Origin of the sequence: Streptomyces afghaniensis, from assembly GCF_044327915.1 — a bacterium.
In the GTDB taxonomy this organism is placed as follows: Bacteria; Actinomycetota; Actinomycetes; order Streptomycetales; family Streptomycetaceae; genus Streptomyces; species Streptomyces afghaniensis.
Window position 1 is genome coordinate 620,826 of sequence record NZ_JBIRGJ010000006.1, and the last position, 93,961, is coordinate 714,786.

At 69.2% G+C, this 93,961-nt stretch carries 89 protein-coding genes and 3 tRNA genes (1 of these 92 running past the window's edge); 63 read left to right on the top strand and 29 right to left on the bottom strand.

Features of this window, described 5'->3' with window-relative positions:
• Positions 1-90 carry the 3' portion of a VOC family protein gene (locus ACH4G3_RS25305; RefSeq protein WP_397626629.1) on the top strand. The gene continues 294 nt to the left of window position 1, outside the view, so 90 of the gene's 384 nt are visible here — the last part of the coding sequence; its start codon lies beyond the left edge, outside the window; it ends in the stop codon at positions 88-90.
• A gap of 111 nt (positions 91-201) precedes the next feature.
• Positions 202-963, top strand: coding sequence for an SDR family oxidoreductase (locus ACH4G3_RS25310; RefSeq protein WP_397626630.1), 762 nt, complete (start codon positions 202-204; stop codon positions 961-963).
• A 17-nt stretch (positions 964-980) separates the two neighbouring features.
• Here the strand turns inward: ACH4G3_RS25310 and ACH4G3_RS25315 are convergent, their stop codons facing one another.
• From ACH4G3_RS25315 to ACH4G3_RS25335, 5 genes are all read right to left on the bottom strand, one after another.
• Positions 981-1,907, bottom strand: coding sequence for a DUF5829 family protein (locus ACH4G3_RS25315; protein WP_397626730.1), 927 nt, complete (start codon positions 1,905-1,907; stop codon positions 981-983).
• 101 nt (positions 1,908-2,008) lie between these two features.
• The gene (locus ACH4G3_RS25320) at positions 2,009-2,689 is read right to left on the bottom strand and encodes a DUF4389 domain-containing protein (protein ID WP_397626631.1); all 681 of its coding nucleotides are present in this window, start codon (positions 2,687-2,689) and stop codon (positions 2,009-2,011) included.
• A 120-nt stretch (positions 2,690-2,809) separates the two neighbouring features.
• Positions 2,810-3,934 carry an AI-2E family transporter gene (locus ACH4G3_RS25325; protein ID WP_397626731.1) on the bottom strand — a complete coding sequence of 375 codons (1,125 nt, stop codon included), beginning with the start codon at positions 3,932-3,934 and terminating at the stop codon, positions 2,810-2,812.
• A gap of 150 nt (positions 3,935-4,084) precedes the next feature.
• A complete protein-coding gene (gene msrA / locus ACH4G3_RS25330) occupies positions 4,085-4,753 on the bottom strand; it encodes a peptide-methionine (S)-S-oxide reductase MsrA (RefSeq protein ID WP_397626632.1) in 669 nt (222 codons plus the stop codon).
• 82 nt (positions 4,754-4,835) lie between these two features.
• Positions 4,836-5,957 (bottom strand): hypothetical protein, encoded by a 1,122-nt coding sequence (locus ACH4G3_RS25335; protein WP_397626633.1) that lies wholly within the window; start codon positions 5,955-5,957, stop codon positions 4,836-4,838.
• A gap of 176 nt (positions 5,958-6,133) precedes the next feature.
• Between ACH4G3_RS25335 and ACH4G3_RS25340 the strand changes: the two genes are divergently transcribed.
• Positions 6,134-7,288 (top strand): cystathionine gamma-synthase, encoded by a 1,155-nt coding sequence (locus ACH4G3_RS25340; RefSeq protein ID WP_397626634.1) that lies wholly within the window; start codon positions 6,134-6,136, stop codon positions 7,286-7,288.
• A gap of 16 nt (positions 7,289-7,304) precedes the next feature.
• On the opposite strand, the gene ACH4G3_RS25345 is transcribed toward ACH4G3_RS25340, so the two are convergent.
• The 3 genes from ACH4G3_RS25345 to ACH4G3_RS25355 all read right to left on the bottom strand — a co-directional run bounded on the left by ACH4G3_RS25345 (position 7,305) and on the right by ACH4G3_RS25355 (position 9,003).
• Positions 7,305-7,556 (bottom strand): hypothetical protein, encoded by a 252-nt coding sequence (locus tag ACH4G3_RS25345; protein ID WP_397626635.1) that lies wholly within the window; start codon positions 7,554-7,556, stop codon positions 7,305-7,307.
• A 121-nt stretch (positions 7,557-7,677) separates the two neighbouring features.
• Positions 7,678-8,181: a sigma factor-like helix-turn-helix DNA-binding protein gene (locus tag ACH4G3_RS25350; protein ID WP_397626636.1), complete on the bottom strand. Its 504-nt coding sequence runs from the start codon at positions 8,179-8,181 to the stop codon at positions 7,678-7,680.
• A 315-nt stretch (positions 8,182-8,496) separates the two neighbouring features.
• The gene (locus ACH4G3_RS25355; RefSeq protein WP_020272431.1) at positions 8,497-9,003 is read right to left on the bottom strand and encodes a MarR family winged helix-turn-helix transcriptional regulator; all 507 of its coding nucleotides are present in this window, start codon (positions 9,001-9,003) and stop codon (positions 8,497-8,499) included.
• A gap of 163 nt (positions 9,004-9,166) precedes the next feature.
• On the opposite strand from ACH4G3_RS25355, the gene ilvA reads away from it, so the two are divergent.
• The 4 genes from ilvA (at position 9,167) to ACH4G3_RS25375 (ending at position 12,529) form a co-directional block, all read left to right on the top strand.
• Positions 9,167-10,396 (top strand): threonine ammonia-lyase, encoded by a 1,230-nt coding sequence (gene ilvA / locus ACH4G3_RS25360; RefSeq protein ID WP_397626637.1) that lies wholly within the window; start codon positions 9,167-9,169, stop codon positions 10,394-10,396.
• 149 nt (positions 10,397-10,545) lie between these two features.
• A complete protein-coding gene (locus ACH4G3_RS25365; protein WP_397626638.1) occupies positions 10,546-11,523 on the top strand; it encodes an ATP-binding cassette domain-containing protein in 978 nt (325 codons plus the stop codon).
• Positions 11,520-11,723 carry an integral membrane transport protein gene (locus ACH4G3_RS25370; RefSeq protein WP_397626639.1) on the top strand — a complete coding sequence of 68 codons (204 nt, stop codon included), beginning with the start codon at positions 11,520-11,522 and terminating at the stop codon, positions 11,721-11,723. Before ACH4G3_RS25365 ends, ACH4G3_RS25370 begins: the two co-directional genes overlap by 4 nt.
• An 8-nt stretch (positions 11,724-11,731) precedes the next feature.
• Positions 11,732-12,529 carry an ABC transporter permease gene (locus ACH4G3_RS25375; RefSeq protein ID WP_397626640.1) on the top strand — a complete coding sequence of 266 codons (798 nt, stop codon included), beginning with the start codon at positions 11,732-11,734 and terminating at the stop codon, positions 12,527-12,529.
• Between the two features lie 246 nt (positions 12,530-12,775).
• On the opposite strand, the gene ACH4G3_RS25380 is transcribed toward ACH4G3_RS25375, so the two are convergent.
• On the bottom strand, positions 12,776-13,123 hold the full coding sequence (locus tag ACH4G3_RS25380) for an STAS domain-containing protein (RefSeq protein WP_397626641.1): 348 nt from the start codon (positions 13,121-13,123) through the stop codon (positions 12,776-12,778).
• Between the two features lie 284 nt (positions 13,124-13,407).
• Between ACH4G3_RS25380 and ACH4G3_RS25385 the strand changes: the two genes are divergently transcribed.
• A complete protein-coding gene (locus ACH4G3_RS25385) occupies positions 13,408-13,713 on the top strand; it encodes a hypothetical protein (RefSeq protein WP_397626642.1) in 306 nt (101 codons plus the stop codon).
• A gap of 210 nt (positions 13,714-13,923) precedes the next feature.
• Here the strand turns inward: ACH4G3_RS25385 and ACH4G3_RS25390 are convergent, their stop codons facing one another.
• Together ACH4G3_RS25390 and ACH4G3_RS25395 are read right to left on the bottom strand one after the other, a co-directional pair.
• The gene (locus ACH4G3_RS25390) at positions 13,924-14,130 is read right to left on the bottom strand and encodes a DUF397 domain-containing protein (protein ID WP_397626643.1); all 207 of its coding nucleotides are present in this window, start codon (positions 14,128-14,130) and stop codon (positions 13,924-13,926) included.
• On the bottom strand, positions 14,114-14,956 hold the full coding sequence (locus tag ACH4G3_RS25395; protein WP_397626644.1) for a helix-turn-helix domain-containing protein: 843 nt from the start codon (positions 14,954-14,956) through the stop codon (positions 14,114-14,116). Before ACH4G3_RS25395 ends, ACH4G3_RS25390 begins: the two co-directional genes overlap by 17 nt.
• A 350-nt stretch (positions 14,957-15,306) precedes the next feature.
• On the opposite strand from ACH4G3_RS25395, the gene ACH4G3_RS25400 reads away from it, so the two are divergent.
• From ACH4G3_RS25400 to ACH4G3_RS25430, 7 genes are all read left to right on the top strand, one after another.
• Positions 15,307-15,540 carry a hypothetical protein gene (locus tag ACH4G3_RS25400; RefSeq protein ID WP_397626645.1) on the top strand — a complete coding sequence of 78 codons (234 nt, stop codon included), beginning with the start codon at positions 15,307-15,309 and terminating at the stop codon, positions 15,538-15,540.
• A gap of 560 nt (positions 15,541-16,100) precedes the next feature.
• Positions 16,101-16,197: transfer RNA gene (locus ACH4G3_RS25405), tRNA-OTHER, on the top strand.
• A gap of 73 nt (positions 16,198-16,270) precedes the next feature.
• Entirely contained in the window at positions 16,271-16,432 is a 162-nt protein-coding gene (locus ACH4G3_RS25410) for a hypothetical protein (protein WP_397626646.1), read from the top strand.
• A gap of 7 nt (positions 16,433-16,439) precedes the next feature.
• Positions 16,440-16,559 (top strand) — tRNA-OTHER (locus ACH4G3_RS25415).
• Between the two features lie 4 nt (positions 16,560-16,563).
• Positions 16,564-16,661: transfer RNA gene (locus ACH4G3_RS25420), tRNA-OTHER, on the top strand.
• 36 nt (positions 16,662-16,697) lie between these two features.
• A complete protein-coding gene (locus ACH4G3_RS25425; protein WP_397626647.1) occupies positions 16,698-17,816 on the top strand; it encodes a radical SAM protein in 1,119 nt (372 codons plus the stop codon).
• Between the two features lie 172 nt (positions 17,817-17,988).
• Complete coding sequence (locus ACH4G3_RS25430; protein ID WP_397626648.1) at positions 17,989-18,804, top strand: aminoglycoside phosphotransferase; 816 nt, start codon at positions 17,989-17,991, stop codon at positions 18,802-18,804.
• Here ACH4G3_RS25430 and ACH4G3_RS25435 read toward each other — a convergent pair.
• The gene (locus tag ACH4G3_RS25435) at positions 18,791-21,139 is read right to left on the bottom strand and encodes a P-loop NTPase family protein (protein ID WP_397626649.1); all 2,349 of its coding nucleotides are present in this window, start codon (positions 21,137-21,139) and stop codon (positions 18,791-18,793) included. The genes ACH4G3_RS25430 and ACH4G3_RS25435 overlap by 14 nt on opposite strands.
• Before the next feature lie 500 nt (positions 21,140-21,639).
• Between ACH4G3_RS25435 and ACH4G3_RS25440 the strand changes: the two genes are divergently transcribed.
• The 3 genes from ACH4G3_RS25440 (at position 21,640) to ACH4G3_RS25450 (ending at position 23,215) form a co-directional block, all read left to right on the top strand.
• Positions 21,640-22,125 (top strand): ATP-binding protein, encoded by a 486-nt coding sequence (locus ACH4G3_RS25440; RefSeq protein WP_397626732.1) that lies wholly within the window; start codon positions 21,640-21,642, stop codon positions 22,123-22,125.
• 170 nt (positions 22,126-22,295) lie between these two features.
• Positions 22,296-22,661, top strand: a complete 366-nt coding sequence (locus tag ACH4G3_RS25445) for an SH3 domain-containing protein (protein WP_397626650.1) — start codon at positions 22,296-22,298, stop codon at positions 22,659-22,661.
• 281 nt (positions 22,662-22,942) lie between these two features.
• On the top strand, positions 22,943-23,215 hold the full coding sequence (locus ACH4G3_RS25450; protein WP_397626651.1) for a hypothetical protein: 273 nt from the start codon (positions 22,943-22,945) through the stop codon (positions 23,213-23,215).
• A 730-nt stretch (positions 23,216-23,945) separates the two neighbouring features.
• Here ACH4G3_RS25450 and ACH4G3_RS25455 read toward each other — a convergent pair.
• Positions 23,946-24,710 (bottom strand): GntR family transcriptional regulator, encoded by a 765-nt coding sequence (locus ACH4G3_RS25455; RefSeq protein ID WP_397626652.1) that lies wholly within the window; start codon positions 24,708-24,710, stop codon positions 23,946-23,948.
• Positions 24,711-24,991: 281 nt separating this feature from the next.
• On the opposite strand from ACH4G3_RS25455, the gene ACH4G3_RS25460 reads away from it, so the two are divergent.
• From ACH4G3_RS25460 to ACH4G3_RS25495, 8 genes are all read left to right on the top strand, one after another.
• Positions 24,992-25,330 (top strand): hypothetical protein, encoded by a 339-nt coding sequence (locus ACH4G3_RS25460; protein ID WP_397626653.1) that lies wholly within the window; start codon positions 24,992-24,994, stop codon positions 25,328-25,330.
• Positions 25,330-25,782, top strand: coding sequence for a hypothetical protein (locus ACH4G3_RS25465; RefSeq protein ID WP_397626654.1), 453 nt, complete (start codon positions 25,330-25,332; stop codon positions 25,780-25,782). Before ACH4G3_RS25460 ends, ACH4G3_RS25465 begins: the two co-directional genes overlap by 1 nt.
• Positions 25,782-27,119 carry an FtsK/SpoIIIE domain-containing protein gene (locus tag ACH4G3_RS25470; protein WP_397626655.1) on the top strand — a complete coding sequence of 446 codons (1,338 nt, stop codon included), beginning with the start codon at positions 25,782-25,784 and terminating at the stop codon, positions 27,117-27,119. The genes ACH4G3_RS25465 and ACH4G3_RS25470 overlap by 1 nt, the downstream gene beginning before the upstream one ends.
• On the top strand, positions 27,116-27,307 hold the full coding sequence (locus ACH4G3_RS25475; protein WP_397626656.1) for a hypothetical protein: 192 nt from the start codon (positions 27,116-27,118) through the stop codon (positions 27,305-27,307). Before ACH4G3_RS25470 ends, ACH4G3_RS25475 begins: the two co-directional genes overlap by 4 nt.
• 61 nt (positions 27,308-27,368) lie before the next feature.
• A complete protein-coding gene (locus ACH4G3_RS25480) occupies positions 27,369-27,731 on the top strand; it encodes a hypothetical protein (RefSeq protein ID WP_397626657.1) in 363 nt (120 codons plus the stop codon).
• 119 nt (positions 27,732-27,850) lie between these two features.
• On the top strand, positions 27,851-29,299 hold the full coding sequence (locus ACH4G3_RS25485) for a replication initiator (RefSeq protein WP_397626658.1): 1,449 nt from the start codon (positions 27,851-27,853) through the stop codon (positions 29,297-29,299).
• A 275-nt stretch (positions 29,300-29,574) separates the two neighbouring features.
• On the top strand, positions 29,575-31,581 hold the full coding sequence (locus ACH4G3_RS25490) for a recombinase family protein (protein WP_397626659.1): 2,007 nt from the start codon (positions 29,575-29,577) through the stop codon (positions 31,579-31,581).
• Positions 31,578-32,315 (top strand): ABC transporter permease, encoded by a 738-nt coding sequence (locus ACH4G3_RS25495; protein ID WP_397626660.1) that lies wholly within the window; start codon positions 31,578-31,580, stop codon positions 32,313-32,315. The genes ACH4G3_RS25490 and ACH4G3_RS25495 overlap by 4 nt, the downstream gene beginning before the upstream one ends.
• A 55-nt stretch (positions 32,316-32,370) precedes the next feature.
• Here ACH4G3_RS25495 and greA read toward each other — a convergent pair whose 3' ends face one another.
• Both greA and ACH4G3_RS25505 read right to left on the bottom strand, forming a co-directional pair.
• Positions 32,371-32,868 carry a transcription elongation factor GreA gene (gene greA / locus ACH4G3_RS25500; protein WP_010045682.1) on the bottom strand — a complete coding sequence of 166 codons (498 nt, stop codon included), beginning with the start codon at positions 32,866-32,868 and terminating at the stop codon, positions 32,371-32,373.
• Between the two features lie 179 nt (positions 32,869-33,047).
• Positions 33,048-33,446: a DUF4307 domain-containing protein gene (locus tag ACH4G3_RS25505; protein WP_397626661.1), complete on the bottom strand. Its 399-nt coding sequence runs from the start codon at positions 33,444-33,446 to the stop codon at positions 33,048-33,050.
• 147 nt (positions 33,447-33,593) lie between these two features.
• Between ACH4G3_RS25505 and mca the strand changes: the two genes are divergently transcribed.
• A complete protein-coding gene (mca, locus tag ACH4G3_RS25510) occupies positions 33,594-34,475 on the top strand; it encodes a mycothiol conjugate amidase Mca (protein ID WP_397626662.1) in 882 nt (293 codons plus the stop codon).
• Positions 34,468-34,758, top strand: coding sequence for a hypothetical protein (locus ACH4G3_RS25515; RefSeq protein WP_397626663.1), 291 nt, complete (start codon positions 34,468-34,470; stop codon positions 34,756-34,758). Before mca ends, ACH4G3_RS25515 begins: the two co-directional genes overlap by 8 nt.
• 91 nt (positions 34,759-34,849) lie before the next feature.
• Here ACH4G3_RS25515 and ACH4G3_RS25520 read toward each other — a convergent pair whose 3' ends face one another.
• Positions 34,850-38,047: a tetratricopeptide repeat protein gene (locus ACH4G3_RS25520; protein ID WP_397626664.1), complete on the bottom strand. Its 3,198-nt coding sequence runs from the start codon at positions 38,045-38,047 to the stop codon at positions 34,850-34,852.
• 227 nt (positions 38,048-38,274) lie between these two features.
• Here ACH4G3_RS25520 and ACH4G3_RS25525 point away from each other — a divergent pair, with 227 nt between their 5' ends.
• The 5 genes from ACH4G3_RS25525 to ACH4G3_RS25545 all read left to right on the top strand — a co-directional run bounded on the left by ACH4G3_RS25525 (position 38,275) and on the right by ACH4G3_RS25545 (position 46,967).
• Positions 38,275-40,308 (top strand): thioredoxin domain-containing protein, encoded by a 2,034-nt coding sequence (locus tag ACH4G3_RS25525; RefSeq protein WP_397626665.1) that lies wholly within the window; start codon positions 38,275-38,277, stop codon positions 40,306-40,308.
• 137 nt (positions 40,309-40,445) lie between these two features.
• Positions 40,446-41,723 carry a glycosyltransferase gene (locus tag ACH4G3_RS25530; RefSeq protein ID WP_397626666.1) on the top strand — a complete coding sequence of 426 codons (1,278 nt, stop codon included), beginning with the start codon at positions 40,446-40,448 and terminating at the stop codon, positions 41,721-41,723.
• Positions 41,720-43,369 carry an ArnT family glycosyltransferase gene (locus ACH4G3_RS25535; RefSeq protein WP_397626667.1) on the top strand — a complete coding sequence of 550 codons (1,650 nt, stop codon included), beginning with the start codon at positions 41,720-41,722 and terminating at the stop codon, positions 43,367-43,369. The genes ACH4G3_RS25530 and ACH4G3_RS25535 overlap by 4 nt, the downstream gene beginning before the upstream one ends.
• Positions 43,366-44,559 (top strand): glycosyltransferase, encoded by a 1,194-nt coding sequence (locus tag ACH4G3_RS25540; RefSeq protein WP_397626668.1) that lies wholly within the window; start codon positions 43,366-43,368, stop codon positions 44,557-44,559. Before ACH4G3_RS25535 ends, ACH4G3_RS25540 begins: the two co-directional genes overlap by 4 nt.
• Complete coding sequence (locus tag ACH4G3_RS25545) at positions 44,556-46,967, top strand: galactose oxidase family protein (protein WP_397626669.1); 2,412 nt, start codon at positions 44,556-44,558, stop codon at positions 46,965-46,967. The genes ACH4G3_RS25540 and ACH4G3_RS25545 overlap by 4 nt, the downstream gene beginning before the upstream one ends.
• On the opposite strand, the gene ACH4G3_RS25550 is transcribed toward ACH4G3_RS25545, so the two are convergent.
• The 3 genes from ACH4G3_RS25550 to trhA all read right to left on the bottom strand — a co-directional run bounded on the left by ACH4G3_RS25550 (position 46,958) and on the right by trhA (position 49,151).
• The gene (locus ACH4G3_RS25550) at positions 46,958-47,689 is read right to left on the bottom strand and encodes a Mut7-C RNAse domain-containing protein (protein WP_397626670.1); all 732 of its coding nucleotides are present in this window, start codon (positions 47,687-47,689) and stop codon (positions 46,958-46,960) included. The two genes, ACH4G3_RS25545 and ACH4G3_RS25550, sit on opposite strands and share 10 nt — an antisense overlap.
• 33 nt (positions 47,690-47,722) lie before the next feature.
• Positions 47,723-48,349: a TetR/AcrR family transcriptional regulator gene (locus ACH4G3_RS25555; protein WP_397626671.1), complete on the bottom strand. Its 627-nt coding sequence runs from the start codon at positions 48,347-48,349 to the stop codon at positions 47,723-47,725.
• An 88-nt stretch (positions 48,350-48,437) separates the two neighbouring features.
• Positions 48,438-49,151, bottom strand: a complete 714-nt coding sequence (gene trhA / locus ACH4G3_RS25560; protein WP_397626672.1) for a PAQR family membrane homeostasis protein TrhA — start codon at positions 49,149-49,151, stop codon at positions 48,438-48,440.
• 325 nt (positions 49,152-49,476) lie between these two features.
• On the opposite strand from trhA, the gene ACH4G3_RS25565 reads away from it, so the two are divergent.
• Both ACH4G3_RS25565 and ACH4G3_RS25570 read left to right on the top strand, forming a co-directional pair.
• Positions 49,477-51,306: a phosphoenolpyruvate carboxykinase (GTP) gene (locus ACH4G3_RS25565; protein WP_397626673.1), complete on the top strand. Its 1,830-nt coding sequence runs from the start codon at positions 49,477-49,479 to the stop codon at positions 51,304-51,306.
• Positions 51,307-51,545: 239 nt separating this feature from the next.
• Positions 51,546-53,279 carry a WD40 repeat domain-containing protein gene (locus ACH4G3_RS25570; RefSeq protein WP_397626674.1) on the top strand — a complete coding sequence of 578 codons (1,734 nt, stop codon included), beginning with the start codon at positions 51,546-51,548 and terminating at the stop codon, positions 53,277-53,279.
• Between the two features lie 200 nt (positions 53,280-53,479).
• Here the strand turns inward: ACH4G3_RS25570 and ACH4G3_RS25575 are convergent, their stop codons facing one another.
• Complete coding sequence (locus ACH4G3_RS25575) at positions 53,480-53,902, bottom strand: SCO4983 family protein (RefSeq protein WP_397626675.1); 423 nt, start codon at positions 53,900-53,902, stop codon at positions 53,480-53,482.
• Positions 53,903-54,015: 113 nt separating this feature from the next.
• Entirely contained in the window at positions 54,016-55,227 is a 1,212-nt protein-coding gene (locus ACH4G3_RS25580; RefSeq protein WP_397626676.1) for a pyridoxal phosphate-dependent aminotransferase, read from the bottom strand.
• Positions 55,228-55,354: 127 nt separating this feature from the next.
• Between ACH4G3_RS25580 and ACH4G3_RS25585 the strand changes: the two genes are divergently transcribed.
• Positions 55,355-56,095, top strand: a complete 741-nt coding sequence (locus tag ACH4G3_RS25585; RefSeq protein ID WP_397626677.1) for a hypothetical protein — start codon at positions 55,355-55,357, stop codon at positions 56,093-56,095.
• A gap of 162 nt (positions 56,096-56,257) precedes the next feature.
• Positions 56,258-57,184, top strand: coding sequence for a S1 family peptidase (locus ACH4G3_RS25590; RefSeq protein WP_397626678.1), 927 nt, complete (start codon positions 56,258-56,260; stop codon positions 57,182-57,184).
• A 24-nt stretch (positions 57,185-57,208) separates the two neighbouring features.
• On the opposite strand, the gene ACH4G3_RS25595 is transcribed toward ACH4G3_RS25590, so the two are convergent.
• Together ACH4G3_RS25595 and ACH4G3_RS25600 are read right to left on the bottom strand one after the other, a co-directional pair.
• Positions 57,209-58,819: an N-acyl-D-amino-acid deacylase family protein gene (locus tag ACH4G3_RS25595; RefSeq protein WP_397626679.1), complete on the bottom strand. Its 1,611-nt coding sequence runs from the start codon at positions 58,817-58,819 to the stop codon at positions 57,209-57,211.
• Between the two features lie 12 nt (positions 58,820-58,831).
• Positions 58,832-60,109 (bottom strand): amino acid deaminase, encoded by a 1,278-nt coding sequence (locus ACH4G3_RS25600; RefSeq protein ID WP_397626680.1) that lies wholly within the window; start codon positions 60,107-60,109, stop codon positions 58,832-58,834.
• Positions 60,110-60,242: 133 nt separating this feature from the next.
• Here ACH4G3_RS25600 and ACH4G3_RS25605 point away from each other — a divergent pair, with 133 nt between their 5' ends.
• From ACH4G3_RS25605 to ACH4G3_RS25625, 5 genes are all read left to right on the top strand, one after another.
• Complete coding sequence (locus ACH4G3_RS25605) at positions 60,243-61,277, top strand: sugar kinase (RefSeq protein WP_397626681.1); 1,035 nt, start codon at positions 60,243-60,245, stop codon at positions 61,275-61,277.
• Positions 61,274-62,035: an IclR family transcriptional regulator gene (locus ACH4G3_RS25610; protein WP_020272057.1), complete on the top strand. Its 762-nt coding sequence runs from the start codon at positions 61,274-61,276 to the stop codon at positions 62,033-62,035. The genes ACH4G3_RS25605 and ACH4G3_RS25610 overlap by 4 nt, the downstream gene beginning before the upstream one ends.
• A complete protein-coding gene (locus ACH4G3_RS25615) occupies positions 62,032-62,442 on the top strand; it encodes a RidA family protein (RefSeq protein WP_397626682.1) in 411 nt (136 codons plus the stop codon). Before ACH4G3_RS25610 ends, ACH4G3_RS25615 begins: the two co-directional genes overlap by 4 nt.
• Positions 62,443-62,546: 104 nt before the next feature.
• The gene (locus ACH4G3_RS25620; protein WP_397626683.1) at positions 62,547-64,025 is read left to right on the top strand and encodes a GntP family permease; all 1,479 of its coding nucleotides are present in this window, start codon (positions 62,547-62,549) and stop codon (positions 64,023-64,025) included.
• Between the two features lie 83 nt (positions 64,026-64,108).
• Complete coding sequence (locus tag ACH4G3_RS25625; protein WP_397626684.1) at positions 64,109-64,603, top strand: hypothetical protein; 495 nt, start codon at positions 64,109-64,111, stop codon at positions 64,601-64,603.
• Between the two features lie 12 nt (positions 64,604-64,615).
• Here ACH4G3_RS25625 and ACH4G3_RS25630 read toward each other — a convergent pair whose 3' ends face one another.
• On the bottom strand, positions 64,616-65,968 hold the full coding sequence (locus ACH4G3_RS25630; protein WP_397626685.1) for a M14 family metallopeptidase: 1,353 nt from the start codon (positions 65,966-65,968) through the stop codon (positions 64,616-64,618).
• A gap of 264 nt (positions 65,969-66,232) precedes the next feature.
• Here ACH4G3_RS25630 and ACH4G3_RS25635 point away from each other — a divergent pair, with 264 nt between their 5' ends.
• From ACH4G3_RS25635 to ACH4G3_RS25655, 5 genes are all read left to right on the top strand, one after another.
• Positions 66,233-68,944: an ATP-binding protein gene (locus ACH4G3_RS25635; protein WP_397626686.1), complete on the top strand. Its 2,712-nt coding sequence runs from the start codon at positions 66,233-66,235 to the stop codon at positions 68,942-68,944.
• A complete protein-coding gene (locus ACH4G3_RS25640; protein WP_397626687.1) occupies positions 68,941-69,852 on the top strand; it encodes an anti-sigma factor RsbA family regulatory protein in 912 nt (303 codons plus the stop codon). Before ACH4G3_RS25635 ends, ACH4G3_RS25640 begins: the two co-directional genes overlap by 4 nt.
• Before the next feature lie 81 nt (positions 69,853-69,933).
• On the top strand, positions 69,934-70,416 hold the full coding sequence (locus ACH4G3_RS25645) for an ATP-binding protein (protein ID WP_020272064.1): 483 nt from the start codon (positions 69,934-69,936) through the stop codon (positions 70,414-70,416).
• 187 nt (positions 70,417-70,603) lie between these two features.
• Entirely contained in the window at positions 70,604-71,920 is a 1,317-nt protein-coding gene (locus ACH4G3_RS25650; protein ID WP_397626688.1) for an Nramp family divalent metal transporter, read from the top strand.
• 66 nt (positions 71,921-71,986) lie between these two features.
• Positions 71,987-72,376, top strand: a complete 390-nt coding sequence (locus ACH4G3_RS25655) for a hypothetical protein (protein ID WP_397626689.1) — start codon at positions 71,987-71,989, stop codon at positions 72,374-72,376.
• 9 nt (positions 72,377-72,385) lie between these two features.
• Here the strand turns inward: ACH4G3_RS25655 and ACH4G3_RS25660 are convergent, their stop codons facing one another.
• The 5 genes from ACH4G3_RS25660 to ACH4G3_RS25680 are packed head-to-tail and all read right to left on the bottom strand — an operon-like array spanning position 72,386 to position 77,062.
• Positions 72,386-74,074: a chitinase gene (locus ACH4G3_RS25660; RefSeq protein WP_397626690.1), complete on the bottom strand. Its 1,689-nt coding sequence runs from the start codon at positions 74,072-74,074 to the stop codon at positions 72,386-72,388.
• 31 nt (positions 74,075-74,105) lie between these two features.
• A complete protein-coding gene (locus tag ACH4G3_RS25665) occupies positions 74,106-74,495 on the bottom strand; it encodes a hypothetical protein (RefSeq protein ID WP_397626691.1) in 390 nt (129 codons plus the stop codon).
• Complete coding sequence (locus tag ACH4G3_RS25670; protein WP_397626692.1) at positions 74,495-74,926, bottom strand: DUF3592 domain-containing protein; 432 nt, start codon at positions 74,924-74,926, stop codon at positions 74,495-74,497. Before ACH4G3_RS25670 ends, ACH4G3_RS25665 begins: the two co-directional genes overlap by 1 nt.
• 2 nt (positions 74,927-74,928) lie before the next feature.
• Positions 74,929-75,483 (bottom strand): hypothetical protein, encoded by a 555-nt coding sequence (locus ACH4G3_RS25675; protein WP_397626693.1) that lies wholly within the window; start codon positions 75,481-75,483, stop codon positions 74,929-74,931.
• Positions 75,484-75,502: 19 nt separating this feature from the next.
• The gene (locus tag ACH4G3_RS25680; protein ID WP_397626694.1) at positions 75,503-77,062 is read right to left on the bottom strand and encodes a hypothetical protein; all 1,560 of its coding nucleotides are present in this window, start codon (positions 77,060-77,062) and stop codon (positions 75,503-75,505) included.
• A gap of 383 nt (positions 77,063-77,445) precedes the next feature.
• Between ACH4G3_RS25680 and ACH4G3_RS25685 the strand changes: the two genes are divergently transcribed.
• The 16 genes from ACH4G3_RS25685 to ACH4G3_RS25760 all read left to right on the top strand — a co-directional run bounded on the left by ACH4G3_RS25685 (position 77,446) and on the right by ACH4G3_RS25760 (position 93,594).
• Positions 77,446-78,279, top strand: coding sequence for a hypothetical protein (locus tag ACH4G3_RS25685; RefSeq protein WP_397626733.1), 834 nt, complete (start codon positions 77,446-77,448; stop codon positions 78,277-78,279).
• A gap of 124 nt (positions 78,280-78,403) precedes the next feature.
• The gene (gene cpaB, locus ACH4G3_RS25690; RefSeq protein WP_397626695.1) at positions 78,404-79,111 is read left to right on the top strand and encodes a Flp pilus assembly protein CpaB; all 708 of its coding nucleotides are present in this window, start codon (positions 78,404-78,406) and stop codon (positions 79,109-79,111) included.
• 9 nt (positions 79,112-79,120) lie between these two features.
• Positions 79,121-80,374, top strand: coding sequence for a CpaE/TadZ family protein (locus ACH4G3_RS25695; protein WP_397626696.1), 1,254 nt, complete (start codon positions 79,121-79,123; stop codon positions 80,372-80,374).
• Complete coding sequence (locus ACH4G3_RS25700) at positions 80,371-80,757, top strand: TadE/TadG family type IV pilus assembly protein (protein WP_397626697.1); 387 nt, start codon at positions 80,371-80,373, stop codon at positions 80,755-80,757. Before ACH4G3_RS25695 ends, ACH4G3_RS25700 begins: the two co-directional genes overlap by 4 nt.
• Position 80,758: 1 nt before the next feature.
• Positions 80,759-81,118: a TadE/TadG family type IV pilus assembly protein gene (locus ACH4G3_RS25705; RefSeq protein WP_397626698.1), complete on the top strand. Its 360-nt coding sequence runs from the start codon at positions 80,759-80,761 to the stop codon at positions 81,116-81,118.
• A 25-nt stretch (positions 81,119-81,143) separates the two neighbouring features.
• On the top strand, positions 81,144-82,481 hold the full coding sequence (locus tag ACH4G3_RS25710) for a TadA family conjugal transfer-associated ATPase (RefSeq protein ID WP_397617305.1): 1,338 nt from the start codon (positions 81,144-81,146) through the stop codon (positions 82,479-82,481).
• Positions 82,482-82,492: 11 nt separating this feature from the next.
• Positions 82,493-83,437 (top strand): type II secretion system F family protein, encoded by a 945-nt coding sequence (locus ACH4G3_RS25715; RefSeq protein WP_397626699.1) that lies wholly within the window; start codon positions 82,493-82,495, stop codon positions 83,435-83,437.
• Positions 83,438-83,455: 18 nt separating this feature from the next.
• A complete protein-coding gene (locus ACH4G3_RS25720; protein ID WP_397617307.1) occupies positions 83,456-84,343 on the top strand; it encodes a DUF5936 domain-containing protein in 888 nt (295 codons plus the stop codon).
• Between the two features lie 11 nt (positions 84,344-84,354).
• A complete protein-coding gene (locus ACH4G3_RS25725; RefSeq protein ID WP_397626700.1) occupies positions 84,355-85,962 on the top strand; it encodes a sensor histidine kinase in 1,608 nt (535 codons plus the stop codon).
• A 53-nt stretch (positions 85,963-86,015) separates the two neighbouring features.
• Positions 86,016-86,981, top strand: coding sequence for a response regulator transcription factor (locus ACH4G3_RS25730; protein WP_397626701.1), 966 nt, complete (start codon positions 86,016-86,018; stop codon positions 86,979-86,981).
• 214 nt (positions 86,982-87,195) lie between these two features.
• On the top strand, positions 87,196-87,393 hold the full coding sequence (locus tag ACH4G3_RS25735) for a Flp family type IVb pilin (RefSeq protein ID WP_397626702.1): 198 nt from the start codon (positions 87,196-87,198) through the stop codon (positions 87,391-87,393).
• Positions 87,393-88,007 (top strand): pilus assembly protein TadG-related protein, encoded by a 615-nt coding sequence (locus ACH4G3_RS25740; RefSeq protein ID WP_397626703.1) that lies wholly within the window; start codon positions 87,393-87,395, stop codon positions 88,005-88,007. The genes ACH4G3_RS25735 and ACH4G3_RS25740 overlap by 1 nt, the downstream gene beginning before the upstream one ends.
• 31 nt (positions 88,008-88,038) lie before the next feature.
• Positions 88,039-88,614: a hypothetical protein gene (locus ACH4G3_RS25745; protein WP_397626704.1), complete on the top strand. Its 576-nt coding sequence runs from the start codon at positions 88,039-88,041 to the stop codon at positions 88,612-88,614.
• A gap of 11 nt (positions 88,615-88,625) precedes the next feature.
• On the top strand, positions 88,626-89,270 hold the full coding sequence (locus ACH4G3_RS25750) for an OmpA family protein (protein WP_397626705.1): 645 nt from the start codon (positions 88,626-88,628) through the stop codon (positions 89,268-89,270).
• 330 nt (positions 89,271-89,600) lie between these two features.
• On the top strand, positions 89,601-92,168 hold the full coding sequence (locus tag ACH4G3_RS25755) for a hypothetical protein (protein WP_397626706.1): 2,568 nt from the start codon (positions 89,601-89,603) through the stop codon (positions 92,166-92,168).
• Between the two features lie 46 nt (positions 92,169-92,214).
• Positions 92,215-93,594 (top strand): hypothetical protein, encoded by a 1,380-nt coding sequence (locus ACH4G3_RS25760; protein WP_397626707.1) that lies wholly within the window; start codon positions 92,215-92,217, stop codon positions 93,592-93,594.
• The last annotated feature ends 367 nt before the right edge of the window (positions 93,595-93,961 follow it).

The following is a 93,961-nucleotide window of genomic DNA, read 5'->3' on the forward strand; positions in this document are numbered from 1 at the left end:
CACAACGACGGCGGCCGCGGCGCGTACTTCGACGACCCCGACGGCCACCGCCTGGAGATCATCACGCGGCCGTACGGCAGCGGCGGGTGATCTCCCGGAGCGCTCCGCCTGTCACATCTCCCCGCCGGCCGCCGTCATAGCGGTGAAGGCACACGAGAGGCGCCCGGGCGACGCCCGGGCGCTCCGGACAGGGGAGCAGCCATGACGACACCCATCCTGGTCACTGGTGGCACGGGCACGCTGGGCGGTCACCTCGTCCCGCTGTTGCGCGCCTCCGGCCACGAGGTGCGGATCCTCACCCGGCGCCCGCGCCCCGCCACGGCCGGAGTCGAGTACGTCACCGGTGACCTGCTCAAGGGCGAGGGCGTCGGGGCCGCCGTCGACGGCGTGGAGACCGTGTTGCACCTGGCGGGCGGACCGAAGGGCGACGACGAGGCGACCCGCACCCTGATGCGCGCCGCTTCGGCGGCGGGCGTACGGCACCTGGTCTACATCTCGGTCGTCGGCGCGGACCGGGTCCCGCTCGCCTGGATGCGGACGAAGCTGGAGTCGGAACGGGCCGTGGCCGACTCGGGCATCCCGTGGACGATCCTGCGCGCGGCCCAGTTCCACGACCTGGCACTGACCATGGTCGAGAAGATGGCGAGGCTGCCGGTCCTCCCGGTGCCCGGCGGCCTCCGGCTCCAGCCGGTGGACTCACGGGAGGTCGCCGCCCGCCTCGCGGAACTGACCCTCGGTTCCCCGTCCGGCCTCGTCCCGGACCTGACCGGCCCGCACGTCTACGATCTCGCCGCCCTGGCCCGTCCCTACCTCCGCCTCAGCGGCCGGCGCCGCCCGATGCTGCCGGTGCGCATCCCCGGGAAGGCGGGGCGGGCGTACCGGGCGGGGGCGAACCTGACGCTGGAGGGGGCGGAGGAAGGGAAGCGGACCTGGGAGGAGTTCCTGGCGGAGAAGCTGAACTGATCCTTGCCGGCCGGGTGCTACCTGGCCGTCGGCTCGTCCTGCCGGTCCTGCTCGCCGAAGGTCCACACGGCGCGGGACCCCGGGCCGACGACGAGGGCGGAGTGTCCGATCCGCTCCTCGTGCCGGTACGACACCGGCCTGTTCAGGGACATCTCGACCTGCCGCAGTCCCACCTGGTCGAGCGGCACGGCGTCGAACCGCAGCGTGGTGCCGCCGCCCTTCGCGACGGCGCCCCCGCCGGGCAGGGACCGGACGGCGAACCCGCCGGCCTTCAGCAGCGGCAGCGTGTTGGCGAGGTCCCGGGCGGTCACCGCGAGCCGGACGCCGGTCACGTCCCGCATCAGGTGGTCGCGGTAGGCGTCGGGCAGATAGCGCTCCCGGCCCACGTCACCGGGGTGTGCGGCGGGCTCGGTCTTGCTCCGCGGGTCGGCGAAGTACTCCGGCCGGTACTCCATGCCCCAGGCGCCGAAGAGGTCGTACTCCTCGGTGGTGAAGACGGCGTCGAACCAGGGCACGGGGACGCCGTCGCCGAAGTCGCGGGTCTGCCGGAACTCGACCGGGTCGCTGATCCCCAGCTCGCGCAGCCGCGCGACCACCGTCGCCAGGTCGCCCTCCCGCTCGGCCGAGACGCCCATGCCGCCGGCGCCGAGGGTGCCGTCCTTGCCGGGGACGTCGCCGATCCCGAACAGCTCGAGGTAGGTCTCGCGGCCCATCAGATAGCGGCCGGTCCAGGTCTGCCCGCCGGCACCGGTCGTGGTGCGGACCTGGAAGTTCGCGAAGTCCCGCAGATAGCCGGAGTGCTCGATGGCGTCGGCGGTCTCCCGGTCGAGGACGCCGTAGGCGTGGTTGTAGAAGAGGAGCTGCCGCCCGCCGTCATCGGCCTGCGCGGAGCTCACCCCGCCCTGGACCGCCCCCGCGAGGGCCAGGGCGACGACCATGATCATCTGTAATGCTCGTCTGACCGTCATGCGCAGGAGCGTAGAGCGGGAGGAATCGCTTCCGCCGGGGATTTCGGCGCTTGTCAGGGCCGTTTGCGGGGCCCTGGTCACGGGCCCTTGCTCAGTGGCCCTCGGTCAGGGGACTCCTGGCCGCCCATGTCGAGGCGGAACGGCGGGTACTGGTCGGTCATCAGGGCGGCGTACGCGGTCACCCGGGCACACCAGCGGGCGAGGCCGAGGAGGAAGTCGAAGAGGTGCCGCGGATAGCGGGCGGTGAACAGCAGGACGACCACCGCGACCAGTGACAGGAAGGGCATCAGCCCCGTGCCGCGCCAGCCGTCCCCGTCGTCCCAGCCCCAGCCGCCGCCGACGAACATCGCGACGACGATGTACTGCGGGATCGCCAGCAGCCACCACTTCACCAGCACGAGTCCGCGCGAGAGTCGCTCGGGGTAGGCGACGTCGAAGTGGGCCGGATAGTCGGGCACGTCGGCGAGGGTGAACGGCGGGTACCGGTCGGTGCCGAGCGCGGTGTGGGCGTAGTAGGTGACCCGCCAGTTCCACCGCAGTACGCCGACGTTGAAGTCGAAGAGGGACCGTGGGTACCGGGCGGTGAACAGGATGGCGAAGAACGCGACGACGCTCACGACGACGAACGCGATCCACAGGAAGAACAGCACGATGTAGTGCGGGACGGCGAGCAGCCACTTCACCAGCCACAGCCATCGGGACAACCGGGAGTCGACGGACGCCTCGAGACGCACGGGCGACGCGGTGACAGGAACCATGGGGCGGCACTCCCTTCGCCTGCAGGCTCGCAAGCGAGGGGGAGTCCCGCGACCTGGGCGGGGCCGTTCGCGCGTCCGGGGTGGCTCGTGCGTCCGGGGTGGGTTCGTGCGTCCGGACCGTTACGACGGGACGGGGGCGGCGCTGTCCGGCTCGTCGGTGCCGTCCGGTTCCTCGGCGCCGTCAGGTTCCCGCGGCGGATCGACGAGCTGCTCGCGCACGTAGTTCCAGACGACCGCGATCAGCGCGGCGACGGGGACGGCGAGCAGACTGCCCACGATCCCGGCCAGACTGCCGCCCAGCGTCACCGCCAGCAGCACCACGGCCGCGTGCAGGCCCAGCCCCCGGCTCTGGATCATGGGCTGGAACACATTGCCCTCCAGCTGCTGCACCACGACGATGATGGCCAGCACGATCAGCGCGTCCGTCAGGCCGTTGGAGACCAGCGCGATGAGGACCGCGACGAAACCCGCGAACAGGGCGCCGATGATCGGCACGAACGCGGACACGAAGGTCAGCACCGCCAGCGGGAGCACCAGCGGTACGCCCAGGATCCACAGGCCCAGTCCGATCAGGACGGCGTCGAGCAGGCCGACGGCCGCCTGGGAACGCACGAAGGCGCCCAGCGTGTTCCAGCCGCGCTCGAACACGGTCGGGACGTCGGTGGCGAGCCGGCCGGGCAGCTGACGGGAGAGCCACGGCAGGAACCGCGGGCCGTCCTTGAGGAAGAAGAACATCAGGAAGAGGGCGAGAACGGCGGTGACCAGGCCGTTCACCACGGTGCTCACCCCCGTGACGACAGCGCCGACCATGCTGCCGACGCCCTCCTGGGCGCGGGAGACCGCGGTGTCGAAAGCCTTGTTGATCTGGGCGTCGCCGATGTTCAGCGGCGGTCCGGCGGCCCACTCGCGCAGCTTCTGGATGCCCTCGACCACGCCGTCGGTCAGCTGACCGGACTGGGACGCCACCGGCACCGCGATCAGTGCCACGACACCCGCCGCCACCAGCAGGAACAGCACGGTCACCACCGACGCGGCGAGTGCGGGCGGCCACCCGCGCCGCCGCAGGAAGCGGGCCGCGGGCCAGGTCAGGGTGGTCAGCAGCAACCCGACGACGAGCGGCCAGACCACCGACCACATCCGCCCCAGCAGCCACAGAGCCACCGCAAGCATCACAAGCACCAGCAGCAACTCTGCGGAGACGCGGGCGGATATCCGGAGCGCGTCACGGGTCTTCGTGGAACTCAAGGGCGCAGTCACGGAGGCACTTTATTGCCACCGACCCCCCTAGCCACATTGCCATCGACTCCCCTTGCCACGGCCGATCACTTCGTACGGTCGCGGCGCTGTGCGATCCGGTCGGACCCGGGGAGTCTCGTCAGGGGATGACGCCGGTCGTCACCCCTCGGCCTTCGCCACGCCGATCGGGCAGGACACGCCCGTACCGCCGATGCCGCAGTAACCCGCCGGGTTCTTGTCCAGGTACTGCTGGTGGTAGCCCTCCGCCGGGTAGAACGGGCGGCCCTCCGCCGGGACGATCTCCGTGGTGATGTCGCCGTAGCCGGACGCGGTGAGGACCTTCTGGTAGGAGTCGCGGGAGGACTTGGCGGTGGCCGCCTGCTCGGGGGTGTGGGTGTAGATCGCCGAGCGGTACTGCGTGCCCACGTCGTTGCCCTGGCGGAAGCCCTGTGTGGGGTCGTGAGACTCCCAGAACGTCTTCAGGAGGCGCTCGTACGAGATCTGCTCCGGGTCGTAGACCACGCGGACGACCTCCGTGTGGCCGGTCAGGCCCGAGCAGACCTCCTCGTACGTGGGGTTCTCCGTGTGACCGCCCTGGTAGCCGGCGAGGGTCGTCCACACGCCTGCCGGGAGCTGCCAGAACTTGCGCTCGGCGCCCCAGAAGCAGCCCAGACCGAAGTCGGCGGTCTCCAGGCCCTCGGGGTAGGGGCCGAGCAGCGGGTTGCCGAGGACGGTGTGGCGGTCGGGGACCGTGAACGCCGGCTCCGGGCGGCCGGGCAGCGCCTGCTCGGGGGTCGGCAGCTGGGGCGTACGGCTGTGCAGGAACATGCGGTCTCCAATCGGCACGACACCCACGCGGGGCGACGCCCTGTTCAACGCACGGGGACCGGGGGGAATTCCGGCCGGTGGCTCAGTGCGGGAGGCTCGCCGGGCTGCCGCCGTTCGCCTCGTAGCCCGCCACCGCCAGGGCCCGGTACACCGCGAACTCCGCCGCCGGGTCGGTGGAGAGGGTCCAGGGGAGGGCGCCGACGTGGCCGTCGATGTGCACCAGCTGGTTCATGGCTTCCGACCAGCGCTCGCCGCGGACCAGGAAGAAGACCAGCATGTGCCGCACGTGCGCCAGCATCGGGTCGTCGGGGCGGGCCGAGTGCACCGCGTGCAGCGCGCCGTGGACCGCCTTCGTGACGACCTCGGTCTGCCAGAAGCTGCTGACCAGGGTCACCTCGGGGAGGTGCTCGAACACGGCGAAGAGGGGCATCGCCGCCAGGAGGGAGCCCTTGGGCGCGCGGGCCGCCGCGGCCTCCGCGAACTCGTACGCCAGCTCACGCGAGCCGTGCCACTTCTCGCACCAGTAGTGCAGCGCGGCCAGGTGCGCTCCCATGTGCGCCGGGGCGCGGTCCAGGATCTTCAGCCAGAGCTGCTCGAAGTCCTTCTGGGAGTAGCCCAGCCCACGGGCCACCGACAGCTCCACGATGTACGGGATCGGGTCGCCGGGGGCCAGCAGCGCCGCCTCGCCGCACGCCGCCTTCGCCTCCTCCATGATGATCCGGAACTCGTCCGTCCCGGGGGACGCCGTCCGCCACGCCTGCTGCACCAGGAACTCGGCGTGCACCGCGGCCCCGCCCGCGTCCTTGGGCGCCTCGGCCCGCCACACCCGCAGCCACTGCCCGCCCGGCGCCTCGCTCACCCCGCCGGGCCGCTGCCGCAGCTCCAGCGACGCCGCACCCGCGAAGGCCTGCACGCGCTGCCAGCGGCGCTCGCCCTCCGTCTCCGTACCGGCGAGGAGCTGCTGCGCGGCGCGGTAGTCCTGCGTGCGCTGCACCACGTCCAGGACGTCCAGCAGGTCCTGGTCGGGACCGGGCATGCGGATGTCCAGCTCCTCCTCGCGGACGAAGCCGTAGTTCGCCGGGTCCGCGGCGTCCGGGTGGTCGGGCGAGACGAGCCCGATCGCGGCCCCGCGCCTGCGCCGCAGGAAGGGAAGCAGCACGAAGCCCAGCATGACCAGTGCGATCAGGACCCAGAGAATCTCCATGCAACAAGCGAACCAGACCGCGCCGACAATTGGCCAACCTGGTCCCCGAACCTGTGGAAAACCCGGCCGGGCCGTACCCGCCGCCCCGAGGAGACCCCGGCCCCGGGGCCCGTGCCGCCTCGTCCCCCGGCGCTTCCCCCGGCACTCATCGCGTCGGCGCATTACCCTCGGTGCCCATGAGCGACAGGCCTATCAGTCAGCACTTCGAGACGCTCGCGATCCATGCGGGCAACACCGCCGACCCTTTGACGGGCGCGGTGGTCCCGCCGATCTACCAGGTGTCCACCTACAAGCAGGACGGCGTCGGGGGGCTGCGCGGCGGCTACGAGTACAGCCGCAGTGCCAACCCGACCAGGACCGCGCTGGAGGAGAACCTCGCCGCCCTGGAGGGCGGCCGCCACGGTCTCGCGTTCGCGTCCGGGCTGGCGGCCGAGGACTGCCTGCTGCGCACGCTGCTCAGCCCCGGCGACCACGTGGTCATCCCCAACGACGCCTACGGCGGCACGTTCCGCCTCTTCGCCAAGGTCGTCGCGCGCTGGGGAGTGGAGTGGTCGGTCGCCGACACCAGCGACCCGGCCGCCGTACGGGCTGCGATCACCCCGAAGACCAAGGCCGTATGGGTGGAGACGCCCTCCAACCCGCTCCTGCACATCACGGACATCGCCGCCGTCGCTCAGGTCGCCCGGGACGCGGGCGCCCGTGTCGTCGTCGACAACACCTTCGCCACGCCCTACCTCCAGCAGCCGCTCTCGCTCGGCGCGGACGTCGTCGTGCACTCGCTGACGAAGTACATGGGCGGCCACTCGGACGTCGTCGGCGGCGCCCTGATCACCGACGACCCGGAGCTGGGCGAGGAGCTGACCTTCCACCAGAACGCGATGGGCGCGGTCGCCGGCCCCTTCGACTCCTGGCTGGTGCTGCGCGGCACCAAGACGCTCTCGGTGCGCATGGACCGGCACAGCGAGAACGCCGCGAAGATCGCCGACATGCTCACCCGGCACGCGCGCGTGACGAGCGTCCTGTACCCGGGCCTGCCGGAGCACCCCGGGCACGAGGTCGCCGCCAAGCAGATGAGGTCGTTCGGCGGCATGGTCTCCTTCCGCGTGGCGGGCGGCGAGGAGGCGGCCGTCGAGGTGTGCAACCGCGCCAAGGTGTTCACGCTGGGCGAGTCCCTGGGCGGCGTCGAGTCGCTGATCGAGCACCCCGGCCGGATGACGCACGCCTCCGCGGCCGGCTCGCTCCTGGAGGTGCCCGGCGACCTGGTGCGGCTGTCCGTCGGCATCGAGAACGCCGACGACCTGCTGGAAGACCTCCAGCAGGCGCTCGGCTAGGACGAGCCCGGCGGGGTCACCAGCCGGTGAGAGGTGGAGTCGTGTCCGAGGGCGGCTCCACCCACGGGCGGGCCGTCAGCGCCCACACGGTGAACGCCACGGCCGCCGCGAACAGCAGCAGCCACAGCAGGCGCCGCGCGATGGTCCTGCGCCGCACCATCCGGCCGCCCCGGCGCACGGCCTCCGCGTGAATCTCGGGCGGCACGGGCCGCGACGACGTCTGCTCCAGCAGTCGGCGTACGGCCGCGTCGCGATCGTTCCCGCTCATGCCCGCCTCCGTTCGCCGGGGGAGCCCTCAGCAGAGCACTCACCGGTAGAGCACTCACCGGTAGAGCAGTCACCGGGAGAGCACTCGCCCAGGCGGCTCGCACCGAGAGGGCCGGATGGATTCATGACGGCACCGCCTTCGCGGCCTTCACCGCCGGGGCCGCGCCCCGCGAGCGGTGCAGCAGGGTCGTCGTCGCCCGGTGACAGATGGCCCGTACGCGCTCCGCGGACAGGCCCAGCAAGGCCGCCGTCTGCTCCTCGGCGACGCCTTCGTAGAGCCTGAGCACCAGGATGAGCCGCTCCTGCGGGGTGAGCGGGGCCAGGGGGCTCGCCGGGTGCGGCCGGGAGCGGCCGAGAGCGCCGTGGTGGTGCCACGCGCCGCGAGCGAAGCGGGTCGCCAGGTACTGGCGGGTGCGGTCGTACGGATCCTCGCCGCGCAGCCGGTCCCAGCACGCGTAGGTGTGCGCCAGCGACAGGGTCAGCAGGCGCCGTGCGCGGGGGTTGTCGTCCGGGGCCTCCGCGGTGAGCAGGGTGGCGGCGTGCAGCAGCCGCCCGGCCGCGCCCGCGACGAACGCCTCGAACTCCCGGGTGCGACGGGTTGCCCGGGACGCATGCCGCTCTCGCATCGCGCCTCCCGCCCGACGGCGACCCTGAGGATGCGGACCCGCCGGGTACGCGCGCGACGGTCGCGTACGACGGGGACCCGGTCTCATATCAGGCCAGGGGTGGCCCCGCGGTCAAGAGCCGCGCACCGGGTCGGGGCGGCGGGTGGCGGCGGCGGGCGCGGGCCGCACCGCGGCCGGAGCCCCGCCCGGGCCCGGCCGGCCTACTGCCACACGGGAGGCGCGATGCGAGAGCGGCAGGCGCGTCGCGTCCCGCCCGCGGATCCGGAGTCGGCGTCCCGCCTGCTCCGTCCCCACGCGCGCGTGGGGGTCAGGGGGTCAGGACGGCGACTGCGCCTCCGGCCCCGGTACCCCCTGTACCGACATCCGGGCGGACAGCGCGCTGTTGAAGCGCGTGAGGAGCGAGCAGAACGCCTCGCGCTCCTCCGGCTCCCAGTCCTCGGTCAGCTCGGCCATCAACTGCCGCCGGGAGGAGCGCACTTCCTCCAGCCGGGACTGCCCGCGCGGGGAGAGCTGGAGCACCACGGCCCGCCCGTCCTCGGGGTGCGACGTGCGCTTGACCAGGCCGGTGTCGACGAGCGGAGCCACCTGCCGGGTGACCGTCGAGGAGTCGATCCCCATGCTCGCGGCGAGGGCCTTGACGCCCATCGGGCCCTCCTTGTCGAGACGGTTGAGCAGCAGGTACGCGGCGCGGTCCATGGAGTTGCGCACCTGCCCGACCCCGCCGAGCCGGGTCTGTTCGGCACGGCGTGCGAACACCGCCACCTCGTGCTGGAGCGTGTCGAGAAGACCGGTGTCACCGACGGTCGTCATGTCCATCGACATTTCAGGTGTTGTGGGCATGGCCGGGGGCTCACTTCGTGGAGGGCTGGCTGATTGGGGGACAGGGTACGCGGCCGGGGGGCGGGCCGTACCGGCGCTGCGCAAAGCGGGTCTCGGAGGTTGGTCACAACGGCCGTTCCCGCTCGTGAACTGCGATGCTGGAGTCATGAGCTACAGCACGGCTGACTCCTTGCGGCCCGTCACCCTCGACGATGTGCGCGGCGCCCAGAAGATGCTCTCGGGCGTGGCGCGGGTGACCGCGATGGAGGGCAGCAGGCACCTGTCCCAGCTGGTCGGCGCGCCGGTGCATCTCAAGTGCGAGAACCTCCAGCGGACGGGTTCGTTCAAACTGCGCGGCGCCTACGTCCGGATCGCCGGTCTGCTGCCCGAGGAACGCGCCGCCGGTGTCGTCGCCGCGAGCGCCGGCAACCACGCGCAGGGCGTGGCCCTGGCGTCCGCGCTGCTCGGCGTGCGCTCCACGGTGTTCATGCCGAAGGGCGCCCCGCTGCCCAAGGTCAGCGCAACCCGGGACTACGGGGCCGAGGTACGGCTGCACGGCCATGTGGTCGACGAGACGCTGGCCGCCGCGCAGGAGTACGCGACCGAGACGGGCGCGGTGTTCATCCACCCCTTCGACCACCCCGACATCATCGCGGGCCAGGGCACGGTCGGCCTGGAGATCCTGGAGCAGTGCCCGGAGGCGCGGACGATCGTGGTCGGCATCGGCGGGGGCGGGCTGGCCGCCGGGATCGCGGTGTCGGTGAAGGCCCTGCGGCCGGATCTGCGGATCGTGGGCGTCCAGGCGGAGGGCGCGGCGGCCTATCCGCCCTCGCTGGCGGCGGGCCGGCCCGTCACGGTCGAGAATCCGGCGACGATGGCCGACGGCATCAAGGTCGGGCGGCCCGGTGACGTGCCGTTCGGGATCGTCGGCGAGCTGGTCGACGAGGTGCGGACGGTCAGCGAGGACGAGCTGTCCGCCGCGCTGCTGCTGTGCCTGGAGCGGGCCAAGCTGGTCGTGGAGCCCGCCGGGGCGAGCCCGGTCGCGGCGCTGCTGAGCCGGCCCGGCTCCTTCGAGGGGCCGGTCGTCGCGGTGCTGTCCGGCGGCAACGTCGACCCGGTGCTGATGCAGCGGGTGCTGCGGCACGGCATGGCCGCGCAGGGCCGCTACCTGGCCGTCCGGCTGCGGCTGACGGACCGGCCCGGAGCTCTGGCCACACTTCTGGGTGTGTTGTCAGTGGTCGACGCTAATGTCCTCGATGTGAGCCACGTACGAACCGACCCACGGCTCGGGCTCACGGAGGCGGAGGTCGAGCTGCACCTGGAGACGAAGGGCCCGGCGCACTGCGCCGAGGTGGGCCAGGCGCTGCGCGAGGCGGGCTACACGGTCATGGGCTGACCGCCTCCGGAGCCGGGTTCAAGATCCTTTCGTCACACCGAGTACAACGCGGGAAACCTCATTGTGAGACGCGATACATCGCGTTATGGTGTGTCAGTGCAATACGTGATCCATCCTGTCCGGCGATCCCCGAAGACGTGGAGACTTTTATGCCAGGCGCCATCTATGCCGAAGGTCTGGTCAAGACCTTCGGTGACGTAAGGGCCTTGGACGGCGTCGACCTCGACGTGCCCGAGGGCACGGTCCTCGGCCTGCTCGGGCCGAACGGCGCGGGCAAGACGACGACCGTCCGCTGTCTGACCACCCTGCTGCGCCCCGACAGCGGGCGGGCGGTCGTCGCGGGCATCGACGTGCTCAAACAGCCCGACGCCGTCCGTCGCTCCATCGGCCTGTCCGGCCAGTTCGCGGCCGTCGACGAATACCTGACCGGCCGCGAGAACCTGCAGATGGTCGGCCGGCTCTACCAGATGAAGGCCAAGGCGGCGAAGGAGCGCGCGGCCGAGCTGCTGGAGCAGTTCCACCTCGCGGACGCGGCCGACCGCCCCACCAAGACCTACTCCGGAGGCATGCGCCGCCGGCTCGACCTCGCGGCGGCCCTGGTCGTCTCGCCGCCCGTGATGTTCATGGACGAGCCGACGACCGGCCTCGACCCCCGCAACCGCCAGCAGCTGTGGGAGGTCATCAAGCAACTGGTCTCCGGCGGCACCACGCTGCTGCTGACCACGCAGTACCTGGAAGAGGCCGACCACCTGGCACACGACATCGCGGTGGTCGACCACGGCAAGGTCATCGCCAAGGGCACCTCCGACCAGCTCAAGGCCCGCACCGGCGGCGAGCGCGTCGAGGTCGTGGTGCACGAGCGCGAGCACATCCCGGCCGCCGCCGAGGTGCTCGCCGGCTTCGGCAAGGGCGACACCACGGTCGAGGAGCACATGCGCAAGCTCACCGCGCCGGTGACCGGCGGCGCCAAACTCCTGGCCGAGGTCATCCGGGAGCTGGACACCCGGGGCATCGAGATCGACGACATCGGCCTGCGCCGGCCGACCCTCGACGACGTCTTCCTGTCGCTGACGGGACACGTCGCCGAGGCGAAGAACGAAGAGAGCGACGAGGAGGCCGTGAAGTGAGTGCCGTCACCGACACCGTGCGCGTCGCGCCGGCCACGAACCCGGTCAGCCAGTCCATCCGGGACTCGATGGTCGTCGCGCAACGCAACCTGATCCGCATGTCCCGGATCCCGAATCTTGCTGGCGCGTATCCATCACGATTCACTTCGCCGCGAGTCCGAGGTCAGCACGTGAGCGCTTGGAAGGGGCAGGCGAAGTGAGTAGCACCATGAGTGACTCCCTGGTGATCGCTCGGCGGAACTTGATTCGCATGAGCAGGATTCCCGAGATGATCCTCTTTGGGCTGATCCAGCCAGTGATGTTCGTGATCCTCTTCACGTACGTCTTCGGCGGCTCGATGAAGATCGGCAACACAACCGACCCAGACGTCTACAAGAACTTCTTGATGGCGGGGATCTTCGCGCAGACCGTTACGTTCGCCACCGCAGGAGCGGGCGCTGGCATCGCGGACGACATGCACAAGGGCCTCATTGATCGCTTCCGCTCGCTGCCGATGGCGCGTGGTGCGGTGCTGACCGGCCGTACCGTCGCAGATCTCGTGCAGACGGCCCTCACCCTGCTCGTCCTCGCGATCGTGGCACTGCTCGTAGGTTGGCGCCCCGGCTACGAGGAGCCGACCAACTTCGCAAAGATCCTGGGCGGCTTCAGCTTGCTACTCCTCTTGGGATACGCCTTCACGTGGATCGGCGCACTGATCGGGCTGTCCGTGCGCACGCCGGAGGCGGCGACCTCGGGAGGTCTGATCTGGCTGTTCCCGGTGACCTTCATTTCGAGCGCCTTCGTCGACTCCAGCCAGATGACCCCCTGGCTGCGGCATGTCGCCGACTGGAACCCGTTCAGCGCCACTGTCCAGGCGTGTCGTCAGCTCTTTGGTGACCCGGGAGTGTCCCAGTCCGATGCATGGCCCATGCAGCACCCGGTCTGGGCCTCGCTGATCTACTCGATCCTGATCATCGCGCTGTTCCGCACCCTGGCGGTCCGCAAGTACCGCCGGGCGGACGGTTGATGGCTCCGCCATCTTCAGACTCGTTCGCCACCCGACCGCACGGCTGCGAACTCTGGCCGCCGCCTGCCAGATCACCGAACGAGCGGTCCAGGCCATCGTCGCCGACCTTGAGCAGGACGGCTATCTGCATCGGCAACAAACCGGACGGCGCAACCAGTACACCCTCAACCTCGAGAAACCACTGCGGCACCCGGCGGAAGCCGGCCTCATCGTCCGCGACCTCGTGGAACTCGCTGCCGGTGAGGCTCAGCCTTCGAAGGCGGCTTCCGCGTCGGTGACGGTGCCATAAACTCGCAGGAGTTGATCTACCCCGGTCATCTGCAGGATCGGCCGCAACGACTCAGGCGCACACGCCAGGACCAGCACAGTCCCGCCCGCATCAGCCTGCCTCCAGGCTCCGATCAGCACGTTCAGCCCGGCTGAATCGCAGAACGAGACACCGGACAGGTCCAGCACGATGAAGCGGGAGTCCCGCGAGAGCAGTTCCTTGAACTGCGAGCGGAGCACCGGCTCGGTCACGTAGTCCATCTCGCCACTGACCCTCGCTACCATGCAGCGGCCGGAGAGGATCGCCTCGACCGAGGGGTCAGCCACGACACTCTCCCAACCGTCTCGCCAGGAGACAACGCGCCAGAATCTCGACAGGAACCTACCGCCCCACTGCCCCGCCCAGGACGTCCTACGCAGCCCTTCACCCGGTCGTCGTCCTTTCGGGATGGCCACCGCAGCCACCCGGACGATCTTCGAGTGTCAGCGGACGTGAAGGTCACAGGCTCGTGCACAATCCCCTCATGGAGCCGCTGCCTGTTCCCTGCCCCGCCCACCTCATCCCCGTCGCCAGTGGCACCGGGGCTTTCCATAAGGCATACCGTCAGGCTATGGCGCACGGAGCCGTGTTCGTCGCCATCGAAGCCGACGGTCCATGGTGGACCGTGAAGGCGGACACACTCACCGCTGGTTCCGGACACGTTGTCGACGACACCGTGAACGACGCAATCCGGGCTGCGATCGTCCGCTTGGTCCACAATCGCGAAGTCGGGACGGACGCATACACAGGACCCGTCTACTTCATGATGCACGACGTCTCAAGCGAGGAGCGAGCCCGTGAACTCGCAGCTGCACTCCACGCCGCCCTGCACGGAGACCTAGAACCTCTGCACCGCGCCGTTCCTCCCACGTCCTGACCTGATACGCCCAGACCAGGACCCGCTGGGGCCACCTATTAGATCCTCACGAGGGACAACTACAGATCCTCGCAGCCCGCAGACCTCATCGACGCCCGAAGGCACGGGGCCACCTATCGATCGAAGTCACAGTTCCCTCGTGTCTGGGACAAGCGAGAGCCCCTGTCAGGAACACGGACAGGGGCTCTCGCGACTCTGAGTCGTATGGGGTCAGGCGGTCAAGTGTTCCACGAAGCTCTTCCACTGCTGGGAAGGTATGAGAAGGGTTCCGGCCTCCGGATCCTTGCTGTCCCGGACCGGGACGACACCAGACGCGGCAGCAACGTCGGGAGCCATGATGAGGCAGTTCCCCCCTCCGTTACCGCTGTAGCTCGATGCGACCCACCGGGCACCGGCGAGGTCAGGGGTGGTGCTCATCAGGAAGTGCCTCCATAGCGGACTGGATGAAGTCCGCACTCTCGGACGGGGACAGCGCTGAAGCGCTGAGCAGAGCGTAGGCCCGTATCAGGCTCAAAACCTCAGGCTTTTCTTCCAGCAGTGTCCCCGTACTGATGCCTTCCTCATAGGCTATGAGCTGGCCTTTGTCGAGGGTCCACAGCGCCAGGGAGCCGCCTTCAAGGGCGTGCCCTCCGTGACTGAACGGCAACACCTGGACGAACGAGGTAGGCGTCAGGGAGAGATCCAGAAGCTTCTTCAGCTGTTCCCGCATCACCGCAGGCCCACCATAGCCCCGGCGTAGTACCGCCTCATCGAGGATCACTGAGTATTCCGGCTGCGGCTCACGCATCAGGAGTGCCTGACGGCTCAGCCGAAGCGTCCAGAGATCATCGATCTTCCTCGCCGATGCCTTCGGGTCGTGGGTCCGGAACTGAGCCTTCGCATAGGCCTCAGTCTGGAGTAGGCCAGGAACGATCTGCGGCGTGTACTCCCGGATGATGACTGCCTGAGCCTCCAGCTCCATCCGACGCTTGAACTGATCAGGGTGAGCTTCCTTCGTGCAGAGGGGGTAGAGCTCGCAGAACGTGTCTCCAGTACCGAACAGCCTGTCTAGCTGAGCAGGTAACTCCGGTGGGGGCATGTACTCGGCAGTCTCGACCCTGGCCAGGTGGCTCCTGCTGATCGACAGCTTGCTCGCCAGAGCCTCAAGGGACATCCCTTGCTCTTCGCGCAAAGAACGGATCTTGGCCCCGAACAAGTGTCGGGCACTCCGCTCCGGCGTCAACTCCTTTGCCGGCCTGGCCATCTGCACCCCCGTTTTCCCAAGATTGAGGTTGGGACACGAACTTGTGGAGAGCGTAGGGGACTCTCGGTGATGCTGGGGACACGCAGGGAGATCCGGCCCTGAGAGAGGTATCCCCCCATGCCCATGATCAGCCAAGCACTCCTCAGACGCGCGTACGACCCCCGAAGCCCTGAGTTCCAACGGGTCTTGAGGTACTACCCCGTTCTTCGCACTGCCATGGAGCACGGAGTGTCCGTGGTGCTGGAGCGCGCGAGCCGGGGGCGTCGACTGTGGGTCCAGGGCATCGGTGTCAGAGATCTTGCAGAGATCTCAGGCGTGGTCCATGCGGTACTTGAGGAGAAGGGAGCGGCATGAGCGCCAAGACGGAAGCCCCCTACGTTCCCGAGATCTTCGAGTTGGTCAGGGATGCGGGTGCCAGCAAGGTTGGCGAGGTACGGGGCAAGGAGGGCCCCTACTACCAGCTTCGGCCCGTTGGCGGGGGCCGGGAGTGGGACGCACGCCCGGAGAACATCCGCGAACTCACACAGGAAGAGCGGCTTCGGGTGCAGTTGCGGACGGTGAACCGTAGGAGCCGTGGCCACTAGCGATCTGCCACAGGGCTGGTACTGGGGCCGCTGCATGCTCTATTGCCGACAAGAGGGTATCCCCGTCAAGTGGATCGGAAACATCCGCATCCCTCTCGGAGAAACCCCGATGCACGGCTGTCGGCCCTGTGTCGCAGAGCTTGAGTACATGGCTCAGCAAGACATCCAAGCAGCGGACATGGCCGCCCTGGTGGCTCGATGAAGGAAGGTATGGCAGTGACCGCAGTGGCACGACAGATACCGTGTTCCAAGGACGGTCTTGAGCCCGGCATGATGGTCTACGACCGTGGTCACGACCTGCCAGCGGTCATCAGGGCTTCGAAGGGCGCAACGCCAACATTGTCCTTCTGGAGCGCCCTACGGGGTATGGATGGCGCGCAAGCCGTATCAAGGTGCGTAAGGCCACTGCGTGGGAGAAGAAGCAACTAAGGGCCCCGGCCAAGCTCCACAGAACCCGTAAACGGGGTGTAGGTCCCACATGATCTCGTCCCTGTCAGATGTTCTGAACCGAAGCCTCCCCCGACTTCGGATTGGATTCCCTGGCAGGGACGGGCAGCCCCGCCCTTGAAGCTCAGAGGTAGAGCGCGGAAGCCCGTTCCCTTTGCGGGGTGGACGGTTGCGACTTTCGAGACCCTGGTTCGAGTCCGGGCAAGGGTACGTGAGAGACCATGATGACGGTGAGCACGAGACGCAGCGGATATATCGCAAACTCAAGTCGGCTGTAGAGGAGGTGCAGTATCTCGACAAGTACACACCATCCGCCTGGAAGGACCATTGCCACGAAATGGCGCAACTCTTCGGCGACTTGGACCTGTTCCTGACGATCGGCGGGGATATCCCGGAGGAGTGGGTTATCGGGGCTCCGCTCAGCACCGATAGCGACGACAACTAAAAACGACCCCCTTGTAGCTCAGTCAGGAAGAGCAACGCCAAGCGTGCGAATCTCAACCCTCCTTTCCATAGGAAGATCTTGCAGAGACCGCATGTGGGAGACCCCGGTTCGAGTCCGGGCAAGGGGAACCCGCCCTCGTAGCTCAGTCAGGAAGAGCAGGCGCCAGTGTCGCTTTTAGTCGAACGGCCACGTCCGCGCCAAGACTCCGGTTCGAGTCCGGACGAGGGCACTCAGCGAAGTCACAGACATCTTGGCGGAGGAAGCCATGCATCAGGTGATCGTGAGCCCTCAGCACAGGAAATTCGTCGCGTTACGCCCTGGCTCCCGAGGGGGTATGCAGCTTCCTCGGGATAAGTATGAGGAAGTACGTGACGCGGTGAAGGCCGAGGTCCCTCCGCCGAGGTGGTTCACCGAGGCCGCAGCAACGTCCTGGGGCCTGAGCCTGGCGGATGCGCCGGCATCAGAAACGGTCCTGGTCCGGCCTGAGACGACACTCAACTACAGCCGTGCCACGTGGGAGATCAACAAGGGATGCAACTTCGCGTGTGACATGTGCGTGGTCTGGCAACGCCCCTTCGCTGGGCTCCCCATGGAGCAGAAGACCGCGCTCCTGGAGATGGTCAGGGACACAGGCGTTCTCTGGTTCCAGTTCACGGGCGGGGAGCCCACCATTGATCCCCACTTCATCGAGTCGTACCGCACGGCGTACGGCATGGGGATGATGCTGGAGATTCTGACGAACGGATCGCGGCTCGACCACGCGCCCACTCTGGAAGTCCTCGCCGAGTTGCCGCCGCACAAGGTCACGGTCTCGCTGTACGGCGCCACGGCCGAGACCTTCGAGGCCCTGACGCGGACCCGTGGGGCGTACCAAAGGGTGATCCGGGGCCTGAGGGCGGCCAGGGCCGCCGAGCTGCCTCTTGAACTTTCGATCATCGTCACCGAGCACAATTCCCACGAAGTCGATGAAATGAAGGCCCTGGCGGACAGTCTTGACATTCCCTTCAAGGTGTTCGCCAACATCTCTCCGTCCTACGACGGAGACAAAGGCCCTCTCGACTTCCAGGTCACCGAGTACATCAACCGAGAAGAGAAGTTCCGCGGATGCCCCGCCGGACACACCTTCTATCACCTGGACCCGTTCGGCAGCGCAACCATGTGCAAGGTCGGACGCGAGAACCCCATCAACCTCATGCGGACCGGGGTTGGTGGCCTGAGGGATCTGCCGCTCATCGCAGATGCTCAGATGCTTCGGACTGGGGGGTGTAGCGGCTGCAAGCTGTCCGGCTCCTGCCGGGTCTGCCGACCGCTCGCCAAGCTCTACCAGCAGGCCGAAGCGCCGCTCAGTCACTACTGTCAGCACGGATTCAAGGAGGCGTCATGAACACTGACACGACCGAGGAGACCACCGTCGTCCTGGTGGACGACGTGGACGCCCTGACGGGCGACATCGAGCCCGGGTGCGGCAACGACAACCCGTACAACTGATCCACCACGGTCCAGGCGCGGGCCTCGCTACGGCGGGGCCCGCTTCGCGTTGATGAGAGAGTGACCCGATGGCGTCTCGTACCACCTTTGAAGAGTTGCCCTCGGCCGTCCGAACGGCCATCGAGTCCCACACAGGACGGATTCACCGCGTTGACCCTGTGTCCTCAGGGCTCAACAGCCAGCTTGCGGCCCGCCTGCACTGCGATGCCGGCGACGTGCACGTGAAGGGTCTTCGCTCCGACCATAAATGGGCCTGGACACAGCAGCGAGAAGCCGAGGTGAATCCCTTCCTCAAGGGCATTTCCCCGGAACTGCTCTGGCGGGTTAAGGGAAGTGGCTGGGATATCCTCGGGTTCGATCTCGTTGCTGGGCGCCATGCCGAATACAGCCCAGAGTCAGGGGACCTGCCTCATGTGGTGGACCTTCTTAGGAAGCTCGGAGAGGTCGAACTTCCCCCAATTGACCTGAGGGAAGCGGGGCAAAGGCTGAGCAGTTACGTGGATGGCCCTTCTCAGCTCCGCCTTTTTGAGGGAAAATCCCTGCTCCACACGGATCTGAACAACGAGAACATTCTAATCCAAGGGAATGGAGCCTACATGGTCGATTGGGCCTGGGCCACACGAGGAGCATCCTGGCTCGACGCCGGATACTGGGTAATTTGGCTCATGGCCGCTGGAAAGCACACCGCAGAACAGGCAGAAAAGTGGGCCCAAAGGGTTCCGGCATGGGAAACAGCGACTCCCAAGGCCTTAGAGGTCTTCGCCTTGGCCAACTCTCGAATGTGGCGAGAGATCGGGGGAGAAGACCCCGACTTCTGGACCTCTCGACTGGTACAGGCTTCGCAGGAGTGGTCTGAGCACAGGCAGAAGATCACCCAGAGGTGAAAATTCGAATCACGTGCTTAACACCCTGAGACCAACCACGTCGGCGCGGTATCAACGTATGACCATCCGCTCGCACCAGGGACATGAATTCCCGAGCATTCACATGCAGATCTAGCTGTCCGGGCGATGGAAGGTTGGAACGCCCGAAATGACTGGCTCGCGACAGAGAACTAGTTTCCACAAGGGCTTGCATTGAGCGCACGCCGTGCTTATATCGAGGAGCCCGCAAGAAGGCATTTAGTACGCCGTCATCAATGTTAATATAGCCATCGCGCATGAGCTTATACTTCTCATCTGCAAGCCACGCACGGAGAAGGATCGCACGGCGAATTATGTAATATGGGTCGTTCGGACCCTGAGGGTCGGTCCCGAGCAAGTTGATGTGACCTCGTATCCTGCTCAAAAAATCCGGCCCCTTGGCGTTTCTAAACCCAGGCTTCCGCTCGAAAGAATGCAAACTGTCTGAGGTGCCCCCCGCAAAGACAAACAGCGCCTGGCCGATCGGGTGTTCAACTTCACCGGCTCTAAACTTCCCATCCTGCATAGGATACAAGAAATATCGGAGCCATCCGAGATTCCCGCCGTATTCCGAATCAAACTCATCCCAAAAGACTATAGGGAACTTTCCGCTGAGTCCGTCATCTCGCACGACATGTAGGGCATCCCAGAGATCATCAACAGACCCGAATTGCGAGAGGTTAAACTCTCGAAATTCATGATCGAATTCAAGCGATTCGACTACTTGTTTGACCGCGTAAGATTTACCACTCCCTGGTGCCCCGAAAACTGCGATTGAAATCGGTTTCGGCTTCGTCACCGCAGCTCCATTTCGGTAGCCTCGAACCAGATTGCGTATGGATTCAAAGCTTTCGATTTCTTTCCGATCGACCGTCAGTAGATCACCATACTCTCCGACTGGAACGTTAGGCAATGCCATATCGACGTCATATCTTACGACACTCTCTGCCACTTTTTGGATATTCTCAGAGAGGCCTCCCAATATTGACCATTTGGATGCGCCGAACTCAAGCGGACGTCGAGAAGGATTCGGAACGCTTGCCTCACCGAAAATGCCGCCCTTCCAGCCATATTTTTCGAAGTGCTCTATACTTTCTTTTACGGTCGAGGTAGGAAAACTGATTGCCGGCAATCCACTCCTTGTTTTACTCTCGACATACCCTTTGCTGTACGCCGCCCTCATGGCTTCAAGGGCTGCTTTAACGGCAGCGTCGATGCGGACGGGGGAGCGGCGCTGCAGGCAGTGATCCATCATCTTCCTGGCTATTGCCGCTGTAAGCGTAGTGGTAAATCCCCACATGCCTCCCTGCTTGAATTTTGATGCGTCTTCCATGCCCTTGCGGTCGAAGTACAACGTGAAGTCACCTCGGTCGCGATCGTAGAGTAGGGCGCCAACCGGTCCGAAGGACACGACCACATATCGACACCCGGGCAAATCTGGGTGACTAAGTATTGCGGTCACGCAGTCCTCAGCGGTCCTTTCCCATGAAAGACTCTTACTGATCTCTATTTTTGGATCGTATCGCAGATCTTCCGCAGTTGTAACAACTATTAGCCGGTCAAGGCGCGCTTTACTGCTCCGGATTCGCTTCCATAGGTCTCCTTTAGCTATGCCAGCGTCGTCACTATCCCCTTCGCCATAGCCAATCTCGACAATCGTCCACGGAATATGCCTTGGGTCTTTTTCGATCGACCGTGGCCAGCAATGCGCTTTATGACTGCCTCTGTATCCCACGCCTGCATCCTCAATTACGACAATGTCGGGATTATCCCTATCGCCCACGATCTCGTAGTCGAGGTGCTCTTCTTCCGGGGACAAAGGATTTAGGCCTCCGCATTTCTTCGGCCGAGGACTGTAACCCTGAATCTGTATCTGTCGCCAGCCCCTTTTCTCGTCCGGGGATTTTGTCCCGTCGGGGACTTCCGTCCCCTCCTGGGCAGTCTCCTCCTGGATAGCTCCCTCCTGGATAGCTCCCTCCTGGATAGCTCCCTCCTGGATAGCTCCCTCCTGAGCGCCCCCCTTCTGAGCTTCGAATTCCTTTATGGTGACAAAGTAGTGATGATATTTATTGAAATTTGTGTCCTCGAAATGCTCTCCCCAGTCTGGTGATGCTACATGAAAATCTGCTGGCGCGAGCTGCCTGATCAAGTTATCCAGAAGCCACGCTCCGCCCTCCAGCGGCCTAACGCCGACTCTTTCTTGGTCATACCACTTTCCCACAGGTTCGCCGAGCTGCTCTTTCCGTGCTTTGCTCGTGAGCGCCCAGCCAATGACCGCGTCTCCGGATATAACTATGCAATGCTTGGAGGAAGCCATAAGCGCACATCTCCCGCAGCGCGGCCACTCTCGGCGACTAGTTCGCTCGGTGTGGTTCTAGCGCCTTTCTGTCCACTCTTATTCCAACACTCCGGCGGCCTTCACGCAAATGGAGCAGTCTGCCGGTTTGGTTGACACTTCGACGAATGAAACCAGAGATACTAGGGCCTCTAATTAATTGATGAACGACTGTCTTTAGGAGCCGGCAGGGAGCGAAGAACGCGCAACCCGTCCACGCGACGACGGGGCGGCAAGCTCGTGCTGTTCCAGCAGTCCGACATCCGATGGCACTCGCGACCTTCACGGGAGCGACGTAACGACGATCCATCACTTCCATACGGACGCCGGCCCTACTCTGACCAGCGAAAACGCAGTCGTCAGACTCGAAACACAACAGCCCATTTTGTCTCACCACCAACCGACAACTCGGCTCATTGTGTTAGCCGTTGTAAGCGCCTGGCGTGCGGCCCTGTTTCGAGGGTAATCGGGCGCCGTTGGCCGTGTTGCTCAGGACGAAGGTGGCGGTGGGTTCGGTGGTGCCGGAAGATGACGAGCTGCTGGATAGCCGCTTGACCTTGTCCGTCGCGTTCGACGGTAGCGAGTCGATCTCTGAAGCTCGGGATGCTGCCCGCCGTTTCATGATCGAGTTGCAGGTTGTTCACGGGGTCCCGGTGTCTGATCGTGCGCTGGGCATGGTCGAGCTGGTGGTAAGTGAGCTGGTGACCAATGCCTACAAGTTCGCGCCGGGACCGTGTCTGCTGGACGTAAAGCTGGTCGACGGTGCTCTGGAGGTTGGTGTTTGGGACACCGATCCAACGTTGCCGACGGCCTCTCCTGCTGATCCGGGACGGGCCGGGCGTCACGGCTTGGAGATCGTGATGGTGGTCTGTCGTAGCGTCGAGATGCGGCGCGAACCGGTGGGCAAGCGTGTAGTAGCCACGATCGCGCTCGGGGATGACCCAGAGAGCACCCTGCCGGCCGCCTGACCTGATCAGGCGAGTCAGGCCACTTCGCGTCTGACGGCTGCACCTCTCTCTCCACTCATTCGGATAAGTGGTTGACCGGTCGGCCCGACCGCATGATGCTGAAGCTCGTTCGGATGAGTGGCTGGGTAAAACCGACCGCTCCGGCTGTTTTCACGAAGGAGTTTCTGATCATGGAGCGCAAGACTCTGCGGACGCTCGTGGTGTCCGGTGCGTTGGTCGCGGGTGTGGGTCTCGTGGGTGTGTCGGCGGCGTCGGCGGTGATCCCGTCGCAGCAGGCTTCGGCGCCTCGAAGTGAGTCGTATGTGTCGGACGTGGTGACGCGCACGGCGACGGTCGACGGGCTTCGGGTCCGTACGGGCGTGGGCACGGACTCGGGTGTCCTCGGCCAGATATATGCAGGTGAGCCCGTGCAAGTGATCGCATCGGCGTACGACTCCGGGGGGCAGCGATGGGATCTGGTGATGTTGCAGCGCGACTCTGTGGGCGGTCTGCCGGGCGGCTACGTCGGGTGGGTCACGGAGGAGTTCCTGTACTGACCTGACGTTCAGTAAGGGGCCGATGCGGGCCCCCTCTCTGCCTCGGCGGAGAGGGGGCCCGACTGCGCTTGGCGCCGTCGGCATGTGATCAAAAAATGGGTAACGCGTGACTGATCGGTGGCGGTTTACCCGGCCTTGGCACTTCGGCTTGGTCAACCGCGTTGCCAGTTCAGGCGCCATAAGTAGACTTCGTGGTCCGTTTTGGATCTGAACGAATGTTCGGGGTGGCAGGGATAGGCGGTCGCAGACCAACACGGCTGTTCGCTGGAGAGAGTTGCGCGATGGTAGAGAGCACGTCGCAGGGCGGAGCTTACGGGGGTCCGGAGGACGCGGTGTTCGTGCCCGGGGTGGACTACGTGTCGGCCTGGCGGGACGCGGACGCGGCGGCGCAGGAACTCAACGCTGCGGTTGAGGCTTTAGGGCTGGACGCCCGGGTGGTGCGAGCGATACCGCATGCGGCAGTGAACGGCGAACCGGTGGTGTGGATACGTCCGGAGGCGGTTCGGCTGCTCGCTGACCGCCTCGTCTCAATGGCGAGTCGTGAGGCTGGCTGAACGCACACCTGGATGGAGGGGAGCACTTGATGCTGCGGGGCAACTCCTGGAAGACGGGGGCGGGATCGCGCGTGTGGGTCCAGCGTGACCGTGGCGGGGAGTTCATACGCTGTGAGGGATGCCCGCGCCCGATCCGGATCACAGGGTTCGGCACGGCGGCATCGGCGGCTCGCAGGCACGCGCGTACCTGCCGGAGGTAGGCCTACGGCTCGCCCCCTGGGATCCGTTCGCCGGCTCACGGTGAGCTGCCCTGTCAGTCACCCCAACGGTGGGAAACGTACTGGTGACGTGCGTGATGACCTCACGCGCGTACGGAGTTCGGCCACGACGAAACCCGCATCGCGCGTGAGGTTGTCACGCGTGGGCGGGGTCCAGGGGTGCGCCATAGCGCCCCTGGTACCACCGGCCTTCACTCACTTCGTCACGGACTCGCGCGTCCGGGAGGGTGGCGTTGGCGCTCCTGAGCAACCCGCTTCGCCGTGATCCGAGTTGGCGCCTGCGGGCAGGAGTATTGGGGCCGCAGGAACGGCCTGCCCGGTCCGGTGAGCGATCGGGCAGCACAAAGCCCCCGCGACGATTCCGCGGGGGCTTCTCTGTTTGCTCGGGGCGGGTTCGGGCTGCGGGGCGGTCTGGCCGTCCGGCCGGGACCGGCCGGAGGCCGCACGCCCGGCCGTGGCGGCCGGAGCCGCCCGGCGCGCCGAAGGCGCGCCCTTGAGCAAGTAAAGAGAAGTTACGCCGATTCGGATCGCTGGCGGGGGCGCTTGGCGGTTGCCCTGGTCGGCGTTGCCGGAAACGTGAGCTGGCACGTGGCGGCGGGCACCTTCAACTCCTCGCACAGCAGCGGGCGGCCATCCTCGGCACTGGCGGTGACGCGGTAGGTGATCAGGAGCGGACCGCCGTCGCCGAGTCCGAGCGCGGTTCGTTCGTCCGGGTAGGGGGCTCGTGCCGTGACGTGATCGGTGAACCGGAGGGTTAAACCGGCATCGGTGAGTCGGTCGTACAGTTCGCTCACGGGCGCGTCGGGCTGCTCGGCCAGACTGGGTGCGTCGGCGGCCGTGGCGAGGGGGATGAGCACGCGGTGTGCCATCCGGGTTCCGGTCTCCTGGTCGTACACCAGGCGATCGACGCTGATTGCGTCCTGGTCTTGCTGGCCGAGGTAGATCGCCGGAGCACCGTCGAGGGAGGTCCGGCTGACGGCGGGTGTCTCCGTCTCGGTCAGTTCCGGCAGGACCCACCTCGATTTCGTGGTCCGCTGGATACCCCGGTCCACGCTGACGGGCGGCACGGTGTCTCCGGTGCTGATGACGATGGAGCCCTTGCCCTGGTGCTTCTCGATCAGCCCCATGGCCTTCAGCTCCGCCATCGCTGCCCGCACGGTGGCCTTGCCGACCCCGTACATGCGCTCCATCTGCACCTCGGAAGGAAGCGTCTCGCCCACCTCGTAGCGGCCCTGCTTGATGTCCTCGGCGACCTTCTCCGCTAGCTGCATAGACATGCTCGGGCGGCGTTGGATGTGCTCGCGTGCTGCCATACGTCGGGGCGTCCTTCTTCGTCGTGGTCTGCTCTGGTGTGCCGCGTTGTCTTGTCAGTGGTGCGTGGTATAGGCGCTCAACCACTCATGAGGATAAGTGGTTGACCGCCTCAGGCCTAGCGGGTCAGGATGTTGGCTCGAACGCACTCATTCGAATGAGTGGTTGAGTGACTGAGTAGTGAGCGAGGTGAACCACTGTGCAGAACAAGCCTGTTGACGTTTCGAGGCTGGGAGTCATCCGTTGTGTGATCGCTCCTGAGGCGCGGATGACGCCGGAGGGGGAAGTGCGCCGGGACCGTGAGGGCAACCCGACATGGGTCACGGGGCTGTCCGTCCGGCAGGCGGAAGGGCGCCGGACCGATGTGATCCATGTCGTGACCTCGGGGGAGCCTCGGGGCATCACTGAGGGCGCCGAGGTGCGCGTGACCAACCTGTGGGCCAATGACTGGAGCGTCGACGGCCGTTCGGGCACGTCCTACCGGGCGGACGCCCTCACGTCCGTGACGGCTCCGGCTGCTGCTCCTGGTGGCTCGGGTACGGCGTCGGCTGCCGGAGCGCGCGGGAAGTCCGGAGGCGACTCCTGATGGACCGCTACTTCTGGCACCTGTCCAAGGCCCAGGAGGAGGGGCAGGCGTGCGTGCTGTGCGGGGCCAACTATCGCCGGATGAAGATCCCGTCCGTTGAGGTCGGCAAGGTCCCCGAGACGGAAGCCCCTGTCTACGCCTGCGCCGAGCCGTGCGCGGAACGCATTGCCGCTGAGGCGGAAAGCATGGCGCGCGAGATGCGTGAGGCGGCGGCGGAGATGGGCGCCGGCTGGGACACCTCGGCGTCTGACCAGGGTGAACTTGGCGAGGACGGCCACTTTGGTTCGATGCTGCGAGACCTGCGGGCCCTGGTCGGCACGGAATCCCTGCTGGCGGTCACGGACGACATCGACAGCCTTCGCTTTCTGCTCAGCATCACGGCCCGTCACGCTGAGGCGGCCATGATCCGCGCCCGGCTGCTGCTGGCCCGGACCATGAGCGGTGACGGCTGATGCCCGGCTCGCTGATCGTCTGGATTCTCTCCGCGCTGCTCATCCTCGGCGTGCTGACGCAACGCTGGTGGGAGCCGAGGTTGGATGCCCGGGGTGTGCGCTGGCGCGCGTGGCCGTGGCGGTGGTGGCTGATCGGCTACCCGCAGACGGCGGTGCGGGTCTGGTGGACGTGGCGGCGCCTGTCCTACCTGAACGGGCTCTCGGTGAGCATGACCCCGGACCGCAGGGTGATGGGCAAGAACCTTGTGGTGCAGGGGACGGCGCTCAAACCCAAGCCTCCGCGCCGAGCCTGGCCGATGCCGACGCGTACCGGCCTGACGCTGCGGGTGATCCTCCACCCCGGCCAGACTCCCGCACCGTTCTTCGCGGCGGCTCGGGCCATGGAACACGCCTGGCGGGTGCACGGAGTGCGTGTGCGCTCCCCTCGCCGGGGAGAAGTCGTCATCACCGTCACGGCGGCCGACCCTCTGACCGGCAGGGCGCCCGCTGCCGTGCCTGCGCGCCCCGAACTGCTGTCGGCGAACGTCGGGCAGATCGAGGACGGCGAACCCTGGCTGATCAACCTGCGGAGGGTCCCGCACTGGCTGGTCACAGGCGCCACGCAGTCCGGGAAATCCTCCCTGCTCGCGGCGCTCGTGCGGGACCTGGCGCCTCAGCCGGTCGCCCTGGTCGGTATCGACCTCAAAGGCGGCATGGAACTCGGCCTGTTCGGCGGGCGGCTGTCCGCCCTGGCGATCGACCGACCCCAGGCAATCGGCCTGCTGTCCGGCGTCGTCGACGAGATCACACACCGCATGGGCGTATGCCGGGCGGCGGGCAAACGGTCCGTTTGGGAACTGCCCGACAACGAACGGCCCGTGCCCATCGTGGTGATCGTCGATGAACTGGCAGAGCTGTACCTGACGGACGGCTCCCGGCAATCGCGGGACGAGGCGGAAGCATGCGGAACCCTGCTGCTGCGGGTGGCACAGCTCGGCGCAGCCCTCGGCGTCCACCTGGTGGTGGCTGGACAACGAGTCGGCTCCGACATCGGCGCCCGCGTCACGGCACTGCGCGCCCAGCTCGGCGGACGGGTCGCCCACCGGGCGCACGACGAAGCCTCCGCCGAGATGACCTTGGGCGACATCAACGCCGACGCCGTTGTGACCGCGCAGTGCATCACCGAGGACGAACAGGGAGTCGCCGTGGTCGCCATGAGCGGCCAATGGACCCGGGCACGCTCGCGCCTCGTCACCACTGCGGACGCGGCCGAGATCGCCCGCACAGAGCCTCCGGTGAATCCATTCCTGATTCAACCGGACCCCATCGAATTCACGAAAAGAGGTGAAGAGAAGTGAGTCAAGGAACGCTGTACGTCATCGACGGCATGCTGTTTCTGTACGCCTTCATGATCGCCCGATCGAGAGAAGTCCCCATCCATCAGGTGATCCTTATCTGTCTGGCGGGCTTCCTGCTCGCCATGACCCCCCTCGGCTATCCGTTCTGGACGCTCTTCCTCGTCATCGGAAACGCCCTGTTCGGCTAAGCCGCCACTCGTCGAGACAGGAAACAATCCCGTCTCGCCACCCAAAAAGGAGAACAAGCAAATGCACGTCCTGACCCTCAAGCGTTCCGTTACGGCTGCCGCTCTCAGCCTGGCCACGGTAGCGGGAATTACCGCCGCCGCCACCGATGCACAGGCTTACGACAAGAGCACCACCACGATTTCCTGCAACGCGGCAAAGGTCCGCGCGCAGCCTTCCAAGAACGCAACCGTCAAGGGAATCGCCTACAAGAAGGACAAGATTCTCTTCGATCAGTTCGCCTATAAGCAGAGCGAAAAGACCTGGTACACGCGCGGCAAGGTCACCAGGAAGTCTGACGGCGCGAAGATCTACGGGTACGTCGCCTACATGTGCGCGAATCCGTACGAGACCAACCCGGCGCCGACCCCGAAGATCCCGAAGTAAACCGAAGCATCTCGTATCGCACCCTTCTAAGAATCCAGACGCTTCCCAAGAGCTGACCCAAGCCGAGACAGGAGCCAACCCATGACCGCCGCGCCTATCCCTCGCGAAAGGGGGCCCCCATGCATCCGGCCACGGATAAGGCGCGGCGCTCAGTCCTCCACCAGGCTGAGCGTCTGCGCCTTCTTTCATCTACGGAACGCGACCTGATCCGCCTCGTCCATGAGCCAGGATTCCCGCGCTGGCTCGAACAGATCAAATCCATTGGCGGCTGCGCCCACCCCATCTATCTCGCCGGGCACACCACAACCCGAGACGCAATCACCGGCGAAATCCTGCGGCACTACGACACATACGGGGAACCGGGCGGCCGTATGCCGGTCCGCTGCCGCAACCGCCGAGAGACACGCTGCGAACCCTGCGCTCGCCTCCACGCTGGCGACACCTTCCACCTCGTCCGCTCCGGCCTGCTGGGCGGCAAAGGCGTACCCGACCGCGTCCAGCTCCACCCCCGGCTCTTCGTGACGCTCACCGCGCCGTCCTTCGGAGCCGTGCACCGCGTCAGCGGCCCTGAGAAGGCCGTATGTCGCCCTCGGCGGGACGGTGGAGTCTGCGAGCACGGACGGCCCTTGGGCTGCGGCCAACGGCACTCCGAGACCGATCCCGCCGTAGGCCAACCCCTTTGCCGAGAGTGCTACGACTACCCCGGACACGTCCTGTGGCACGCATCCGCCGGCTCACTGTGGAACCGGTACTGCCACACCCTCAGGCGGCATCTAGCAACTGCGGCAGGAATCACCCAGACCCGCCTACGGGAACACCTCACCGTCTCATTCGCCAAAGTCGCCGAATACCAAAAGCGCGGCGCCGTCCACTTCCACGCAGTAATCCGGCTCGACGGACCAGAGGGCCCCGACTCTCCCCCGCCGCTCTGGGCGACAACCGAACTGCTGGAAGGGGCTGTTCGTTCTGCGGCCGCTACCGTGGAAGTTCGTAGCCCGTATTCACCGGCGACCGGAGAACGGGAGATTCGGTGGGGAGAGCAACTCGACGTTCACCCGATCAGTTCAGACGCCTTCACCGAAACAACGGCCGTCACTGACAGTGCCGTTGCTGCCTACGTTGCCAAGTACGTATCTAAGAGCGTGGGCGATTCGGGAGGCGTCGACTATCGCATAACCGACTACGAAAGCATTCGACTGGCTCCCGTGAACTCCCACATGCGGTCTCTCATGGCTGTTTGCTGGCGACTGGGCGGCCTGGCCGAACTGGGGAAGCTGAACCTGCGGGCTTGGACTCACACGCTCGGCTACCGGGGGCATGTGCTCACCAAATCCCGCCGGTATTCCACCACTTATGGGGCGCTTCGAGCGGTGCGGGCAGAGCATCGTGAAGGGGCTGCCCTGGCGGAGCTGTACGACGGTCCGACCGTTACCGATGCTGACTGGCGTTACGTGGGCTCGGGGCACTCGCCGGCTGAGATGGAGATTGCGGCGGGCATCGCCGAGGACCTCGCCTGTAGTCGCGAACTGGCACATGAAGAGTTGCTTGACCCGATGGGGTGCCCGTGAGCGACGAGAGGGCGAGGGAGACTCCGCAGTCGGGTCGAGTGATCTCCAGGTGGCGGGCGGTTGAGTGGGGCGAGGGTGAATTGCATCGCCTAGCAGGCATCCTGCTTGACCACGTGCCCAAGGAGCCGAAAAAGAACGGAAATTGGCGTAGATCATCTAGCGACTAGCTGATAAGGCGGCTAGCCTGATGGGACATCACATGGAAGACCCCAGGGGGCGGGCACCCCCTGGGGTCGGCCGGTCAAGGACCGGCTGCCAGTCACGGAGGGACTGACATGGGAAAGAATACCGTTGCGCGCGGACGCCGGAAGGCACAGAGCCTTATCCGAGTTGCCATCTATCTGCGCGTCTCCACCGCGCAGCAGCTCGAAGGGTACGGCCTGAAGGTCCAGGAGGAGCAGTGCCGGGCGTGGCTTGCCTACGCTCTGCGTGGACAGAAGTACGTGGTTGTCGATGTGTACGTGGATGGCGGGGTCTCTGGGAAGCTCGCCAAGCGTGACGACCTGGACCGCCTGACCGCCGACGTCATGGGCGGCAAAGTTGACTTGGTGGTCTTCGGCAAACTCGACCGCATCGGCCGCACCATGAAGAACATCCACCGTTGGGTGTACGACGTCACCGACCATGGCTCCCGAGTGGCCACTGCTGACGGTCGGATCGACTCCGAAGACGACATGTTCGGCATCCAACTTTCGCTCCTCGCCTACATGGCCGAGGTTGAGCATGCTCTGATCCTTGAGCGCACTTTGGGCGGCCGGATGCAGAAGGCTGCTACCGGCGGTTGGCCATTGGGTGAACCGCCCTTCGGCATCATGCTCGACGCGGACGGAGAGCCTGTGCTCAACGCGAAGGAGGTCGAGCAGATCGAGGCGTATGCCGCCTTCATGATCGATTCTCCTGAGCCCGTGACGCAGGAGGACGCGGCCCGCCACCTCAACGCCCTCGGGTACACCCAGCGCAACGGCAAGCCATGGGTGGGAGGCAACCTCGGCCGGCGCATCGAGGCCAGCCTTCGCGGTTACGTCGAGTTTGTATTCGCGGGCGAGAACGAAGACGGTGACCCCATCACCACGACCTTCCGTATCGACGTTCCGAAGCCACTGTCAGAGGAACGCATCGAGCAACTACGCACCGCCATCAACCGGGGCAAGCGCGTCAAGGGCAAGCACTCCCGGTACCTGCTGTCCAACCGCCTCATGAGCGTGTGCGGAGCGCACCGAACGGGCAGCACCATCGCCACAGGGCGCTACTACCGGTGCATGGGTCGGCGCATCGAAGGGGTATCGCCCGAGAGCCACGAGGATTGCTGGGAGCTGCCGGTTGAGGACGTCGACGCGGCCGTCTGGTCCGAGATCGAAGACTTGTTGGAAGACAAGACGAAGCTTCACGAGCTGATCGCCAAGTGGCTGGGCAGCGTTCCGGAACGGGCGGCTTCCTACCGGCGCCGACTGGCCGAGCTGGACGAGCAGCTTGAGAAGAAGCGGTCAAGCCGCAAGCGCAAGATCGCCTTGCTGCTGGCCTCGGCCGAGGACGATGACGACGACGCTGCCCTGATTGAGGAGCTGAAGGCGGAGCTCAAGCAGCAAGAGGAGGAACTGCTTCAGGAGCGGAGCCGCGTAGCGGATTGGCTGGGCGACGCGGAGGCACAGGAGGAGCGGGCCCGGGAGCTACTTCACGCGGTGGACAGGATCGACACTGCGGCGGAGAACTTCACCCTTGATCAGAAGTTGGATCTTCTGGAGCTGCTCGACGTTCAGGTCCAGATCATGGACAAGGGAGTGCCTCGGCATAAGGGTCTGGTTGACCCCATCACGGAGTGGCACCGCGAGAAGGACGTCCCCGTCCCCGCCGGGCTGACAGACGAGATGTGGGACAAGGTCAAGGAGATCCTGTCGGGTACGCGACAGTGGAAGGACGTGCGCGGAGCGTTCGATGTGATGTTGGAGAAGCTGCGCACCGCGAAGCCGTGGAGCGAGTACAGCGGATGCGAACGTATCGGCGGGAGGGCCTATGCGTCGTTGTACCGGCGTGTCCACCACTGGTTCGACTCTGGGCAGTACCAGGCCGCGCTAGAGGTTCTGAGGCCCTATCCAGCGGTCCCAGTGCCGCCTTCGTACGTGCTGCCTCGGATGCTGGTCACTGGTGCGGTTGACCCCAAGTTCACCGCTGCCCAGGTAGCAGGGGAGTGTGATCACGGCCGTGGGTGCAGTGGGGGCGACGGGATGGGCGGCTGCCCGAGCTGCAACCTGGCAGGTACGGGCGAACAAGTTTCCCGGAGATGATCATCTACGGGCTGATCCAGCCGATCATGTTCGTGGTGCTGTTCACCTACGTCTTCGGCGGTTCCATGCAGATCGGCAGCAGCACCAGCGCCGTCGACTACAAGAACTTCCTGATGGCGGGCATCTTCGCGCAGACCGTCACGTTCGCGACCGCCAGCTCCGGCGCCGGTATCGCCGACGACATGCACAAGGGCCTCATCGACCGCTTCCGGTCCCTGCCCATGGCACGCGGCGCGGTCCTCACCGGGCGCACCCTCGCCGACTCGGTGCAGACGGCCCTCACCCTGGTCGTCCTCGCGGTGGTCGCCCTCCTGGTCGGCTGGCGCGTCGGGTCGGACGGCGACACCAACCTCGGCAAGGTGCTCGGGGCCTTCGGCCTGCTGCTCCTGCTCGGGTACGCGTTCACCTGGATCGGCGCCCTGATCGGCATGTCCGTCCGGACCCCGGAGGCGGCCACGTCCAGCGGTCTGATCTGGCTCTTCCCGGTCACCTTCATCTCGAACGCGTTCGTGGACACCAGCCACATGACCCCGTGGCTGCGCCATATCGCCGAGTGGAACCCCTTCAGCGCCACGGTCCAGGCCTGCCGTGTGCTGTTCGCCAACCCGGGCCAGTCACCGTCGGAGGCCTGGCCGATGCAGCACCCCGTCTGGGCCTCGCTGATCTACTCGATCCTGATCCTGGTCGTCTTCCGGACGCTGGCGGTGCGCAAGTACCGGTCCGCGACGGCATGACGATGCCCCCGGCGCCGCGCGGCGCCGGGGGCGGGCAAGACGTGGTCGAGGCGGTTCAGCCCTCGTACGGCTCGGCCTTGAGGATCTTCACCGAGGCCTTCTTGCCGTTCGGCAGCTCGTACTCCGCGTCCTCGCCGACCTTGTGGCCGATCACGCCGGTGCCCAGCGGGGACTGCGGTGAGTACGTCTCGATGTCGGTGCTCGCGTACTCGCGCGAGGCGAGCAGGAACGTCAGAGTGTCGTCCTCGTCACCGTCGAAGGCGATCGTGACGACCATGCCGGGCGCCACGGCGCCGTCCGCCGCGGGCGCCTCGCCGACCTTGGCGCTCTCGAGGAGCTGGGTGAGCTGGCGCACACGGAGTTCCTGCTTGCCCTGCTCCTCCTTGGCTGCGTGGTACCCGCCGTTCTCACGCAGGTCGCCCTCCTCGCGCGCGGCGGCGATCTTCGCGGAGATCTCAGCCCGCGCGGGACCAGTAAGGTACTCAAGCTCAGCCTTGAGCTTGTTGTACGCCTCCTGGGTCAGCCAGGTGACGTTCTCGCTGGTCTGGGTCACAGGTGCTCCTCGTAGGTACTGGGAATACAAAGCATCGCCCTACCCAGAAGCATGTTCCTTCACGGATGGGCGAAACCACGAGCCTAACAATTCAGGAGCGGAAGGGGGAGGACATAAGCCACCAGTTTCACGTCAACGCAGGTCAGGCGCTACGTATTGCAGGTGACTCGGGCGGGGTCTCAGCCGGTGTGGCAGCCCAGCAGCTCGGCCGTCGTCCCCGGGGAGGTCGTACGGAGCGTGACGACCTTGTCGATGCGGGTGGCGTCCCCGTCGAAGCGGAAGTCGGCCCGGCCGACCTCGGCACCGTTCTCGGCCTGCGAGCGCACGGTGCAGTAGCCGTCGGCACCGGCGTCCTTGCGGACCTCCAGGTGCACCTGCACGGACTCCTTGCCGGGCTCGAAGCTGATCACCTCGGCGCTGATCTCGCTCTTGGCCACGTAGTGGTAGCCGAACCAGCCGACGAGCCCCAGCAGCGCCACCGCGAGGACGGCGCCGACGATCCTGAGCGTGCGGTCGGCGCGCTCGTCCGAGGAACGGCCGTAACGTCCCTCGGGCAGTCGCGTGCTCGCCGTACTCATGATCGTCCTCCAGACAGGGCCGGGACGAACGTCCCGTAAGCGGGCCCGGGACCGGGGCCCGGAATTATTCGCCCCCCGGTTCGGTCACTATAGAAGCCGCTGATTGCGCCGACGCACACAGGGCGCCGACTTACTGAGGAATGAGTCTTGACTGACCAGTTGCGACTGATGGCCGTTCACGCCCACCCCGACGACGAGTCGAGCAAGGGCGCGGCGACCATGGCCAAGTACGTGTCCGAGGGGGTGGACGTGCTGGTCGTGACCTGCACGGGCGGGGAACGCGGCTCCATCCTCAATCCGAAGCTCCAGGGGGACAAGTACGTCGAGGAGCACATCCACGAGGTACGCAAGAAGGAGATGGACGAGGCCCGGGAGATCCTGGGCGTCAAGCAGGAGTGGCTCGGCTTCGTCGACTCGGGCCTGCCCGAGGGCGACCCGCTGCCGCCGCTGCCGGAGGGCTGCTTCGCCCTGGAGGACGTCGACCACGCGGCCGGTGAGCTGGTGCGGAAGATCCGCTCCTTCCGTCCCCAGGTGATCACCACCTACGACGAGAACGGCGGCTACCCGCACCCCGACCACATCATGACCCACAAGATCTCGATGGTGGCGTTCGAAGGGGCGGCGGACACCGAGAAGTACCCGGAGGCCGAGTACGGCCCGGCGTACCAGCCGCAGAAGCTCTACTACAACCAGGGCTTCAACCGCCCGCGCACCGAGGCCCTGCACCAGGCGATGCTCGACCGGGGTATGGAGTCGCCCTACGGGGACTGGCTCAAGCGCTGGGACGAGTTCGGGATGAAGCAGCGCACGCTCACCACGCACATCCCCTGCGCCGACTTCTTCGAGATCCGCGACAAGGCGCTGATCGCGCACGCCACGCAGATCGATCCGGACGGCGGCTGGTTCAAGGTGCCGATGGAGATCCAGAAGGAGGTCTGGCCGACGGAGGAGTACGAGCTGGCGAAGTCCCTCGTCGATACCTCCCTCCCCGAGGACGACCTCTTCGCGGGCGTCCGCGACAATGCCTGACATGAGCGCAAGCGCAAGCCTGGCAATGACGCACCTCGTCACCTTCGCCAAGGAGGTCGACGAGGACAAGGTCACCCCCGGCGTCCTCGGCTTCATCGTCTTCGCGGCGATGGCCCTGGCGGTGTGGGCCCTGATGAAGTCCATGAGCCGGCACATGAACAGGGTCGACTTCACACAGGTCCCGGACCCCAAGGCCGAGCAGGCCGAGCAGCCGGAGCCGGGGCCGGAGCCTGCGGACGCGGAGGCCGAGGCCTCCGGCCAGGGCAAGCAGAAGCAGGGCTGACGCCCCCCTCCCGGGGCGACCGTCTCTCCCCGGGGCACCCGTCGGTGGCCGTCCGCCGCCGGCGGGTGCGTCGCGCGCCCACCGGGCGTCCCTACGCCTTCGACTCCACGGCCACGCCCATCACCTCCCGCGCATGCCGGTTCGGCACCATGCCCAGGCGCCAGGCCTGCCAGCCCGCCTCCAGGGTCACGCCGCGTTCCAGCAGCAGGGCGTATGCGTCGAGGTAATCGTCGAGCTTCTGGTCGCGCAGTGGATGGCTCGCGCGGGACAGCTGGGCCAGTTCCTCCTGGGCCACGGCCGTGCCGACCTCCATGCCGCCGGGGGCCGCGTACGGCAGCAGCGTGCAGCGCAGGAAGCGGGCCCAGTCCTCGCCCCGGCGGTCCCCGTACGACGTGAAGAGGTCCGCCGCCTCGTCGCACAGCGCCAGGGCCTGCTGGGTGCGGGCGTTGCCCGCGTCCACCACCGCCAGTTCCAGGCAGGTCCACGCCTCGCCGTGGGCGACGCCGATGCGCTGGAAGTCGGCGCGGGCGTCCACCAGGAGCTGACGGGCGAAGCCGGAGTTGCGCAGGGAGCCCGTCTGGGCCGCGCGCTGGTCGCGGGTGACGCGGGCCGAGTGGTGGCGGGCGCAGGCCAGGCCGTAGACGTCCCGCATGCGGGAGAACATCGTGCGGGAGCGTTCCAGTTCGCGGACCGCCTGGTCCAGGTTGCCCGTCTCCTCCAGGGCCTGGCCGAGGTAGTACAGCGTCCACGCCTCGCCGCGCGCGTCCTCGTTCTCGCGGTGCCGGGCGGCGGCCCCGCGCAGTTCCTCCACGGCCGGGGACGCGTCACCGGCGACCAGCAGCGCCCGGGCCAGCTGGGTCAGGGCCCAGGCTTCGCCGCGGGCGTCACGGGTGCGGCCGTACAGCTCCAGGGCCGCGCGCAGCTCGGCCTCGGCGCGCGGGACGTCGCCCATGCGCAGGCCGAGCTGGCCGAGCTGGAAGTGGGCCCAGGCCTGGCCGTGCACGGACTCGCCCCGCCGGTGCAGCACCAGCGACTCGGTCAGCAGGTCCAGCGCCTCCGCCACCCGGGCCCGGTCCCGCTCCACCGCCGCCAGGGCGTGCATCGTCCACGCCCGGTCCGTCGCCAGCTCGGGGGAGGACTGCAGGGCGAGGGCCTCGCGGAGCTTCGCCGACGCCTCCGTCAGATTGCCCTGGTGGTGCAGGGTGATGCCGAGGGAGCACAGGGCCCGGGCGGCACCCGCGTCGTGATGGGCCTCCCGGTACAGGTCGACGACCGAGGTGAGGGTCGTACGCGCCTTGTCCAGTTCACCGAGCTGCCGTGCCGCGATGCCGGTGCGCCACTGCACCGAGCGGACCAGCAGGCCCTCGTCCACCGCCTGGGCCAGCTCGCTGATCTCGCCCAGTCGGTAGAGGTCGCCGCGCAGCAGGCAGTAGTCGCACAGGGCGCCCAGGAGGTTCAGGACCGACGCCTGGTTCACGCCCTCGGCGTGCCGCAGCGCCGCCGTGATGAAGCTCGACTCGTCGTCCAGCCAGCGCAGCGCCTCGTCGAGGGAGGGGAAGCCGTACGGGCTGAAGCGGTTCGTGCGGGTCGACATGTTGCCGTCGACCATGCGCAGCACCGAGTCGGCCAGCTCGGCGTAGTTCACGATCAGCCGTTCCTGCGCCGCCGTGCGCTCGGCCGGTTCCTCCTCGTCGAGGAGCCGGGCCTGGGCGAAGGCGCGGACCAGGTCGTGCAGCCGGTAGCGGTCGCCCCGGACGTGGTCGATCAGGCCCGCGCGGGTCAGGGCCTGGAGGTGACGTGTGGCCTCCGCCTCGTCGGTGGCCAGCAGCGCGGCGGCCGCGGCGGCGCCCAGCGAGGCCCGGCCGGCCAGGGCCAGGCGGCGCAGCAGCCGCCGTACGGGCTCCGGCTGGTCGGTGTAGCGCAGCCACAGGGCGCGTTCGACGGGATCGACCGGGCCGTACGCGCCGAGGTCCGTGGCCAGCGCGCGCGGGGAGCGCGGGCCGAGGCACGAGCCGGCGATGCGCAGCGCCAGCGGCAGCCCGCCGCACAGCTCCCGGACCCGGTCGGCGGACTCGGCGTCGTAGGGCCCTGAACGGTCCTGGGCCGCCGCGCCCAGGAGTTCCTCCGCACCCGCCGCGTCCAGCGGCGCCACGGGCAGCTGGTGCACCCGCGCGGGCAGCTCGCCCAGCTCCAGCGGGCCCCGCGCGGTCACCAGCACCAGGCTGTCGGACCGCTCCGGGACCAGGGCGCGGACCTGCCCGGCGTCCGAGGCGTCGTCCAGGACGACCGTGACCGGCAGGCCGGTCAGATGCTGGTGGTACAGCTCGCTCAGCCGCTTGACCTGCTGGTCGGGGGAGGAGCGCTCCCGGAACAGCAGTTGCTCGCGGGGCGCGCCGAGCCGGTTGAGCAGATGCAGCAGGGCGTCGCGGGTGGACAGCGGGGACTCGCCCCGGCCCTCGGCGCGCAGGTCGACGACGCAGGCGCCGCGGAAGTAGTCCTTCAGATCGTGCGTGGCGTGCACCGCGAGGGCCGTACGGCCGCTGCCGGGCGTGCCGTGCAGGACGACCACGGTCGGCTGGGTCTCCGTGCTCGCCCGGGCCGCCTGCACCCACTGCCGGATCTGCGCCAGCTCGTGCCGGCGCCCCGCGAACGGCTCCGCCGGTTCCGGGAGCTGCGCGAAGGACTGCTCCAGCACGTTGCGCCCGCGCGCCGCCGCGCTCTTGTCGGCGCCCCGCAGCCGCGGCCCGGTCTTCTTCGGCCCCGTGGAGGCGGCGAGCACCCGCTGCTGGTCCAGGAACGGCCGGATGCCCCGCACCTCCAGTGCCGTCAGCCACTGCAGCCGCAGCTGTTCGGGCCCGCCCGGCTGGCTCGCGGCCCCGGCCCGGTGGTGCGCGGCCGGCAGGTGCGAGCCGACCACCTTCACGACGGTCGCCGCGGCGCCCACGACACCCACGGTCACGCCCGCGCCCAGCGCCGTCCCGGTGTCCGTGCCGAGGGCCATGTCCGCGACCACGGCCGCGACCGCCGCGACCCCGGCCACCAGCAGCGGGGTCCCGGCTCCCTCCCGGGCGTAGCGCTGCCCGAAGGTGAGCTGCCCGGCCGCCGCCTCGTCCAGGGCGCGCGTGTAGGCCTCGTACTCCTCGGCAGCGCTCTGCGCCATCGCGTCGAGCGCCCCGCGCGCCCGCGCGAGCAGCACTTTCCCGTCCGTGCGCCCGCCCGTCCGGCGCACCTCCTCCTCCACGGCCCGTGCCAACAGCCGCTCGGCTTCCGCCCGATGACTGTCCCGCATGTCACGTCCCCCTCCGGCGGCACCGGCGCACCTGGGTCGTCGTACCGGTTGTTTCCTTGGTCAAGTGTGCTGCCGACGGCGCATCGGGGCGAGGGGGCGTGCCCGGCCCGATTATGTGAAGACGCGGGCGGGTTGAGGCGCCGCGCGTCCGTCGGGTGTGCGTCCCGGGCGGCGCCCGTGCGGCGCCTGACGCGTGCCGGGCGGGGTACTGCGGCAGGATGGGAACCATGCCGAACCGACTGGCGCACGAGACGTCCCCCTACCTCCTGCAGCACGCCGACAACCCCGTGGACTGGTGGCCCTGGTCGGCGGAGGCCTTCGAGGAGGCCCGCAAGCGGAACGTGCCCGTGCTGCTCAGCATCGGCTACAGCAGCTGTCACTGGTGTCACGTCATGGCGCACGAGTCCTTCGAGGACCAGCAGACCGCCGAGTACCTCAACGCGCACTTCGTGAGCGTGAAGGTGGACCGTGAGGAGCGACCCGACGTCGACGCGGTCTACATGGAGGCCGTGCAGGCGGCGACCGGCCAGGGCGGCTGGCCCATGACGGTCTTCCTCACCCCGGACGCCGAGCCGTTCTACTTCGGCACGTACTTCCCGCCCGCCCCGCGCCAGGGCATGCCGTCCTTCCGGCAGGTGCTCCAGGGCGTCCACCAGGCATGGGAGGAGCGGCGGGACGAGGTCACCGAGGTCGCCGGGAAGATCGTCCGCGACCTGGCCGGGCGGGAGATCTCCTACGGTGACGCGCAGACGCCCGGCGAGCAGGAGCTCGCGCAGGCGCTGCTCGCGCTCACCCGCGAGTACGACCCGCAGCGCGGCGGATTCGGCGGGGCGCCGAAGTTCCCGCCGTCCATGGTGCTGGAGTTCCTGCTGCGGCATCATGCGCGCACCGGTGCCGAGGGTGCTCTCCAGATGGCGCAGGACACCTGTGAGCGCATGGCCCGGGGCGGCATCTACGACCAGCTCGGCGGCGGCTTCGCCCGCTACTCCGTCGACCGCGACTGGATCGTGCCGCACTTCGAGAAGATGCTGTACGACAACGCCCTGCTGTGCCGGGTCTACGCCCACCTGTGGCGCGCCACCGGCTCGGAGCTGGCCCGCCGGGTGGCGCTGGAGACGGCCGACTTCATGGTGCGCGAACTGCGCACCGCCGAGGGCGGGTTCGCCTCCGCGCTGGACGCGGACAGCGACGACGGAACCGGCAGGCACGTCGAGGGCGCGTACTACGTGTGGACGCCCGGGCAGTTGCGCGAGGTGCTCGGCGAGCAGGACGCCGAGCTTGCGGTCCAGTACTTCGGGGTGACCGAGGAAGGCACGTTCGAGCACGGTCAGTCCGTCCTCCAGCTGCCGCAGCAGGACGGCCTGTTCGACGCCGCGAAGATCGCCTCCATCCGGGAGCGCCTGCTGGCGGAGCGGGCCGGGCGTCCCGCCCCGGGCCGGGACGACAAGGTCGTCGCCGCCTGGAACGGGCTCGCGATCGCCGCCCTCGCCGAGACCGGCGCCTACTTCGACCGGCCCGACCTCGTCGAGGCCGCCCTCGCCGCCGCCGACCTCCTCGTCCGGCTGCACCTCGACGAGCAGGCCCGGCTGACCCGCACCAGCAAGGACGGCCACGCCGGCGCCAACGCGGGCGTGCTGGAGGACTACGCCGATGTGGCGGAGGGCTTCCTCGCCCTGGCGTCCGTCACGGGGGAGGGCGTCTGGCTGGAGTTCGCCGGGTTCCTCCTCGACCACGTCCTGGCCCGCTTCACCGACGAGGAGTCGGGCGCCCTGTTCGACACGGCCGCCGACGCCGAGCGACTGATCCGCCGCCCGCAGGACCCGACCGACAACGCCGCCCCGTCCGGCTGGACCGCGGCGGCGGGCGCCCTGCTGAGCTACGCCGCGCACACCGGGTCGGAGCCCCACCGCACGGCCGCGGAGAAGGCCCTCGGCGTCGTCAAGGCGCTCGGGCCGCGCGTGCCGCGCTTCATCGGCTGGGGGCTCGCCGCCGCCGAGGCCGCGCTGGACGGGCCGCGCGAGGTCGCGGTCGTGGGACCGTCGCTCGATCACGAGGGGACGAGGACCTTGCACCGCACGGCACTTCTGGGCACCGCGCCCGGCGCGGTCGTCGCTGTCGGCGCCCCGGAGAGCGACGAGTTTCCGCTGCTCGCGGACCGTCCGCTGGTCCGCGGTGAACCAGCCGCGTACGTCTGCCGTAACTTCACATGTGACGCCCCGACGACCGAAGTTGAGAGGTTGCGAGCGGCGTTGATCGACTGAAGTCGGGAATCAACGGAAACACACTCTTTATCTGAACAGCCTCCGGACTTCACAGTTCCCCCCTAATCTCTGCACAGTGCCGTGACGGATGAGGTGAGCCGTCACGGCGGGGGGTTCTGGGATCTGGGGGGATCTGTTTGTTCACGTCTGTCTTCATCGCTGCCGTTTCACTGGCCCTGTTCTGGATGGCGGCTTTCACCCTGTGGTGGCAGATGCACGCCTGGCGTACGCCGGAAGTGCTCGCCTCCACGCGGTTCAGCAGTCCGGACGGGAACGAGCACGTCTCGTTCTCGCTGCTGCTGCCCGCGCGGCACGAACAGGCGGTGCTGGACCACACGATCCAGCGGCTGCTGGAGTCGAGCCACACCGACTTCGAGATCATCGTGATCGTCGGGCACGACGACCCGGAGACCACCGCAGTGGCCGAGCAGGCCGCCGCGCGTGATCCCCGGGTCCGGGTCGTCGTCGACCGCCACGAGAAGAAGAACAAGCCGAAGGCCATGAACACGGCACTGCCGCACTGCCGCGGCGACGTCGTCGGCGTCTTCGACGCGGAGGACCAGGTCCACCCCGAGCTCCTCGCCCACGTCGACCACGCCTTCCGCACCACCGGCGCGGACGTCGTCCAGGGCGGGGTGCAGCTGATCAACTTCCACTCCAGCTGGTACAGCCTGCGCAACTGCCTGGAGTACTTCTTCTGGTTCCGCTCGCGGCTCCACCTGCACGCGCAGAAAGGTTTCATTCCGCTCGGCGGCAACACGGTCTTCGTCCGCACGGACGTCCTCAGGGAAGCCGACGGCTGGGACCCGAACTGCCTCGCCGAGGACTGCGACCTGGGCGTGCGCCTGTCCAGCGTCGGCAAGAAGGTCGTCGTCGCCTACGACTCCGACATGGTGACCCGGGAGGAGACCCCGGGTTCGCTGATGTCCCTGCTGAAGCAGCGCACCCGCTGGAACCAGGGGTTCCTCCAGGTGTACCGGAAGAAGGACTGGAAGCAACTGCCCACTCTCGGGCAGCGGCTGCTCGCCCGCTACACCCTGATGACGCCGTTCATGCAGGCCTTCACCGGCCTGATCATCCCGCTGAACGTGGCGGTCGCGCTGTTCCTGGACGTACCGGTCGCCATCGCCTTCATCACCTTCCTGCCTGCCGTCACCGCCCTGGTCACCTTCGTCTTCGAGATCGTCGGACTGCACGACTTCGGCAAGCAGTACGGGCTGCGCGTGCGGTTCGCGCACTACCTGAAGCTGATCGTGGGCGGCCCCTTCTACCAGGTCCTGCTCGCCGGGGCGGCCGTCCGTGCCGTCTATCGGGAGCAGCGCGGCCGCAACGACTGGGAGCTGACCACGCACGTCGGCGCGCACCTCACCCGGGTCGAAGCCAGCCATGAGACCCGAGAGGACGTTCCCGCGTGACCTCCACCCTTCCCGCGGTGACCACTGCGAAGGTCCCCGCGCAGCGGCAGCCTGCGCCCCGCACCGGTGCCCACCGGCGACCGGAGCCGCCGAGCCGGCTGCGCTCCTCCCGGTCCGACCTGCTCCTGTGCGGCGTCCTGCTCGTGGCGATCCTCGTCGTGCAGGGCTGGAACATCGCCGACTACCCGGCCCTCAGCGACGACGAGGGCACCTACCTCGCCCAGGCCTGGTCGGTCCAGCAGGGCAACGGCCTGGCCCACTACACCTACTGGTACGACCACCCGCCGCTGGGCTGGATCCAGATCGCCGTGCTGACCTGGATCCCGGCGCTGATCAGCCCCGAGTCGATGACGGTGGGCACCATGCGGGCCGCGATGCTGGTGATCAGCGGCATCAGCGCGGTCCTCGTCTACGTCCTGGGCCGCCGCCTCGCCCTGCCCCGCTGGGCGGCCGGGCTGGGCATGGTGTTCTTCGGCCTCTCGCCACTGGCGGTCGTCCTCCAGCGGGAGATCTTCCTCGACAACCTCGCGGTGATGTGGACGCTGCTGGCCTTCACCCTGGCCGCCTCCCCGAGCCGCCACCTCTGGCACCACTTCGGGGCGGGGATCGCGGCCGCCACGGCCGTCCTCACCAAAGAGACGATGCTCATCGTCCTGCCCGCCCTGTTCCTCACCATGTGGCGGCACAGCCACAAGGACACCCGCAAGTTCGCCCTCACCGGAGCCGTCACGGCCTGCGCCCTGATCGGCTTCTCCTACCCCCTGTTCGCCCTGCTCAAGGGCGAACTGCTGCCGGGCAGCGGGCACGTCTCCCTCTGGGACGGCGTCAAGTACCAGATGACCAGGCCCGGTTCGGGCTTCATCCTGGACCAGGGCTCCGGCTCCTGGGGCGTGCTCCAGTCGTGGCTGTACTACGACAAGATCCTGCCGCTCGGCGGCCTCGCGGGCGCCCTGCTGCTCCTCGTCACCTGGCGCTGGTCCGTCACCGCCCGCGCCCTGGCCGGACCCGCCCTGGCCGTCGCGATCTTCGCCGCGCTGGCCCTGCGCCCCAACGGCTACCTGCCCGCGATGTACGTCATCCAGGCCCTGCCGTTCCTCGCGCTGGTCCTCGCCGGAGGAACCGCCTCCGTCGCCCACGCGGTGCTGAGCCGCTGGCGCTCCGAGGCGGAGAAACGGTACGTCAGAGTGGGCCGGTACGCGCTCGCCACGGTCCTCGCCCTCGCCGCCGGCGCCTACGTCGTACCGCACTGGTACGACGGCGCCCGCACCGCCGTCACCACCGACGCCAACGCCCCCTACAAGGCCGCGTCCAAGTGGCTGGCCACCGAGGTCGAGGACCCGGAGCGCACCCGCGTCCTGGTCGACGACGCCCTCTGGCTCGACCTCGTGCACCAGGGCTACCGGCCGGGCCTCGGCGTCATCTGGTTCTACAAGGCCGACCTCGACCCGGCGGTGACGAAGACGATGCCGCGCGGCTGGAAGGACCTGGACTACGTCGTCGCCTCGCCGACCGTGCGGCGCGACGCGGCCGACCTGCCCAACGTCAAGGCCGCCATGAAGCACTCGGACCCGGTCGCCACCTTCGGCACCGGCGAGGACCGCATCGAGATCCGCCAGATCCAGACGTCCGCCGGAGGCGCGCGATGAGCCAGGAGTCCACCGTCCCCGGAGAGGTCGTCGAGACCGCCGAGATACCCGAGCCGGGCGCCGTCACCATCGTCGTACCGACGTTCAACGAGTCGGCCAACGTACGGCAGTTGCTGCACCAGATCACCGAGGCCGTACCGGCCCGGCTGCCCTGCGAGGTCCTCTTCGTGGACGACTCCACCGACGACACGCCCGAGGTCATCGAGGAGGCGGCGCAGGACTGCCCGTTCCCGGTGACCGTCCTGCACCGGCAGGAGCCGGTGGGCGGGCTCGGCGGCGCGGTCGTCGAGGGACTGAAGGCGGCCACGTCCGACTGGATCGTCGTCATGGACGGCGACTGCCAGCACCCGCCGTCCCTCGTGCCCGACCTGGTCGCCACGGGCGAGCGGGCGAACGCCGGGCTCGTCGTCGCCTCCCGGTACATCAAGGGCGGCAGCCGGGCCGGGCTCGCGGGCAGCTACCGGGTGGCCGTCTCGCGCGGGGCGACCTGGCTGACCAAGGCACTGTTCCCGCGCCGGCTGCACGGCATCAGCGACCCGATGAGCGGCTTCTTCGCGATCCGCCGCAGCGCGGTCACGGCCGAGGTGCTCCAGCCGCTCGGCTACAAGATCCTCCTCGAACTCGCCGTCCGCAGCCGCCCGCGCCGGGTCACCGAGGTGCCCTTCGTCTTCCAGGACCGGTTCGCCGGGGAGTCCAAGTCGACCGCCCAGGAGGGCCTGCGGTTCCTGCGCCATCTGGCCGGGCTGCGCGCCGCCTCGCCGGTCGCGCGCATGGTCGGCTTCGGCCTGATCGGGCTCACCGGCTTCCTGCCGAACCTGCTCGGCCTGTGGGCGCTGACCGCCGCCGGCATGCACTACGTACCGGCGGAGATCCTCGCCAACCAGCTCGGCGTCGCCTGGAACTTCGTGCTCATCGAGCACTTGCTGTTCCGCGAGCGGCGCCGGCACCGGCGCTGGTGGGACCGGGCGGGCCGGTTCGCGCTGCTCGCCAACGCCGATCTGGTGCTGCGCATCCCGTTGATCGCCCTGTTCGTGCACCAGTTGCACCTGGGCGTGCTGTCCGCCACCGCGCTCGCGCTGGTGACGACCTTCGTCCTGCGCTTCGTGGCGACCGAAGCGCTGGTCTACCTGCCGCGCCGGGCCGGTGAGAAGCCCGTGCGCGACGGCCGCACCGCAAGGAGAGCCGTGTGAACAAGTACCGGAGAAGAACCGCACTCGTCGGCGTGGGCGCGCTCACGGCCGGCCTCCTGCTGACCGCACCCCAGCCCGCCTCCGCCGCCAACCTCATCAGGAACCCCGGCTTCGAGACCGCCGGCACCGGTGACATGCCGTACTGCTGGGAGAAGTCCGGCTGGGGCGACAACGACTTCACCTTCACCGCCACGGCCGACGCGCACACCGGCTCCAAGGCCATGAAGGTCGAGCTGACCCGCCGTGTGGACGGCGACCGCAAGGCCCTGATCACCGAGTCCGCCGAGTGCGCGCCGGTGGTGACGCCGGGCAAGCAGTACGACCTCGGGCTCTGGTACAAGACGACCACCCCGGACGCCTCGGTCACCCTCTTCCGGCACGACAAGACGGCCGGCTGGCAGTACTGGACCGACCTCAAGACGCTGGACATGGCCGGCACCTGGACCGAGGCCACCGTCCGCACCCCCGAGGTCCCGGCCGGCACCGACCGCATCTCCTGGGGCGTCTCCGTCTACGGCACCGGCTCCGCCACCACCGACGACTACACGATGGAGCAGGTCGCCGACCCGGTCCCGCCGCCGCAGTGCACGGGCACGGCAGCGCAGTGCGCCAACGGCAAGTGGGACGTGCTGCCCACGCGGAACCCGGTCCGCTCCATGCACTCCGTCGTCCTCCACAACGGCAAGGTGCTGCTGATCGCGGGCTCCGGCAACGACGAGTCGATGTTCAAGGCCGGCACCTTCACCTCGGCCGTCTACGACCCGGCGAACGGCTCCTACAAGGTCATCCCCACGCCGAAGGACATGTTCTGCGCCGGCCACGTCCAGCTCCAGGACGGCCGCGTGCTGGTGATGAGCGGCAACAAGGGCTACCCGACGGCGGACGGCCGCGTCGGCTACCAGGGCTACAAGGACTCGTACATCTTCGACCCGGAGACCGAGAGCTACACGAAGACCAACGACATGAACGACGGCCACTGGTACCCGTCGGCCACGATCCTCGGCAACGGTGACGTCATCTCCTTCGGCGGACTGCGCGAGGACTCCACCGGCTCGGTCGCCGCCGAGCTGTTCTCCGAGGCCGAGCAGCAGTGGCAGCCGCTGTGGAAGGTCAACCAGACCTGGTCGTACTGGGGCCTGTACCCGTCGATGATCCTCATGCAGGACGGCCGCCTCTTCTACTCGGGCAGCCACGTCTTCGGCAACAACATCCCCGGCACCGGCTCGGCGATCTACGACTACGGCGCCAACACCATCACCCAGGTCCCCGGCCTGCAGAAGAAGGACGAGCGCGACCAGTCGGCCAGCGTGCTGCTGCCCCCGGCGCAGGACCAGAAGGTCCTCACCCTCGGCGGCGGCAACATCGACTCCAACCCGGAGGCGAACCGCCTGACCGACATCATTGACCTCAAGCAGCCGAACCCGTCGTACGTGGCCGGGCCGCCGATCCCGCAGGGCACGGTCGACCTGGGCAACGGGCCCGTCCCGCAGACCGGCAGCCAGGGCAAGATGTACGTCTCCGCCGTGCTCCTGCCCGACGGCAAGGTCCTGGAGACGGGCGGCGCCCTGCACAACCGCGCCAACCCGGTCTACGAGACGTCGATCTTCGACCCGGAGTCGGAGACGTTCGACCCGGTGGCCGTCGACCCCGAGGCGCGCGGCTACCACTCCTCGGCGTTCCTGCTGCCCGACGGCCGCGTGATGACCACCGGCGACAACCCGGGCAACGGCTCCTGGAACCACGACGTGTCGGTCTACAGCCCGCCCTATCTGTTCAAGGGCCCGCGCCCGCAGATCACCTCGGTCATCGACACCGAGTGGAACTACGGCGACACCCAGCGGATCACCGTCGACCGGCCGATCGCCAAGGCCGAGCTGATCCGCCCGGCCGCCGTCACGCACTCCTCCGACCCGAACCAGCGGTTCGTGGACCTGCCGCTGTCGGTCGACGGCAACAACGTCGACCTGAACGTGACGAGCAACCCCAACCTGGCCCCGCCCGGCTGGTACATGCTCTTCGCGGTGGACGCGAACGGCGTGCCCTCGGTCGCCAAGTGGGTGCACCTTGAGGGCCCGCAGGCGCTCAAGGCGACGGACGCCTCGGCGCACGTCCACGACTTCGCGGACGCGCCCGAGGGCAAGGTCGCGGGGCCGGGCAAGAAGCGCACGTCGCAGAAGGTCAGCGCGACGATCTCCGGCTGCGACCGGCACTACGGCTCGATCAACGTGTGCGTGCCGACGGACTTCCCGGCGGAGGTGAAGAAGACGACGGCGTCCCGCTGCGACTGGCTGAAGGCGAACGACTACGGCCGCCTGAAGGTCAACGGCAAGGACGACCCGCTGGGCCTGGACCGGAACCGGGACGGGATCGCCTGCGGCAAGGGTGATGTGAGGAAGGGTCAGCGCTGACCGCGTGACTCCGCCAGGGCGCGCTCCACGATCGCTTCCAGCTGCTCGTGGTGCGCGCCCTTCCAGTACGCCCGCCCGCACTGCGTGCACTGCGCGAACACGTCGTACGTGGCGTGCGTGCCGTGCTTGAGCTGGTCGGCGACCTCGTCCTTGGTCGCCTCGCGCAGCACCCCGTTGCAGGCCGTGCACCGCGTCCACGGCAGCAACTCGGGCCGGAACCGGTCCAGGACGTCCCGGAGCTGCTCCTCGGGACGCGTGCTGTAGACGAACGCGCCCGCCCACAGCTCCCGGCGCCGCAGCAGCCCCCGGTCGCGGCTCAGCATGACCCGCTGCTCGGCCGCCGAACGCGCCGCGAGGGCAGGGTCGCCGATGTCGGTCGACTCGTACGCCGTGTCCACGCCCAGCAGCCGCAGCCGCCGGGCCAGCGTGCCGAGGTGGACGTCGAGGAGGAACCGCAGGGGAGCGCCCGGGACCTGCTGGGGACGCGCGACGGTCCGTACGGTCACCGCCTCCCCGGCCGTCGGGACGTGCGAGACGGGCACCTCGCGGCCGTCCACGAGCAGCGTGCCCACCTCGGTCAGCGGCACGCCGAGGGACTCGATGACATGGCCGAGGCTGGAGAGGCCGTCGGTGGCGGCCCGCACGGTGCCGTTCCGCCGGGCCTGGGGGACGAACACGTGCAGCTCGGACGCGAAGTCGACGTGGATCTCGGGACCGTTCACCCGGCCAGGATGCCACGGGGACGGGCGCCGGCCTCAGGCTTTTCCGCTGGGCAGGCCGTGCTCCAGGACGTCCAGGGCGCGGTCGACGAGTTCCCTGATGTCGTCGCGGTGGCCGGTCTCGGCCCAGTAGTGGGAGGCCTCCATCAGCCCGCCCATCACCGACATGGCGAAGACCCGCAGCTCCAGGCTGTCGGGGTCGAGCCCGGAGCGCTCGGCGAGGGCCTGGCGGAGCAGCCGGCCGGTGGCAGCCATGCTCTCCATCATGCGGGCGCGCACGGCGGGGACCTCGACCCCGAGCCGCGTCCGCAGCCGGGTCACCTCGGGTTCCTCGGCGAGGCTCGGGCCGAGGGCCGTGCGCATCACGTGCCGGAGGGTGTCGGCCCACGACTCGCCAAGCGGCCGGGTCCGCAGCTCCTCCATCATCACCGGGTCCCACTCGTCGGTGACGACGATGTCCTCCTTGGCCGGGAAGTACCGGAAGACGGTCGACGGCGACACCTCGGCCCGGTCGGCGATCTGCTCGATCGTCGTGGCGTCGTAGCCCTGCTCCTCGATCAGCGCGTAGGTCGCGGTGCGGATCGCCTGCCGGGTCTTGATCTTCTTCCGCTCCCGGAGCCCCAGCTGGGGTCGGTCGGCGGGGGTGGTGCGTGGGGCCGTCATGAAGGTCATTGTCGGGCATCGGCCTCGGGCCCGGGCATGCACAAAGGCCACGGCTCGGAAGCCGTGGCCTTAAGGGGCGGGAGGGGCGCTACGCGTGCTGGTACGCCACCAGCGAGATCCCCACGTAGTGCGCGATGAAGGCCGCCAGGGTGAAGGAGTGGAACACCTCGTGGAAGCCGAACCAGCGCGGTGACGGGTTGGGTCGCTTGATCCCGTAGATCACGCCGCCCGCGCTGTAGAGCACGCCGCCGACGATGACGAGGACCAGGACGGCGATGCCGCCGGTCCGCATGAAGTCCGGCAGGTAGAAGACGGCCGCCCAGCCCATCGCGATGTAGCACGGCGTGTAGAGCCAGCGCGGGGCGCCGACCCAGAAGACGCGGAAGACGATGCCGGCCGCCGCCGCGGCCCAGATGCCCCACAGCAGCCACTGGCCCTTGGCGCCCGGCAGCAGCAGCATGGTCAGCGGCGTGTAGGTGCCCGCGATGATCAGGAAGATGTTGGCGTGATCCAGGCGGCGCAGCACGCCGTCCATGCGCGGACTCCAGTCGCCCCGGTGGTACAGCGCGCTCACACCGAACAGCAGGCACGCCGTCAGTGCGAAGATCCCGCAGGCTATGCGCCCTCTGGTCGAGTCGGCGAGGGCGGTCAGCACCAGTCCCGCGACGAGAACCGCCGGGAACATGCCGAGGTGCAGCCAGCCGCGCAGCTTGGGCTTGACCGGGTGCGGCAGGGAGAGCGCCCTCGGACCGCGGCCGTCTGCCGGCGAGTCCGTAGGCGCGTCGGGGGCGAACGCAGTCATGGCCGAATGGTAGCTACGGAACCGTAAGTGACCTATCAGTCGGGTCGATTGGCCGATGAAGAGTGGCCATCCTCTCATCCTGGCCGAAGGATGGTTACGCAAACGGACGGTCAGGTGAACGCAACGTGCATGTAAAGGGGCGCGAGAAACCGTGGCGATCCTCACGTTGCTCACCTGTGCGCTCCTCTGGACAGATGGGCGCAGGCGTCGGATGATCAAATGAGTGCGGTCGGCACCGGATGAGCGCCAAGTTTCACCTGAAGCATCCGGGTCGCAGCCCCCACGGGGCCTCCACATCAAAAAAATCCCTCATTTAGGAGCAATCGTGGCGCGCGACATCGCGGCTCCCACCGTCCCCACCACCCATAAGGGCCTGATCTCGTGGGTGAACGAGATCGCCGAGCTGACCCAGCCGGACAACGTGGTCTGGTGTGACGGATCCGAGGCCGAGTACGAGCGGCTGTGCGAGGAGCTCGTCCAGAAGGGCACCTTCCGCAAACTCGACCCGATCAAGCGCCCCCACTCCTACTACGCGGCCTCCGACCCCACCGACGTCGCCCGAGTGGAGGACCGGACGTTCATCTGCTCCGAGAAGGAGGAGGACGCGGGCCCGACCAACCACTGGAAGGCCCCCGCCGAGATGCGGGAGATCTTCCAGGGCTCCGGGGGCCAGGGCGGCCTGTTCCGCGGCTCGATGCGCGGCCGGACCATGTACGTCGTGCCCTTCTGCATGGGCCCGCTCGGCTCGCCGCTGTCCGCGCTCGGTGTCGAGATCACCGACTCGGCGTACGTCGCCGTCTCCATGCGCACGATGACGCGCATGGGCCGGGCGGTGCTCGACGAGCTCGGCTCCGACGGCTTCTTCGTCAAGGCCGTGCACACCCTGGGCGCCCCGCTGGAGCCCGGCCAGGAGGACGTCCCCTGGCCCTGCAACACGACCAAGTACATCTCGCACTTCCCCGAGGACCGCGAGATCTGGTCCTACGGCTCCGGCTACGGCGGCAACGCCCTGCTCGGCAAGAAGTGCTACGCCCTGCGCATCGCCTCCGTGATGGCGCGCGACGAGGGCTGGCTCGCCGAGCACATGCTCGTGCTGAAGCTGACCCCGCCGCGCGGCGAGGCCAAGTACGTCGCCGCCGCCTTCCCGAGCGCCTGCGGCAAGACCAACCTCGCCATGCTGGAGCCGACCATCCCCGGCTGGACGGTCGAGACCATCGGTGACGACATCGCCTGGATGCGCTTCGGCGAGGACGGCCGGCTCTACGCCATCAATCCCGAGGCGGGCTTCTTCGGTGTCGCGCCCGGTACCGGCGAGCACACCAACGCCAACGCGATGAAGACGCTCTGGGGCAACGCGGTCTTCACCAACGTCGCGCTGACGGACGACGGTGACGTCTGGTGGGAGGGCATGACCGAGGAGCCCCCGGCCCACCTCACCGACTGGAAGGGCAACGACTGGACGCCGCAGTCCGAGACCCCGGCCGCCCACCCCAATGCCCGCTTCACCGTCCCCGCCGCCCAGTGCCCGATCATCGCGCCCGAGTGGGAGGACCCCAAGGGCGTGCCGATCTCGGCGATCCTCTTCGGCGGCCGCCGCGCCACCGCCGTGCCGCTGGTGACGGAGTCCTTCGACTGGAACCACGGCGTCTTCCTCGGCGCCAACGTGGCCTCCGAGAAGACCGCCGCCGCCGAGGGCAAGGTCGGTGAACTGCGCCGTGACCCCTTCGCGATGCTGCCGTTCTGCGGCTACAACATGGGCGACTACATGGCCCACTGGATCGACGTGGCCAAGGACAAGGACCAGTCCAAGCTGCCGAAGATCTACTACGTCAACTGGTTCCGCAAGGACGACGACGGCAAGTTCGTCTGGCCGGGCTTCGGTGAGAACTCCCGCGTCCTGAAGTGGATCGTGGAGCGCCTGGAGGGCAAGGCCGAGGGCGTCGAGACGCCGATCGGCATCCTGCCGACCAAGGACGCCCTCGACACAGGCGGCCTGGAGCTGGCCGACTCCGACCTGGAGTTCCTGCTCACGGTCGACAAGGAGGTCTGGCGCGAGGAGGCCGCCCTGGTCCCCGAGCACCTCAACACCTTCGGCGAGCACACGCCCAAGGAACTGTGGGACGAGTACCGCGCGCTGGTGCAGCGCCTGGGCTGAGACAGCCCTCCACCGACGCCGCGGCCGGCTCCGATCGTGCCCTGACCAGCAACATCGTCACGGCCGGCCGCGGTGACAGCACCACGGGAGGCAGGGGTTCGCACAACGGCGTGCGGGCCCCTGCCTTTCGCCGTTCACGTCGCGCCCCCTTGCTCACAGGATCTTCACGCCTGTTTCATGCTCCCTACAGGTGTCTCACCGGTCCCGGTGAGACCCAAGACAGCCTGTGGGGGGCACAGTTGAATACTGCACACCGTTCCAGACGGCTCGCGGCCACGCTGTCCGCCGCGATCCTCGCGGGGACCGGGCTCACCGTCGCCGCCGCGCCCGCGGCACACGCGGCGGCCTCCGACGCCGTGACCAAGCTGCCGATCTCGTCGTACTCGGCACTGGCCGTCGACAACGTCCACCAGCGTGTCTTCGTGGCGGACAGCAACGTCGGCTACTACCTCAACTCCGGCACCATCGCCGTCTACAACTTCGAGGGCGAGCGCCTCACGACCCTCACCACCAACCAGGCCCACGTCTCGGGCCTCGCGGTCAGCGCCGACGGCAGCAAGCTGTACGCGGGGCTGCGCGACCGCATCGAGGCCTACGACACCACCACCTACCAGCGCACCACCGTCGCCTCTGTCGGCACCGACTACTGCGGCCGCGAGGTCGCCCAGTCCAGCGGCCAGCTCTACTTCACGGTTCCGTACGCGTCCTCGGTCTCCCAGTGCGCCACCTCCGAGACCCACCTCGCGGGGATCGTGAACGGCGCGTACGCGTACACCGGCTGGAACGACTACGGCGATCTGCTGCTGGAGGCCGGCGCCGGGGACCGCATGCTCATGGGCCAGCCGCTCAACGCCAAGGCGAGCGACCCCTTCCTCGCCGTGTACGACACCGGCAACGGCGCCCTGGTACGCAACGCCGCACGCCGCTTCGCCGACGGCGCGGGCAACGGCGCCCTGAACCTCAAGGACCTGGCGCTGTCAGCCGACGGCAGCAAGGTCGCCGTCGCCGACGCCACCGCCGGCACCCGGCTGCTGAACACCGGCGACCTGTCCGACGCGGCCACCGGCTACCAGGCCCTGCCCGACGGTGCCACCGCCAGCGCGGTCGCCTTCAGCGGGGACGGCAAGTACATCGCCCGCGGATCCGCCGCCACCGGTGCCGTCCCCGACCTGCTGGTGCAGCCGGCCGACCCGGGGGACTCGACCACCCCGCTGGAGTTCGTCTTCGAGGGCAGCCTCGACGGCGACCGGGTCGTGCCGCGCGGCATGGAGTGGTCGGCGGACGGCTCCCGGCTGTTCGCGGTCACCACCAACGCGACCGGCGGCCAGTACTGGCTGCACGTCATCAAGCCGCCCGCCGTCCAGTACGACACCCGCTTCACCGGCGGTCTCACCCACAGCCCCGCCCAGGCCGTGGCGGGCGAGCCGCTGGCCGTGCGCGGCAGGCTGGAGCAGGACGGGCCCGCGCCCGCCGAGCCGCTGAAGGTCAAGGCGACCCGCACGGACGCCGAGGGGACCCACGACCTCGGTACCGCCACCGTCAAGGCCGACGGCACCTTCACCGTCCTCGACGAGCCCGGCCTGGTCGGCGAGGCCACGTACACGGTGTCGTACCTCGGCGATCTGACCCACCGTCCGGCCACCGACGTCACCCACACCGTGACGGTCGGCAAGGCGCCCACCTCGATCGCGCTCACCGCACCCGAGGAGGCGAGCATGTCCGGCGGCATCGAGATCACCGGCACGTTCACCGCCCAGGGCAAGGCGCTGCCCGAGCGGGCCGTCCTCAAGGTCGTACGCGAGGACCAGCTCGGCACGGGCACGCTGTCGTCGGTGACCGTCGCAGCGGACGGCACGTTCACGATCAACGACATGCCCCGCACCCGCCGCGAGGTGACCTACACGGTCAGCTGGCCGGGCGACGCCCTGCACGAGGGCGCAACGGCCTCGGCGGAGGTGTACGTCAGGCGCTAGCCTCTGCGACGCCCCTCGGGGGGATGCCCCTGAGGGGCGCGGGGAACTGCGCGACCAACCACACTCAACCCGCACAGACCCACAGCCAAAAACCACAACGGCGATAACCGGCTCAAGCCAACGCAGTGCTGTGGCACCCGGTCCGCGCGTCGCTGCGGGAGCGCGCGGACCGGGGCCGTCGGGGGAGCCCCAGTGAGGGCTCAGCGGGACGCGAGCTTGCGCGGCTCCAGAGCCGCGGCGTGCGCGTCCATCCGCTCGGCGGACAGGATGGCGGCCGCCGTGTCGGCGCGGGAGGCGGCGACGACCAGCGCGCGGCCCGCCAGAGCGTGCGCCCGCCGGTGCAGGGCTGTCGCGCTGCGTTCGCGCCGGGTGCCGCTCATCGGCGCGCGGACCGGAGTGCGCCCTCCCCGCAGCCGGCCCACCTGCTCCGAGAGCCGCTCCGCCGCGGTGTCCAGGTCGGCCGAGCTCCCCGCCGCTCGCAGCTCGTCCGTGACGGCGAGCAGGGCGGCGAGATGGCCCGCGAGCTGGATGTCCAGCTCTTCCTCGCGGGAACGGTGGGGAAAGTCGGGGGCGGGGCCGTCCACCGTGCTGTGGACCGACTTGGTGCGGATCGGTTCGTACATGGGAGGGCCCTCCTGTGTGCTTACAGGAAGCCATCCTAGCTTAGATTTCGTCTAAAGTTGAGTTGTTCACAAACCCGGACGGGCTGCACACGTACGGTGAGCGAGGTGACCGGTCAGGCCTGGCTGTAGCCGTCCAGGAAGTGCCCGATCCGGCCCACCGCGTCCCGCAGGTCGCCGACCGTCGGCAGGGTCACCACCCGGAAGTGGTCCGGCTCCGGCCAGTTGAACCCGGTGCCCTGGACGACCATGATCTTCTCGCGCCGGAGCAGGTCCAGGACCATCCGCCGATCGTCCTTGATCTTGAAGACCTTGGGATCGAGGCGCGGGAAGAGATACAGCGCCCCCTTCGGCTTCACGCAGGTCACGCCCGGGATCTGGGTCAGCAGCTCGTAGGCGACGTCCCGCTGCTCGTGCAGCCGGCCGCCCGGCAGTACCAGGTCGTTGATCGTCTGGCGTCCGCTGAGCGCCGCGACGACGCCGTGCTGTCCCGGCATGTTCGCGCACAGCCGCATGTTCGCCAGGATCGTCAGGCCCTCGATGTAGGAGTCGGCGTGCGCGCGGGGCCCGGAGATCGACATCCAGCCGACCCGGTAGCCGGCCACGCGGTACGCCTTCGACATGCCGTTGAAGGTGAGGGTCAGCAGGTCGGGGGCGACGGCGGCGGTCGGGGTGTGCGTGGCGTCGTCGTAGAGGATCTTGTCGTAGATCTCGTCCGAGCAGATCAGCAGGTTGTGACGGCGGGCGATGTCGGTGAGCCCCTTGATCATCGCCTCGTCGTAGACGGCCCCGGTCGGGTTGTTGGGGTTGATGATCACGAGTGCCTTGGTGCGGTCGGTGACCTTGCGCTCGACGTCGGCCAGGTCCGGCATCCAGTCGGACTGCTCGTCGCACCGGTAGTGCACGGCGGTGCCGCCGGACAGCGAGACGGCGGCGGTCCACAGCGGATAGTCCGGGGCGGGTACGAGCACCTCGTCCCCGTCGTCCAGCAGGCCCTGCATCGCCATCACGATGAGCTCGGAGACGCCGTTGCCGATGAAGACGTGCTCCACGTCCGTCTCGATGCCGAGTGTCTGGTTGTGCATCACGACCGCGCGGCGGGCGGCCAGCAGCCCCTTGGCGTCTCCGTACCCATGTGCCGAGGACACGTTCCGGAGGATGTCCTCCAGGATCTCGGGCGGACACTCGAAGCCGAACGCCGCCGGGTTGCCGGTGTTCAGCTTGAGGATGCGGTGACCGGCCGCTTCCAGCCGCATCGCCTCCTCGAGCACCGGACCCCGGATCTCGTAACAGACGTTGGCGAGCTTGGTCGACTGGATCACCTGCATGTCTGGGAGCTTACGGCGCGGTAATGCGCCACGGGTCGTGTTTTCCGCCACGTGAGACGCGTCGCTTTGGGTGGATATCGCACGCGCGCTGTCCCACCAGCACCATCGGTGCCTAGAATTCGCCGCCATGTCCAGGCCATCCGAGTACGCCGACGGAGCGACGAGCGGCGCCCCCCAGGGGCCGCCGAACGTGTACCTGCCACAGGCGGACCCGCCTCCGGCCTACGACGCCTACGCCGATCCGGCGGCGGCGCACGGATGGCAGGACGCGTACGACCCCATGGACGGCCAGGACGCCGCGCGCGGCACCGGCGACACGCGAGACATGGGCGACACGCGTGAGCTGCCGCCGGTGCCGGTGCCGGTGCCGGTGCCGGTGCCGGGGCATGGCCGGTCCGGTGCGGGCCGCCACTCCCGGCGTGGACGGGGGCCGTGGCGTGCCCGCCGTGTGGCAGTGGCCGCCGGAGCCGTGGGTGCCGTCTCGGCGGCCGCGCTGATAGCCGGTCTCGGCTTCTCCGACGCGCCCTCCGGTGGGACGCGTGAGGGTGGCGGCGGCCGCACGGGTCCCACCGCGGGGGAGTCGCCGACGGTGCCCTCGACCGGTCCCGACCGGACACCGACCCCCGGGGCCCCCCTCGTCGGCCGGCCGGTGAACGGTGGCGAGCCGTCCGGGCCGGCGTCCGTGGGCCCGTCCACGGCGGCGAGCCCCGCCCCGTCGAAGTCGGCGCCGGACACCCGGAGTCCCTCGGCCGGCACGCCCACGGCCGGCACCCCGACGACCTCCGCTCCCGCCGTCACCGCCACGCCCCCCGGCCGAACCGACGGAAAGCCCGGACACGGTCCCGGCGGCACCAAAGGCCCCAAGTAATCAGCCTGCCAGGGCTGTTGCGTAGGGTCGGGCCGGACGGGCAGGTCCCGAGCGCGGAACGACTCCTTGCCCCATCCCCCTCGCGACGATCACAATGCGCATGACAACAGTGCGGGCGGCCGGAAGATTTCCGGCCGCCTCCGTCGCAAGAGGGGACCCCCCATGAGAAAACCTCTCGCAGCCGCGTTCTGCGCCCTGGCGATAGCCGGGGCCGGCGCGGCTCCCGCGACCGCTGCCGAGGCCGCCCCCACGGGCGTCGGCAAGGTCGCGGACACGGGCGCGGTCACGTCCGCCGTCTCGGACGTGGTCACGTCCGCAGCGGAGACCGTGTCCGGGCTCACCAACCCGGCGCCCAAGGGCGTGAACTTCGCCGGCACGGTCGCGCTCAGCAACTGCTCCGGCTCCGTCGTCCGCATGCCGGACTCCGAGGCCGACGACCCGGCGCTGGTGATGACCAACGGCCACTGCCTGGAGTCCGGCTTCCCCGGTCCCGGCGAGGTCCAGGTCGACAAGGCCTCCAGCCGCACCTTCAGCCTGCTCAACGCCTCCGGCTCGCGCGTCGCGACCCTGCGCGCCGCCAAGCTCGCGTACGGCACGATGACCGACACGGACGTCGCGTTCTACCAGCTCACCACCAGCTACGCGCAGATCAGGAGCTCGTACGGCATCAACCCGTTGACGCTGAACGACTCGCACCCCGTCGCCGGCACCGCCATCAGCATCCCCTCCGGCTACTGGAAGCGGATCTACAGCTGCGACATCGACGGTTTCGCGCACACCCTCAAGGAAGGCGACTGGACCTGGAAGGACTCGGTCCGTTACACCTCCGCCTGCAACACCATCGGCGGCACGTCCGGCTCGCCCGTCGTCGACCAGGCCACCGGCAAGGTCGTCGCCATCAACAACACCGGCAACGAGGACGGCGAGCGCTGCACGGTGAACAACCCCTGTGAGGTCGACGCGAGCGGCAACGTGACGGTCCGCAAGGGCATCAACTACGCCCAGCAGACCTACCAGATCCCGGCCTGCTTCGGCATCGACAACAAGCTCGACCTGAGCGCGAGCGGCTGCACCCTGCCCAAGCCGTAAGGCGAAGGTCCCCGGGTCGGGCGGTCACGCGGGAGTCCTGCGGACCGCCCGGCCCGCCAGGGCGTCCGTGCGGCGCCCGTCCTCGATCACGAACCGCCCGCCGACCAGCACGTGCGGGATGCCCTTCGGGAGCACGCGCGGCTCGGCGAAGCTCGACCCCGCCGCGACCGTCGCCGGATCGAAGAGCACCAGGTCGGCGACGTACCCCTCGCGCACCAGGCCCCGGTCCGGCAGCCGGAGCCGGGCCGCCGGGCGCGAGGTGAGGTGCGCGACGCACTCCTCCAGCGACAGCACCCCCAACTCCCGCACGTAGTGCCCGAGATAGTGCGGGAACGTGCCGTACGCGCGCGGATGCGGCTTGGCGCCCTGGAGGATGCCGTCCGAACCGCCCGTGTGCACCCGGTGGCGCATGATCGCCCGGACGTTCTCCTCGTGGCCGACGTGCTGGAGGATCGTCGGCGCCAGCCGGTCGGCCAGCAGCAGCCCGCGCGCGGTCACCCAGGGGGCCTCGCCCCGCACGTCCGCCGACTCCTGGACCGTCCGGCCGACGAACTCGGCCAGCGCCGGATCGCCCACGCCCGAGATCTCGATCGTGTCCCACTCGATGGGCACACCGTGGCAGCCGTCCGAGCCGGTGATCTCCAGGTCGTGGCGGATCCGCTCGGCCGTCTCCTCGTCCGCCAGCCGCTCGACGACCCGCTCGGGGCCGCCCTCGCTCGCCCAGCTCGGCAGCATGGCCGCCAGCGTCGTACAGCCCGGTGTGTAGGGGTAGGTGTCGAGGCTGATGTCCGCCCCGGCCGTCAGCGCCTCGTCCAGCAGGGCCAGCAGCTCGGGCGCCCGGCCCTTGTTCACGCCGAAGTTCATGGTGGCGTGGGCGAGATGCAGGGAGCAGCCCGCCTCCCGGGTCAGCGCGACCATCTCCTCGTACGCCTGAAGGGCGCCCGCGCCGTAGGAGCGGTGGTGCGGGCAGTAATAGCCCCCGTACGACGCCACCACCCGGCACAGCTCGGTCAGTTCGGCGTCCTGCGCGTACATGCCGGGCGTGTACGTCAGCCCCGACGACATGCCGACGGCGCCCTGCTCCATGCCCTCGGCGACCAGCTGCCGCATCCGGTCCAGCTCCTGCGGGGTGGCCTCCCGGTCCTCCCAGCCGACGGCGAGCGCGCGGACCGTGCCCTGGGGGACGAGGTAGGCCGCGTTCACGGCGATGCCCCGGTCGAGGCGGTCGAGGTACTCGCCCACCGTCCGCCAGTCGAAGTCGATGTCGTCACCGGAGCCGTTCCACCCGGCGATCGCCCGGCGCACCTCGCCGAGCGTCCGGTCGTCGACCGGCGCGTACGACAGCCCGTCCTGGCCGATGACCTCCAGCGTGACGCCCTGCGCGGCCTTGGCGCTGTGGTCGGGGTCGCGCAGCAGGGCCAGGTCGCTGTGGGCGTGCATGTCGACGAAGCCGGGGGAGAGGACGAGTCCCTCGGCGTCCAGCTCCCGGCGCGCCGTCGGCCGCTGGCAGCCGGCCGCGGCGGCCTCCTTGACGATGGACGTGATCCGGCCGCCGTCGACCACGACATCGGCCCGGTAGGACGGTCCGCCGGAGCCGTCCACGACGTCCGTGTCCCGGATGACGAGCTCTTCCATCGCGCCGGCCTCCTAGAAGAACGTACGGACGTAGTCGACGACCGTGCCGTCCGCCTCGGCGACCGGGATCAGCGGCCACTTGTCGAACGACGTGCACGGATGGGACAGCCCCAGACCGACCCAGTCGCCCACCTCCAGATCCGCCTCCGGCGTGGTGCTCAGCCAGGCGTGCTGGTCGGACAGGGCTGTCACCGACACGCCGGTGGCCGGGCGCTCGGCGCCGTCCCGGCGGATCACCTGGGCGAAGGGCAGGTCGAGGTCGTAGGCCGCGTCCCGCTTGCCCGCGTTGACGAAGGCCTGCTCGGCGGTGGGCCGTGACACCACCTGCGTCCACAGCCGGAACGCCGGCTCCAGGGCGCCCTCCTCGGGCACCCGGTTGAACGGGGTCAGCTTGCGGTAGTGGCCGTCGTCGTGCGAGACGTAGGCGCCCGAGCGCAGCAGCTTCAGGACCGGCCGGGAGAGTTCGGGGATCTCCGCGAAGACGTCGGCGACCGCGTCGAACCAGGCGCTGCCGCCCGCGCTGACGACGATCTCGTCCACACCGGAGAACCGTCCGGCCTTGTCGAAGCCGGCGGCCAGTGCGACCAGCCGCCGCAGCCACGCCGTCACCCGCTCCGGGTCGGCCTTCGGCACCTCGCCCTCGTAGCCCGCGACGCCGACCAGGCGCAGGGACCGGGTGCCCGCCACCGCGTCCGCGACCGCCGCGCACTCGGCCTCCGTCCGCACGCCGGTACGGGCCCCCTCCCCGGCGGCGAGTTCCACGACGACGTCCAGCGGGCGCCGGGCACCGCCCAGCGCGGCGTCCATCAGTTCCACCCCGCGCACCGAGTCGACGTAAGCCACGAAGCGGAACTCCGGGTCGGCGTCGAGCTCGGCGGAGACCCAGCGCAGGGCCGCCGGGTCGACCAGCTCGTTCGCCAGGAACACGCGCCGGGTCCCGAACGCGCGCGCTACCCGCACCTGGTGCGGCACCGCCAGCGTGATGCCCCACGCCCCGTGCTCGATCTGCCGCTGGAACAGCTGCGGCGCCATGGAGGTCTTGCCGTGCGGCGCGAAGGCCAGGCCGTGCCGGTCCGCGTAGGTCTCCATGAGCCTCAGGTTGTGCTCCAGGCGCTCGGCGGACAGCGCGAGCACGGGCGTGGCGAAGCCGCCGGTGAAGAGGTTCCGGCGCTGGGCGGCCAGCTCACCGACGGTCAGCCCGTCGGCGTCCGGCGGGAGGCCCTTGAAGCGGTGGTCGACGCGCTCGGCGGCGAGCCGGGCGAGGGACTCGGCGGGGCTGTCGGCTGTCATGGAGCCTCCTGATCAGCACTGTTGCAGTAGCTGCAACCTTCATTGCGTATGTCGCTGAACGCTGTCTAACATCTCGGCCACCGCCGGTCAATGAAACCGCCACCGGCCGACCCGACGAGGAGCTACGAGCATCGTGACCCCCACCGGACCCTGCAACGCCCCCGACGTCGTGGACGTCGTCGCGCTCGGCGAGTCCATGGTCACGTTCCTGCCGTCACAGCCGGGACGGCTCGCCGACGTCCCCTCCTTCGACCGGGGCATCGGCGGCGCGGAGTCCAACACGGCGTGCGTGCTGGCCGCCGCCGGACACTCCGTGCGGTGGGTCAGCCGGGTGGGGGACGACCCGTTCGGCGACCACCTGGTCGAGGCGGTCGGCGGGTACGGGGTCGACGTGGCTTACGTCCGGCGCGACCCCGCCCGCCCCACCGGCATCTACTTCCGCACCGCCGGGGACCGGGCCACCGACGCCCACGAGGTGGCGTACTACCGGGCCGGGTCAGCGGCCTCGGCCATGTCGGCCGGCAACGTGGACCTGGACGCGGTCCGTGCCGGCCGCGTGCTGCACCTGTCCGGGATCACGGCCGCGCTGTCCGGGACCTGCCTGGACCTGATGCGCGAGCTGACCGCGCGCCGGCCCGGCCGCCCCCTGGTCTCCTTCGACGTCAACCACCGGCCCGGACTGTGGGGCGACACCGACGCCCCGAAGGTGCTGCGGGACCTCGCGCGGGGCGCGGATCTCGTGTTCGTCGGGCAGGACGAGGCCTGGGGACTGCGCGGCGCCGAGGCCGTCCGCGCCGCCCTTCCCGAACCCGAGGTGCTGGTCGTGAAGCAGGGCGCCGTTGGAGCCACCGTCTTCGAGAAGCGGGACGTCACCTTCGTGCCCGCCCCGCGGGTTGACGTCGTCGCCGCCGTCGGCGCCGGGGACGCCTTCGCCGCCGGATTCCTCTCCGCCACCCTGCGCGGACTGCCCGTCCGCGACCGGCTGCGGCACGGGCATCTGCTGGCCGCCGCCGCGCTCACCGCCCCCGGCGACCTCGCCGCGCCGCCCGCGCGACAGCACGCCGACCGCCTCGCCGCCCTGGACGACGCCGCATGGGGGAGACTGCGACTCGGCCCGGGCTGGACCGATGACACACAGCGGGCCCCCGAGGAGGTACGTACGCCATGAGCCAGACCGTCGACCGCGCGCTCAGCATCCTGCCGCTGCTCGCCGAGGGCCCCGCCGACCTGGGGCAGGTCGCCGACCGCCTCGGCGTGCACAAGTCCACGGCCCTGCGCCTGCTGCGCACCCTCCACGAGCACGGCCTCGTCTACCGCCAGTCCGACCAGCGCTACCGCCTCGGCGCCCGCCTCTTCGCCCTCGCCCAGGAGGCGATGGAGAACCTCGACGTCCGCGAGATCGCCCATCCCCACCTGGTCCGCCTCAACGAGAGCTGCGGGCACACCGTGCACCTCGCCGTGTACGAGGAGAACGAGGTCCTCTACATCGACAAGGTCGAGAGCCGCTACCCGGTGCGGATGTACTCCCGCATCGGCAAGCCCGTCGCCATCACCGTCGCCGCGGTCGCCAAGCTGCTGCTGGCCGACCTGCCCGAGCACGAGCGGCGGGCCGTGGCGGAGAAGCTCGACTACCCGACGTACACGTCCCGTTCGACACCGAACGCCGGCGCGTTCCTGCGCGAGCTGGAAAAGGTGCGCGAACAGGGCTGGGCCACCGACCTCGGCGGCCACGAGGAGTCCATCAACTGTGTCGCCGCGCCGATCCGCGGCGCCGACGGCCGGGTCGTCGCCGCGATGTCGGTCTCCGCGCCGAACGTCGTCGTCACCGCCGACGAACTCCTCACCCTCCTGCCGCTGGTGCGCCGTACGGCGGACGCCATCAGCGGGGAGTACTCCGGCAGAACACCAGTGAAGGGCACCGAATGACGGACAAGACCGCACTCACCCCCAAGACCCACACCACGCCGCCGGCGAAGTTCTCGCACGGCGTGAAGAAGGGCAACATCCTCCAGGTCGCCGGCCAGGTCGGCTTCCTGCCCGCCGAGGAGGGCAAGCCGCCCACGCCCGCCGGGCCGACCCTGCGCGAGCAGACCCTCCAGACCCTCGCCAACGTCAAGGCCGTCCTCGAAGAGGGCGGCGCCGGCTGGGACGACGCGATGATGATCCGCGTCTACCTCACCGACGTGGACCACTTCGCCGAGTTCAACGAGATCTACAACGCGTACTTCGAGGAGCAGGGCCTGACCGGGCCGCCCGCCGCGCGCACGACGGTCTACGTCGGCCTGCCCGCGGGTCTCCTCGTCGAGATCGACGCGCTGGCCGTCCTCGGCTGACCCACCCCCACTCCCGCACGTCCGTGAGACGCGGCGCCCGCGATGCGCCGCGTCGCGCTCCCCCCTACCCAGAAGCTGCATGCATTTACGTAGAGGACCCCCGAATGTCCCATCCGCTCGCCGCGTCCGCCCCAGCCGAGACCCCACCCCACACCGGAGGCCTGCTCCTCCTGGTCGACGGTACGGCCGGACTCCTGCTCACCGCCGCGCTCGGCATCGGGCTGCTGCTGTTCCTCATCATCAGGATGAGACTCCAGCCGTTCGTCGCCCTGCTCGCGGTCTCCATAGCCGTCGGCCTCGCGGCCGGCCTGTCGGTCACCGAACTCTTCGGCACGGTCCAGAAGTCGGACGCCGTCTCCACCATCGAGTCCGGCATGGGCGGCATCCTCGGCCATGTCGCGATCATCATCGGCCTGGGCACCATGCTCGGCGCGATCCTCGAGGTCTCCGGCGGCGCGGAGGTGCTGGCCGGCCGGCTCCTCGGCCTCTTCGGCGAGAAGCGAGCCCCGCTCGCCATGGGTCTCACCGGCCTGATCTTCGGCATCCCGGTCTTCTTCGACGTCGGCATCTTCGTCCTGGCGCCGATCGTCTACGCCGCCGCCAAACGCTCGGGCAAGTCGATCCTGCTCTACTGTCTGCCCCTGCTCGCGGGCCTCTCCGTCACCCACGCCTTCCTGCCCCCGCACCCGGGCCCGGTCGCCGCGGCCGGCCTCCTCCACGTCGACCTCGGCTGGGTCATCCTCATGGGCATCGTCTGCGGTCTGCCGGCCGTGGTGGCCGCGTGGGCGTACTCGGCGTGGATCGGCCGCCGCATCTTCGTCGCCGTGCCGCAGGACATGGTCGAGGCGGCGGAGGAGGCCAAGCAGGCCGTCGTCGACGAGCAGCGCGCCGCCGGGGCGGAGCCGCGCGAGCAGCCGGTCCCCCTCGGCACGGTCCTGGGCATCATCGGCACCCCGCTGGTCCTCATCCTCGCCGCGACGTTCTCCTCGATCGCCCTGGACCCCTCCACCCTCCGCTCGGTGATCGAGTTCTTCGGCAACCCGTTCGTGGCGCTCACCCTCGCCCTGTTCCTCGCGTACTACCTGCTGGGCATCCGGCGCGGCTGGTCCCGCAAGTCGCTGGAGACGGTGTCCACGGCATCCCTGAAGCCGGTCGGCAACATCCTGCTCGTGGTCGGCGCGGGCGGCATCTTCGGGGCCGTCCTCAAGGCCAGCGGTGTCGCCCAGGCCCTCTCCGACACGTTCAACGACGTGGGCCTGCCGGTGCTCGTCCTCTCCTACCTGATCTCCGTGGTCCTGCGCGTCGCCCAGGGCTCGGCGACGGTGGCGATCGTGACGACGGCGGGCATCGTGGCGCCCCTCCTCTCCGAGGGAGACCACTCCCAGGCCTTCGTCGCCCTGGTCATCATGGCCATCTCCGCCGGCTCCATCTTCGCCTCGCACGTCAACGACGGCGGCTTCTGGATGGTCGCCAAGTACTTCGGCATCAGCGAACGGGACACGCTCAAGTCGTGGACCGTGCTGGAGAGTGTGCTGTCGGTGGCGGGGTTCGCGGTGGCGGCGGTACTGAGCCTGTTCGTGTAGGCGTCCTGTTTCGTGTAGGCGTCTTATAACGAAGTCGGGGCTGGCTGTGTGCGGCACAGGTTTGTCGACCATACTGCTCCGCTGTGGAGCAGCGCATAGGTTCGAGCAGCCAGCCCCTGGAGGGCGCCGGATTCGACCCGGCCTTCATCCCCGGGCTCACGTCACCCGCGTCGGCAAGGACGGAGGACGACGGGCCGGAGAAGGAGCCCGAGGCCGCCGAGGCCGAGGAGTCCGCCCCCGAGCCGGAGGAGACGGCCTCGCCCTCCGAGCCGGAGGAGGACGCCGATGTCGACGGCCCCGTCTTCGAGGCGTCCGACCGCCGCGCGAGAATAGTCGCCGACCACCGAGGCGTACGCCTGTCCCTGGACGACCAGGAATGCGAGTTCCGCTGGGACGAGATCGGGGCGGTGGAGACGGAGACCGCCCGCTTCGGCAAGCGCTACACCGTCACCGTCCACACCCCTGACCGGCGCTGGTACCCGATCGAGATCGAGGCGCCGGCCAGGAGCCGTTTCACGGAGTGGGACGAGCAGTTGGACGCGGTACTGGACGCCTACTTCGAGGAAGACGCCGAGTAGCCGGCCGGGCGACTACCGGCAGTACTGGGCTTCCTTCCCGATGGCCCGGTACATGCAGTCCGCGTTCTCCAGGAGTTGCAAGACCGCGTCGCGGTTACGGGAGGTCTCCCGCTCGATCACCTCGTCGGGCGGGTAGAACCCGCCACCGCCGGACCTCGGATACATCTCGAAGGTGTACCCGAAGATCTTGTGGGCGCCCCAGAGGTAGTCGTCGATCGACCCGTCCGTGATGTACAGGTCGCTGGACTGCTCCGCCGTGTACCCGTTGCTCGCGGCCATCTTCTGCCCGACCGCCTTGAACGCCGCGTTGTCGTCCGCGGTCATGCCGGTGGTCGTGTCGGAGTACGTGTAGCCGAACGGCCACAGCACCAGCTCGCTGTACGTGTGGAAGTCGACGCCGGCCTTGATCTGCTGCACGCCGCCGACGACCCGGCTGCGCACGAAGTCGGCGACGACCTTCACCTCGGGCGCGGACTCGGCCGCCGTGCCGCGGTAGGTGTCGGAGGAGGGTGAGCCCGAGGAGCCGCCGCAGCAGCCCCAGCGGTAGTTCCAGTTGCGGTTGAGGTCGGTACCGACGTACGAACTGCCGCTGTTGGGCTGGCGGTTCTTGCGCCACGAGCGGTACGACCCGGTCGCGATGTCGTACTCGCCGCCGTCCGGGTTGATGTCCGGGACGATCCAGATCTCACGGTTGTTCACCATGCCGGTGACGCGCGAGTCGGAGCCGTAGTCGGAGGTCAGCTCGCGCAGCAGGTAGAGCGCCATCTCGACGGTGAGGTGCTCGCGGGCGTGCTGGTGGTGGGTGAACAGCACCTCCGGCTCGGCCTCGTCGCTGCCGACGTTGTCGCTGATCTTGACGGCGACGATGTCCCGGCCCTGGTACGACTTGCCGATCACGCGCCGGCTCGCGATCGACGGGTTGGCCGAGACGATCGAGTTGATCTCGCTCGTCATCTCCGCGTAGTTGTGGTAGCGCGAGTCGGCGGACGGGAAGTCGAAGACCCGGACGTCGTCCTCGCCGGCGGACCGGTCGGGCACCGCGCCGAGCGGGGTGACCTCGTAGCCCAGCGCGCGCAGCTTCCTGATCTGGTCCGCGCGTCCGGAGACGACGACACCGTGGCCGTGGGCCTCGTCCACGGTCACGCCGGTGCGCTGAAGTGCCGTGCGGTCCTCGGCCGTCGCGTGCAGGTGGATCTCGTACTGCCGGACGTCGTCGGCCGACGGCGCCGCCTTGCGGGCGCTGTCGGCGGTGGCGTCCGAGGTGGTCGCGGTCAGGGGCGCCGCGAGGGCGAGTGCGAGGAGTGCGGCGAGTGCGGCGGTGCGTCTGCCGGTGCGGGCACCGGAGCCTCGTATGCGGAGTCGCATGAAGTCTCCTTGTGGGAGGTGGGGTTGTTCCGTGCGACGTACTGGTGCGGGTGGCGCACATCGTTCTGCCAATGGCATGAGCAGGTCAAGACCGAAAGCGGTCGCGCATGGTACGCGGGCGGCGCGGCGGTCGAGCTGTCCTGGTCGAAGTACACCCACGGGTGTGACCCGAGCGTGCATATATGTACGCAGCGGGGGAGAGTGAGGGGTCCGCGCAAGGAGTGTCCGGATCCTCGGACCACACCCCCAGAGGACTGGCTGATCATGGGCGGATCAGCGCCACGACGGGACCACCGGCTGCCGGTCGAGACGACCAGCTTCGTCGACCGGCGTGGCGAACTGACCCAGGGCCGCGAGCTGTTGGCCCGCGCACGGCTGGTGACGCTGACCGGGCCGGGCGGCGTCGGCAAGACCCGGCTCGCCGCGCGCATCGCGGCCCGGGTGCAGCGGGCCTTCCCGGACGGCGTGCGCTTCGTGCACCTCTCCGGACTGCACGACCCGGCGCTCGTGCCGCTCGCCGCCGCCGACGCGCTGGGGCTGCACGACCACTCCGCCCAGCCGCCGCTGGACGCCCTCGTCGAGCAGGTGCGGGACCGGCGGCTGCTGCTCGTCGTCGACAACTGCGAGCATCTGGCGGCGGCGTGTGCGCAGCTCGCCGCGGCCCTGCTGCACGGCACCGAGGGCGTCCGCGTCCTCGCCACCAGCCGGCACCGGCTCGGCCTCACGGAGGAGCACCTGCTGGAGGTGCGGCCCCTGCCGGTGCCCGACCCGGACGGCGACCTCTCCGCCGCCGAGGGCTATCCGGCCCTCACGCTCTTCGCCGACCGGGCCGCCGCGGTCGTCCCCGGCTTCCGCCTCACCCCGGACAACCGCGCCTCCGTGGCCCGGCTGTGCCGCCGCCTGGACGGCCTCCCCCTCGCCATCGAACTCGCCGCCGTCCGCATGCGCGTCCTCGACGTCGACCAGCTGCTGGACCGCCTCGACGACCGCTACCGCTTCCTCACCACCGGCAGCCCCGCCGCCTTGCCCCGCCACCAGACCCTGCGCGCGGCGGTCGCCTGGAGCCATGACCTGTGCACCGGCCCCGAGCAGCTGGTGTGGGCCCGGCTGTCGGTCCTGGCGGGCAGCTTCGACCTGGAGACGGCGGAGGCGGTGTGCGCGGACAGCACCGGGGAGCCGGACACCGGGTGGAGGACGGGCGCGGCACCGGCGGAGGCGCTCCTGCCGGGCGGGGCACGTGGGGCACGACCCGATGTGCCGCCGCCGGGCGGCGCCCGGTTCGCCGACGGCACAGGTGAACGTGCCCTGCCCGTACAGGTGTTCGCGGGGACCGTGACGCTGCCCCAGCTCGACGGCGGTCCGGGGAGCGGCCTGCCGCCCATGCCGGCTCCGGCAGGCCGGCCCGTGCCGTTGCCCGTGATGCGCCCCGAATGCCTGATCGTCCCGAGCCCCGGCGGCGGCCTGACGCTGCCCTCTCCGAGCGCGGGCAGCGAAGCCGACTGGACCCCCCGTCCCGGGGGTCTCCGTGCCGACGAGGTGCTCGACGCCGTCGCCGGGCTCGTGGACAAGTCCGTGCTGTGCCGGGAGCCGGGACCCGGCGGGGTGCGGTACCGGATGCTCGACACGCTGCGGCAGTACGGGCTGGAGCAGTTGCGGCGGAGCGTCGGTGAGGAGGGCGCCGCCCGGCGGCGGCAGCGGGACTGGACGCTGCGGTCGGTCGAGGCGTGCGAGCGCGGCTGGTTCGGGCCCGGGCAGCCGGAGACCGTCGCCCGGCTGCGCGCCGACCGGGACAACCTGCGCGCCGCCCTCGACTTCAGCCTCTCCACCCCGGGCGAGGCGCGCGCCGGGCTGCGGCTCGCCGGCACCCTCTGGTTCTACTGGCACGCCTGCGGCGCACCGCGCGAGGGCCTGTACTGGCTCGACCGGGCCCTGGCCGCCAACCCCGAGCCGACCCCGGAACGGGCCCGCGGCCTCTGGGTCGCCGGGCTGCTCGCCGCCGCCACCCAGGACTTCCCCCGCGGCCGCCGGCACGCCAGGGACGCCCTCGCCCTCGCCCGGCTCCTGGGCGACGCCGCCGAGGCCGCCCACGCCGAGTACGTCATCGGCGTCCTCAGGCTGTTCGGCGACGACCTGCCCGGCGCGCTGCGGCACTTCGAGACCACCGTCGCCCGCGGCCCCGTGCCCGGCCAGCACCTCAGCGTCGTAGGACTCGACCAGGTCGAACTCGCCTGCGCGCTGGGTTTCCTGGGCGAGGCCGACCGGGCCGTCGAGGTGTGCGAGCGGGCTCTCGGACTGTGCGAGCGGCACGGCGAGCTGTGGGTACGGTCGTACGTGCTGCGCATCCTCGCCCTCGCGCACACCGTGCGCCGCGACTGGGCCCGGGCCGAGCGGCACGCCCGCGAGGCCCTGCGCCTCAAGCTCGCCGTCCACGACGTCATCGGCATCGCCCTCACCCTCGACCTGCTCGCGTCGATCGCCACCGAACGCGGCGCCCACCGGCACGCGGCCGTGCTGCTGGGCGGCGCCGACCGGGTCTGGGCCGACATCGACGCCGCCCGCTGGGGCGCGCGCACCCTCAACGCCGCCCGCCGGGACAGCGAGGAGCGGGCCTGCCTGGCCCTGGGACGGGACGCGTTCGAACGGGCCCACCGGCGCGGCGCCGGCCTCGGTCTAGCCGACCTCGTCGGCCAGGCGCTCCAGGAACCGGCCCGCCCGCACCCCCGCGAGTCCAGGGCCCCGCACGACGACACCCCGGTCCGTCTCACCCCCCGTGAGACCGAGGTCGCCCGGCTCGTCGCCGAAGGGCTCGCCAACCAGCAGATCGCCGACCGCCTGGTGATCGCCCGCCGCACCGCCGAAGGCCATGTGGAACGCATCCTCAGCAAGCTCGGCTTCAGCAACCGCAGCCAGATCGCCGCCTGGGTGACCGCCCAGCGCCGGCCCGTCCGCACCGCGAACCCCGAGGGGAACCCATGACCACCCGACAGCCCCCGACACCCCCCGCGTTCGGCCACCGCATGGCCGTCTTCGGCACCGACGACGACTTCGTGGCCGCCGCCCTGCCCTTCCTCGGCGAAGGCCTCGCCGCCCCCGGCGAACCACCCCCCGTGGCCATCGCCGACCCCCGCAACCTGGACCTCCTGCGCGACGCCCTCGGCGCGGACGCCAAGGACGTCACCTGCATCCCGCACACCGACTGGTACACCGGCTCGGCCGCCAACGCCGTCGCCCGGGCGGCCTCCTACCTCACCGCACACGCCGGTCCCGGGGGCAGGATCCACCTCCTCATGGAGCCCGTCTGGAGCGGCCGGGCCGGCCGCTCGGCCCGCGAGACCACCGAGTGGATCCGCTACGAGGCCCTCGCCAACCTCCTCTTCGCGCCCATGGCCACGACCGCGCTGTGCGCGTACGACACCCGCACCGCCGGCCCCGCCGTCGTCGCGGCGGCCCGCCGCGCCCACCCCGACACGGACGTGTACGAGGACCCGGTGCGGCTCGCGGCCGAACTCGACGCCGTACCGCTGCCGCTGCCCCCGGCCGGGGCGCAGCCCCTCCTGGAGCCGCACGCCGCGGCCGTGCAGGCCTGGGCGCAGACCCGGGGACTGCCCACCGCCGACGCCGAGTTGTTCGCCACGGCCGTCGCGGAGACGGCGGCGGCCCTGGCGCCCCTCGACGGCACCGCCCTGCTGTGGGGCGAGGCACCCGCCTGCGTCTGCGAGCTGCGCTCGGCCCGCCCTGTCGGCGACCCGCTCGCCGGCTTCGTCCCGCCACCGCCCGCCGGGCCGGAGCCCGGCCCGGGGCTGTGGTACGCGCGGCAGGTCTGCGCGTACGTGGACATCCGCGACGACGCGGGGGGAGCCACGGTCCGCCTCCAGTACGCGTAAGCCGCCCACCTGCGCAAGCAGGTAGGGGATCGGGTAGTCCTCCCCCTGCGCCCGAGCGGCCCCCCGGGACACCCTGGAGGCATGCTGCAACTCTCCGGGCGCCACCTCCCGGACCCCGACGCCAGGTACGGCCCGTTCCCGCAACCACCCCTGGGAGCCGGCCACCTGAGCGTCGAGTACGCCCCCGAACCCTCCGCCGTCCGCGAGGCACGCGCTCAGGTGCGCAGGCAGTTGGAGGGATGGGGGCTCGCGGAGCGTGGTGAGGTGGCGGACGTGGCGGAACTCCTCGTCGGTGAACTGGCCACCAACGCACTGGTGCACGCCGAGAGCCGCTTCCGGCTCACGCTCTTCGCCGCACACGGCGTACTGCGCTGCGAGGTGGCCGACACCGAGCGCCGCGTGCCCCGGGTGCTGGACGCGGGCACCGGGGAGAGCGGCCGTGGGATGTTCCTGGTGGACGCGCTGGCCCAGCGCTGGGGCTGCCACCGGGACGGGCCGGGCAAGACCGTGTGGTTCGAGCTCGGCACGTGCGGATCGGACGGCTGTGGTCGGCGACAGCCGTGACGCTCCGCTGGGTTCGGCCGTCCCCGGGGCTCGCCCGGCCGCCGGGGGGCCGTTCCCGTCCGCGGGTTCGTGGGGGGCTGGGCGCGCCCACGCGGCGGAGCCGCATGTCGGCACGACCCCGCGCCCCCAGGGGGTTTCCGCTCAGGCCCTCTTGTCGGCCTGGCCTCTTTGCGGTTTGTTGACCTGCATGGCGGACACCACGGGAAACACCACGGAGAAGGCGGCCCACGAGCCCCCTCCGATGCGCAAGGCGAGTTGGAAGTACATCGGCCCGGGCATCGTCGTCGCGGCGACCGGTGTCGGCGCCGGTGACCTGGTCGCCACACTGATCGCGGGCAGCAACTTCGGCTACACGCTCCTGTGGGCCGCGATCATCGGCTGCCTGGTGAAGATCTCCCTGGCCGAGGCGGCGGGCCGCTGGCATCTGTCCACCGGCCGCACCCTGTTCGACGGGTGGGCGAGCCTCGGCCGCTGGACGACCTGGTTCTTCGCCGTCTACGTCGTGGTCTGGGGCTTCGTCTACGGCGCCGCGGCGATGTCGTCGAGCGCGCTGCCGCTCCAGGCGCTGTTCCCCGGCGTGATGGACCTGAAGTGGTGGGGCATCGCCTGCGGCCTGGTCGGTCTGGTCTTCGTCTGGTTCAACAAGTACGCGGTGTTCGAGAAGGTCATGACGGTCCTGGTGGGCGTCATGTTCGTGGTGACGGTGTATCTGGCGATCCGGGTCACGCCCAACATCGCCGACGCGTTCGCGGGCCTCCTCCCGGTGCTGCCCGACGAGAAGGACTCGATCCTCAACACCCTGGGCCTGATCGGCGGCGTCGGCGGCACGATCACGCTGGCGGCCTACGGCTACTGGGTCAACGCCAAGGGCTGGACCGACACCGGCTGGATGAAGGTCATGCGCCTGGACAACCGCGTCGCCTACGCCACGACCGGCATCTTCGTCATCGCCATGCTCTTCGTGGGCGCCGAGCTCCTGCACTCGGCGAACGTCGCGATCGCGAGCGGCGACAAGGGCCTGATCCAGCTGGGCGACATCCTGGAGGACGAGTACGGCGCGGCGACGGCGAAGTTCTTCCTGATCGGCTTCTTCGCCACGTCGTTCACCTCGCTGATCGGCGTCTGGCACGGCGTGAGCCTGATGTTCGCCGACTTCGTGGCCCGCCTGTCGGGCACGGGCCAGGCCAAGGGCGAGGAGGTCGCCTCGGGGACACGCGAACGCTCCTGGCCCTTCCGCGCCTACCTGCTCTGGCTGACCTTCCCGCCCATGATCCTCCTCTTCGAGGGCCAGCCCTTCCGCCTGATCATCATCTACGGCGTCCTCGGCGCGGCCTTCCTGCCCTTCCTCGCCGGCACGCTGATCTGGCTCCTGAACTCCTCCCGCACGCCCAGGGAGTGGCGCAACGGCCCGGTCAGCAACGCGATGCTCGCCGTCGCGGGCCTGCTGTTCCTGGTCCTGTGCGTGAAGCAGATCTGGGACCAGCCGTGGGGGGACTTCTTCTAGGGCGGAGAATGTCTCACCGCAGTACCGAGACGTTCCCAGCAGCAACGAGGACCGAGGACCCGACGGATGTCCCAGCAGTACCCGCCAGCACCCGGCCCCGGCTTCGGCCCGCCTCCACCGCAGTACGCGCCCGCACCGCCCGCGTACGCCCCGGCTGCGCCCCAGCCGGCCCCGGCCGGCCCGGACTTCCTGGCCGTCGACAAACGCAACGCGGTCGTCGTCGACGCGTCCGGCGTCGCCTTCGAGTCGTCCGGGCTCTCGATCGAGTTCCGCTGGCCCGAGATCCGCAGCGTCCACTACCGGGCGAGCCCCAACGGCAAGGCGCTGATGGTCGCCGTGATCCACATGGACGGCAGGTTCTTCGAGTGCGTGGTGGAGGCCAAGCCGAAGTCGCGGCTCCAGGAGTGGTTCCCGCAGCTGGCGTGGGTGCTCGGACACTACCGTCCGATGGGATGAGGGGGGTGGCTACGGCAGCCCGTGCACATGTGGGCCCACCGCGTTGGACCACGCGTTGCCGGCCGTGGCGTCCCAGTTGGTCGACCAGGTCATCGCGCCCCGGAGGTCCGGATACGTCCGGGGCGGCTTGAAGGAGCCGCAGCCCGAGCCCCTGGTCAGGCAGTCCAGGGCGCTGTTCACCACGGACGGTGACACGTACCCGCTGCCCGCCGCCCGGGTGGAGGCCGGCAGGCCCAGGCCGACCTGGGAGGGGGCGAGGCCGTTCTCCAGCTGGATGCAGGCCAGGGCGGTCAGGAAGTCCACCGAGCCCTGGCTGTAGACCTTGCCGTCGCAGCCGAGCATGGAACCGCTGTTGTAGTACTGCATGTTGACGATCGTGAGGATGTCCTTGATGTTCAGGGCGGTCTGGAAGTAGGAGTTCGACGTCGACTGCATGTCGATGGTCTGCGGGGCCATCGTGATGATCAGCGACGAGCCCGACTTCGCCGAGAGCGACCGCAGGGCCTGCGTCATGTATGTCGCGTTCAGGCCGTTCTCCAGGTCGATGTCGACGCCGTCGAAGCCGTACGTCTGCATCAGGGAGTACACGGAGTTCGCGAAGTTCGCCGCCGACGCCGCGTCGTTGACGGTGACCGTGCCGCGTTCACCGCCGACCGAGATGACGACCTTCTTTCCGGCCGCCTGCTTGGCCCTGATGTCCGCCTTGAACTGGTCGACCGTGTAGCCGTTCAGTCCGGCCGAGTCCAGGGTGAAGGTCACCGCACCCGGCGTGGAGGTCGCGTCCGCGAACGAGACGGCGATGATGTCGTAGTGGGAGGGCACGTCGGACAGCTTCTGGACTGCCGCCCCGTTGTTGAAGTTCTGCCAGTAGCCCGTCACCGCGTGCTTCGGAAGCGAGGGGCCCGGGCCGTTCGGCTTGTTCGTGGTCCCGGTCACCGCCGCCGACTTCGGCGACTCACCCGCCGCGTTCGTCGCCGTGACCTGGAAGGAGTACGACGTCGAGGCCGCGAGGCCGGTCACCGTCGCCGAGGTGCCGGAGACCGCCGTGACCTTCGTGCCGTCGCGGTAGACGGTGTAACCCGTCGCTCCCGAGACCGCGTTCCAGGCGAGGGAGACCGAGGAGGACGTCGTGCCGGAGACGCTCAGGCCGCCCGGCGCGGCCGGAACCGTCGGGCCCGGGCCCGTGCCGCCGCCCCCGTCGGGGCCGAACACCGACACGTCGTCCGCGTAGTACGCCGCCTGCCCGTACCAGCCGTGCGTGTACACCGTCACCGACGTCGTCGACGACCCCGTGGTGAAGGTCGTCGACAGCTGCTTCCAGGAGGGGGAGTCAGGGGTCCAGGTGGACACGTCGGTCGTGCCCGTGCCCGAAGCGCCGAGGTACGCGTATCCGCCCCGGACCCAGGCGGACAGGGTGTACGTCGATCCGGGCTTGACCCTGACCGTCTGAGCGCACCGGGCGTTGTCCTGCCCCGCCGGGGTCGCCTTCAGCGCTGCCGTCCCGGCGTGCACCGGGGAGGAGACGGTCGTTCCGCTGCCCGCCGAGCAGGTCCAGTCGCTCAGGCCCGACTCGAAGCCGGCGTTCCTGGCGTTGTTGACGTCGGCGGCGGACGCCTGGCCGACGGTCGTGACAGTGAGGGCCAGGGCTGCCGTGAGGGCGCCCGACCACAGCCGCAGGGATCGTCTGTGTCTGAACATGACAAGAAAATGGTCCAGACCAACAACACTGTCAAGAGGTCCAGACCAACCTGTCCAGCAGCAGCCCGACCGCACATCCCGCCAGCAGCACGCCGGTCGACATCCACAGCGCCGGCCCCGCCGGGTCCAGCACCCCGGGCCGCAGTGCCAGCAGCAGCACCTGCGCCGCCGCCGGAACCGCGCACGCCGCCGCCAGGTGCCGCCCCGGCAGCTCCCGCCACGGCTCCGGATGCATCCGCGCGGCCGCCCAGGTGGCGAGCACGACACACACCAGGTTCGGCAGGTGCACCAGGGCCAGCGCGGCCCCGAACGAGCCGACACCCCGAGGGCCGACGAACGGGCCGTACACCAGCGTCATCTGGACGTACTCGCTGACGACCAGGACGACGATGCCGACGGCCCAGCAGCGGACGAGCGCCATCAACCGCTCCCGAAGATCTCGAAGTAGAGGAGGACCGCGAAGCCCAGCGCGGCCATACCGCAGCCCGCGACCAGGGCGAGCGACTGGAGCACCGGGGACCAGCTGCCCCGGCCCGCCACCGTCGCCGTGCCCTGCGGATCGCGCGGGTCGTAGGTGACGGTGACCCGGGTTCCCCGCGTCGTCGACCAGCCCGCCAGGTCCTCGAACTCGACCGGCGTGCCGTCGGCCGTACGGAAGGCGAAGAAGTGCCGCCGGGCGTCCGAGCGGTGGTACGGCTCCGTCTCCACCCGGACGCACTCGCCCTCCGCCCGGACACCGCGCCGCAGCACCCGCGCCACCGTCACCAGCCGCCGCGCGTACTTCCACGACAGCGCGCCGAACAGCGCCACGAGCAGCGCGAGTACGACGTAACCGGCGCCCGGCACCTCCATGGCTAGTGCACCTCGACCGAGTCGATGATCCGGTCCAGGTCACCGTCCGGCAGGGACCCCTCCTGCGCGTCGATACGGATCGCGAAGGTGGAGTCGGTCGAGTCGAGACCGGCCAGGATCACGCCCTCGACCGGGGTGCCCTTCGGCGGGCCGCCGTCCTCGCCGGTCGCCTTGAAGGTGAAATCGATCCGCTTCGCCTCGTCCGCACCGGCCAGCTCCACGTCCTTCTGGCCCTTGACGTCCGCGCCCATCTGGATGCCCGCCTCGGCGGCGATCGCGGCCTGCTCGGCGGAGTTCGCCTCGGTGAAGCCGAGCTGCACGGTGATGACCGATGCCTTCCTGCCGCCCTCCGTGCGCACCGCCGCTGCCGCGTTGTGCTTGCCGCGCTCGCCGGCGCTCTGCTCCTCGTACCCCTTCGGGTACGAGACGTCGACGCCCTTGGTCTTCAGGGTGCCCCAGCCGTCGGGCACCGAGCCGGCGTCGGAGCTCCCGCAGCCGGTCAGGGCCACGGAGGCCGTCAGCAGGGCGGCGGCCAGGAGGGCACGGCGGGTCTTCATCGGCTTGGACTCCGTCTCGTCAGTTCGCACAGTAGCTGTAGGGAAGATAGGAGCGACCGTCCCCGCGGGGCGCCCCGAGGAACCGGGCATCGGTCAGCGTCTCCGACTTCTTCTCCGTGCTGATCGTCATGCCCAGACTGAGCCCGAGATTCAACTCGAAGCCGTACTCGGCCGCGTTCACCTCACCCGTGTACGTCATCTTGCTCGACCTGCCCTTGTCGAACATCAGCCGCCCGAAGGGGTCGTCGGCGCCCGGGCGGGACGTCGGCGCGTGGTCGTCGAACATGTACTGGAAGGGCGTGGCGACCTGCTCGTTGTTGCTGTCCAGCCAGCGCTCGGCCACCGCCCGGTCCTGGTCGCCGGCCGGGCCGGGGTCGAAGGTGAGGGTGTTGGTGACGATCTCGATGCCGGTCTGCGAGTCCGTGCCCTTCACGCCGGCGTTCCCGCCCCGCTTGTCGCCGTCCTCCTTGCCGTTGTCGCCGCCCACCTTGGCGCCGTCCTTCTGGCCGCCCTCCTCGACGGTGCGGGTCATGTCGACGCGGACCAGCTTGCCGGTCTTCTTGTCGTAGGTGACCGTGATGGTGCCGGTCTGTGTCGTGTTCGCCGCGTACTCGCCGCTGAGCGGGCCCGCCTCGTAGCCCACCTTGGAGCCGTACTCGATGGACGAGGAGTACGTGTACGACTTGGTGTTCTTGTAGGCGTTGTCCGTCCAGGTGACGTCGGGGGAGTACTTGAACGTGCCGCCGAGCGCCGCGCTCAGTTTCTTCTCGTCGCCCGCCGAGATCTTCAGGCCCGCCGACGCCGAGGCCTCCAGGCCCACCTTGCCGTAGGTGATCTGCCGGTTGCCGCCGAGGTGCTCCTCGATCCGGTTCCGGGTGTCCTCCTCGTCCTTGAGGGGGCCCGTGCCGAAGAGGTAGGCGATGCTGTCGCCGAGGCTCGCCTCCGCGCCGCCCGGCATGGTCCGCCGCATCTCGTACATCTGGAGCTTCTCCACGTCGTCCCGGAACCGCTGGGCCTCCTCGGGGCTCTCGAAGACCCAGGTGTCGCCGTTGGTGACCTTGATGCCGAGCCCGAGCTCCACCTTGTCGGTGCCGAACCGGCCCACTTTCATACCCGGTTTGAAGTCCTTCTTCGCCGCAACGGACGCGGCGTCCGTGAAGGTCAGATAGACCAGCTGGTCCTTGTCGTCGACCGTGCCGTCGCCGTTGACGTCCGTGTTCGCCTTGATGTGCTGCTCCTGGAAGCCGTACTCCTTGCCGATCTCCCAGAAGAGGATCTTCGCCTTGGAGCCGGCCTTGTCCGTGACCGAGGAGACCTGGCACAGCGCCGGCTCGAAGTCGGCGTCGGTGAGGGGCTTGCCCGGCCCGGGCCCGCCCGAGGCGCAGTCGCCGCCACCGGCCACCTTGCAGATCTGCGCGGCGATCTTGTCGTAGACGAGCTGCCCGACGCCGGTGGCCGAGACGGCGAGAACGATCGCCGCGCTCACGACGACCATGCCGAGGTACTCGGTGCCGGTCGCGCCGCGATCGTCGAAGACCGGTCTGCGCCCGTACGTCCGTATGCCACCCCCGCCAGCCATACGGCACCCCTCCTTGCCCGAACCACGTGCCTGTGGACGGTGAGAGTAGGTACGCACCCCGGCGGGAGGCGTGGGTCTCAGGGCCCAAACGGAGACCCACCGTCAACACTGGGCCCTCCGGGACCACCGGCCGGGACCCCCCGAGCCCCCGCCCGCGACCGGCAAGATGCTCAACCTGCCCCGTTTTGACGCATCTTGTGCAACGACAGTTGCTCCTCAGCTACACAAACGCTGTTCTCCGGTCACAGAGCCGTGGATACAGTGCTGAGGTAGTCACGCAGTGAAGTCACCACGGTGTGCCGCGGTAGCAAGGCGGCGCGCCGAGGGCATGGGGAAACGGGGAGCTGCGCGTGCCAACTGCCATTGCCGTGACCAGTGCCGACATGGCGCTGCCGCCACAGGACGAACGCACCCTGCCCGCCGTGGTGCTCCGGGACGTCGACCGGCGCCCGCTGGAGCAGGCGCTGGCCGACATGCAGACCCTGGTCGAGCACCACGGGCATGTGATCGTGGTCTGCTCGCAGGCCGCGCCCATCGCCGTGCAGCGACGGCTGTACACCCTGCGCTCCCTCATGGAGAGCGACCGGATCGCCCTCTTCCAGCCCGAGCTGCCCCCGCTCGGACTCGCCGTCCTGGCCCGTCAGTTACGACAGCTCGCGTCCTGCGACATCAGCCCCGGCGTGCTCGCCTCGGCGGGGCGCCTGCTCGTCCACTACATCCATGCCGGCGCGCTGCTCAACTCCGTCGCCCGGCTCGACCGGGTCCCCGTCGGCCTGAAGTCGCACGCCAAGTCCTGGGTGCCCGGCAGCCAGTTCGGCGTCCTCGCCCATCCCGAGCCGCAGCTCGTCAGGATCACCCCCGAAGCCGCCCTGCCCGGCCCCGAGTTCGGCACCTGGATGCTGGTCGCCAAGGGGCAGCTCCAGTCCGACTGGGTCACCGGCACCCTCGCCCCGTCCTGGAAGGTGCAGGGCCTGCGCGAGACCCCGCTCCCGGCCGAGTCACCCGGCTGGTGGGGCACCGGCAAGCTGATCGAGTTCTGCAGTTACCTGCCCGACCTGTCGGTCCTCTACCAACTGGTCACCTCCGTACGGCGGACCCGCTGCCACTGGTGCGGCATCGACGTCATCGGCGACCGCTGCGTGTTCTGCTCGGCCACGCCGCCCGTCCACGACCAACCCCGCCAGAACCCGCACGAGAACCAAACGCCCGTCGGGTGAGTCCTGAACCACAGGGCGCGCCACGGGACTCGCGTCACACGGCCCTGGCCCCGGCCCGCACGGACTACCGCTCACACCCGTTCGTTTCCGCTCGACCGATATCCCCAATGAGGTTGTACGGTTCATGAATTCCCGTCAGCGCCGCGGCGTGATTCTCCTGCTCCTGTCGGTCGTCTGCGCCCTCGGCGCCTTCGCCGGCGTGCTGTCCGTCATCAGCGACGTGAAGTCCAAGGTCGGCCCCGAGGTCACCGCCTACCGGCTCAAGTCCGACGTACCGCCCTACACCACCCTCAGCACGGGCCAGTTCGAGAAGATCAAGATGCCCGAACGGTGGCTGTCGGGCAACGCGGTCACCGACCTGCGCGAGATCCAGGGCAAGATCGCCGTGACCACGCTGCGCGCGGGCTCCCTGCTCCAGTCCGACATGATCGTCCGCCAGCCGGCCCTCCAGCCCGGCCAGCAGGAGGTCGCCATCATGATCGACGCGGCGACCGGCGTGGCCGGCAAGATCACGCCCGGCTCCTCGGTCAACGTCTACGCCACCTTCGAGGGCAAGCGCGAGGGCGACCCCGACCAGTCGAAGATCATCGTGACCAATGCCAAGGTCCTCGACGTCGGCGAACTCACCGCGCTGAAACCGGACGAGAACAACCGCACCCAGCAGCCCACCGACGCCGTCCCCATCACCTTCGCGCTGTCCGCCCTCGACGCCCAGCGCCTCACCTACGCCGAGTCGTTCGCCCAGCGCGTCCGGCTCGCCCTGGTCGCGCCCGGCAGCGACACCACCGTCCCCGAGCAGGACCGGACGTACGAACTCGCGAAGGACAAGTGAGAGGCCCGCATGCCCACGAGGATCCTCCCGGCAGTCGGTGACGCGGACGCGGTCCGGTCGATCACGACGCTCCTCAGCCAGCTCCCGGACGCCGAGCCGGTGGCCCCGGTGGTCGACTCCACCCAGCTCATCGACACCCTCGCACGGCTGGCCGCCGAGTCCGTCGACGAACTGCCCGAGGTCGTGGTCGTGCACGAGCGGATCGGCCCGGTCCCCGCGCTGGAACTGATCCGCGAAGTCGCCCTGCGCTTCCCGGCCGTCGGCGTCATCCTCGTCACCTCGGACGCGAGCCCCGGCCTCATGCAGGCCGCCATGGACTACGGCGCCCGGGGCATGGTCGCCCTGCCCCTGAGCTACGAGGAACTCGCCAGCCGCGTCCAGGCGGTCGCCCAGTGGTCCGTCGGCGTACGTCGGCACCTGGGCGCCGGCGCCGACGTGTTCACCGGTGTCGGAGGCACGGTGGTCACGGTGAGCGGAGCCAAGGGCGGCGTGGGCACGACCCTGACGGCGATCCAACTGGCCCTCGCCGCCCAGGCCTCCGGCCGCAGCACGGCGCTGGTCGACATGGACCTGCAGACCGGTGACGTGGCCTCGTACCTGGACGTCCAGTTCCGCCGGTCCGTGGTCGACCTGGCCGCCATCACGGACATCTCCCCGCGTGTCCTGGCCGACGCGGTCTTCCGCCACGACACCGGACTCGCCCTGCTCCTCGCCCCGGCCGAGGGGGAACGCGGCGAGGACGTCACCGACCGCGCCGCCCGGCAGATCGTCAGCGCCCTGCGCTCCCGCTACGAGATCGTCGTCATCGACTGCGGCGCCCAGCTGAACGGCGCGGGAGCGGCCGCCGTGGAGATGGCCGACCGGGCCCTGCTGATCACCACGCCGGACGTGGTCGCGGTACGGGGCGCCAAGCGGGCGGTGCGGATGTGGGACCGGCTCCAGATCCGCAAGGCCGAGGAGACGACCGTCGTCGTCAACCGGCATTCGCGCGCTACGGAGATCCAGCCGCCGCTGATCCAGAAGATCACCGGCACGGCCGTCGCGGCCACCGCGGTCCCCGCCAACTTCAAGGAGCTCCAGAGCGTCGTGGACGCGGGCCGCATCCACGAACTGGAGAGCAAGAGCTCGGTGAAGCAGGCCCTGTGGGGCCTGGCCGGCGAACTGGGGCTGGTCAAGGTCCCCGAGGGCGCCCAGAAGGCGGGCCGGTTGCGCGGGGACCGGGGGTCGGTGAACTTCCGGCGGCGGAAGGAGGGAGGGGGATGAGCATGCCCAGGTCCGCGAGACGGCGGGACGACGGCCAGGTCACCATCGAGTTCCTCGGCATGATGCCGACGATCATCGTGACGCTGGTGGTGCTGTGGCAGCTCGTGCTGGTGGGCTACACCTACACGCTCGCGGGGAATGCCGCGGATGAGGCGGTGCGGGCGGGGACGGCGGCGGAGTACGACCGTCCCGGCAAGTGCGAGCAGGCGGGACTGGACAAGCTGTCGGACGCGTGGAGGTCCGGCGCCGAGGTGGGCTGCACCACCGGTGGCGGCTATGTCACCTCCGACGTCGAGCTCAAGGTCCCCGTCCTCTTCCCGGGCACGATCGCGTTCCCGTTCACGGTCGAGGGCCACGCGGGTGCGGTCGAGGAGGCGAAGTGAGATGGCGTACGTCCGTAGAGAGCGCGACCGCGGTCAGGTCGCCATCGAATACCTCGGGTTCCTCCCGATCCTGCTGCTCGTCGCCATGGCGGCCGTCCAGCTCGGGCTGATCGCCTACACGGCGCAGCAGGCGGGGACCGCGGCCCGGGCGGGGGCGCGCAGCGCGTCTCTCCAGCCGGGCAGCGCCCAACAGGCCTGCACGATCGCGGTCAGCAACTGGCTGGCCGACGAAACCGACTGTCCCGAGGCGCCGGGAGGCGATGAGGTCACGGTCACCGCCACCGTCGACATCCCGTCCATCGTGCCCGGCTGGGACTTCGACCCGGCACGGAAGACCGCCACCATGCCGCTCGACCACTGAACGACGAGCAAGGAGCACCGGACGTATGAGCCTGCGAGCACGCATCAACTCCCCGGAGGAGAACGGCAACCGGGGAGAGGACGGCCACATGGTCGCCTCCTACCGGGCCAAGCTCCTGGAGGAGATCGACCTCGCGGAGATGAGTTCGCTGGCCGCCGCCGAGCGCCGGGCGCGGCTGGAGCGGGTGCTCGGGCACATCATCAGCCGTGAGGGCCCGGTCCTGTCGACGGTGGAACGCTCGCAGCTGATCCGCAGGGTGGTCGACGAGGCGCTCGGCCTCGGCATCCTGGAGCCGCTGCTGGAGGACGCGTCCATCACCGAGATCATGGTGAACGGGCCGGACGCGATCTTCGTGGAGCGCGGCGGCCGCGTGGAGCAGCTGCCGATGCGCTTCGCCTCGAACGACCAGCTGATGCAGACCATCGAGCGGATCGTCTCGACGGTCAACCGCCGCGTGGACGAGTCGAACCCGATGGTCGACGCCCGCCTCCCCTCCGGCGAGCGCGTCAACGTCATCATCCCGCCCCTGTCCCTGACGGGCGCCACCCTCACGATCCGCCGCTTCCCGCGCTCCTTCACCCTCCAGGAGCTGATCGGCCTGGGCTCGCTCGACGAGCACATGCTGTACCTGCTGGCAGGCCTGGTGCAGGCGAAGTTCAACGTCATCGTCTCGGGCGCGACGGGCACGGGAAAGACGACCCTGCTGAACGCGCTCTCCGGGCTCATCCCCGAGGGCGAGCGCATCATCACCATCGAGGACTCGGCCGAACTCCAGCTCCAGCAGGCGCACGTGATCCGCCTGGAGTCCCGCCCGGCGAACGTGGAGGGCAAGGGCCAGATCACGATCCGCGACCTGGTCCGCAACTCCCTCCGGATGCGCCCCGACCGCATCGTCGTCGGTGAGGTCCGCGGCGGCGAGTCGCTGGACATGCTCCAGGCGATGTCGACGGGCCACGACGGTTCACTGGCCACCGTCCACGCCAACAGCGCGGAGGACGCGCTGATGCGCCTGCAGACCCTGGCCTCCATGTCGGAGGTGGAGATCCCGTTCGTGGCGCTGCACGACCAGATCAACAGCGCGGTCGACGTCATCGTCCAGCTCACCCGCTTCGCGGACGGCGCCCGCCGTATCACCGAGATCGCGCTGCTGGAGAGCCACGGCAGCGAGCCGTACCGACTGGTCACGGTCGCCCGCTTCAACGCCCGGCCCATGGCGGCGGACGGCCGTATCCACGGCGCCTTCGAGTACCACCCCCTCCCGCGCCGCACCGCCGACCGCCTCTACATGGCGAGCCAGCCCATCCCCCAGGCCTTCGGCATCGCCCAGTCCGCGGACCAGCTAGCCACCCGAGAAGCCAGGTAGGAACCGTCCCCATGGAACTGCAAACGCTCATCACGCTCACGACCGGCATCACCTTGCTGACCTGCGTCCTGACGGTCATGGGCCTGCACTCCTACGCCATGGGCAAGGCGCAGCGGCAGGTGCTCGTCGACCGCCTGTCGGCCACCGGCCAGATACCGGTCGGCGGTCGGCGCCGGAACTTCCGCGGGATCGACCGCCGCCTGCGGCGCACCAAGCTCGGCAAGAAACTGGAGCTCCGCCTGGCGGCCACCGGCCTGGACATCACCCCGGGCGAGTTCTTCGTCTACATGCTCGCCACCGTCGCCGGCCTGTGGCTGATCGGCCAGGCGGCCCTGGCCCCGTTCTTCGGCCCGCTGGCCGGTCTGCTGGGCATCTGGGCGGCCCTGCAGTTCCTCAACTGGCAGCGGCAGAAACGGATCGAGAAGTTCATCAACCAGCTCCCGGAACTGGCCCGCATCCTCGCCAACGCGACCCAGGCCGGACTCGCGCTGCGCACGGCGATCGGCATGGCCGCGGAGGAACTGGAGGCCCCGGCGGGCGAGGAACTCGGCAAGGTGGCAGACCAACTGGCGATCGGCGCGTCGATGGACGACGCCCTGGGCGAACTGGCGGACCGCCTCCCCTCCCGTGAACTGGTCGTCCTGGTCACCACGCTCGTCCTGTCGAACCGGGCGGGCGGCCAGGTGGTCAGCGCGCTGCGGAACCTGACGGAGACGCTGGAGGAACGCAAGGAGACGCGACGGGAGGTCCGCACCCAGCTGTCGCAGGTGAACATGACGTCGTACGCGGTGCCGGTGCTGGGCGTGGGCTCCCTGTTCCTGATGAACGGCGTGAAGGACGGGGCACTGGAGCGCATGACGGGCTCACCGCTCGGCCAGGGTGCGGTCATCATCGCCTTCTCCCTCTACGCCGTCGGCTTCATCCTCATCCGCCGCCTGTCCCGCATCGACGTCTGAGAAGGCCGGAGCAGAATCATGGGACTTCTTCTCGCACTGGTCATGGGCCTCAGCGTCTGGGGCGTCTTCGCCGGCATCCGCATGTACCGGGCCGAGGCCAAACTCCCCGGCGACCTCGCGCTCGCCCTGGAGGTCGGCTCCACCCGTACCGGCGCGGTGGACTCGCTCATCGACCGCCTGGGCATGCGCTACGCCCCCGCGGTCCTGCGCCTGATGGGCCCCAAGCAGGTCGCCAAGTACCGCCGCAAGATCGACCTTGCGGGCAACCCCGGCGGCCTGACCATCGACCGCTACGCGGCCCGGCGGGCGGTGTACGGGGCTCTCGGCGGGGTCGGCTTCCTGGTCTTCCTGATGCGCGGCCAGCTCGTCGTGGCGCTGCTCCTGCTCGCCTTCGGGGCGTTCTGGACGGAGGTCGGCATCTGGGCGGCGATCCGCATCCGCAAGGACGTGATCGAGCGGACCCTGCCGGACTTCCTGGACGTGCTGGCGGTCGTGGTGAGCGCGGGCCTTGGCTTCCGCCAGGCTCTGGACCGTGTCGCCTCGAAGTACGAGGGCCCCTGGGCCGACGAACTGCGCATCACCCTGCGCCAGATGGACCTGGGCATGAGCCGCCGCCAGGCCTTCGCGGAACTGCGCCGCCGCAACGACTCCGAGCAGGTCGCCATGTTCGTCACGGCGTTGCAGCAGGGCGAGGAACTGGGCGCACCGATCGTCGACACGCTGGTAGCCCTCGCCAAGGACATGCGGCGTACGGATGCGCAGAACGCCCGCCGCAAGGCAGCGCGTGCCGTTCCCAAGGCCACGATGATGATCACGACCTTCATGGTCCCGGCCACGATGCTCCTCCTCGGCGCCGGACTGATCCTGGGGTCGGGCACCGACTTCGGCGTCGTCACGGGCGAGTAGGGGGCGACACCATGTCGATGACAGGAGAACGCACCGGGCGGCTGCGCCGCCGCCCGAGAACACCGGAGATCACCACCCCACCGGCAGGCACGGTTCTCCCGGCCCACGTCCGCACGGGCGCCCCCGACATCCCGGTGACGTCGGTGACACCGGCGCTGCCGCCGGGGTGGGAGCGGGCGGACGCGCGGGCGGCAGCGCCGGTGGGCGGGGCGGTGGGTGGGGCGCACACGGCCGTGCCGGTCCCCGCGAACGGCGGTCCGGCCGCCGACGGTGCTCAGCCCCCACCAGGTCCACCCGCACCCGGCGACGAAAGCCGCACGGGTTCCGCGGATGGTACGGCCGGGAAGTCGATCCCGGCCGAAGGCCGGGCCAAGCCCGCCCCCGAACACCCGGCGATGCCCATCCAGATCAACGCCCTGCAGGCCATGTGCCGGCAGGTCTTCGGCTTCCGCCTGGCCATGATCGCCCTGGCCACCCCCACCGCCCTCATCAACGCCAACGAGGGCCTCCCCACCCGCCTGGTGGGCGCGGCCGTGGTCGTCACCTTCATGACCTCCTACGTCCTGTTCAGGGACTGGGAACGCTTCGGCCCCCTGCTGCTGCGCCATCCCACTCTCCTGGCCGCGGACACCCTCTTCGGTGCCCTCCTGCTCATCTCGGCGGGCCCGGGCAGCACACTCGCCTACGTCAGTGTCTGCACCCCCCTCCTCGCCGGCCTGGTCTACGGCTGGCGCGGAGCAGCCGTGTTCGCCTCCCTGCAGGCCCTGCTGCTCCTCCTGATCCAGGCGGCGATGGAGGACCCCCAGCCCGGCATCGCCGAGTCGTCCCTCCTGCCCGGCCTCTGTGTCATCGCCGGAGCCGTCGGCTCCAGCCTCCGCAACCTCATGCTCCGCTTCGGCGCGGCCACCCAGGCCCTGACGACGGTCCAGGCCCGCCTGGCCGTCACCGAGGCGGTCGGCGCGGAACGGGCGCGACTGGCCCGCGAGATGCACGACTCGGTCGCCAAGACCCTGCACGGCGTGGCCCTGGCCGCGGACGGTCTGGCGGGCTCGGCGGGCGCCGCCCACATGGATGTGGCCCTGGTGAAGCAGCAGGCCGACCTGGTCGCCCGGTCAGCCCGCCGAGCCGCCGCCGAATCCCGCGAACTCCTGGCGGACCTGCGCCGCGAATCGGACCCCGGCCAGGGCACGGACGTACTGGTCGAACTGGCCGCGCGCACCCGGGACTTCAGCGCCCGCACGGGCCTCCCGGCGGTCTACCGCCCCACCGGTGACCACTCCGTGCCGCCCGTGCCGCCCGCCGTGGCCCGCCAGCTCCTCACCATCGCCTCGGAGGCCATGGAGAACGCCCACCGCCACGCGGGCCCGACCCGGGTCGACGTCAGCGCGGGCGTCCACGGCGACCTGCTCCGCATCAGCGTCTACGACGACGGCCGCGGCCTCCCGCCCGGAACCACCCTCGAACAACTACGCCGAGCGGGCCACTTCGGCCTGGTCGGCATGGTCGAGCGGGCCGCCTCTGTGGGCGCCCGCATCCGCATCGGCCGGGGCGGCCACCCCAAGGGAACGGAAGTCCGCCTGGAGCTACCGCTGGCGGCCCTGACCGCACCCCACGGCTGACCAACCGTGACCACGCCGCACACGTCCCCCACGACACGAGAGGAGGCAGCCCGATGCCGGACCAGACGAATCCCCACCCCGGCGCCTCACAGCCGCCACCGCCACACAACCCGTTCGACTTCGCGCAGCCCGCACAGCCGAGCCGCCTCAGGGTCGTCGTGGCCGATGACAACCCGGTGGTCCGCGCCGGCCTCACCGCCCTGCTCTCCGGCCGCGAGGACATCACGGTCGTGGCGGAGGCGGCCGACGGCCGCGAGGCCTACGAGGCCGCCCAGCAGCACCACCCCGACGTCGTCCTCCTCGACGTCCGCATGCCCGGCGTGGACGGCATCTCGGCGCTCCCGTACCTGGTGCGGATCGCCCCGGTCGTCATGCTGACGTACAGCAGGGAGTCGGAGATCGTCCAGGAGGCCCTCCGCCGAGGAGCGGGCGGCTACCTGGTCCACGGCGAGTTCACGGCCGGCCAGCTGGTCGACGCGGTCAGGGACATCAAGCAGGGCCGTGCCCACTTCACGCCCACGGCGGCGGGAGCGTTGCTGGCCCAGCTCCGGCAGGGCCAGGGACCGGGCCCGGGGGGATCGGCCCTACCGGACGGGCTGGGGCAGGCGGATGCGAATGCATACGGAAATTCCGCTTCCGGATGGCCGCATAATCAAACCCAACTAGCCGCTCAACCAGCGGGCATGACCCTCCCACACGTCCCGACCCCACCCACTTCCCCAGAAAACCTTTCGCAAGTGCAACCAGATGTGGGACAGTCTTCGTCTGGGTGGACGAGTGGCCGTCCGGCCGCTCCCGACAGGTCGCGGTTCCAACTGAGCACGAGGGAGGCGGAGATCATGGACCTCATCGCGTCCGGCATGAACAACCAGCAGATCGCCGCCACCTGCTTCATCAGCGAGAAGACGGTCAAGAACCACATCAACCGCATCTTCGCCAAGCTCCACAGCACCAGCCGTTCCGAGGCCGCGGCGAAGTGGCTCGGCACGGCACCGGGCTCACACCGAGGACTGGGGTGACCTTCGGTGACGGTATGGGGGGAGAGTTCGTTGGGCCCGAGCGATTGGGCCCTGGATTGGGCCCTGGGACCCTCTGGCGGGACCGGGGAAGCGGCGTACGTTTCCGGTGTCGAAAGCGGGACCGGCAAGGAGGAAGCCGGTAACGCCGGGAGCACCCAAGAGACTTGTACGTCGGTCGGCAGGCGACCGGCCGGTACCGGAGGGGAACACCACCATGAGCAACTGGATCAACACCACCGTCGCGTACCTGCAGACCCGCGCCGCCCGCAACGACAAGGGGCAGACCGCGGTCGAGTACCTGGGCATCATCGCGGTGGTCGTGGCGATTGTTCTGGCGATCACGGGAACGGACATCGGAAAGTCGATCTTCGACGCGATCACCACCAAGATCGGCGAGGTCACCGGCGGCTGATGAGGCCCCGTAAGTACGGCGACGCAGGGCAGGCCTTCCCCATCTACATCACGGTGGTGGCGGGCCTGCTCTTCCTTGCGTTCGCGTACCTTGCGGTCGGCCAGGCCGCGGCGACACGGAACGGCGCGCAGACGGCGGCGGACGCCGCCGCCCTCGCGGCTGCGCAGGACAAGCGGGAGCAACTTACGGGCAGGTGGCTGGACAACCTCCTCAACCCGGACCTCTGGGAGGACATCCTCGACGGCCAGGTGGACGGGCTGGAACCCTCGTGTTGGCGGGCGCAGCAACTCGCCGAGGAGAACGACGCGCATGTCGTGGGGGGCGGCTGCGAGCCCGAGTGGGACCCGCTGGGCTACACGGTCGAGGTCAAGACCAACGAACCCGTCGGCGACAGCATCGTCCCCGGTACGGAAGAGACGTACGCGACGGCGAAGGCCAAAGCCGTGATCAAGCCGCGCTGTTCGATCCAGCCGCTGCCCGATGAGGACAACGGCAACAACAAGGACCTGCCGCAGCTCAAGTGCAAGGACAACAAGAACTGGGACCTCGACCCGGACGATTTCTCGGATCTCCCCGGGCCCGAGGACCTCTTCGACGTCCATCTGGCCGACTGACGAAGTACGACGAACAAAGGAAGCGGAACTCATGAGCATTCGGTTCACCACGACGGCCCGCAGGGGGATGATCGCAGCGGCTGTTGCGGTCAGCCTGGCCCTCGGTGTGGCCGGCTGCAGCAGCGGGGACGACAAGAGCGGAGACGCGCCGGCGTCCGCTTCGAAGGACAGCGGATCGAAGCCGAGTGCTCAGGAAGGCCAGTCGGAGGAGCCGCTCGCCGAGCTGAAGGGGCCGGACGGTCTGCTCCTCAAGATCACCTCGGCCGAACGGGACTCGGGAGGATTCCTTACCGTAAACGCGGAACTGAAGAACGACGGGAGTAAGTCGACCGTTGTATCGTCCCGGCTCACTGGCAATGAGACCGAGGTCATGAGGAACGGTCAGTCCTTCGGCGGCGCCACGCTCGTGGACTCGAAGGAGAAGAAGCGCTACTACGTGTTGCGCGACACGGAGGGTCGTCCGCTCACTACGTCCGGCCTCACGACGATCAAGGCTGGCGACACGATCTCCGTGTTCATGCAGTTCCCGGCGCCGCCGGAGAGCACGACGGAAGTGAGTTTCCAGCTCCCGACGTTCGCCTCCGGCACCATCAAGATCTCCGGGTGAGGTAGGCCACCATGACCCACACCCGAACCCGGACCCAAACCCCACGGCTGGCGGTCGTCATCGCCGCGGCCTCCGTCATGGTCGCCACAAACGTCTTCGGCGGCACCCCCGCCCACGCCGACGGCCCCAGCTACCCGCCGGGCACCCAACCGAGCGCCAGCGCACCGGTAGAGGTCGACGGCAACGACCCCGACCTGAAGCTGGTCGACGGCGCGACCCTCGCCGAGGCCAAGGTCCTCGACATCAAGACCGTCATCGAGGACGAGGCGGGCGAGGAGCGTCGCGAGGACACGAACACGGACGTGAAGTTCGCGCTGCAAGCCGAGGTGCTGTTCGGCAAGGACAGCGCCAAGCTCAGCTCCCAGGCGAAGGCCCGCATCGCAGCGATCGCCGAGGAGATCAAGGCGCAGAACGCGACGAAGGTCCGCGTCTTCGGCTTCACGGACAACCTGGGCTCCTCGGCCCACGGAGACGTCCTGTCTCGCCAGCGAGCCTCGGCCGTACACGGTGTCCTGGACGACGAGCTCGGGGACTCGAACATCACGTACGAGGTACGCGGCTACGGCGAGCAGTACCCGATCGCCGACAACTCCACGGAGGCGGGCCGCAAGAAGAACCGCCGTGTCGAGGTCTCCTTCCCGCGCATGGCCAACTGACCCCGCCACGGCCGTGGGGAAGGCGTCGTAACGGCTTGGCCTCCTCCCTGGGAGAAGGCCAAGCCTGTGAGCGGATGACGGCTCACTGTCCTGCGGCGACCGAGGCCTCGTCGTAGACCTGTAGCAAGAGGCTCGTCTCCAACTGATGCCCGTGGGCCCTGGGTTGGGCCCGTGGGCCCATGTCGCAGTGATCGGTCCTCATTAACCTCGGCCGGGTGTCTGCCCTAATCTCCCGCTCACGCATCGAGGTCACGTATGTCCGGAGCCGGTAACTCGATACCCCCGGCAGGGATTTGGGGGGAGCGGAACATTCCGTCCTGGGACCGGCGTGTGCCACTGCCACGGGAACTGGGCTGGGCGCAGGTACTGCTGTGGGTGCAGTTCGCGCTGACGGTGCTGTACGTGGTCACCGTGCTGTCGGTGGTGTCGTACTACTCCGGGGAGATCTTCGGGATCCTGGTGTACGACTCACTGCCCAGCGTGGCGGGCATCTACCTGGCCCGGCGCCTGTGGCGGGGCGGGGTGTGGACGAGCCGCGCACTGATCGCCGTACAGGCGTGGATCGTGTGGCTGTCGCTCGGCACGCTGTTGCACGGTGATCTGCGGGGCTTCACGCAGGCGGCGATGCCGGTCGCGGTCATCGTGCTGTTGCGCCGGGCCCGGTCGCGAGAGTGGTTCGAGATCCCTCCCCAGGACAGGGAGGAGCGCCGGGCGTTCAGCCTGGGGAGGATGATCCGCTGGCGGCGGGACGAGGGCCAGACCGCGGTGGAGTACGCGGGGCTCATCGCGGTGGTCGCGGCGATCATCGTCGCGCTGTCGGTGGGCGGCCTCGGCGGGCGTATCGCCGACGGCATCCAGTCGGCGGTCTGCTCGGTGACGGGCACGGCCTGCCCCGCTCCGCGGGGCGATGGCACGGAGACGGGTGCGGCCGGGGACAACGACGGTGCGCAGCAAGACGGTTCGGACACCGGCGCCGGCACCGCAGGCGGCAACGGCGCGAACCCGGACGGCGGCCAGAACGCGGACGGGGGCGCGGGGGCAGGTGACGCTGGTGACGCTGGTGGCGCGAACGGCGAGACAGGCACGGAAGGCGATGCGGGCACCCAGGCCGGTTCCGGCGGCCAGGAAGGCACGGGCGCCGACGCTGCTACGGGCGGCACCAACAGCGACGGCGGTCCGGCGTGGTCGACTCGAATCATCACCTATGAGGGCGCGGGTCCGGGCGACACGGTCCCACTCGCTCCGGGGCCGTTCGAGGAGAGGTCGCTCTGGGACGACGTACACGACCAGGAACGCCACGACAGGACGTTCATGGACCACGTCCGTGGCTTCTTCGTGGCCCCGACCAAGAGCTTCCTGGCCAGCACCATGGACGTCGTCAGCGACCCGGTCGGCTCGATCAAGGACAGCTGGAACGGTCTGAAGGGCTACACCACGAACTGGTGGGGCGACAAGTCCGACGAGCTGGGCAAGGAGTGGGACAAGGGGAACTACGTCTCCTCCGTATGGGGCTGGGTCAACTCGCCCGAGGACTTCGTGTCCGACCTTGCGACCGACACGTTGATCGACAAGGAGAACTGGGAGAAGGGCAACTACGGCGCCTCCATCGGCAACACCGTCGTCGGCGTCGTCGGCATCTTCAGCCCGAAGACCATCACGAAGTTCACCAAGTTCAAGAAGCTGGCCGAGGTCGGTGAATCCCTCGACAAGGCGGCCGACGCGGCCGAGAAGGCGCGCAAGGCTGCCGAGGCGGGCGATGCCGAGGGCGCTCGGAAGGCGGCGAAGGACGCCGACGAGGCGGCGGACGCGGCAGAGAAGCAGGCCCGCGAGTCGGGCTGCACCATCGCGGCGCCAGCCCGCCGGATCCCGTACGGCGGCAACCCACCCGGAACCACCACCGGCCTCCTCACCGGCTCCTCCGGCACAGGCACCACGACCCTCGCCGCCGGCCCGTCCGACACCCCGTACGTCATCCTCGCCGAGGATGGCTGCGACGAGGAGGCCAAGCAGCAGGCCCAGGACGCCCGGGAGAAGGCGGACGAGGCGGACAGGGTCGCGGACGGGGCCGAGTTGGCGGATCGCCATGAGGCTGCCAGGAAGGCACTCGAGGACGAGGGCGTCCAACACGCACCGCGGAAAATCGACGAGTTCGTTCAGCGGGCAAAGGACAACCCGGACCCGGACAAGAAGGAGATAGGCAAGGAGGATGCGGCTCGGGCGTTGGATGAGATCTCCAAACTGGCCGGGACGAAGAACATCTCCAAAGAGGCGCGTTCGTCGCTGACCAGCAAGGTCACGAACGCCAAGAACACCGACGAACTCAGCCAGGCACGTGCTGAGCTGAACGCCGTCCAGCGGGCTGCCGACGGCGAGGCAGCATTTGACACGACCGTGCACACCGCTGTCGGCAAGGACTTCGGCAAGGAGAACGTCGATCTCGGCAACGGCGAAACGGTGAACATCTCCGAGATCAATGACGCCGACGTGCTCTATCGGGGCAAGGACGGCAAGGTCCACGCCGTGGAGGTCAAGAACACGGGCAATGCCACCATCAAGGCCGACTTCGAACGGCAGGTCGAGGATCTGGCCAATTGGGAGGGGAAGGGCAGCCCAGGCAGGGCTACTCGAGTCGAGATCGAGACCACTGATAAATGGACCAATATCTTCAGCGGCTACAAGAGCGGAAAGCGGGACGGCGTCAAGTACAAGCCTGAAGGGACACCGGCCGGAACAATGGCGAAAAACGGGGTGCCCGTACGGATCGCGGGTACGGACATCTCCCCGAGTCAGCTCAAGCGTATGGAGGCAGAGATCCAGGCCCGGAAGCGGGCTGGGACGATGGACTGGTCCAGGATGAAGGATCCGAAGGAAGCGATGGATTACCTGGGCGTCTCATGACGCCAGCGTCCCGGGAAGCTGCCGGGGCACGGACGGAGAGCGACTTGTGGACACCTACCTGCTGCCCGCTGCCATGCGCGAGCTGCCGCCGCCTTGGCACGATCTGACATACCGCAGGTCTCAAGCTCTGGAGGCACTCGCCCCCACAGAGGAGAGACGTGAGCAGGCTCGGCACGTGCTGCGCGCCTGCCTGCCCGACCGACGGCAGAGCGTGCACGACTGGGACGAGGAACTACGGGACTTCTACGACGACCGCGATGACCACACCTTGGACGAGGCAGACGCCTGGTTGACCCGGATCATGCCGACCACGTCCCAGGTCACTCGGGAGCGGGTGGTGCAGGTGGTCGGAGCCTGGGCTGACTTGGGCATTCCCACGGTGCCTGAGCCTCCGACTGAACAGTGGGTCGACAGGGTGGCGGCGGAATGGGCCGCCTCGGTACGGCAGGCGCTGGCGTACGACGCCTTCGCTTTCATCGAGCGTGCAACCACCGCCGGATCGCTGAAAGAGGGGGAGGCTGAAGACGTTGCGCTGCTTGCAGCCGCGTTCGTGCGGGTCGGCGTGGCGGTCGAGGCGGCGGTGCGCGTGCTTGTCTCGCTCGGTCGTCCGCGCGGCGAACAGGTCCTGAGGGAGCTCGTGAACGACGACGAGGTCCGGGACTTCCGCCCGTACGTGCGTTCCCGGCTTCTCGGGCTGCGCCGTTCGGTGTACGACGTTCGTGCTCGGGAAGCCACCCGCGACGAGGAGCCGCTGCTGCCCGAAGGACTGCAGGGCCTTCCGTATTCCTGGCAGAACGACTTCGGCTGGGGTGCGACCGCGCCGGATTCCCACAGCCTCGCCCAGGCGCGTTCAGCACTGGAGGCGTGTCTGACTGTCGAGCGAGTGCCGGATGACGCGCAGATGTGCAGTGACGCTCCGGCGGACTGCAGTGCCATTGCTGAGGTGGTGCGCGCCCTGATGCCGTACCCACAGCTGGTCACTCGCGAGCGAATGAACGAGGCGTGGCGCGAGTGCCAGTCGTTGGGGTTCGAATTTCAAGGCATCGACGCCGCATGCTTCGCCAAGGTCTGGTGCAAGAGGATCGCTGACCGGGTCACCGCAGCCGTCTTCCGCTGGCTCGCCGACCTCCCGCAAGGCGGAGGAGCGGCAGGCGACAAAGAACCGGCTGTTCTGTCGGCAACGGCCCTCTGGGCTGCGGAACTCGCCGAGCGGTGCGCCCGGCACGGCAGCGCGGTACACGAGGCCATCTGGTTCCTCCACCGCACGGATGACGTGCCGGGCAGCCGTGAAGCCCTGGCGCGACTGGCCTTCGACCCGAGCCTGCCGGTCACGACGAGGAATACAGCGCAGGAGTGGGCGCGACGGCGTCTTCAGCCCGACCAATATCCCGAAGGCCACCAAGATGAGGGTGACCGAGGCCGGTGAGCGATGGAGGACCCGAGGAGCGCGATGGAGTACCTGGGGGGCTCATGACGCACGACGAGCAGAACGCGGACACTCAGGACGACCGGACCGCCTCTCTGCTCGAAGAACTGGAGGCAGCGATCGCCGCTGCTCCGTCGGCCAGGTACGACTGGACGGACGAGCTGTTGGATATCCGGACAAGGTCGCGAAGGCCAAGCAGGTATATGACGCGACGTACAAGTGATCGCGAATCTTTTCACCGTCGCGGAAACAGAGTCGTCGCGGCTCCGCGGGGCGCTGGCTCAGTTGCTGGCCGTGACGCCCGAAGCGGTCGACGTCGCCGACACGGACGGGGACCAGGAAGCGCGTCGCTGGGACTCACCTGTTC

Coding starts and splice junctions, on each gene's coding strand:
- ACH4G3_RS25310 (WP_397626630.1), top strand. CDS start 202: ATGACGACACCCATCCTGGTCACTGGTGGCACGGGCACGCTGGGCGGT.
- ACH4G3_RS25315 (WP_397626730.1), bottom strand. CDS start 1,907: ATGATCATGGTCGTCGCCCTGGCCCTCGCGGGGGCGGTCCAGGGCGGG.
- ACH4G3_RS25320 (WP_397626631.1), bottom strand. CDS start 2,689: ATGGTTCCTGTCACCGCGTCGCCCGTGCGTCTCGAGGCGTCCGTCGAC.
- msrA (WP_397626632.1), bottom strand. CDS start 4,753: ATGTTCCTGCACAGCCGTACGCCCCAGCTGCCGACCCCCGAGCAGGCG.
- ACH4G3_RS25335 (WP_397626633.1), bottom strand. CDS start 5,957: ATGGAGATTCTCTGGGTCCTGATCGCACTGGTCATGCTGGGCTTCGTG.
- ACH4G3_RS25340 (WP_397626634.1), top strand. CDS start 6,134: ATGAGCGACAGGCCTATCAGTCAGCACTTCGAGACGCTCGCGATCCAT.
- ACH4G3_RS25345 (WP_397626635.1), bottom strand. CDS start 7,556: ATGAGCGGGAACGATCGCGACGCGGCCGTACGCCGACTGCTGGAGCAG.
- ACH4G3_RS25350 (WP_397626636.1), bottom strand. CDS start 8,181: ATGCGAGAGCGGCATGCGTCCCGGGCAACCCGTCGCACCCGGGAGTTC.
- ACH4G3_RS25355 (WP_020272431.1), bottom strand. CDS start 9,003: ATGTCGATGGACATGACGACCGTCGGTGACACCGGTCTTCTCGACACG.
- ilvA (WP_397626637.1), top strand. CDS start 9,167: ATGAGCTACAGCACGGCTGACTCCTTGCGGCCCGTCACCCTCGACGAT.
- ACH4G3_RS25365 (WP_397626638.1), top strand. CDS start 10,546: ATGCCAGGCGCCATCTATGCCGAAGGTCTGGTCAAGACCTTCGGTGAC.
- ACH4G3_RS25375 (WP_397626640.1), top strand. CDS start 11,732: ATGAGTGACTCCCTGGTGATCGCTCGGCGGAACTTGATTCGCATGAGC.
- ACH4G3_RS25385 (WP_397626642.1), top strand. CDS start 13,408: ATGGCGCACGGAGCCGTGTTCGTCGCCATCGAAGCCGACGGTCCATGG.
- ACH4G3_RS25390 (WP_397626643.1), bottom strand. CDS start 14,130: ATGAGCACCACCCCTGACCTCGCCGGTGCCCGGTGGGTCGCATCGAGC.
- ACH4G3_RS25395 (WP_397626644.1), bottom strand. CDS start 14,956: ATGGCCAGGCCGGCAAAGGAGTTGACGCCGGAGCGGAGTGCCCGACAC.
- ACH4G3_RS25400 (WP_397626645.1), top strand. CDS start 15,307: ATGAGCGCCAAGACGGAAGCCCCCTACGTTCCCGAGATCTTCGAGTTG.
- ACH4G3_RS25425 (WP_397626647.1), top strand. CDS start 16,698: ATGCATCAGGTGATCGTGAGCCCTCAGCACAGGAAATTCGTCGCGTTA.
- ACH4G3_RS25430 (WP_397626648.1), top strand. CDS start 17,989: ATGGCGTCTCGTACCACCTTTGAAGAGTTGCCCTCGGCCGTCCGAACG.
- ACH4G3_RS25435 (WP_397626649.1), bottom strand. CDS start 21,139: ATGGCTTCCTCCAAGCATTGCATAGTTATATCCGGAGACGCGGTCATT.
- ACH4G3_RS25445 (WP_397626650.1), top strand. CDS start 22,296: ATGGAGCGCAAGACTCTGCGGACGCTCGTGGTGTCCGGTGCGTTGGTC.
- ACH4G3_RS25450 (WP_397626651.1), top strand. CDS start 22,943: ATGGTAGAGAGCACGTCGCAGGGCGGAGCTTACGGGGGTCCGGAGGAC.
- ACH4G3_RS25455 (WP_397626652.1), bottom strand. CDS start 24,710: ATGTCTATGCAGCTAGCGGAGAAGGTCGCCGAGGACATCAAGCAGGGC.
- ACH4G3_RS25465 (WP_397626654.1), top strand. CDS start 25,330: ATGGACCGCTACTTCTGGCACCTGTCCAAGGCCCAGGAGGAGGGGCAG.
- ACH4G3_RS25470 (WP_397626655.1), top strand. CDS start 25,782: ATGCCCGGCTCGCTGATCGTCTGGATTCTCTCCGCGCTGCTCATCCTC.
- ACH4G3_RS25480 (WP_397626657.1), top strand. CDS start 27,369: ATGCACGTCCTGACCCTCAAGCGTTCCGTTACGGCTGCCGCTCTCAGC.
- ACH4G3_RS25485 (WP_397626658.1), top strand. CDS start 27,851: ATGCATCCGGCCACGGATAAGGCGCGGCGCTCAGTCCTCCACCAGGCT.
- ACH4G3_RS25490 (WP_397626659.1), top strand. CDS start 29,575: ATGGGAAAGAATACCGTTGCGCGCGGACGCCGGAAGGCACAGAGCCTT.
- ACH4G3_RS25495 (WP_397626660.1), top strand. CDS start 31,578: ATGATCATCTACGGGCTGATCCAGCCGATCATGTTCGTGGTGCTGTTC.
- ACH4G3_RS25505 (WP_397626661.1), bottom strand. CDS start 33,446: ATGAGTACGGCGAGCACGCGACTGCCCGAGGGACGTTACGGCCGTTCC.
- ACH4G3_RS25515 (WP_397626663.1), top strand. CDS start 34,468: ATGCCTGACATGAGCGCAAGCGCAAGCCTGGCAATGACGCACCTCGTC.
- ACH4G3_RS25520 (WP_397626664.1), bottom strand. CDS start 38,047: ATGCGGGACAGTCATCGGGCGGAAGCCGAGCGGCTGTTGGCACGGGCC.
- ACH4G3_RS25525 (WP_397626665.1), top strand. CDS start 38,275: ATGCCGAACCGACTGGCGCACGAGACGTCCCCCTACCTCCTGCAGCAC.
- ACH4G3_RS25540 (WP_397626668.1), top strand. CDS start 43,366: ATGAGCCAGGAGTCCACCGTCCCCGGAGAGGTCGTCGAGACCGCCGAG.
- ACH4G3_RS25555 (WP_397626671.1), bottom strand. CDS start 48,349: ATGACGGCCCCACGCACCACCCCCGCCGACCGACCCCAGCTGGGGCTC.
- trhA (WP_397626672.1), bottom strand. CDS start 49,151: ATGACTGCGTTCGCCCCCGACGCGCCTACGGACTCGCCGGCAGACGGC.
- ACH4G3_RS25575 (WP_397626675.1), bottom strand. CDS start 53,902: ATGTACGAACCGATCCGCACCAAGTCGGTCCACAGCACGGTGGACGGC.
- ACH4G3_RS25580 (WP_397626676.1), bottom strand. CDS start 55,227: ATGCAGGTGATCCAGTCGACCAAGCTCGCCAACGTCTGTTACGAGATC.
- ACH4G3_RS25585 (WP_397626677.1), top strand. CDS start 55,355: ATGTCCAGGCCATCCGAGTACGCCGACGGAGCGACGAGCGGCGCCCCC.
- ACH4G3_RS25590 (WP_397626678.1), top strand. CDS start 56,258: ATGAGAAAACCTCTCGCAGCCGCGTTCTGCGCCCTGGCGATAGCCGGG.
- ACH4G3_RS25595 (WP_397626679.1), bottom strand. CDS start 58,819: ATGGAAGAGCTCGTCATCCGGGACACGGACGTCGTGGACGGCTCCGGC.
- ACH4G3_RS25600 (WP_397626680.1), bottom strand. CDS start 60,109: ATGACAGCCGACAGCCCCGCCGAGTCCCTCGCCCGGCTCGCCGCCGAG.
- ACH4G3_RS25610 (WP_020272057.1), top strand. CDS start 61,274: ATGAGCCAGACCGTCGACCGCGCGCTCAGCATCCTGCCGCTGCTCGCC.
- ACH4G3_RS25615 (WP_397626682.1), top strand. CDS start 62,032: ATGACGGACAAGACCGCACTCACCCCCAAGACCCACACCACGCCGCCG.
- ACH4G3_RS25620 (WP_397626683.1), top strand. CDS start 62,547: ATGTCCCATCCGCTCGCCGCGTCCGCCCCAGCCGAGACCCCACCCCAC.
- ACH4G3_RS25630 (WP_397626685.1), bottom strand. CDS start 65,968: ATGCGACTCCGCATACGAGGCTCCGGTGCCCGCACCGGCAGACGCACC.
- ACH4G3_RS25635 (WP_397626686.1), top strand. CDS start 66,233: ATGGGCGGATCAGCGCCACGACGGGACCACCGGCTGCCGGTCGAGACG.
- ACH4G3_RS25640 (WP_397626687.1), top strand. CDS start 68,941: ATGACCACCCGACAGCCCCCGACACCCCCCGCGTTCGGCCACCGCATG.
- ACH4G3_RS25645 (WP_020272064.1), top strand. CDS start 69,934: ATGCTGCAACTCTCCGGGCGCCACCTCCCGGACCCCGACGCCAGGTAC.
- ACH4G3_RS25650 (WP_397626688.1), top strand. CDS start 70,604: ATGGCGGACACCACGGGAAACACCACGGAGAAGGCGGCCCACGAGCCC.
- ACH4G3_RS25655 (WP_397626689.1), top strand. CDS start 71,987: ATGTCCCAGCAGTACCCGCCAGCACCCGGCCCCGGCTTCGGCCCGCCT.
- ACH4G3_RS25660 (WP_397626690.1), bottom strand. CDS start 74,074: ATGTTCAGACACAGACGATCCCTGCGGCTGTGGTCGGGCGCCCTCACG.
- ACH4G3_RS25665 (WP_397626691.1), bottom strand. CDS start 74,495: ATGGCGCTCGTCCGCTGCTGGGCCGTCGGCATCGTCGTCCTGGTCGTC.
- ACH4G3_RS25670 (WP_397626692.1), bottom strand. CDS start 74,926: ATGGAGGTGCCGGGCGCCGGTTACGTCGTACTCGCGCTGCTCGTGGCG.
- ACH4G3_RS25675 (WP_397626693.1), bottom strand. CDS start 75,483: ATGAAGACCCGCCGTGCCCTCCTGGCCGCCGCCCTGCTGACGGCCTCC.
- ACH4G3_RS25680 (WP_397626694.1), bottom strand. CDS start 77,062: ATGGCTGGCGGGGGTGGCATACGGACGTACGGGCGCAGACCGGTCTTC.
- ACH4G3_RS25685 (WP_397626733.1), top strand. CDS start 77,446: ATGGCGCTGCCGCCACAGGACGAACGCACCCTGCCCGCCGTGGTGCTC.
- cpaB (WP_397626695.1), top strand. CDS start 78,404: ATGAATTCCCGTCAGCGCCGCGGCGTGATTCTCCTGCTCCTGTCGGTC.
- ACH4G3_RS25695 (WP_397626696.1), top strand. CDS start 79,121: ATGCCCACGAGGATCCTCCCGGCAGTCGGTGACGCGGACGCGGTCCGG.
- ACH4G3_RS25700 (WP_397626697.1), top strand. CDS start 80,371: ATGAGCATGCCCAGGTCCGCGAGACGGCGGGACGACGGCCAGGTCACC.
- ACH4G3_RS25705 (WP_397626698.1), top strand. CDS start 80,759: ATGGCGTACGTCCGTAGAGAGCGCGACCGCGGTCAGGTCGCCATCGAA.
- ACH4G3_RS25710 (WP_397617305.1), top strand. CDS start 81,144: ATGAGCCTGCGAGCACGCATCAACTCCCCGGAGGAGAACGGCAACCGG.
- ACH4G3_RS25715 (WP_397626699.1), top strand. CDS start 82,493: ATGGAACTGCAAACGCTCATCACGCTCACGACCGGCATCACCTTGCTG.
- ACH4G3_RS25720 (WP_397617307.1), top strand. CDS start 83,456: ATGGGACTTCTTCTCGCACTGGTCATGGGCCTCAGCGTCTGGGGCGTC.
- ACH4G3_RS25725 (WP_397626700.1), top strand. CDS start 84,355: ATGTCGATGACAGGAGAACGCACCGGGCGGCTGCGCCGCCGCCCGAGA.
- ACH4G3_RS25730 (WP_397626701.1), top strand. CDS start 86,016: ATGCCGGACCAGACGAATCCCCACCCCGGCGCCTCACAGCCGCCACCG.
- ACH4G3_RS25735 (WP_397626702.1), top strand. CDS start 87,196: ATGAGCAACTGGATCAACACCACCGTCGCGTACCTGCAGACCCGCGCC.
- ACH4G3_RS25740 (WP_397626703.1), top strand. CDS start 87,393: ATGAGGCCCCGTAAGTACGGCGACGCAGGGCAGGCCTTCCCCATCTAC.
- ACH4G3_RS25745 (WP_397626704.1), top strand. CDS start 88,039: ATGAGCATTCGGTTCACCACGACGGCCCGCAGGGGGATGATCGCAGCG.
- ACH4G3_RS25750 (WP_397626705.1), top strand. CDS start 88,626: ATGACCCACACCCGAACCCGGACCCAAACCCCACGGCTGGCGGTCGTC.